112 protein-coding genes and 2 tRNA genes (2 of these 114 only partly in view) are annotated in these 110,335 nt (G+C 64.2%); 46 read left to right on the plus strand and 68 right to left on the minus strand.

Annotation, left to right across the window (positions count from 1 at the left end; all coding sequences use genetic code 11):
- The 3 genes in view from EZV60_RS09965 to rsmA are tightly spaced (at most 4 nt apart) and all read left to right on the plus strand, a layout consistent with a single transcriptional unit that may run on beyond the window.
- A protein-coding gene (locus EZV60_RS09965) for a peptidylprolyl isomerase (protein WP_342588786.1) crosses the window boundary here: on the plus strand, window positions 1-945 show its 3' portion. 303 nt of this gene lie to the left of the window's left edge; 945 of the gene's 1,248 nt are visible here — the last part of the coding sequence; its start codon lies off the left edge, out of view; it ends in the stop codon at window positions 943-945.
- Window positions 946-949: 4 nt separating this feature from the next.
- Window positions 950-1,930, plus strand: coding sequence for a 4-hydroxythreonine-4-phosphate dehydrogenase PdxA (gene pdxA / locus EZV60_RS09970; protein WP_135505004.1), 981 nt, complete (start codon window positions 950-952; stop codon window positions 1,928-1,930).
- Window positions 1,927-2,775: a 16S rRNA (adenine(1518)-N(6)/adenine(1519)-N(6))-dimethyltransferase RsmA gene (gene rsmA, locus EZV60_RS09975; RefSeq protein WP_135505006.1), complete on the plus strand. Its 849-nt coding sequence runs from the start codon at window positions 1,927-1,929 to the stop codon at window positions 2,773-2,775. Before pdxA ends, rsmA begins: the two co-directional genes overlap by 4 nt.
- Before the next feature lie 48 nt (window positions 2,776-2,823).
- Here the strand turns inward: rsmA and EZV60_RS09980 are convergent, their stop codons facing one another.
- The 3 genes from EZV60_RS09980 to prfA all read right to left on the minus strand — a co-directional run bounded on the left by EZV60_RS09980 (window position 2,824) and on the right by prfA (window position 5,519).
- Complete coding sequence (locus tag EZV60_RS09980) at window positions 2,824-3,399, minus strand: DUF4167 domain-containing protein (protein WP_135505008.1); 576 nt, start codon at window positions 3,397-3,399, stop codon at window positions 2,824-2,826.
- A gap of 234 nt (window positions 3,400-3,633) precedes the next feature.
- The gene (gene prmC, locus EZV60_RS09985) at window positions 3,634-4,473 is read right to left on the minus strand and encodes a peptide chain release factor N(5)-glutamine methyltransferase (protein WP_135505010.1); all 840 of its coding nucleotides are present in this window, start codon (window positions 4,471-4,473) and stop codon (window positions 3,634-3,636) included.
- The gene (gene prfA / locus EZV60_RS09990; protein ID WP_135505259.1) at window positions 4,470-5,519 is read right to left on the minus strand and encodes a peptide chain release factor 1; all 1,050 of its coding nucleotides are present in this window, start codon (window positions 5,517-5,519) and stop codon (window positions 4,470-4,472) included. Before prfA ends, prmC begins: the two co-directional genes overlap by 4 nt.
- Before the next feature lie 64 nt (window positions 5,520-5,583).
- Between prfA and EZV60_RS09995 the strand changes: the two genes are divergently transcribed.
- Window positions 5,584-5,883: a hypothetical protein gene (locus EZV60_RS09995; RefSeq protein WP_135505012.1), complete on the plus strand. Its 300-nt coding sequence runs from the start codon at window positions 5,584-5,586 to the stop codon at window positions 5,881-5,883.
- Here EZV60_RS09995 and EZV60_RS10000 read toward each other — a convergent pair.
- Genes EZV60_RS10000 through EZV60_RS10010 form a run of 3 tightly spaced genes read right to left on the minus strand, consistent with a single transcriptional unit; the run spans window position 5,824 to window position 8,465 of the window.
- Window positions 5,824-6,237: a DUF1499 domain-containing protein gene (locus EZV60_RS10000; RefSeq protein WP_135505014.1), complete on the minus strand. Its 414-nt coding sequence runs from the start codon at window positions 6,235-6,237 to the stop codon at window positions 5,824-5,826. The genes EZV60_RS09995 and EZV60_RS10000 overlap by 60 nt on opposite strands.
- A 31-nt stretch (window positions 6,238-6,268) precedes the next feature.
- Window positions 6,269-7,246 (minus strand): agmatinase, encoded by a 978-nt coding sequence (speB, locus tag EZV60_RS10005; protein ID WP_135505016.1) that lies wholly within the window; start codon window positions 7,244-7,246, stop codon window positions 6,269-6,271.
- A 55-nt stretch (window positions 7,247-7,301) separates the two neighbouring features.
- Entirely contained in the window at window positions 7,302-8,465 is a 1,164-nt protein-coding gene (locus EZV60_RS10010) for a M20 aminoacylase family protein (RefSeq protein WP_135505018.1), read from the minus strand.
- A 62-nt stretch (window positions 8,466-8,527) separates the two neighbouring features.
- Here EZV60_RS10010 and mazG point away from each other — a divergent pair, with 62 nt between their 5' ends.
- Both mazG and EZV60_RS10020 read left to right on the plus strand, forming a co-directional pair.
- Window positions 8,528-9,340, plus strand: coding sequence for a nucleoside triphosphate pyrophosphohydrolase (gene mazG / locus EZV60_RS10015; RefSeq protein ID WP_135505020.1), 813 nt, complete (start codon window positions 8,528-8,530; stop codon window positions 9,338-9,340).
- A gap of 119 nt (window positions 9,341-9,459) precedes the next feature.
- Window positions 9,460-10,503, plus strand: coding sequence for a hypothetical protein (locus EZV60_RS10020; protein WP_135505022.1), 1,044 nt, complete (start codon window positions 9,460-9,462; stop codon window positions 10,501-10,503).
- Window positions 10,504-10,526: 23 nt separating this feature from the next.
- Here EZV60_RS10020 and EZV60_RS10025 read toward each other — a convergent pair whose 3' ends face one another.
- Complete coding sequence (locus EZV60_RS10025; protein ID WP_135505024.1) at window positions 10,527-11,333, minus strand: DUF2189 domain-containing protein; 807 nt, start codon at window positions 11,331-11,333, stop codon at window positions 10,527-10,529.
- A 149-nt stretch (window positions 11,334-11,482) separates the two neighbouring features.
- On the opposite strand from EZV60_RS10025, the gene EZV60_RS10030 reads away from it, so the two are divergent.
- Window positions 11,483-11,974: a hypothetical protein gene (locus EZV60_RS10030; protein WP_135505026.1), complete on the plus strand. Its 492-nt coding sequence runs from the start codon at window positions 11,483-11,485 to the stop codon at window positions 11,972-11,974.
- A gap of 5 nt (window positions 11,975-11,979) precedes the next feature.
- Here the strand turns inward: EZV60_RS10030 and EZV60_RS10035 are convergent, their stop codons facing one another.
- From EZV60_RS10035 to EZV60_RS10050, 4 genes are all read right to left on the minus strand, one after another.
- Entirely contained in the window at window positions 11,980-13,398 is a 1,419-nt protein-coding gene (locus tag EZV60_RS10035) for an amidase (protein ID WP_135505028.1), read from the minus strand.
- A gap of 23 nt (window positions 13,399-13,421) precedes the next feature.
- On the minus strand, window positions 13,422-14,582 hold the full coding sequence (locus EZV60_RS10040) for a M20 aminoacylase family protein (RefSeq protein ID WP_135505030.1): 1,161 nt from the start codon (window positions 14,580-14,582) through the stop codon (window positions 13,422-13,424).
- A 14-nt stretch (window positions 14,583-14,596) separates the two neighbouring features.
- Entirely contained in the window at window positions 14,597-16,411 is a 1,815-nt protein-coding gene (locus tag EZV60_RS10045; RefSeq protein WP_135505032.1) for an ABC transporter ATP-binding protein, read from the minus strand.
- Between the two features lie 70 nt (window positions 16,412-16,481).
- Window positions 16,482-18,950, minus strand: a complete 2,469-nt coding sequence (locus tag EZV60_RS10050) for a penicillin acylase family protein (protein ID WP_135505034.1) — start codon at window positions 18,948-18,950, stop codon at window positions 16,482-16,484.
- A 77-nt stretch (window positions 18,951-19,027) separates the two neighbouring features.
- Here EZV60_RS10050 and EZV60_RS10055 point away from each other — a divergent pair, with 77 nt between their 5' ends.
- Window positions 19,028-19,900 carry an NAD(P)-dependent oxidoreductase gene (locus EZV60_RS10055; protein ID WP_135505036.1) on the plus strand — a complete coding sequence of 291 codons (873 nt, stop codon included), beginning with the start codon at window positions 19,028-19,030 and terminating at the stop codon, window positions 19,898-19,900.
- Between the two features lie 321 nt (window positions 19,901-20,221).
- On the opposite strand, the gene EZV60_RS10060 is transcribed toward EZV60_RS10055, so the two are convergent.
- Genes EZV60_RS10060 through EZV60_RS10070 form a run of 3 tightly spaced genes read right to left on the minus strand, consistent with a single transcriptional unit; the run spans window position 20,222 to window position 25,120 of the window.
- Window positions 20,222-21,514, minus strand: coding sequence for an aspartate aminotransferase family protein (locus EZV60_RS10060; RefSeq protein WP_135505038.1), 1,293 nt, complete (start codon window positions 21,512-21,514; stop codon window positions 20,222-20,224).
- 4 nt (window positions 21,515-21,518) lie between these two features.
- Window positions 21,519-22,667 (minus strand): mandelate racemase/muconate lactonizing enzyme family protein, encoded by a 1,149-nt coding sequence (locus EZV60_RS10065; protein WP_135505040.1) that lies wholly within the window; start codon window positions 22,665-22,667, stop codon window positions 21,519-21,521.
- On the minus strand, window positions 22,664-25,120 hold the full coding sequence (locus EZV60_RS10070; RefSeq protein WP_135505042.1) for an FAD-dependent oxidoreductase: 2,457 nt from the start codon (window positions 25,118-25,120) through the stop codon (window positions 22,664-22,666). The genes EZV60_RS10065 and EZV60_RS10070 overlap by 4 nt, the downstream gene beginning before the upstream one ends.
- 71 nt (window positions 25,121-25,191) lie before the next feature.
- Here EZV60_RS10070 and EZV60_RS10075 point away from each other — a divergent pair, with 71 nt between their 5' ends.
- Both EZV60_RS10075 and EZV60_RS10080 read left to right on the plus strand, forming a co-directional pair.
- Window positions 25,192-26,079: a MurR/RpiR family transcriptional regulator gene (locus EZV60_RS10075; RefSeq protein ID WP_135505044.1), complete on the plus strand. Its 888-nt coding sequence runs from the start codon at window positions 25,192-25,194 to the stop codon at window positions 26,077-26,079.
- Window positions 26,076-27,164 carry an aromatic ring-hydroxylating oxygenase subunit alpha gene (locus tag EZV60_RS10080; RefSeq protein WP_135505046.1) on the plus strand — a complete coding sequence of 363 codons (1,089 nt, stop codon included), beginning with the start codon at window positions 26,076-26,078 and terminating at the stop codon, window positions 27,162-27,164. Before EZV60_RS10075 ends, EZV60_RS10080 begins: the two co-directional genes overlap by 4 nt.
- Window positions 27,165-27,500: 336 nt before the next feature.
- Here EZV60_RS10080 and EZV60_RS10085 read toward each other — a convergent pair whose 3' ends face one another.
- From EZV60_RS10085 to EZV60_RS10100, 4 genes are read right to left on the minus strand one after another with little or no spacing between them, the layout of a single operon-like run.
- A complete protein-coding gene (locus EZV60_RS10085; RefSeq protein WP_135505048.1) occupies window positions 27,501-28,166 on the minus strand; it encodes an alpha/beta hydrolase in 666 nt (221 codons plus the stop codon).
- Window positions 28,163-28,792 carry a DNA-3-methyladenine glycosylase family protein gene (locus EZV60_RS10090; protein WP_425353564.1) on the minus strand — a complete coding sequence of 210 codons (630 nt, stop codon included), beginning with the start codon at window positions 28,790-28,792 and terminating at the stop codon, window positions 28,163-28,165. Before EZV60_RS10090 ends, EZV60_RS10085 begins: the two co-directional genes overlap by 4 nt.
- Complete coding sequence (locus EZV60_RS10095) at window positions 28,789-29,517, minus strand: cobalt-precorrin-6A reductase (RefSeq protein ID WP_135505050.1); 729 nt, start codon at window positions 29,515-29,517, stop codon at window positions 28,789-28,791. The genes EZV60_RS10090 and EZV60_RS10095 overlap by 4 nt, the downstream gene beginning before the upstream one ends.
- Window positions 29,514-30,560 (minus strand): cobalt-precorrin-5B (C(1))-methyltransferase, encoded by a 1,047-nt coding sequence (locus EZV60_RS10100; RefSeq protein WP_135505263.1) that lies wholly within the window; start codon window positions 30,558-30,560, stop codon window positions 29,514-29,516. Before EZV60_RS10100 ends, EZV60_RS10095 begins: the two co-directional genes overlap by 4 nt.
- Before the next feature lie 156 nt (window positions 30,561-30,716).
- On the opposite strand from EZV60_RS10100, the gene cobA reads away from it, so the two are divergent.
- From cobA to EZV60_RS10115, 3 genes are all read left to right on the plus strand, one after another.
- The gene (gene cobA / locus EZV60_RS10105; protein WP_135505052.1) at window positions 30,717-31,568 is read left to right on the plus strand and encodes a uroporphyrinogen-III C-methyltransferase; all 852 of its coding nucleotides are present in this window, start codon (window positions 30,717-30,719) and stop codon (window positions 31,566-31,568) included.
- 73 nt (window positions 31,569-31,641) lie between these two features.
- Window positions 31,642-32,913 (plus strand): cobyrinic acid a,c-diamide synthase CobB, encoded by a 1,272-nt coding sequence (locus EZV60_RS10110; protein WP_135505054.1) that lies wholly within the window; start codon window positions 31,642-31,644, stop codon window positions 32,911-32,913.
- 39 nt (window positions 32,914-32,952) lie between these two features.
- Window positions 32,953-34,173 carry an MFS transporter gene (locus tag EZV60_RS10115; protein ID WP_135505056.1) on the plus strand — a complete coding sequence of 407 codons (1,221 nt, stop codon included), beginning with the start codon at window positions 32,953-32,955 and terminating at the stop codon, window positions 34,171-34,173.
- A 79-nt stretch (window positions 34,174-34,252) separates the two neighbouring features.
- Here the strand turns inward: EZV60_RS10115 and EZV60_RS10120 are convergent, their stop codons facing one another.
- The 4 genes from EZV60_RS10120 to cysS all read right to left on the minus strand — a co-directional run bounded on the left by EZV60_RS10120 (window position 34,253) and on the right by cysS (window position 38,969).
- The gene (locus EZV60_RS10120; protein WP_135505058.1) at window positions 34,253-35,023 is read right to left on the minus strand and encodes a squalene/phytoene synthase family protein; all 771 of its coding nucleotides are present in this window, start codon (window positions 35,021-35,023) and stop codon (window positions 34,253-34,255) included.
- Complete coding sequence (locus EZV60_RS10125) at window positions 35,023-35,748, minus strand: class I SAM-dependent methyltransferase (RefSeq protein ID WP_245306265.1); 726 nt, start codon at window positions 35,746-35,748, stop codon at window positions 35,023-35,025. Before EZV60_RS10125 ends, EZV60_RS10120 begins: the two co-directional genes overlap by 1 nt.
- Window positions 35,745-37,364 carry a citramalate synthase gene (gene cimA / locus EZV60_RS10130; protein ID WP_135505060.1) on the minus strand — a complete coding sequence of 540 codons (1,620 nt, stop codon included), beginning with the start codon at window positions 37,362-37,364 and terminating at the stop codon, window positions 35,745-35,747. The genes EZV60_RS10125 and cimA overlap by 4 nt, the downstream gene beginning before the upstream one ends.
- A gap of 201 nt (window positions 37,365-37,565) precedes the next feature.
- Window positions 37,566-38,969 (minus strand): cysteine--tRNA ligase, encoded by a 1,404-nt coding sequence (gene cysS / locus EZV60_RS10135; RefSeq protein WP_135505062.1) that lies wholly within the window; start codon window positions 38,967-38,969, stop codon window positions 37,566-37,568.
- Window positions 38,970-39,199: 230 nt separating this feature from the next.
- Here cysS and EZV60_RS10140 point away from each other — a divergent pair, with 230 nt between their 5' ends.
- Entirely contained in the window at window positions 39,200-40,387 is a 1,188-nt protein-coding gene (locus EZV60_RS10140; protein WP_135505063.1) for a pyridoxal phosphate-dependent aminotransferase, read from the plus strand.
- A gap of 446 nt (window positions 40,388-40,833) precedes the next feature.
- The gene (locus EZV60_RS10145; RefSeq protein WP_135505066.1) at window positions 40,834-42,372 is read left to right on the plus strand and encodes a trimethylamine methyltransferase family protein; all 1,539 of its coding nucleotides are present in this window, start codon (window positions 40,834-40,836) and stop codon (window positions 42,370-42,372) included.
- 60 nt (window positions 42,373-42,432) lie between these two features.
- Here EZV60_RS10145 and EZV60_RS10150 read toward each other — a convergent pair whose 3' ends face one another.
- Entirely contained in the window at window positions 42,433-44,061 is a 1,629-nt protein-coding gene (locus EZV60_RS10150) for an acyl-CoA dehydrogenase family protein (protein ID WP_135505068.1), read from the minus strand.
- A 138-nt stretch (window positions 44,062-44,199) separates the two neighbouring features.
- Between EZV60_RS10150 and EZV60_RS10155 the strand changes: the two genes are divergently transcribed.
- The 4 genes from EZV60_RS10155 (at window position 44,200) to EZV60_RS10170 (ending at window position 48,408) form a co-directional block, all read left to right on the plus strand.
- Window positions 44,200-44,499: an FtsB family cell division protein gene (locus EZV60_RS10155; RefSeq protein WP_135505070.1), complete on the plus strand. Its 300-nt coding sequence runs from the start codon at window positions 44,200-44,202 to the stop codon at window positions 44,497-44,499.
- Between the two features lie 118 nt (window positions 44,500-44,617).
- On the plus strand, window positions 44,618-45,613 hold the full coding sequence (gene pdhA, locus EZV60_RS10160) for a pyruvate dehydrogenase (acetyl-transferring) E1 component subunit alpha (protein WP_135505072.1): 996 nt from the start codon (window positions 44,618-44,620) through the stop codon (window positions 45,611-45,613).
- A 28-nt stretch (window positions 45,614-45,641) separates the two neighbouring features.
- Entirely contained in the window at window positions 45,642-47,036 is a 1,395-nt protein-coding gene (locus EZV60_RS10165) for a pyruvate dehydrogenase complex E1 component subunit beta (RefSeq protein ID WP_135505074.1), read from the plus strand.
- A 13-nt stretch (window positions 47,037-47,049) separates the two neighbouring features.
- A complete protein-coding gene (locus EZV60_RS10170) occupies window positions 47,050-48,408 on the plus strand; it encodes a pyruvate dehydrogenase complex dihydrolipoamide acetyltransferase (protein ID WP_135505076.1) in 1,359 nt (452 codons plus the stop codon).
- A 78-nt stretch (window positions 48,409-48,486) separates the two neighbouring features.
- Here the strand turns inward: EZV60_RS10170 and EZV60_RS10175 are convergent, their stop codons facing one another.
- On the minus strand, window positions 48,487-49,698 hold the full coding sequence (locus tag EZV60_RS10175) for a permease (RefSeq protein WP_135505078.1): 1,212 nt from the start codon (window positions 49,696-49,698) through the stop codon (window positions 48,487-48,489).
- Window positions 49,699-49,874: 176 nt separating this feature from the next.
- Between EZV60_RS10175 and EZV60_RS10180 the strand changes: the two genes are divergently transcribed.
- Window positions 49,875-50,213, plus strand: coding sequence for a CBU_0592 family membrane protein (locus EZV60_RS10180; RefSeq protein WP_135505080.1), 339 nt, complete (start codon window positions 49,875-49,877; stop codon window positions 50,211-50,213).
- Here the strand turns inward: EZV60_RS10180 and EZV60_RS10185 are convergent.
- Entirely contained in the window at window positions 50,204-50,638 is a 435-nt protein-coding gene (locus EZV60_RS10185) for a DUF4174 domain-containing protein (RefSeq protein WP_135505082.1), read from the minus strand. The genes EZV60_RS10180 and EZV60_RS10185 overlap by 10 nt on opposite strands.
- A 61-nt stretch (window positions 50,639-50,699) precedes the next feature.
- Window positions 50,700-51,506, minus strand: coding sequence for a serine O-acetyltransferase (gene cysE, locus EZV60_RS10190; RefSeq protein WP_135505084.1), 807 nt, complete (start codon window positions 51,504-51,506; stop codon window positions 50,700-50,702).
- A 68-nt stretch (window positions 51,507-51,574) separates the two neighbouring features.
- Here cysE and EZV60_RS10195 point away from each other — a divergent pair, with 68 nt between their 5' ends.
- The gene (locus tag EZV60_RS10195; protein WP_245306266.1) at window positions 51,575-51,931 is read left to right on the plus strand and encodes a TraR/DksA family transcriptional regulator; all 357 of its coding nucleotides are present in this window, start codon (window positions 51,575-51,577) and stop codon (window positions 51,929-51,931) included.
- On the opposite strand, the gene EZV60_RS10200 is transcribed toward EZV60_RS10195, so the two are convergent.
- From EZV60_RS10200 to EZV60_RS10270, 15 genes are all read right to left on the minus strand, one after another.
- Window positions 51,928-56,007, minus strand: a complete 4,080-nt coding sequence (locus tag EZV60_RS10200) for a baseplate multidomain protein megatron (protein ID WP_135505086.1) — start codon at window positions 56,005-56,007, stop codon at window positions 51,928-51,930. The genes EZV60_RS10195 and EZV60_RS10200 overlap by 4 nt on opposite strands.
- Window positions 56,008-56,010: 3 nt before the next feature.
- A complete protein-coding gene (locus tag EZV60_RS10205) occupies window positions 56,011-56,460 on the minus strand; it encodes a C40 family peptidase (protein WP_135505088.1) in 450 nt (149 codons plus the stop codon).
- Window positions 56,457-57,347 (minus strand): DUF2163 domain-containing protein, encoded by an 891-nt coding sequence (locus EZV60_RS10210; RefSeq protein WP_135505090.1) that lies wholly within the window; start codon window positions 57,345-57,347, stop codon window positions 56,457-56,459. Before EZV60_RS10210 ends, EZV60_RS10205 begins: the two co-directional genes overlap by 4 nt.
- Complete coding sequence (locus EZV60_RS10215; protein ID WP_135505091.1) at window positions 57,344-57,976, minus strand: DUF2460 domain-containing protein; 633 nt, start codon at window positions 57,974-57,976, stop codon at window positions 57,344-57,346. The genes EZV60_RS10210 and EZV60_RS10215 overlap by 4 nt, the downstream gene beginning before the upstream one ends.
- 15 nt (window positions 57,977-57,991) lie before the next feature.
- Complete coding sequence (locus tag EZV60_RS10220) at window positions 57,992-58,651, minus strand: phage tail tape measure protein (protein WP_135505093.1); 660 nt, start codon at window positions 58,649-58,651, stop codon at window positions 57,992-57,994.
- On the minus strand, window positions 58,644-58,859 hold the full coding sequence (locus tag EZV60_RS10225; RefSeq protein WP_280952581.1) for a rcc01693 family protein: 216 nt from the start codon (window positions 58,857-58,859) through the stop codon (window positions 58,644-58,646). Before EZV60_RS10225 ends, EZV60_RS10220 begins: the two co-directional genes overlap by 8 nt.
- Window positions 58,856-59,176: a gene transfer agent family protein gene (locus tag EZV60_RS10230; RefSeq protein ID WP_135505095.1), complete on the minus strand. Its 321-nt coding sequence runs from the start codon at window positions 59,174-59,176 to the stop codon at window positions 58,856-58,858. The genes EZV60_RS10225 and EZV60_RS10230 overlap by 4 nt, the downstream gene beginning before the upstream one ends.
- A gap of 4 nt (window positions 59,177-59,180) precedes the next feature.
- Window positions 59,181-59,594, minus strand: a complete 414-nt coding sequence (locus EZV60_RS10235) for a phage major tail protein, TP901-1 family (RefSeq protein ID WP_135505097.1) — start codon at window positions 59,592-59,594, stop codon at window positions 59,181-59,183.
- Between the two features lie 18 nt (window positions 59,595-59,612).
- Window positions 59,613-60,032: a DUF3168 domain-containing protein gene (locus EZV60_RS10240; protein WP_135505099.1), complete on the minus strand. Its 420-nt coding sequence runs from the start codon at window positions 60,030-60,032 to the stop codon at window positions 59,613-59,615.
- Window positions 60,029-60,370, minus strand: a complete 342-nt coding sequence (locus EZV60_RS10245; RefSeq protein WP_135505101.1) for a head-tail adaptor protein — start codon at window positions 60,368-60,370, stop codon at window positions 60,029-60,031. The genes EZV60_RS10240 and EZV60_RS10245 overlap by 4 nt, the downstream gene beginning before the upstream one ends.
- Entirely contained in the window at window positions 60,367-60,921 is a 555-nt protein-coding gene (locus EZV60_RS10250; RefSeq protein ID WP_245306267.1) for a head-tail connector protein, read from the minus strand. Before EZV60_RS10250 ends, EZV60_RS10245 begins: the two co-directional genes overlap by 4 nt.
- 190 nt (window positions 60,922-61,111) lie before the next feature.
- Complete coding sequence (locus EZV60_RS10255; RefSeq protein ID WP_135505103.1) at window positions 61,112-62,272, minus strand: phage major capsid protein; 1,161 nt, start codon at window positions 62,270-62,272, stop codon at window positions 61,112-61,114.
- Between the two features lie 33 nt (window positions 62,273-62,305).
- Complete coding sequence (locus tag EZV60_RS10260; protein ID WP_135505105.1) at window positions 62,306-62,860, minus strand: HK97 family phage prohead protease; 555 nt, start codon at window positions 62,858-62,860, stop codon at window positions 62,306-62,308.
- Between the two features lie 13 nt (window positions 62,861-62,873).
- A complete protein-coding gene (locus tag EZV60_RS10265; RefSeq protein WP_167853497.1) occupies window positions 62,874-63,179 on the minus strand; it encodes a hypothetical protein in 306 nt (101 codons plus the stop codon).
- A complete protein-coding gene (locus tag EZV60_RS10270; protein WP_135505109.1) occupies window positions 63,176-64,360 on the minus strand; it encodes a phage portal protein in 1,185 nt (394 codons plus the stop codon). Before EZV60_RS10270 ends, EZV60_RS10265 begins: the two co-directional genes overlap by 4 nt.
- Window positions 64,361-64,566: 206 nt before the next feature.
- Between EZV60_RS10270 and EZV60_RS10275 the strand changes: the two genes are divergently transcribed.
- Window positions 64,567-65,346, plus strand: a complete 780-nt coding sequence (locus tag EZV60_RS10275; protein WP_135505111.1) for a formate/nitrite transporter family protein — start codon at window positions 64,567-64,569, stop codon at window positions 65,344-65,346.
- A 57-nt stretch (window positions 65,347-65,403) separates the two neighbouring features.
- Here the strand turns inward: EZV60_RS10275 and EZV60_RS10280 are convergent, their stop codons facing one another.
- Both EZV60_RS10280 and EZV60_RS10285 read right to left on the minus strand, forming a co-directional pair.
- Window positions 65,404-66,774 (minus strand): DNA-packaging protein, encoded by a 1,371-nt coding sequence (locus EZV60_RS10280; protein ID WP_483436010.1) that lies wholly within the window; start codon window positions 66,772-66,774, stop codon window positions 65,404-65,406.
- On the minus strand, window positions 66,695-67,024 hold the full coding sequence (locus EZV60_RS10285) for a hypothetical protein (RefSeq protein ID WP_135505115.1): 330 nt from the start codon (window positions 67,022-67,024) through the stop codon (window positions 66,695-66,697). The genes EZV60_RS10280 and EZV60_RS10285 overlap by 80 nt, the downstream gene beginning before the upstream one ends.
- Window positions 67,025-67,318: 294 nt before the next feature.
- Here EZV60_RS10285 and EZV60_RS10290 point away from each other — a divergent pair, with 294 nt between their 5' ends.
- Window positions 67,319-67,807: a DUF411 domain-containing protein gene (locus EZV60_RS10290; RefSeq protein WP_135505117.1), complete on the plus strand. Its 489-nt coding sequence runs from the start codon at window positions 67,319-67,321 to the stop codon at window positions 67,805-67,807.
- An 18-nt stretch (window positions 67,808-67,825) separates the two neighbouring features.
- On the opposite strand, the gene mltG is transcribed toward EZV60_RS10290, so the two are convergent.
- The 6 genes from mltG to fabD form a co-directional block, all read right to left on the minus strand.
- Complete coding sequence (mltG, locus tag EZV60_RS10295; protein ID WP_135505119.1) at window positions 67,826-68,995, minus strand: endolytic transglycosylase MltG; 1,170 nt, start codon at window positions 68,993-68,995, stop codon at window positions 67,826-67,828.
- Entirely contained in the window at window positions 68,995-70,254 is a 1,260-nt protein-coding gene (fabF, locus tag EZV60_RS10300; protein WP_135505271.1) for a beta-ketoacyl-ACP synthase II, read from the minus strand. Before fabF ends, mltG begins: the two co-directional genes overlap by 1 nt.
- Window positions 70,255-70,370: 116 nt before the next feature.
- Window positions 70,371-71,114: a 1-(5-phosphoribosyl)-5-[(5-phosphoribosylamino)methylideneamino] imidazole-4-carboxamide isomerase gene (locus EZV60_RS10305; RefSeq protein WP_135505121.1), complete on the minus strand. Its 744-nt coding sequence runs from the start codon at window positions 71,112-71,114 to the stop codon at window positions 70,371-70,373.
- Between the two features lie 187 nt (window positions 71,115-71,301).
- Window positions 71,302-71,535: an acyl carrier protein gene (locus EZV60_RS10310; protein WP_135505123.1), complete on the minus strand. Its 234-nt coding sequence runs from the start codon at window positions 71,533-71,535 to the stop codon at window positions 71,302-71,304.
- A gap of 223 nt (window positions 71,536-71,758) precedes the next feature.
- A complete protein-coding gene (gene fabG, locus EZV60_RS10315) occupies window positions 71,759-72,496 on the minus strand; it encodes a 3-oxoacyl-[acyl-carrier-protein] reductase (RefSeq protein WP_135505125.1) in 738 nt (245 codons plus the stop codon).
- A 78-nt stretch (window positions 72,497-72,574) separates the two neighbouring features.
- Entirely contained in the window at window positions 72,575-73,519 is a 945-nt protein-coding gene (gene fabD, locus EZV60_RS10320) for an ACP S-malonyltransferase (RefSeq protein ID WP_135505127.1), read from the minus strand.
- Window positions 73,520-73,693: 174 nt separating this feature from the next.
- On the opposite strand from fabD, the gene EZV60_RS10325 reads away from it, so the two are divergent.
- The gene (locus EZV60_RS10325) at window positions 73,694-74,944 is read left to right on the plus strand and encodes a cytochrome b/b6 domain-containing protein (RefSeq protein ID WP_135505129.1); all 1,251 of its coding nucleotides are present in this window, start codon (window positions 73,694-73,696) and stop codon (window positions 74,942-74,944) included.
- A gap of 77 nt (window positions 74,945-75,021) precedes the next feature.
- Here the strand turns inward: EZV60_RS10325 and EZV60_RS10330 are convergent, their stop codons facing one another.
- Both EZV60_RS10330 and EZV60_RS10335 read right to left on the minus strand, forming a co-directional pair.
- Window positions 75,022-75,594 carry a YceI family protein gene (locus EZV60_RS10330; protein ID WP_135505132.1) on the minus strand — a complete coding sequence of 191 codons (573 nt, stop codon included), beginning with the start codon at window positions 75,592-75,594 and terminating at the stop codon, window positions 75,022-75,024.
- A 121-nt stretch (window positions 75,595-75,715) separates the two neighbouring features.
- On the minus strand, window positions 75,716-76,045 hold the full coding sequence (locus tag EZV60_RS10335) for a hypothetical protein (protein ID WP_135505134.1): 330 nt from the start codon (window positions 76,043-76,045) through the stop codon (window positions 75,716-75,718).
- 262 nt (window positions 76,046-76,307) lie between these two features.
- Between EZV60_RS10335 and rpsF the strand changes: the two genes are divergently transcribed.
- The 6 genes from rpsF to EZV60_RS10365 all read left to right on the plus strand — a co-directional run bounded on the left by rpsF (window position 76,308) and on the right by EZV60_RS10365 (window position 79,714).
- Window positions 76,308-76,664, plus strand: a complete 357-nt coding sequence (gene rpsF, locus EZV60_RS10340) for a 30S ribosomal protein S6 (RefSeq protein ID WP_135505136.1) — start codon at window positions 76,308-76,310, stop codon at window positions 76,662-76,664.
- Window positions 76,665-76,692: 28 nt separating this feature from the next.
- Window positions 76,693-76,920 (plus strand): 30S ribosomal protein S18, encoded by a 228-nt coding sequence (gene rpsR / locus EZV60_RS10345; RefSeq protein ID WP_135505138.1) that lies wholly within the window; start codon window positions 76,693-76,695, stop codon window positions 76,918-76,920.
- A gap of 12 nt (window positions 76,921-76,932) precedes the next feature.
- Window positions 76,933-77,577 carry a 50S ribosomal protein L9 gene (rplI, locus tag EZV60_RS10350; RefSeq protein ID WP_135505140.1) on the plus strand — a complete coding sequence of 215 codons (645 nt, stop codon included), beginning with the start codon at window positions 76,933-76,935 and terminating at the stop codon, window positions 77,575-77,577.
- A 160-nt stretch (window positions 77,578-77,737) separates the two neighbouring features.
- A complete protein-coding gene (locus tag EZV60_RS10355; RefSeq protein WP_135505142.1) occupies window positions 77,738-78,106 on the plus strand; it encodes a helix-turn-helix domain-containing protein in 369 nt (122 codons plus the stop codon).
- 8 nt (window positions 78,107-78,114) lie between these two features.
- Complete coding sequence (locus tag EZV60_RS10360; protein WP_135505144.1) at window positions 78,115-78,816, plus strand: autoinducer binding domain-containing protein; 702 nt, start codon at window positions 78,115-78,117, stop codon at window positions 78,814-78,816.
- Window positions 78,817-78,919: 103 nt separating this feature from the next.
- Window positions 78,920-79,714 carry an acyl-homoserine-lactone synthase gene (locus EZV60_RS10365; RefSeq protein WP_135505146.1) on the plus strand — a complete coding sequence of 265 codons (795 nt, stop codon included), beginning with the start codon at window positions 78,920-78,922 and terminating at the stop codon, window positions 79,712-79,714.
- 133 nt (window positions 79,715-79,847) lie between these two features.
- Here EZV60_RS10365 and tig read toward each other — a convergent pair whose 3' ends face one another.
- Complete coding sequence (tig, locus tag EZV60_RS10370; protein WP_135505148.1) at window positions 79,848-81,176, minus strand: trigger factor; 1,329 nt, start codon at window positions 81,174-81,176, stop codon at window positions 79,848-79,850.
- A 282-nt stretch (window positions 81,177-81,458) separates the two neighbouring features.
- On the opposite strand from tig, the gene EZV60_RS10375 reads away from it, so the two are divergent.
- Complete coding sequence (locus EZV60_RS10375) at window positions 81,459-81,875, plus strand: c-type cytochrome (protein ID WP_135505150.1); 417 nt, start codon at window positions 81,459-81,461, stop codon at window positions 81,873-81,875.
- A 64-nt stretch (window positions 81,876-81,939) separates the two neighbouring features.
- Here the strand turns inward: EZV60_RS10375 and EZV60_RS10380 are convergent, their stop codons facing one another.
- From EZV60_RS10380 to EZV60_RS10395, 4 genes are all read right to left on the minus strand, one after another.
- A complete protein-coding gene (locus EZV60_RS10380; protein ID WP_135505152.1) occupies window positions 81,940-82,482 on the minus strand; it encodes an SCO family protein in 543 nt (180 codons plus the stop codon).
- Window positions 82,482-83,048, minus strand: coding sequence for a hypothetical protein (locus EZV60_RS10385; RefSeq protein WP_135505154.1), 567 nt, complete (start codon window positions 83,046-83,048; stop codon window positions 82,482-82,484). The genes EZV60_RS10380 and EZV60_RS10385 overlap by 1 nt, the downstream gene beginning before the upstream one ends.
- 5 nt (window positions 83,049-83,053) lie before the next feature.
- A complete protein-coding gene (locus EZV60_RS10390; RefSeq protein ID WP_135505156.1) occupies window positions 83,054-83,500 on the minus strand; it encodes a hypothetical protein in 447 nt (148 codons plus the stop codon).
- A gap of 144 nt (window positions 83,501-83,644) precedes the next feature.
- Window positions 83,645-83,730 (minus strand) — tRNA-Leu (locus EZV60_RS10395).
- Between the two features lie 139 nt (window positions 83,731-83,869).
- Between EZV60_RS10395 and EZV60_RS10400 the strand changes: the two genes are divergently transcribed.
- Together EZV60_RS10400 and EZV60_RS10405 are read left to right on the plus strand one after the other, a co-directional pair.
- The gene (locus tag EZV60_RS10400; RefSeq protein ID WP_135505158.1) at window positions 83,870-84,448 is read left to right on the plus strand and encodes a YqaA family protein; all 579 of its coding nucleotides are present in this window, start codon (window positions 83,870-83,872) and stop codon (window positions 84,446-84,448) included.
- On the plus strand, window positions 84,445-84,906 hold the full coding sequence (locus EZV60_RS10405; RefSeq protein ID WP_135505160.1) for a disulfide bond formation protein B: 462 nt from the start codon (window positions 84,445-84,447) through the stop codon (window positions 84,904-84,906). Before EZV60_RS10400 ends, EZV60_RS10405 begins: the two co-directional genes overlap by 4 nt.
- Window positions 84,907-84,912: 6 nt before the next feature.
- Here EZV60_RS10405 and EZV60_RS10410 read toward each other — a convergent pair whose 3' ends face one another.
- On the minus strand, window positions 84,913-85,338 hold the full coding sequence (locus tag EZV60_RS10410) for an Lrp/AsnC family transcriptional regulator (protein ID WP_135505162.1): 426 nt from the start codon (window positions 85,336-85,338) through the stop codon (window positions 84,913-84,915).
- Between the two features lie 115 nt (window positions 85,339-85,453).
- Here EZV60_RS10410 and rocF point away from each other — a divergent pair, with 115 nt between their 5' ends.
- The 3 genes from rocF to EZV60_RS10425 all read left to right on the plus strand — a co-directional run bounded on the left by rocF (window position 85,454) and on the right by EZV60_RS10425 (window position 87,569).
- A complete protein-coding gene (gene rocF / locus EZV60_RS10415) occupies window positions 85,454-86,398 on the plus strand; it encodes an arginase (RefSeq protein ID WP_135505164.1) in 945 nt (314 codons plus the stop codon).
- Complete coding sequence (locus tag EZV60_RS10420) at window positions 86,395-87,447, plus strand: ornithine cyclodeaminase (RefSeq protein ID WP_135505166.1); 1,053 nt, start codon at window positions 86,395-86,397, stop codon at window positions 87,445-87,447. The genes rocF and EZV60_RS10420 overlap by 4 nt, the downstream gene beginning before the upstream one ends.
- Before the next feature lie 45 nt (window positions 87,448-87,492).
- Window positions 87,493-87,569, plus strand: a tRNA-Arg gene (locus tag EZV60_RS10425).
- 75 nt (window positions 87,570-87,644) lie between these two features.
- Here EZV60_RS10425 and EZV60_RS10430 read toward each other — a convergent pair.
- Together EZV60_RS10430 and EZV60_RS10435 are read right to left on the minus strand one after the other, a co-directional pair.
- Complete coding sequence (locus EZV60_RS10430) at window positions 87,645-88,463, minus strand: DUF2189 domain-containing protein (RefSeq protein ID WP_135505168.1); 819 nt, start codon at window positions 88,461-88,463, stop codon at window positions 87,645-87,647.
- A 324-nt stretch (window positions 88,464-88,787) separates the two neighbouring features.
- On the minus strand, window positions 88,788-89,150 hold the full coding sequence (locus EZV60_RS10435) for a hypothetical protein (protein WP_135505170.1): 363 nt from the start codon (window positions 89,148-89,150) through the stop codon (window positions 88,788-88,790).
- Window positions 89,151-89,459: 309 nt separating this feature from the next.
- On the opposite strand from EZV60_RS10435, the gene EZV60_RS10440 reads away from it, so the two are divergent.
- A complete protein-coding gene (locus tag EZV60_RS10440; protein WP_135505172.1) occupies window positions 89,460-90,230 on the plus strand; it encodes a FecR family protein in 771 nt (256 codons plus the stop codon).
- A 27-nt stretch (window positions 90,231-90,257) separates the two neighbouring features.
- Window positions 90,258-90,908 (plus strand): hypothetical protein, encoded by a 651-nt coding sequence (locus tag EZV60_RS10445; protein WP_135505174.1) that lies wholly within the window; start codon window positions 90,258-90,260, stop codon window positions 90,906-90,908.
- 62 nt (window positions 90,909-90,970) lie between these two features.
- On the opposite strand, the gene EZV60_RS10450 is transcribed toward EZV60_RS10445, so the two are convergent.
- The 4 genes from EZV60_RS10450 to hisS all read right to left on the minus strand — a co-directional run bounded on the left by EZV60_RS10450 (window position 90,971) and on the right by hisS (window position 95,378).
- Entirely contained in the window at window positions 90,971-91,945 is a 975-nt protein-coding gene (locus EZV60_RS10450) for a quinone oxidoreductase family protein (protein ID WP_135505176.1), read from the minus strand.
- Window positions 91,946-92,062: 117 nt separating this feature from the next.
- Complete coding sequence (gene hisG, locus EZV60_RS10455) at window positions 92,063-92,758, minus strand: ATP phosphoribosyltransferase (protein WP_135505178.1); 696 nt, start codon at window positions 92,756-92,758, stop codon at window positions 92,063-92,065.
- On the minus strand, window positions 92,755-93,840 hold the full coding sequence (locus EZV60_RS10460; protein ID WP_135505180.1) for an ATP phosphoribosyltransferase regulatory subunit: 1,086 nt from the start codon (window positions 93,838-93,840) through the stop codon (window positions 92,755-92,757). Before EZV60_RS10460 ends, hisG begins: the two co-directional genes overlap by 4 nt.
- Entirely contained in the window at window positions 93,837-95,378 is a 1,542-nt protein-coding gene (hisS, locus tag EZV60_RS10465) for a histidine--tRNA ligase (RefSeq protein ID WP_135505182.1), read from the minus strand. Before hisS ends, EZV60_RS10460 begins: the two co-directional genes overlap by 4 nt.
- A 144-nt stretch (window positions 95,379-95,522) precedes the next feature.
- On the opposite strand from hisS, the gene EZV60_RS10470 reads away from it, so the two are divergent.
- Window positions 95,523-95,714, plus strand: a complete 192-nt coding sequence (locus EZV60_RS10470) for a SlyX family protein (RefSeq protein WP_135505184.1) — start codon at window positions 95,523-95,525, stop codon at window positions 95,712-95,714.
- Window positions 95,715-95,765: 51 nt separating this feature from the next.
- Here EZV60_RS10470 and EZV60_RS10475 read toward each other — a convergent pair whose 3' ends face one another.
- Both EZV60_RS10475 and dnaE read right to left on the minus strand, forming a co-directional pair.
- Window positions 95,766-96,728: a hypothetical protein gene (locus tag EZV60_RS10475; RefSeq protein ID WP_135505186.1), complete on the minus strand. Its 963-nt coding sequence runs from the start codon at window positions 96,726-96,728 to the stop codon at window positions 95,766-95,768.
- A 40-nt stretch (window positions 96,729-96,768) separates the two neighbouring features.
- Window positions 96,769-100,272, minus strand: a complete 3,504-nt coding sequence (gene dnaE, locus EZV60_RS10480) for a DNA polymerase III subunit alpha (RefSeq protein WP_135505188.1) — start codon at window positions 100,270-100,272, stop codon at window positions 96,769-96,771.
- Between the two features lie 168 nt (window positions 100,273-100,440).
- On the opposite strand from dnaE, the gene EZV60_RS10485 reads away from it, so the two are divergent.
- The 4 genes from EZV60_RS10485 to EZV60_RS10500 are packed head-to-tail and all read left to right on the plus strand — an operon-like array spanning window position 100,441 to window position 105,227.
- A complete protein-coding gene (locus tag EZV60_RS10485; protein WP_135505190.1) occupies window positions 100,441-101,964 on the plus strand; it encodes an ABC transporter ATP-binding protein in 1,524 nt (507 codons plus the stop codon).
- Window positions 101,951-103,033, plus strand: a complete 1,083-nt coding sequence (locus EZV60_RS10490; protein WP_135505192.1) for an ABC transporter permease — start codon at window positions 101,951-101,953, stop codon at window positions 103,031-103,033. Before EZV60_RS10485 ends, EZV60_RS10490 begins: the two co-directional genes overlap by 14 nt.
- The gene (locus tag EZV60_RS10495) at window positions 103,033-104,121 is read left to right on the plus strand and encodes an ABC transporter permease (RefSeq protein ID WP_135505194.1); all 1,089 of its coding nucleotides are present in this window, start codon (window positions 103,033-103,035) and stop codon (window positions 104,119-104,121) included. Before EZV60_RS10490 ends, EZV60_RS10495 begins: the two co-directional genes overlap by 1 nt.
- Before the next feature lie 32 nt (window positions 104,122-104,153).
- Window positions 104,154-105,227 carry a BMP family ABC transporter substrate-binding protein gene (locus EZV60_RS10500; protein WP_135505196.1) on the plus strand — a complete coding sequence of 358 codons (1,074 nt, stop codon included), beginning with the start codon at window positions 104,154-104,156 and terminating at the stop codon, window positions 105,225-105,227.
- A gap of 75 nt (window positions 105,228-105,302) precedes the next feature.
- Here the strand turns inward: EZV60_RS10500 and EZV60_RS10505 are convergent, their stop codons facing one another.
- A complete protein-coding gene (locus EZV60_RS10505) occupies window positions 105,303-105,935 on the minus strand; it encodes a Hint domain-containing protein (protein ID WP_167853498.1) in 633 nt (210 codons plus the stop codon).
- 62 nt (window positions 105,936-105,997) lie between these two features.
- On the minus strand, window positions 105,998-106,156 hold the full coding sequence (locus EZV60_RS19080; RefSeq protein WP_167853495.1) for a hypothetical protein: 159 nt from the start codon (window positions 106,154-106,156) through the stop codon (window positions 105,998-106,000).
- Between EZV60_RS19080 and EZV60_RS10510 the strand changes: the two genes are divergently transcribed.
- From EZV60_RS10510 to EZV60_RS10520, 3 genes are all read left to right on the plus strand, one after another.
- Window positions 106,155-106,775 carry a DUF938 domain-containing protein gene (locus EZV60_RS10510; RefSeq protein WP_245306268.1) on the plus strand — a complete coding sequence of 207 codons (621 nt, stop codon included), beginning with the start codon at window positions 106,155-106,157 and terminating at the stop codon, window positions 106,773-106,775. The genes EZV60_RS19080 and EZV60_RS10510 overlap by 2 nt on opposite strands.
- Window positions 106,775-107,536 carry a glycoside hydrolase family 25 protein gene (locus EZV60_RS10515; RefSeq protein WP_135505202.1) on the plus strand — a complete coding sequence of 254 codons (762 nt, stop codon included), beginning with the start codon at window positions 106,775-106,777 and terminating at the stop codon, window positions 107,534-107,536. Before EZV60_RS10510 ends, EZV60_RS10515 begins: the two co-directional genes overlap by 1 nt.
- A 96-nt stretch (window positions 107,537-107,632) precedes the next feature.
- Entirely contained in the window at window positions 107,633-108,241 is a 609-nt protein-coding gene (locus tag EZV60_RS10520; protein WP_245306269.1) for a DUF937 domain-containing protein, read from the plus strand.
- Window positions 108,242-108,279: 38 nt separating this feature from the next.
- On the opposite strand, the gene EZV60_RS10525 is transcribed toward EZV60_RS10520, so the two are convergent.
- On the minus strand, window positions 108,280-110,335 hold the 3' portion of the coding sequence (locus EZV60_RS10525; RefSeq protein ID WP_135505204.1) for a GcvT family protein. The gene runs 452 nt beyond the window's last position; the window shows 2,056 of its 2,508 coding nt (coding positions 453-2,508); its start codon lies off the right edge, out of view; its stop codon occupies window positions 108,280-108,282.

Raw genomic sequence — 110,335 nt, forward strand, 5'->3', positions numbered from 1 at the left:
GAAGAATTCGCGGGACGCGCCGACATGGACGCCGAACAGATGATCCGCGGTCTCGAGGGCGCGGGCGTCGATCGCTCGACCTTTCGGGAATTCGTGCGCGCGGGCCTGACCTGGCGGGAATTCAGCCGCGCGCGCTTTGGCCCGCGCGTGTCGGTCACCGAAGACGATCTGGAACGCGCCCGGCTGGCGGTATCGGGCACCACCGGCGTCCGGGTCCTGCTTTCGGAGATCATTATGCCGGCCCCGCCCCCAGAGATGGAAGCGGTCATGCAACGCGCCAACCGGATCAGCGAATACACCACCGAGGCCGAGTTTTCCGCCGCCGCGCGGCGGTATTCCGCGACGGCCACCGCCGGTCGCGGCGGGCGCATGGACTGGACGGCGATTACCGATCTGCCGCAAGCGCTGCGCGGGGTGATCCTGGGTCTCGCGCCGGGCGAGGTCAGCGACCCCCTGCCGCTGGAAGGCGCCATCGCGCTGTTCCAACTGCGCGACATCGAGGAAACCGAAGTGCCCGACCGGGAATACGAGGCCATCGAATACGCCGCCTATTATATCGAGGGCGGGCGCAGCGACGCGGCCCTTTCCCGTGCGGCGCAAGTAAAGGCCGACACCGACACCTGCGACGATCTCTACGGTGTCGCGCAGGGCCAGCCGCCGGAGGTGCTTGACCGGGGCAGCAAGGCGCCCGACGAAATTCCCACCGATATCGCGCTGGAGCTGGCCAAGCTTGATCCCGGCGAGGTGTCGACCGCGATCACCCGCGCCAACGGTCAGACGCTTGTGCTTTTGATGCTGTGCGGGCGGACCCCCAAGCTGGAAGGCGAAGGCCCGACCGCTGAACAGCTGACGAATTTCATCAGTTCGAGCCGCCTGGAAAGCTTTGCGAACGGGTATCTGGAACAGCTGCGCGCCGAGGCCCGGATCGTCGAGCTCGACCGGTGAGCCTGTGACCCTGCCCGTCGCACTGACCTGCGGAGAGCCTTCCGGTATCGGCCCCGAGATCGCCGCACGCGCGTGGGCCGTGCTTCGCGAGACGATGTGTTTCTTTCTGATCGGGGATGCCGAGCATGTGCGGGCGCATGTCGGCGAGGACGTGCCGGTGGAGGTGATCGACCGGCCCCGCGCCGCGCCGGGCGTCATGTCCCGCGCCCTGCCGGTGCTGCAGCATGATTTCCCGGGCGATCTGACGCCCGGAACGCCGAACCCTGATCACGCGCAGGGCGTCATCGACGTGATTGCGCGTGGCGTGAAACTGGTCATGGCCGAGCGGGCCGCCGCGCTCTGCACCGCGCCTATCCACAAAAAGGCGCTGCAGGACGGCGCCGATTTCGCCTATCCCGGCCATACCGAGTACCTTGCGTCGCTTGCCGGGGTCGAGCGGGTGGTGATGATGCTGGCCTCGGAGCAGTTGCGCGTGGTGCCGGCGACCATTCACGTTCCGCTGAAGGACGTGCCCGGCGCGCTCTCACCGGAGGTACTGGAGGAGACGATCCGGATCACCCGGCGGGCGCTGAAGCGGCAGTTCGCCATCGCGTCGCCGCGTCTGGCCATTGCTGGACTCAATCCGCATGCGGGCGAAGGCGGCAAGATGGGCCGAGAGGAGATCGAGATCATCGAGCCGGTTCTGGAGAAGCTGCGCGCGGAGGGCATGGACCTGATCGGGCCCTTGTCGGCCGACACGATGTTTCATGCCGCGGCGCGGTCGGGCTACGACGCGGCGATCGCCATGTATCACGATCAGGCGCTCATTCCGATCAAGACGCTCGATTTCGACCGGGGCGTGAACATCACGCTTGGCCTGCCCTTCGTGCGCACCTCGCCCGACCACGGAACGGCGCTTGATATCGCGGGCAAGGGGGTGGCGAACCCAAGCTCTCTGATCGAGGCGCTGCGGCTGGCCGCGACGATGGGCGCAGCCCGGGCGTGAGTGGCATCGACGACCTGCCCCCTTTACGAGAGGTGATCGCGGCGCATGGTCTGTCGGCGAAGAAATCGCTGGGGCAGAACTTTCTTCTCGACCTAAACCTGACCTCCAAGATCGCGCGCACCGCGGGCGATCTGACCGGCGCGGACGTGCTGGAGGTGGGGCCCGGTCCGGGGGGCCTGACGCGGGGTCTTCTGGCGTCTGGCGCGCGCCGGGTCGTGGCGGTCGAAAAGGATGCGCGCTGTCTTCCGGCGCTGGCGGAGGTGGCCGCGGCCTATCCCGGTCGGCTCGAGGTGCTGAACGAGGACGCGCTTGCGCTTGACCCGCTGGCGCATCTGACGCCGCCGATCAAGGTTGTGGCGAACCTGCCCTACAATGTGGGAACCGAGCTTTTGGTGCGCTGGCTGACCTCCGAAAGCTGGCCGCCCTACTGGCAGAGCCTCACGCTTATGTTTCAGCGCGAGGTGGCCGAGCGGATCGTGGCGCAGCCGGGGTCCAAGACCTATGGGCGGCTGGCCGTGCTGGCGCAATGGCGCACGGAGGCGCGGATCGCGATGCAGCTGCCGCCCGGGGCCTTCACGCCGCCGCCGAAGGTGTCGAGCGCGGTCGTCCACCTGACGGCCCTGCCCGCGCCCCGCTTCGAGGCCGATGCAAAGGTCTTGCAGGAGGTCGTGGCACGGGCGTTCAACCAGCGGCGCAAGATGCTGCGGGCCGCGCTCAGGCGATTGGGGCCGGATATCGAGGACAGGCTCAAAGACGCAGGCATCACCCCGACGCAAAGGGCCGAGGAGATCGGCCTGGAGCAGTTCTGTGCGCTGGCACGGGCAGTGGCGACGCGGACGAGCTAAGAGGGCATCGGGCCGGTTGGCAGCACGGCCACATCCGGCCGGAAGATGTCACTCGGCCGCGGCGGGCGGTTCGTTGCTGCCGCTGCTATCGTCGGTGTCTTCGCCGGCTTTCTTGCGCGGCTTGCGGGTGCGCTTGGGCTTGGCCGGCGGTTCGTCGGACTTGCTTTCCGGCGTCTCTACAAGGCCGCTGTCCTCGTCTCCGGAATGGGCATCCAGCACGTCGGGCTGATCTTGCCGACCGCCGGAGTTCGATTCGGACTGGTCGGAATGGTCGCCACCGTTCGATTCCCGTTCCTGGCGTTCGGCGCGTTCCTTGTCGCGCTCGGCCTGACGTTCGCGGTTCTGGCGCTCCTGCTCCTCGCGTTTCTGGTCCTGCTCTTTTTGAGCGGCCCCCAGAAGACGCAGGTAATGCTCGGCATGCTGTTGGAAATTTTCCGTGGCGACGCGGTCGCCGGCCAGCTGGGCATCACGGGCCAGTTGGTTGTACTTGTCGATAATCTGCTGCGGCGTGCCGCGCACCTTGCCCTCGGGTCCTGAGCTGTCGAACACACGGTTGACGACATTGCCCATGCTGGAGCGGTTGCGGTTGGACTTGTTCCGCGAACGTGACTTGGATGATCTCATAACTGAATTGTCAGCCCTATTGCGTTATCGCCGTTCGATCCGGGAGGCGCCCGATGCGCCGAAATGAACCGGAACTCATGTGCTGGCTTGGCGTCAGGCAGGACTGCCGCGAGGGCGTCCGACACCTTGACGTGGGTTCAGTAAACATGACGGTCCCGATTTCACAAGAGCAAAGCGCGCTTTTTCGGTAAATTCCCGCTTTTCTGTCGCGAATCCGGCCCGAATCCGCCGGCATTAGCCGGTCCAGAGGCCCAAAACCACGCGGTCGCGCCCTTCCAGATCGTGCCGGATTTCGACCGCGGCAAAGCCGGCCGCGTCAAACATAGCCGCAACCTCGGCGGCTTGCCGCCAGCCGATTTCCACCATCAGGCGCCCGCCCGGACGCAAATAGGCCCCCGCCCGGGGCACGATCGCACGATAGGCCGAAAGCCCGTCAGCCTCGTCGGTCAGCGCGCCGCGCGGCTCGAAGGTCAGCTCGGCGCTGAGTTCCGGCAGTTCTTGCACCGCGATATAGGGCGGGTTCGAGACGATGAGATCGAATGTGCCTTCCACGTTCTCGAACCAGGAGCCGCACAGGAACATCGCCCGGTCCGACACCCCGAGCCGCACCGCGTTGCGCGCCGCCACGTCAAGCGCCTTGCCGGAAATGTCGGTGCCCGTGCCGGACGCCGTGGGGCGTTCGGCCAGCAGGGACAAAAGGATGCAACCCGACCCGGTGCCGAGATCGAGGACGTGATCGAACGACGTCTCAAGCGCTGCGGCCACGAGCGTTTCGGTATCGGCCCGCGGATCGAGCACGTCCGGCGTGACCTCGAACTCATGCGCCCAGAAGGCGCGGTATCCGAGGATATGCGAGACCGGCTCTCCCTTCGCGCGCCGCCGGGCGTATTCCACATAGCGGGCGACCACCGCGTCGGTCAGCGCATCGGCGTCGAGCAGCGACAGGCGCCCCGGCGCCACCCCCGCCGCCGCGGCCAGCAACCTGCGGCGGTCGCCCGCGTCCGTGCAAGCGCCCTGGGCGAGCACGCGGGCCAGCGCGGAACCGGGTGGCTCCGCCCTTGTCGACGCGCTCATCCGTCCATTTCCGCCAGCAAGGCGGCTTGGGCATCCGCCGTGAGCGCGTCGATCACCTCGTCGAGATCTCCCTGCATGACCTGATCGAGCTTGTAGAGCGTGAGGTTGATGCGGTGATCGGTCATGCGGCCCTGCGGGAAATTGTAGGTTCGGATGCGTTCGGACCGGTCGCCGGAGCCGACCTGCGCCGCACGGCTGGCGGAACGTTCATCATGCGCCTTTTGCCGTTCGATGTCGTACAGCCGGGTCTTCAGCACCTGCATCGCGATTTCGCGGTTGCGGTGCTGGGATTTCTCGGAGCTGGTGACCACGAGGCCCGTGGGCAAATGGGTGATCCGTACCGCCGAGTCGGTGGTGTTCACGTGCTGACCGCCCGCGCCCGAACTGCGCATCGTGTCGATACGCAAATCGTTGGGGTCGATCCTGATATCGACATCCTCGGCCTCGGGCAGCACCGCGACCGTGGCCGCCGAGGTGTGGATGCGTCCACCGCTTTCGGTTTCAGGCACGCGCTGCACGCGGTGCACGCCCGATTCGAACTTGAGCCGGGCAAAGACCCCGTCGCCCTTGACGGTTGCGATGACCTCCTTGATGCCGCCAAGCTCGGTTTCGGCCTGCTCGACGATATCGAAGCTCCAGCCTTTCGCCTCTGCGTATCGCTGGTACATGCGCAAGAGGTCGCCGGCGAAAAGTGCAGCCTCTTCACCGCCGGTGCCGGGGCGGATCTCGATGATGGCGGGGCGCGCGTCGGCCTCATCGCGCGGCAGAAGCGCCAGCCGCAGGCGTTCTTCCATCGCGGGACGCTCGGCCTCGAGCGTTTCGAGTTCCTCGCGCGCCATCTCGGCCATCTCGGGGTCGTCGAGAAGCGCGCGGGCGCCCTCGATATCCTCGAGAAGCTGCCGATAGGCCCGGATTTCCGCGACCACCGGGCGCAAATCGGCGTATTCCCGCCCCAGACGGGCCAGGTCGCCGCCACCCTCGGCCATCTGCGCCTCGATATACTCGAAACGTTGCGCGATCTCGTTCAGTCTGTCCAAGGGCACCATGAAAAGTTTCGTGTCGCATTCAAGGGGTATGGTCAAGGCCCTGGCTTATGCTAAAATCCGGAACATGAAACGGTTTTTTCTGTGTCTACTGCTGGCCGGTCCCGCGATGGCAGGCGCAGCCATGGCCGACGCGACGATCGGGGGCAAGACGGTCGATTGTTACTGCACCGACCGCCAGGGTGACCGCGTCGAGCTGGGGGAAACCATCTGCCTGACGGTGGATGGCAAAAGCTTCATGGCGCAGTGCCAGATGTCGCTCAACAACCCGATGTGGCGCAAGATCTCGGACGGGTGCCTGTCGTCGTCACTGCGCGAGCCGCGTCAGCCAGGCGTCGAGACGGGCGGCGTTCACCCCAAGATCTGACTTGCCGAAGCGAAGCCGCGCGAACAGCACGATCTGCCCCTCTCGCAGGCCCACCGTGGTGTAGTCGGGAAACCCGAAGACGGTGCTGCGGGTGACATAGGTGATCTTGCCTTCCTCGACCGAGCCAGCCAGATGGGTCGTGCGGGGATGCGCGCGCGCGATGGCGTCAAGCTCGGCAAGGGTTTCACGATCGCCGTCGATTACCCGCACCGCCTGCGCCGCCCCGGTACCCGGCTCTGCCCCGGGGGGCAGGACATGCCAGCGCGCCGGATCGGACGGCACGAGGCGCATCGCGACCGCCAGCCCGACAAGCGAGAGGGCGCTGACCGCGAAAAGAGTCCAGAGCCAGTTCATGCCGCACCGCCTTTTGGGGATCCTGCCATCGTCATGCGCCCGCCCCGCGCCGGTGGCGCCAGCCCCAGAGGCAAATCAGTTCCATTACCACATGCGCCCCGGCGACGGCGGTGATGTCGCCGTGATCGAAGGGGGGCGACACCTCGACCATGTCGCCGCCCACCATCTTGATGCCCGCAAGGTCCCGCAGGATCGCAGCGGCCTGCCAGCTGGCCAGCCCGCCCCAGACCGGCGTGCCGGTGCCCGGCGCGAAGGCGGGATCGAGGCAGTCGATATCGAAGGTCACATAGGTCGGCGCGTCGCCCAGGATCGCCCGGATGCGCGCGGCGGCCTCGGCGGGGCCGGCCTCGTGCACCTCGCGCGCGGTCAGGCTCGCGACGCCGAGCGTGTCGGCATTGACCGTCCGGATCCCTACCTGGACGGACCGCGCCGGGTCGATGAGCCCCTCTTTCACCGCCTTGTAGAACATCGTGCCGTGATCGATCCGGGTGAGGTCGTCGTCGGGCCATGTGTCGGAATGGGCATCGAACTGCAAAAGCGAGAGAGGCCCGTATTTCTCGGCATAGGCGCGCAGGATCGGGAAGGAGATATAATGATCGCCCCCGATGGCGATGCTGGCCGCGCCGGCGGTCAGGATTTCCCGGATATGGGCGGTCAGGCGGTCGGGGAACACCGGCAGGTTGGCGTAATCGAAGGCGATATCGCCGTAATCCACGATCGCCAGCTCCTCGAGCGGGCTGAACCCATCCCAGTAGACCGGCGGATCGAAGGGCTGCAGGGTGCTTGCCTCTCGCACCGCGCGCGGGCCGAGCCGTGTGCCGGGCCGGTTGGTCACCGCAAGATCGAAGGGCACGCCGGTGATCGCAAGATCGACCCCGGCCAGCGCCTTGGTATAGCGCCGCCGCAGGAAGGACGGCACGCCGCCGAAGCTGTTTTCGTGGGCGAGCCCCTTCAGATCGTCGCGGGTGAAGGCGAGATCGACCTCGGTTGCCGCATCTTTCAAAGCCATGTCTGATGCCCTTTCACGCATCGGGGTGGGTGGGCGGGAGATGCGGGAAAGGGCATCATGCCGCCGGCTGGAGCCGCTCGATCAGGCGCGCGAAGAACGACGCGCCGAGAGGGGCCACCTCATCGTTGAAATCAAATCCCGGGTGGTGCAAGCCCGGACCGGGGCCCTGGCCCAGAAAAAAATATGATCCCGGCACCACATTCAGCATGTAGGCGAAATCCTCCGCCCCCATCTCGGGCGGGCGGTCTGTGTTGACGCGGGCCTCACCCACGAGCTCTGCCGCCACCGCGGCCGCGCGGGCGGTCTCGGCCTCGTCATTGATCGTGGCGGGATAGCCGCGGTCGATCCGGAGCGTGGCGGCGACACCGTAAGAGGCCGACTGGCCCGAGACGATATCCGCCAGACGCCGATGGGCCATTTGCTGCACCTCCGGCTCGAAGCTTCGGATCGTGCCGTTGATATAGGCGCGTTCGGGCACGATGTTCTCGGCGCTGCCTGTGTGGATTTGCGACACCCCGACGACCAACCGCGCGCCGCTCAGGAGATTGCGGCTGGTGATGGTCTGGATCGCCTGCACGATGCCGCAGGACGCCACGACCGGATCGCGCGTCTCATGCGGAAAGGCCGCATGCCCGCCCTGCCCCGTGACCTCGATATGAAACGTGTCGACGGCGGCCATTATCGGCCCGGGACAGGTGGCGAAGCGCCCCGCATCGATCCCCGGCAGGGTATGCAGCGCGTAGATGCGCTCGATCCCGTGGCGCGTCATCACGCCCTCCTCGACCATGACGCGCGCGCCGCCGGGCCCTTCCTCGGCAGGCTGAAAGATCAGGACGACGCGCCCGCTGAAATTGCGCGTCTCCGCGAGGTAGCGCGCCGCCCCCAGAAGCATCGTGGTATGCCCGTCATGCCCGCAGGCATGCATCGCGCCGGGTATCTCGGAGGCATAGGTCGCCCCGGTCTCTTCCTCGATGGGCAGCGCATCCATGTCGGCGCGCAGGGCCGTGACCGGGCCGTCGCCCTGCCCCTCGATCACCGCGACGACGCCCGAGGTCGCCACGCCGGTCTCGATCCGGGTGATCCCGAAGTCGCGCAGACGCTCTGCCACGAAATGTGCGGTCTCATGACAGTCAAATCCGATCTCGGGACGCCGGTGGAGCGCCTGCCGCCATGCGGTCAGGTCCTCGGCAAACCCTGCGATACGATTGATGACGGCCAAGCTCTGGACTCCTGAGAGTGGGATGGGCAGGTTCCAGTAACGCCAGAAAGGACGCCGCTGCAATGCCCGATGATGCGCTTATCCACGACCCGAAGGGCGGCATGGCCCGCCTGCGCGAGATCATGCGCCGCCTGCGCGACCCCGAGACGGGGTGTCCATGGGATATCGAGCAGGATTTCGGCACCATCGCGCCCTACACGATCGAGGAAGCCTATGAGGTGGCCGACGCGATCGAGCGCGAGGCGTGGGACGAGCTTCGGGACGAGCTGGGCGATCTTCTATTCCAGTCGGTTTTTCATGCCCAGATCGCCGAGGATCGCGGCCTTTTCGATTTCGAGGATGTGGCCAATGCGATCGCCGACAAGATGGTCGAACGGCATCCGCATGTCTTCGGCGCGGAAAGCCGCGACAAGTCCGCCGAACAGCAGACCCGCGACTGGGAGGCGGTGAAGGCCGCCGAACGCGCCGCAAAGGCCCAGACCGGCGTGCTGGATGGTGTGGCGGTGGGCCTGCCGGCGCTTTTGCGCGCGATGAAGCTGCAGAAGCGGGCCGCGCGGGTCGGGTTCGACTGGCCCGAGACGACGCAGGTGCTGGACAAGATCGTCGAGGAAGCGGGCGAGTTGACAGAGGCGGCGCAGGATCTTCCGCAGGACAAGATCGAGGAGGAGATGGGCGACCTTCTGTTCGTCATGGCCAATCTCGCGCGGCACCTGAAGGTTGATCCCGAGCAGGCGCTGCGCCGCGCCAACGCCAAGTTCGTGCGCCGGTTCACCCGGATCGAGGCGCTTCTGGCCGAGGCCGGAAGACGGCCGGAAGACAGCACGCTGGAAGAAATGGACGGCCTGTGGAATCGCGCCAAGGTGGAGGAGCGATGACCGGGGATCGGGCCCGGCGGGACGCCCTTGTGACGGCCTTCGCGGCGCGCTCTGACCTCGCGCGGCTCGACGTTCTCCTTTTGACGCCGTGAGATCATGACGCAATGACAGAGCCGGCGATGCCCCAGCCCGCCGTGACGCGCACGCCCGACACCGCGGTGGAGGTCGTTCTTCATATCGGCATGCACAAGACCGGCACGACGGCCTTTCAGAGATGGATGCAGCAACACGAGGCGGCTTTGCGCGAGATGGGTGTGCTGGCGCTTGCCTTGCCCGTCGATCTGCTGGCCGGGTATCCGGACGCCTACGACCCCGACGCCGCGCAGCGGTATCTGGCGCAGGCACGGGCCGGGGAGCTAAATCAGATCGTCATCTCGCACGAAACGCTTAGCCAATGCGCTGTCGGGGATTTCGAGGAGCTGCGCCGCGCTTTCGGGACCGCGCCGGTGCGCGTCGTGCTTACGCTTCGGCATTGGTGCGGGTTCCTGCCGTCCCGCTGGGCGCAGAACTGTCGGCGCCGGGACACGATCCCGTTGCCGGATTTCCTCGAAGCGCTGCTGACGGATCCGGGATCATTCGATGAAACCCGTCCCGACAGAGTTGTCGCACGGGCGCAAGCGGGCGGATTCGACAAGGTTGAGATCGTGTCGTTCGACGCGTCACTGGGCCAGGATGGCCCGCTTGCGGCGTTGGTGAGGGCCTGCATGCCGACATCCGCTCTGGCGCTGTCGCGGCAAGACGCCGAAAAAGTGAACCGAAGCCTGCCGCCGCTTTCATCCGAAATCCTTCGCCTTTTCAACGCCATCACGCATGAGCACGAGGGCGGTCATGGCTGGCCAATGGGCGCCGGTCTGAGGATCAATCACGGTGGCTATCGACGTTACGATCATTTCGGCGCGTTCGTGCGGCTGCGGCGCGATCCCACCGCTGCGTTCCGCAGGTTGTCGGCATTGGTGGCGGAGACGATGGCGCCGCTGACGCTTCTGCCGGAGCAGTTCGAGGCGCTCAGGCAGCCCGTCGAAGAGCGGCTTGGTCCGCTTTGCGTCAATGCGCGGGGCGATCTTTTTCCCGAGGTGCAGTCCAAGACCATTGACGTTTCGCGCCTGACGGCCGGTGATCTTCCCGCCGATTTGAAGACCCGGATCTTCGACGCCATCGCGTGACATCCGGTCGGGTCTGTCACGCGCTAGGCGTTGAGGCCATCAAGCCCTGGCGCGGTTTCGCCCGCGGTCACGATCTCGCGGTAGAGATGCCACGTGGCGTGCCCCAAGAGCGGGAGGACGAGAAAGAGGCCCAGAAACGCGGGCAGCATCGCCAGAAAGGTGAGCCCCGCCACGATCACGGCCCAGAGAAGCATCGGCCCCGGCGAGCCTGTCACCGTCTGGAAGGACGTGATCATCGCGGTCACGAAATCCACTTCGCGATCGAGCAGAAGCGGCAGCGACACGACCGTGATCATGTAGAGCAACAGCGCGAAGGCCGCGCCCACGCCGGTGCCGACCGTCAGCATGCTCAGGCCCTCGGGCGTGGTGTAGATCTCATAGGAGGTCGACACGTTGGTCATCGTCGAAAAGCCGAGAAAGAGCGCGAAGATCATGTGCGCGAGGAAGAACCAGAAGAGAAACATCACCACGATTACCGCGCAGATCGACGGAAGCTGCCGTTTGCGTTGCTGCGCGATGACACCGAAGATTTCCGACGGGACAAGATCGCGCCCCTGATCGAGCCGGTGGCTGACCTCATAAAACCCCACGGCCGCGAAGGGCCCGATCAGGGGAAAGCCGACGGCGGCGAAGGTCAGCCAGTAGGTGTGACCGGTGATCCAGGTGATCCAGATCATGAACCAGCCGATGCCGACATAAACGCCCGAGAACACCAGGGCATAGCCGGGCGCGCGCCACATGTCCCGCCAGCCTTGCCGAAGCGCGCGGAAGATCATCTCTACCGTCACCGCACCCATGGGCGGCACGCCAAGCGGTCGTGTTTCCGACATCGTCTCCTCCCGTTCCCGTCAAGGATAGCGGCAGGGCCTGCCGCCAGCCAAGCCTTTTCCTTTCCCCGGCCCCGCCCGTGTCGCGCCGGCTCGATTTTCGGTTTGGATTGTGGTCTAGTCCTTGACGTATCAAGGGAAAGGACGACGCGATGAACTTTATAGCACCTCTTGCGGCCCTCACCATGGCCCTCTCCATGGCCATGACCGCGAGCGCGGCCTGGGCCGAGGCCTTTACCGCCGATGGCGTGGCGAAGGGACAATCATCCACCGAAATCATCGAATTGACAGGCGATCACACGGTGATGAATTCGCGGATTTCCTATTCGGCCTTCGAGATGGAGGACGAGACCAACCCGATGAATCAGCTCAAAGGGCCCTGCTTTGGTGTGCTCGAGGCGCGCGGCGCCGCAATGCAAGGCAATGGGGTTTGCGTGCTCGAAGGACTTGAAGGGGATCAGGTCGTGCTGGGCTGGGTCGCGCGCCGCATGGATCCTCAGGGGCGCATCGCCGGGTACTGGACGGTCAATCACGGCACGGGAACGTGGCTTCAGGCCTCGGGGGGCGGCACGTTCCTGTCGTCGGTCAACCCCGCGAATGGCGCCGCGACCAACACGTTGAAAGGCGCCATCACCCTGCGCTGAGCGGGTCAGAGCCCCTGCAGGACGGGCGGGCGTGTCTGTGGCCAGCGGGTCGCGCGGTGATAGGCTTCGGCCAGCGACAGCAGCCGGGCCTCGCTGCCCGGCCGTCCGATCAGCTGCACGCCCATCGGCAGGCCCGCGTCCGAAAAGCCCGCGGGCATCGCCAAGGCGGGCAAACCGATGAGTGAGGCCGGCACCACGACCTCCATCCAGCGGTGATAGGTGTCCATCTCGTGGCCCGCGACCTCGCGCGGCCAGGTCAGGTCGACCGGGAACGGCCAGACCTGCGCCGTGGGAAGCGCGACCGCGTCACAGGTCTCGAAAAGCTCCAGCGCGCGACGATACCAGTCGGACCGTTGGGTGCTGGCGTTCTGCACCTCTTGCGCGCTGAGCGCGCGGCCCCGTTCAATTTCCCAGATCGCCTCGGGTTTCAGGGCGTCGCGGCTTTCGGGATCGTCGTAAAGCGCGCCAAGCCCTGCATTGAGGCCGAAACTGCGCAAGGTGGTCCAGCTGTTCCAGAGCGTCTCTCGCGGGATGGGCGGCGCGAGATCCTCGATCCGGGCGCCGTCTTGCGCCAGCATTTCGAGAGCGGCGCGGCAGAGCGGAAGAATGCCGTCTTCCATCGGCCATGCACCGCCCCAATCGCCGAGCCACCCGATCCGGGCGCCCGATGCGGCGGGCTCGACCGGGCCGACCGGCCCCTCGGCACGGCCGAAGGGCTGATCGGGGTCCGGACCCGAGATCACGTCAAGCAACAGTCCCAGATCGCGCGGACTGCGCGCCATCGGGCCGTTGGCGGAGATCGGATGCAGATATAGATCGCCGGCGCGCGCCCCGGGCACCCTGCCCCATGTCGGGCGGAAGCCGTAGACGTTGTTCCAGCCCGCCGGATTGCGCAGGCTGCCCATCATGTCGCTGCCATCGGCCAGCGCCAGCATGCCGGTCGACAGCGCCACCGCCGCCCCGCCCGAGGACCCGCCGCAGGACCGGTCCGGCGCGTAAGGGTTGCGGGTGGCGCCGAAAACCGGGTTGTAGGTATGGCTGCCGATGCAGAATTCCGGCGTGTTGGTCTTGCCGATGATGATCGCACCCGCGGCGCGCAGACGCGCCACATGCGGGCTGTCCTGGCGCGCGGGCGTCTTGCCCAGAAGCGGCGAGCCGTTGACCGTGGGCAGGCCTGCCACATCGAAGAGGTCCTTGACCGCGATGGGCATGCCGTGCAGCGGCCCCTCGGCCGGGCCGTTATCCGCGGCGCGCGCCTCGGCCAGCAGAACGCCCGCGTCCCGCAGGGACACCAGCGCGTTGACCTGTGGATTGACCGTCTCGATCCGCGCCAGCGTGGCGCGCATGAGTTCTTCCGCCGACAGCTCTTTGCGGGCAAGCATGCCGGCCAGATCCGCCGCGTCGCAGGCCAGAATATCGTCCATGGTGTCTTCTCCGTCGCCTTGTCTCAGGCGGGCATGCGCTGTTCGACGATGCCCGCCCACCAACTGCAACCGGCGGGGATCACGTCGTCATTGAAATTGTATTCCGGATGGTGCACCGGCGCGCTGTCGCCGTTGCCGACGAGGATATAAGCGCCCGGGCGTTCCTCCAGCATGAAGGCGAAATCCTCGCCCCCCATGACGAGCGGAGCATCATCGCATTTTCCGCTGACCGTGCGCGCGACCTCGGCCGCGAACGCGGTCTGGTCGTCGTGATTGACCATAACGGGGTAGTTGCGTTCGTAGTCGAGCGTGATTTTCGCACCGAAAGCCGCGCCAACATGTTCGCACAGCGCGGCCATCCGCGCCTCGGTCATGTCGCGCATCGCCTCGTCCAGCGTGCGGACCGTGCCCATCATGGTCACCCGGGACGGGATCACGTTGAAGGTGTGCGACGAGCTTTGCATCGAGGTGACCGACACCACCGCCTGCCCAGTCGGGTCGGCATTGCGGCTGACAATGGTCTGCAGCGCGGTGATGAGATGCGCCGCGACCACGCCCGGATCGATGGTCTCGTGCGGTTTGGCGGCGTGACCGCCCTTGCCCTCGACCACGATGTCGAACTTGTCGGTGGCGGCGAAAAACGGCCCCGGGCGGATGGCGAACTGGCCCTCGGGCACGCCGGGCCAGTTGTGCATGCCGTAAACCTCCTGCACGCCGAACCGCTCCATCAGGCCGTCCTCGCACATCTCGCGGCCGCCGCCGCCGCCCTCTTCGGCGGGCTGGAAAATGACGATGCAGGTGCCGTTGAAATTGCGGGTCTCGGCGAGATACTGCGCCGCGCCCAGAAGCATGGCGGTGTGCCCGTCATGGCCGCAGGCGTGCATCTTGCCCGGAACTTTGGAGGCATAGTCGAGCCCGGTCGCCTCTTCTATCGGCAGGGCGTCCATATCGGCGCGCAGGCCCACGACCTTGCCGGACCCGGTTTCGCGTCCCCGGATCACGCCGACAACGCCGGTTCTGCCCAGACCGGTCACCACCTCGTCGCAGCCGAAGCTTTGCAGTTTTTCCGCCACCAGCGCGCTGGTGCGGTGCGTGTCGAACAGCAGTTCGGGATTTTCGTGCAGATCCCGGCGCCAGGTTGCGATCTCGTCGTGCAATTCTGCAAAGCGGTTCTTGACCGGCATGGCGTGTCCTTTTTTCAGTAGCCGCAATCGGTGATCAGCACGTGATGCCCCGGGGCCACCTCTTGGTAGGCGGACGGGACCGGGACGTGCCCGATGGGGTGTATAGGTGACGGATTGGGGCGGAAATTCAACACCTTTTCCCCCGGACGCTGACCGGGGTCGGCCACAGGCACGGCGCGCAGCAGCGCCTTCGTATAGGGGTGGCGCGGGTCGTAGAGCACCGATGCCCGGGGGCCGATTTCCACGATCCGGCCCAGATACATGACCGCCACGTCATGGGCCATGCGTTCCACCACCGCCATGTCGTGGCTGATGAAGAGGTAGGACAGGCCAAGCTCGGCCTGCAGTTCGAGCAGGAGGTTCAGGACCTGCGCCTGCACGCTGACGTCAAGCGCGCTGACGGCCTCGTCCGCGACGATAAGCGCGGGATCGAGCGCGAGCGCGCGGGCAATTGCCACGCGCTGACGCTGACCGCCCGAGAGAGCATGCGGATAGCGGTCCAGATACGACTCGGGCAGGCCCGCGCGGGCAAAGAGCGCGGCCGCCTTCGCCTCACGCGTGGCGCGGGTGCCGCGAGAAAAATTGCGCAGCGGTTCAGTGACCTGATCGCGCAGGCACATCTGGGGATTGAGGCTTCCGAACGGGTCCTGGAACACCATCTGCATGCCCGCCCGGGCGCGACGCAGCGCCGCCGGGCCGAGTGCGGCAAGGTCTGTGCCGTCCAGCGTGATCCGACCCGCGGAGGGGTCTACCAGGCGCAGGATCGACCGGCCGACCGTGGATTTGCCGCAGCCGGATTCGCCTACCAGAGCGAGCGTTCTGCCACGGTTGAGGGTGAAGGATACGTCCTCGACCGCGTGCACCTGCGCGATCCGGCGGCGAAAGACCCCGCCCCGCACGGCAAAGCGCGTGCAGAGCCCTTCGACGGTCAAAAGCGGCGTGTCGGTGCCGCGCACCGGGATGGGCGGCGCCGCACCGATCTTTGCGAACGGTTCGGGCCAGCGTTTGTCGCGCATCTCTCCCAACCGGGGGACGGCGGCGAGAAGACGTTTTGTATAGTCGTGACGGGGATCCGCGAAAATCCGGGCGACCGGCCCTTCCTCGACCTTGCGCCCGTTTTGCATCACCACGACGCGATCGGCGATCTGCGCCACGACGGCCATGTCATGGGTGATGAAGAGAACCGCCGCGCCGGTTTCCCGCCGAAGCCGGTCGAGCAGCGCGAGGATCTCGGCCTGGATGGTCACGTCGAGCGCCGTTGTCGGCTCGTCCGCGATCAGAAGGCGCGGATGACAGGCGAGCGCCATGGCGATGACCACGCGCTGACGCTGGCCGCCGGACAGCTCGTGCGGGAATTGCCGCAAGCGCCGCTCGGGCTCTGGCAGGCGCACCTGTCGCAGAAGGTCGAGCGCGCGGGCGCGCGCCCTGGACCGGCTGAGGCCCAGATGCTGACGCAGGCCTTCGGTCAGTTGTCTTTCGACGGTCAGCACGGGATTGAGGGCCGTCATCGGTTCCTGAAAGATCATACCGATCTGGTTGCCGCGGATCTTGCGCATCTCTTCGGCACTGAGCTTGGCAAGATCCGTCTCCTGACCGTTCCCGCGGTCGAAAAGGATCCGGCCGCCGGAAATGTCGCCCCCGTCGAACCCGATGAGCCGCATCAGGGCCAGCGCCGACACCGATTTGCCAGAGCCGCTTTCGCCGACAAGGCAGACCGTTTCCCCGGCCCGGATGTCGACCGACAGATCCTCGACCCCGGTCACCATCTGGCCGGACCGTCCGAAGGACACGCGCAGGTTTTCGAACCGGGCAAGGGGCTGATCCAGCATCCGGGGGCCTTACTTGGGCAAGATTATACCGCACGCTACCGGGGGTCGGGCCGCCGGTCAAACGCGCGACCTATTGGGGGATCAGGCGCGTGATCCCGACCGATGCGGCCCGGGCCAGCTGAGCATCGAGCGACATCGGAATATATTCGCCCCGGCGCCAGAGCTGGGCCAGATCGTCGTAATGACGGCTGAGGAAATGGCCGGACTGCCCGGTGGAGGAGATGAAGACGCTGCTGTCGGGATCGGTGAAATCATAGACGCCGCGATATCCTGCCCCATGCACGTTGAGAAAAGGCTCGGGCTCGGTGCCTTGGGTGCGCCCGCGCAAAAGCGTGTGATCCCCGCCCGAGGTCGATTGCCGGATATTCACGAAGTAGCGCAGGAGCGGCACCTCCCCCAACACCTGGTGGTCGTGCGTCGCCTGATGCGCATCGCCCCAGCGCAGGCTTTCCAGCGCGGTACCGTAGCGTTCGTTGATCCACACCAGCGCGTCGTCCAATGCGAGGCGCGCGATGTCGACGCAGGTTTCCTGCGCCGTGGACTGGCGCACGTCGCACCACGCGGCTGCGCCGTCAATGTCCCGGTAGACCCGTTCGAGGAAGACCGGATCAGGATGCGGAAACTCGGCCGCCAGCGGGCCGAGATCGTCGAGGATCAGCCGCTGCTGCAGCGCACGCAGCCACGCTGCGTAGATCAAGGGTTCCGGCAGATGTTCGTTCATCTCGCCATTCCAGCTTGACAGAAGATCAAGCGCGCGCTGGCGCTGGCGTTCGGGCGTGCCCTCGGGTGCGGCTTCTCCGGTGAACCAAAGATCTTTGCCGATCAGCGGCAGAAGCGAGCGCGCGGTGAAGCTTACCGTGTCGAGCTGCGCCTCGATGAAGCTGTCGCGCGTGTGCACCTGCCGGGTCTGCATCAGCCGTCGCCAGCGATAGACCCGCTGGGTGTCGCCCCAGGTATAGCTCACATGCAGCGGAAAGGGCCGGTCCACGGTCTTGTTGTTGGTGTTGCCCAGAAGGCCCCCTGCGGGGTTCACGAATTCCGGGTTCGCGGAGTAGGCGGCCGCCCCCTGCCAGCGGTTCTCGCGCAGCCAGCCCCGGCTGGGTCGCCGTCCGAGGCTTTCGTGATCGGCGTCGCGCCGCGGCATCACGCCGACCATTTTCATCGCGATCCGTCTCTCGTCGACCAGCGTCAGGTTCAGCGACGGCGCCACGTAAAGCCGCCCGGCCTCCAGCCCTTCGCGTACCGAGGTGGCGCGCATCAGGGCCATCGCCGCGCTCATCGTCGTGTCGCTGTTCGATAGCGCGGTCCAACTTAGCGCCGCCACATGCCCCGCCGGAGTGATCTCGGCCAGATCGTAATGCGTGCCGGGCAGGACCGGGCCGTTTTCGGTCCAGCGCAGGGTGAGCGTGATCGGCGCCTGATCCTTGATCCGGATGATCGAGCTTTCCGTGCGGAAGGGCTTGTAGCCTTCCGGGGTTAAATATTCCTGCGGGTTCTCAGGGTTGAGACGCTCGATGAAAAGGTCCTGGTCATCCATGTAGGACGAGGTGATGCCCCAGCCCAACTGAACCGACCGTCCGGCAAGGATGGCGGGAATGCCAGGAATCGTGCCGCCGATGACCCCGCCCGACGACAGGTCCATCCGGGCCAGATACCAGATCGACGGCGCGGAAAAGCCCAGATGCGGATCGTTCGCCAAAAGCGTCCCGCCAGAGGCCGAGCGTTTGGGCGCGGCCGCCCATGCGTTGGACGCGCCGGCGAAGGCGCGTTTGTGGAAGGGCGAAAGCGGGTGATCGGGCACGCCCGGCCCCGTGCTCTGGGCGAACCGGGTGCCAGAGGGAAAGAGGCTCGCGTAATCGGGCAACGCCGCCACGCCGGATCCCGGAGACAGCGGCAGAATATCGTCCAGCCGCGTCTCGTCCTCGAGCGCGAGCGAGGTGCGCGCGTAAAGCACCTCTTCCTCGAGATGCGCGGAAAGCTGCAGCGCCATCAGTTTCACGATGGCCAGGGAATCGGCCGGTTGCCACGGCGCCACCGGGGCGTTGAACATAAACATTTCCGGCGCACCACGCCCCAGCGCATCCTGGTTGATCTCCTGCAATCTGGCATTCACCCCCGCCGCGTAAGCCCGGAGTGCGGCCTGCGTGGTCGCATCCTGCGCCTCGACCGACGCGCCTGCCAGCCCATAGAGATCGAAACGCCGCATCAGCTTGTCGATCTCCACCGTGCGCAGGCCGAACACCTCGGACAGGCGGCCCTGCGCCGTCCGGCGCTGCATCACCATCTGCCAAAGCCGGTCCTGCGCATGCGCGTAACCGAGACCGAAAAAGGTATCCGCGTCGGTCTGACCGAAGATATGCGGCACGTTGGCATTGTCGCGCACGATCTCGACCGGCGCGGAAAGGCCGGTCACGGCCACGTCCTTGTCGTACTCGGGCAAGGAGCGCGAGAGCAGGTAATAGGCGCCCAGCACCACGAGCAGGGACAGCAGGATGAGCCCGCCCGCCAGCCGGATCAGCCATTTGAAGACTTGCGCCATGCCTGCCTCGAATTACCTTGCATCCCCGGGTCGGGATAGTCAGAAATCCGGACCGAGACAATGGGGAGAGATGAAAGATGGCGAAGCTGGCATTCCTTGGCCTTGGCGTGATGGGCTATCCGATGGCGGGACACCTTCAGGCGGCGGGGCACGATGTGTGCGTCTATAACCGCACCGCATCGAAGGCCGAGGCGTGGGTCGCCGAGCATGGCGGGCGGATGGCCCCGACCCCGCGCGAGGCGGCCGAGGGCGCCGATTTCGTGATGTCCTGCGTGGGCAACGATGATGACCTGCGCAGCGTCTGCACTGGCGAGGACGGCGCGTTCGCGGGCATGAGCAAAGGCGCGATCTTCGTCGATCACACCACCGTTTCTTCCATGGTGACCGAAGAGCTTTACGCCGCCGCCAAGGAAGCAGGGCTCGGCTTTGTCGACGCGCCCATCTCGGGTGGTCAGGCGGGGGCCGAGAACGGCCAGTTGTCGATCATGTGCGGCGGCGACGAGGACGTCTATGCCAAGGCCGAGCCGATCATGAACACCTATGCCAAGCTGTGCCGGAGGATCGGCGAGAGCGGCGCGGGCCAGACCACGAAGATGTGCAACCAGATCGCCATCGCGGGACTGGTGCAGGGCCTGTCCGAGGCGCTGCATTTCGCCGAGAAGGCGGGGCTCGACGGGCGCGCGGTGGTCGAGGTGATCAGCCAGGGCGCGGCCGGAAGCTGGCAGATGTCGAACCGCTACGAGACGATGCTGGACGATCATTTCGAGCATGGCTTTGCGGTCGACTGGATGCGCAAGGACCTTGCGATCTGCCTCAACACCGCGAATGAGAATGGCGCGTCCCTGCCCGTCACGGCGCTGGTCGATCAGTATTATAAGGACGTCCAGAAGATGGGCGGCGGGCGCTGGGACACCTCGAGCCTGTTCAAGCGGCTGCGCAAGCTGGGCTGAGGGCGGCGCGCCCTTACCTTGCTTGCCCTATGCTGGTTGGACAGGAGCGCGCAGTGCGGTCGGCAGGAGGCGTGGAGACAAGACGCGCGCTGCAGAAACCGGCGTGTTTGGGCGGCAAACGGGCGTTCAGTGGATGATCCGTCGACGACTGAGTGGGGCTTTGCGGGTTTTTGAGCAGCGTATGCGAAAGTTTGGTCGGATGCGCGCTTAGGTCGTACCGTGAGAGCATCCACAGATCACACATTCGAAAAGTGCCCGCGCCTTTGAAGTGACACTCACCTAGTCCTTTCGCCACGCGGAGGATGATCGTGCCAAAGAAGACTAGAACGCGTTTGGTCGATATTCCGACAAAGCGTTTGCCGCGTGCTGGAAAGCAGACCGGGTCAATTCCAGATCGTCGGAGCTTAGGGCCAGCGATGGGTAGAGTTTTCCCTGTGACTTAAAGACACCGTTGGCGCGCAATGTGCTGTTCCAGCGCTCGTTGATCTTCGGATCGCTGTGTTTTGCGCTTCGGTAATCTATCGGCTCCGCTTCTGTGAAGAAGATGTCGAACAGGGTCGGATCGCCACAAATGCGGTGGGTGATCCCCCGTTCGGTCAGCGCGGCGGATTGCATATCCATCAGGGTTTGGCCCAGGTCACGCAGACGCTCATATTGTCCCGGACGCCGGAGGATTTCCATCGTTTTTAGACCTGCGGCCGAGGCCACCGGATTGCCCGAGAGCGTGCCGAGCTGCATGAGCCACTTGTCCGCCCCCACAGTGGCCTTGTCGAAATGCGCCATGATCTCGGCGCTGGCGCCAAGCGCGGCCAACGGAAAGCCGCCGCCGATAATCTTGCCCAACGTGCAAATGTCGGGCGTGACGCCATAGCGTTCCTGCGCACCGCCATAGGCGAGGCGAAAGCCGGTGACGATCTCGTCGAAGATCAGGAGCACGCCATGCCTGTCACACAAGTCGCGCAGGCCCTGCAAAAAGCCGGGCCTTGCCGGGATGATACGCTGCAAGGGCTCGACGATGATGGCGGCGATATCGTGATGCTCGGCAAGCAAGGAATCGACCGCCGCAAGATCGTTGAAGGGGGCGATGAGCATGTCGTCGGCCACACCCTGCGGGATGCCCGCGCTGTCGGGCACGGGCGTGGGAAAGTTGACCTCGCGGGTGGGGGCGAGGCTCATTTGCGCCTCGGCGGACATGCCGTGATAGCCGCCCTCGAATTTCAGGATCTTCGGCTTGCCGGTATAGGCGCGGGCAAGGCGGATGGCGTACATGTCCGCCTCGCCGCCGGATGTGACGAAGCGGACCTGCTCACAGCACGGCACGGCCTCGACTATGGCCTCGGCCAGTGCGATCCCCTTCGCATTGTTGGCGAAAAAGGTCATGCCTTTGGGCAGTTGTTCCAGAACGGCCTCCATCACTTCCGGGTGGCCATGACCCAGAAGCATAGGTCCGGACCCGATCAGGTAATCCACGTATTCGTGACCGTCCTCATCCCAGACGCGGGCCCCCTCGCCCCGGGCGATGACGACAGAGGCATCGAAATTCCCGAATCCGGCAGCGGGCAGAACCTCGCCGGCGCGGGCGATCCAATCGGCTTGGGTGTATATGCGGTTCATGGGGTCAATCCAGTATCAGATCGGGCGGGCCAAGGCGGTCTTTGTCGATGGTAACGCCCAATCCCGGGCCCACGGGCGGGGCGATGCGGCCTTTCGCGCGCGTCGGAGCGTCCGGCGCAAGACGCGGGCGGACATAGCCCGAGAGGTCACAGACGTTCAGAAGACGGCTGGGTGGGGTCGCGGCCCCGAGATGCAGCGCCGCGGCGGTCACGATATCGCTGCCCCAGGTACATTCTATGCACATCTTCGCCCCAAGGTGCAGGCACAGATCGCGCGCCCTGCGCGTGGCCGAAAGCCCGCCGAATTTCGACAGTTTCAGCGCGACCGCGTCCATGATGCCCAGCCGGTGCGCCTGCAGCAGCGAGGCCGTGTCATGCGCCAGTTCATCCAGCTTCATCGGCAGACCCGTGGCCGATTGCACCCGCGCGCAATCTTCCAGCGTGGCGCAGGGCTGTTCCAGCATCACATCGAGATGCGCGGCACCCCGGCCTACGCGGATCGCATCGAGGGTGGTCGTACCACAGTTCCAGTCGCCGTAGACCAACGGACCGGGGCCGACCGCTGCGCGCACCTTTGCCAATCGTTCGACATCGGTTTGCCAGTCGCCAGACGCGCCCAGCTTGGCCTGAAACTGGGTGATCCCCTGCGCCTGCGCGTCGCGGGCCATGCGGGCCATGTCATCCGGCTCGACGCAGGTGATGGAATGGTAGAGCGGCAGTGTCTCCTGCCGCTGTCCTCCCAATAGGGCATGGACGGGCAAGCCTGCTGTCCGCCCCGTGATATCCCAAAGCGCGATGTCCAATGCAGATTTTGCATAGACATGTCCGGGCAGAAAGGCCTCGGCCTTGGCCATCAGCGCCTCTGCGCCCACAGGATCGCCCCCGAGGATCACGGGCGCCAATTCCTGCAGGGCGGGCGCCACGCCGCGGGCATAGGCGCGCAGGTAATGCGGGATCGGACAGACCTCACCCCACCCTGTCAGACCGGCATCGGTGTCGAGGGCGATGACCACCGTTTCCACCGTGTCGCAGGTTTTGCCATCGGCCATGTAATAGACCGTGTGGCTGGTCAGCGGCACATGCCAGAGGCTGAGCCGTGTGATGCGCTGCCCGGCAACGATGGTCGTCAGCGCGGGGGCGGCGATCCGGTTCACTCGGCGGGCTCCTGAACCACATCCGTGCGCGGTGCCAGGCTTTGCGGATCGTAGGCCGGCTCACCCAGCACACGGGCGGCGCGGGGTTTGCCGTGGATGATCACCTCGAGCGCGGTGCCTGGGGCGGCGGCCTTCGGTTTGATGTAGGCGAAGGCCAGGATTTTTCCGACCGTGTGACCATAGACCAAGGAGGCCGTGGACCCGACCACCGCGCCATCCAGCGTTACCGCTTCGCCGCCGTGGCCGTCGATCCGGCCGTCCGGCTCAATCTCCAGATAGGCGCAGACCCAGGGCAGATCGGTGTTCAACATCTTGTCCTTGCCAAGATAGTCCTTGTCCGTCCGGGCAAAGCGCAGCACATCGGCCTCGGCCAGCGTGACCTCGTTGGTCAGCTCGCCCGCGCCCTTGAAGCCTTTCTCCATCCGCATCACGTTCATGGCGAAGCTGCCGTAGTCGGCGATTCCATGTGCGACACCCGCGTGCCAGAGTGCGGCGTAAACCTCTGCCATCGCCTCGAAGGGCATGTGCAGTTCCCAGCCCAGCTCACCGGCGTAGGACATGCGGAAGGCCCAGACATTGTGTCCGGCGACGGTGATCTGCTGTGCCGAGAGCCAGCGGAAAGAGGCATTGTCGAGCCGCGCCTTCGTGCAGGCGGCCAGAACGTCACGCGACCGTGGCCCGTTGAGCGACAAAGCCCCCCAACTGTCCGACAGAGCGATGATCGTCACGTCCCCTGCTTGTCGCTGTTGGGTCAGGTGATCCAGCAAGCGTTGCTCGAAGAATGCCGCGCAGACCAGATAGAAGCGATCCTCGGCCATGCGCAGGATCGTGGTTTCCACCTCGATCCGGCCCCGACGGTTGAGCATGTGGGTCAACGTGATGGCCCCCACCTTCTGCGGAATCCGGTTCGCTGTCAGCCGGTCAAGCAGGCCGTAAGCATCCGGCCCCTCGACCAGCACCTTGGTAAAGGCGGTCACATCCATGATCCCCACGCGCTCACGCACCGCCTTGACCTCGGCGGCGACCATGTCGTCCACCACCGTGCGGCGGAAGGAATAGTGATCTTTCTGCGCCACGCCCCCCTTGGCGAACCAGCGGGGGCGCTCGAACCCGTAGACCTCTTCGAAGACCGCGCCCTTGTCCTTCAGCACCTCATGGAGCGGCGACGGTTTGATCGGGCGCCCGGCAAGGCGGTTGAAATGCGGGTAAGGGATTTCGTGGCGCAGGCAGTAATCCTCTTTGGCCTTAATCACTTGCCAGTCCTTGGTGGCGTAAGACCCGAACCGGCGCGGATCATAGTCGCGCATGGAAATATCCGCCGCGCCATGGACCATCCAGCGCGCCAGTTCCCGGGTCAGCCCCGGGCCCCAGCCGATCCCGATCTGGGTGCCGCAACAGCACCAGTAATTGCGCACACCCGGCGCGGGACCAATGAGAGGATTGCCATCCGGCGGGTGACTGATCGCGCCGTGAACGTCCCGGCTGATGCCAAGCTCGGCGAAAATCGGCATCCGGTTCAGGCTTTCCTCCAGCCACGGCATGACGCGGTCATAATCCGCCGCAAACAGCTCGTTCTCGGCCTCCCACGGACAGTGATCTTCCCAGACGGTGTTGGGATTGGCCTTCTCGTAGATTCCGATCAGGCCCCGTTTCTGCTCCATCCGGATATAGCCAGACACCTTGCGGTCATCGCGGATCACCGGCAGCTCCCGGTCGAGATCGCGGAATTCCGGCACCTCCTCGGTGACGAAGTAATGATGCGTCATCGACGTCATCGGAAGTTGCAGCCCAGACCATTCGCCCATCTGCCGCGCATAGGTGCCGCCTGCGTTGACCACGTGCTCGGCATGGATCTTGCCCTGCTCGGTCTCGACCACCCATTCGCCGCTGGCCGGCTGCGTGATATTCGTGGCGCGGCAGCGGCGGATGATCCGCACGCCCTTGGCGCGGGCGCCGGCGGCCATGGCCATGGTCACGTTGGTCGGGTCCACATGCCCATCGTCCGGCGTATGCAGCGCCCCCAGAACACCCTCGAGATTGTAGAACGGATGCAGCTCTGCCACGCGGTCCGGGCCAACCAATTCGATGTTGAACCCCAGCGAGCGCCCGACCGACAGCGTGTGGCGCAGCCAGTCCATCTCGTCCTCGGTATAGGCCAGCCGGAACGACCCGCAGCCGTGCCACGTCACCGCCTGGCCGGTCTCGGCCTCCAGCGCGCCGGAATAAAGCCCGATATTGTAGTCCACGCATTTGCCCAGCGAGAAGCTTGAGGTGGAATGCGTGATCTGACCGGCGGCGTGCCATGTGCTGCCCGAGGTCAGTTCGGCCTTTTCCAGCAGCACAACCTCCGGTCCCCAGCCCTCATGCGCGAGGTGATAGGCAAGTCCGACCCCCATCACACCACCGCCGACGATGACCACGCGGGCGTGACCGGGAAACTGTTTGTCCGACATCGTCGCATCCTTTGTTCGGGAGTCGCAAAACTTGTGGACAGGCTAAGTGGACATGTGTACCAATGTCAATCATGAATGGAACAAATGTATCATACTACGTTCTGGAGCGCCTCACCGAAGAGTGGGACGCCCTGACGCCCGAAGCCCAGAAGGCCGCGCGCTACGTGCTTGAAAACCCCAATGACGTCGGGGTTTCGACCGTGCGCGAGATCGCCGAGGCGGCGAATGTCAAACCCAACACTTTCGTGCGCATGGCACGGCAGATGGGATTCGAAGGCTATGAGGATTTCCGCGCACCCTTCCGCGAGGCGATCCGAAAGGGGGCCGTCAGCTTTCCCGACCGCGCGCGCTGGCTGCAGGACATCCGCAAATCGGGCGATCTGGGGGGGCTTTATGCCGACATGGTCGAGGGGGCGATCCGCAACCTCGAAGAGACCTTTGCCGGGCTTGATGCCGAGGCTCTGAAAACGGCGGCAGAGGCGATCTGGGCCAGCCGGCAGGTCTTTACGCTGGGTGTCGGGGTCAACAATGCCAACGCGCGCAATTTCACCTATCTCGCCTCCACCGGCATGGTCCAGTTTCATGCCATTCCCCGCTCGGGCTCTACCCCCACGGATGACCTGGCCTGGGCCGACAGCCGCGATGTCCTGATTGCGATGTCCATGCGCCCCTACCGCAGTGAGGTGGTGGCCGCCGTCGACGTGGCCCGCGAGCAGGGCATGACCATCATCGGCCTCAGCGACAGCCCCGCCAGCCCGATCATCCGCGCCGCGGATCACGGGTTCGTCGTGGCGGTCGATACGCCGCAATTCTTCCCCTCGTCGGTCTCGACCGTCGCACTTCTGGAAACCCTGCTCAGCTTCGTCATTGCCGTGGCCAGCGACGAGATCGTGGACCGGGTCGAGAGATTTCACCGCCGCCGGCATCAGCTTGGCATCTACATGGAGGAACCGGAATGAAGGATGAAGCAGGTCCCGTCCGGTCACTGGACGCGCGGTATTACACCGATCCGGCGGTCTTTGAGGCCGAAAAGACCGGGCTTCTGGCGCGCACATGGCATTTCGCCTGCCACGCCAGCCAGTTGGAAAACCCCGGCGACTACGTGGCTTTCGATCTGGGCGATGAAAGCCTGTTTTCGATCAAGGGGCGAGATGGCGAGATTCGCACGTTCTACAACGTCTGCCAGCACCGCGCGCATCAGCTTGTCAGCGGCGCGGGCAGCACGCGCGTCGTGGTGTGTCCCTACCATGCGTGGACCTACGAGCTGTCCGGCAACCTGCGCGCCGCCCCCAATGCCAAATCCGTGCCCGGCTTCGACGCCGCAAAAATCTGCCTGACAGGAGTGCGCACGGAGGTTTTCCTCGGCTTTGTCTTCGTCAACCTCGACCCCGACGCCGAGCCCGTGGATGTGTGGTTCCCGAACGCGCGGTCCGAACTTGAAGAGTTCGTGCCCAACTGGGCGGAACTGAAACCGCTGGAATGGGTGGAGATCCCGGAGACCTGCAATTGGAAGGTTTCGGTCGAAAACTACTCGGAATGCTATCACTGCACCCTCAACCACCCGACCTTCGCCACCGGCGTGATCCGGCCGGAAACCTACGATATCCAGCCGCAGGGTTTCTGCCTGCGCCACACGACGGACTGCAATGACCTCAGCCAGATGAGCTATGACATCGACAGCGGATTCGCCAATAACGACAAGTATTCCAGCTGGTTTCTCTGGCCGATGTTCTCGTTTCAGGTCTATCCGGGCAATCTGCTGAACACATATCACTGGCGCCCCGTCGACGCCGACCACGTGGTGGTCTGGCGCGGCTGGTATTCTGTCGGCGGCTATGAAGACGAAACCGTCCGCCGTATGGCCCTGCAGGATCGCGCCACGACGGTCGAGGAAGATATCCACCTTGTCGAGTCGGTGCAGCGCGGCCTGAAATCACGCGGGTACGTACCCGGGCCGCTGGTGGTTGATCCCGCCTGCGGGGTGAATTCGGAACACTCCGTGATGCACCTGCAGCGCTGGATGCGAGAGGCCGTGGATGGGTGATGTGCGCCCCTGATGGCAGAACCATATCGACGGCGCGCGGATTGATGGCGGGGCAGCCCTTTGTGACGTATCAGAAGCCGCGATGGACTATAGTAATCTGCGGACTGGCGCGTGACGCGGGCGCGATTTCGATATCATCTGAGTCCGCCCGCGAATGCCCGGTGGTGCTATCGAGACGATGCAGACGAGCCACGCTGCAGCAATCTCAGATCCGGTGCCGACAGGCTGCTCCTGCAGAAACTAAAGCGTTGTCCGCTCTGCGGAATTCACTGTTCCGGGCTTTGACCGGTCATTCGACGCGGGCCTGCGAGACCCTCTAAGCTGCAAAACAGGCCGTCACAGGCCCAGCTTGTCCCGCATGAAGGCCAGCGCAACGGATAGACCATCCGGCGCGATCCCGTGCGCGGTGCCTTTCATGACGTGGGCGTAGACCTCTTTCCAGCCGGCGGCCTGCAGCGCCTCGGCGGCCTCGGGCAAGGATTGGGGCGGGACCACGTCGTCGGCGTCGCCATGCACCAGCAGCACCGGCGGGCGCGACACGGCCTCTTCCTTGAGCAGCGTGGGCGACAAAAGCCGCCCCGAAAAGGCGACGATGCCGGCGATTTCATCCTCGCGGCGGGGGGCCACGTGAAGCGCCATCATCGTGCCTTGCGAAAAGCCGAAAAGCACCACCTGCTCGGGCAGCACGTCCTCGTCGACCATCAGCGCGTCGAGAAAGGCGTTGAGATCCTGCGCCGCGGCCATCAGGCCGCGCTCGGCCTCTTCCTCGGACGATCCGTCTATCCAGGGAATCGGGAACCATTGCAGGCCGGTGGGCATCATCGGGATCGTTTCGGGCGCGTCGGGGGCCACGAAAAGCGTGTCGGGCAGATGCTCGGCCAGGGGATCGGCCAGGCCCATCAAATCGGCGCCATTCGCGCCATAACCATGCAGGAAGACCACCACGGACCGGGTCGTGCCCGACAGGGGCTGTTTCTTCTGGGCTTGCAACACACGCGTCATCGGATCCCTTCCCTTTGCTTTGCCACACGGTAGTAGGCCCAGAGCTGGCGCGCCGCAACCGATCTCCACGGGCTCCAGGCCCGGGCCATGTCTCGCAACGCGCGGTCCTTCGGACGGTCCGGCAGATCGTAAAGCAGGCGCGCGGCCTCTTGCAGGGCCAGATCGCCGGGCGCGAAGACATCCGCCCGTCCGAGCGAAAACATCGCGTAGATCTCGGCGGTCCAGACACCAATGCCCGGCACCTGCGTCAGGTCGGTCACGACCTCGGCTGTCGGCTTGTCCCTCAGGGCGCGAAAATCAATGCCCGAGGCCGCCAGTTCGCGGGCATAGCGGATCTTTTGCCGGCTGAGGCCGACGGCGCGCAGATCATCATCGCTGGCCCATTTGATCTTGCGCGGGCCGGTCAGCCCGGCGTCCTTCATCCGGGTCCAGATCGCATTGGCCGACGCGACGCTGACCTGCTGGCTGACGATCGCGCTCAGAAGCTGGGCGAAGCCGTCGGGTTTGCGGCGCAGGGGCAGCGGGCCGGTCATGGCATGCGCTTGCGCCATACGGGGGCAGGTTTGTTTCAGGAATTCAACGCCTTCTTCGACGTCGTTCAGGTTAGAGATAATCCGTTCCGTCACAGCGACGCAACCCAATCCAGCGCCTCGGTCACCGTCTCGACGCGCAGCGCGTCGGGTTGCGGCGGGCGGTTGATCATCGCGACTCGCAGACCAAGCCGCCGCGCCGCCGCAAGCTTGGTATACGGCACCGCCCCGCCCGCATTCTTGGCGATCAGCCAGTCCACCCCAAGCCACCGAAACAGCGCCGCCTCGTCCTCTTCCGAAAATGGCGGTCGACCGACAAGAAACGCGCCGTTCGGGAACGGAAAAGGTCCGTCGGGCGGGTCGATCTGGCGACAGATCAGGCGGCAGTGACCGAGATTGGCGAAACGCTGCAGGGTCTGCCGCCCGGTTGCGAGAAAGACCGTGGAGCCGGGCGCGATGTGTTCTGCGGCTTCTTCTTCGCTGTCGATCAGGGTCCAGTTGTCGTCCGGTTGAGGCACCCATGGCGGGCGAAGCACCTGACAATAGGCGATGTTTTCCTCAATACAGATTCGCGCGGTCCGGTGCGAGACGCGATGCGCGAAGGGATGCGTTGCATCCAGAACCGCAGTGATCCCGGCGCTGCGCAGGTAGCGGCGAAAGCTGTCGTCACCGCCGAAGCCGCCGACACGCGTCGGCAGCCCCAGTGGCCGGGGTGCACGCGTCGCGCCCGCCAGCGAGGCGATCGCGGGCAGACCTCTGGCGGCCAACCCTTCGGCGATCCGCTTGGCCTCGCCGGTTCCGGCCAGCAGCAGTACCGTCATGCGCCGGCCCTCGCGATGATCCGGCCCTGCCGGTCGATCACGACGGTATCGGCGCGTATGGTATCCGGCAGCATGGCGCGCACGGTCTCAAGGCTTTTGCGCGCCACCCAGTCAGGCATGGTATTTTTTGCGTTTTCATAGGCTTGCAGCGCTGTGTTCATGTGACCGAGCTCGGGCAGTCCGAGCGCGTCTGCAAGGGCTGCGAAATCCACCTGACTGCGGCCGGAGTGCAGATCCCGCGAACCCTGGGCGAGCTTTGTCATCTTGCCGATACCGCCACCCACGGTCACACGCGGCACCGGGTGTCGCGCGAGATATTTCAGCATGCCGCCCGCAAAATCGCCCATGTCCAGCATCGCATGATCGGGCAGCCCGTAGAGGGCCTGAACCGCGGCCTCGCTGGTGGCGCCGGTGCAGCCGGCCACATGCTTAAGCCCGCCGGCCCGTGCGACGTCGATTCCGCGATGGATGGAGGCGATCCAGGCCGCGCAGGAAAACGGGCGCACGATGCCGGTCGTGCCGAGGATCGACAGCCCGCCCTTGACGCCGACGCGGGGATTCCACGTCTTCTGTGCCAGCGCCTGACCGCCGGGTATCGAAATCTCGATGGTGATATCCGGGCTTTGCCCCAGTTGCGCGGCCATTTCTTCGACCGTTTGGGTCATCATCTGGCGTGGCACGGGGTTGATCGCCGGCTCGCCCGGCGGAATTGGCAGCCCGGGCATGGTCACAGTGCCCACGCCTTCTCCCGCGCGGAACCGCACCCCACCCGCCGAGGCGCTGACCCGCGCGATCACAAGTGCGCCGTGGGTGACATCGGGGTCGTCGCCGGCGTCCTTCACGATGCCCGCCTCGCACCATCCCTCGCCCACGCTCCAGTCGGCGATCTCGAATGCCGGGCGTTCGCCACGCGGCAACGTGATCCGCACGCGGTCCGGTCGCGCGCCCTGCCACAGCCCCATCAACGCGGCGCGCGTCGCCGCCGTGGCGCAGGCGCCCGTGGTCCAGCCACGGCGCAAGGGGGTGTCGGGTTTGCGGGCCATGTCGCGGCGGACTATAGGCAGCGCCGCGCCCGAGGCCAATCGGCGAATTCTGCCTGTCAAAACATCGCCTTCCCGACGACGGAATGTCGCGCCAGACCCTGTCTATGGTCGCAGCCGGTCTTTCCCGGCGGAGTATTTGCGGGCATAGAGGTTTGCATGACCGACTCGCTTCCGCTTCCTACGGGCGCCTGGCCCGAGATGCAGCCCGGCTGGGTCTGGCTCTGCGGGGCCGGCCCAGGTGACCCGGGTCTCTTGACCCTGCATGCCGTCAATGCGCTGCGCCAGGCCGAGGTTGTGGTCTACGACGCACTGGTCGAGGAACGCATTCTCGACTGGGCGCCGCAGGCCGAGCATATCTATGCCGGCAAGCGCGGCGGCAAGCCGTCGGCCAATCAGCGCGATATTTCCCTGCGGCTCGTGGATCTCGCCCGCGCGAGGCGCAAGGTGTTGCGCCTCAAGGGTGGCGATCCCTTCGTGTTCGGGCGCGGCGGAGAAGAGGCGCAGACCCTTGTCCAGCATGGCGTCAACATCCGGATCATTCCCGGTATCAGCGCGGGCATCGGTGGGCTGGCCTATGCCGGGATCCCTGTGACGCATCGCGATGTGAACCAGTCGGTCACCTTCGTGACCGGCCATGACCAGTCCGGGGCGACGCCAAGCTCGCTCAACTGGCGGGCCATTGCCGAAGGCGCGCAGGTTCTCGTGATCTACATGGGAATGAAACATGCCGATCAGATCAGCCGCTCGCTGATCGCGGCGGGCCGCGATCCGGCCGAGCCCGTGGCGGTGGTGACCTCGGCCACGACACCTCATCAGGACGTGCTCGAAACCACGCTGGAACGCATGGCGGCAGAGATCGAGAGCCACGGCCTCGAGCCGCCGGCGATCCTGTGCATCGGCCGGTCGGTGCTGATGCGGCAGGTGCTGGACTGGCAGGGCATGATGGCAGGGCACGCGCCGCGCGACCTCGACCCGCTTGGCCGGGGGCGCCCCGCGGAAAGCGCGTGACCGGCGCGGTCCACCGGCTATTTTGCGCCGCCCGCCGCAGACGGCCTGTGCCCGAAACGCAAAAGGACCGCCAATGGGCCGCGGCCTGATCCTTGCGGCGCCGGCCTCGGGCAGCGGCAAGACCACTGTCACGCTGGCGCTGTTGCGGCATCTGCGCCGCGAGGGCCTCGCGGTGCGCGCGGCCAAATCGGGACCCGATTATATCGATCCGGCTTTCCATGCCGCGGCCTGCGGTACGCCCTGCATCAATCTCGACGCCTGGGCGATGGCACCAGACCGGATCAAGGCCCTGGCGGCGGGTGAGGGCCTGCTGATCGTGGAAGGTGCGATGGGTTTGTTCGACGGCGCGCCGCCCGACGGGCGCGGCGCCGTGGCGGATCTTGCGCGGCTGCTGGATCTGCCCGTGGTGCTTGTCGTCGACGCGGCCCGCATGGCGGGTTCTGTCGCGCCGCTTGTCGCGGGCTTCGCCGGATTCGATCCCGATGTGCGGGTGGCGGGCGTGATCCTCAACAAGGTCGGTTCGGATCGGCACGAGGCGATGTTGCGCCGCGCGCTTGCCCCGCTGTCATTGCAGGTTCTGGGCGCATTGCGGCGTGCGGATGGGCTGGCCCTGCCCTCGCGGCATCTGGGGCTGGTGCAGGCAGTCGAACGTCCCGATCTCGACGGATTTCTCGACCGTGCCGCCGATGCGCTTGGGCCGGGCCTCGATACGCAGGCGCTGCTCGATCTCGCAACGTCGCTTCCGACCTGTGACGCCGTGCGCCGGCTGGCCCCGCCGGGTCAGGTGATCGCGATGGCCCATGATGCAGCCTTCGCCTTTGCCTATCCTCATATGCTGCACGATTGGCGTGTTGCGGGCGCGGAGATCCGGCATTTTTCGCCGCTTGCCGATGAGGCCGTGCCGGAGGCGGATATCGTGTTTCTGCCCGGTGGCTATCCGGAGCTGCATGCCGGGCGCATCGCCGGAAACGCGCGGTTTCTCAAAAGCCTGCGCCGTGCCGCATCTGACACCGACATCTACGGCGAATGCGGCGGCTACATGGTGCTCGGCGACGGGCTTGTGGATGCATCCGGTGCGCGGCATGCAATGGCGGGGCTTTTGCGGCTCGAGACATCCTATGCGGCGCGGCGACTGCATCTTGGCTATAGAGAGCTGCAGGCCAGCGAAGGGCCCTTCGCTGGCGCCTGGGCCGGGCATGAATTCCACTATGCCACCACACTGCGCGCAGAGGGCACGCCGCTTTTCTCGGCGCGGGATGCCGAAGGGACCGACCTGCCCGCGATGGGCCTGCGCGCAGGGCGCGTTCAGGGCTCCTTTGCGCACCTGATCGACCGGCGCGATTGACCGCTTGCCGCAGGTTCGAATTCCTTCTAGCACGGCGCCATGACCGACGCCGCACACCTTCTGATCGACGATGCCCGCGCCCGCCGCAACGTGACGGTGCTTGTGCTGGCGCAGGCCCTTTTGGGTGCGCAGCTGGCGATGATCTTCGTGGTGGGCGGGCTTGCGGGGACGGGTCTGGCCAGTAACGTCTGTTTTGCCACGATGCCCATCTCGCTGATCGTTCTGGGATCGATGATTTCCGCCAGCCCGATGTCGTCCTTCATGCAGCGCTTTGGCCGCCGCGCGGGGTTCATCCTCGGGACAGCGGCGGGCGCCACGGGCGCGGGGATCAGCGGCTACGGGCTTTACCTGGCCTCCTTTCCAATCTTCCTGCTGGGAAGCTTCATAACCGGCATCTATATGTCTTCTCAGGGCTTTTTCCGGTTCGCCGCCGCCGACACGGCCAGCGACGCGTTTCGTCCCAAGGCGATTTCCTATGTTCTGGCGGGCGGGCTGGCCAGCGCCATCATCGGGCCTCAGCTGGTCAAGGTGACAAGCGAGGCGCTGGTGATCCCGTTTCTCGGCACCTATCTCGCGGTGATGGCGATCAACGGGCTCGGCGCGTTGCTTTTTGTCTTTCTCGACATTCCCAAACCGCCCGTTCCCGCAGAGGACGCGCCGCGCGGCCGGTCGCGGCTGGAGCTTCTGAAAACGCCGCGCATCGCCGTCGCGGTGATCTGCGCGACGGTGTCTTATGCACTGATGAACCTGGTGATGACTTCGACGCCTCTGGCGGTGGTCGGCTGCGGGTTCGAGGCGGCCAATGCCGCGGATATCGTCACCGGCCACGTGCTGGCGATGTATGCGCCGTCCTTTTTCACCGGCCACCTGATCGCCCGCTTCGGGGTGGAGAAAATCGTCGGCACGGGCATCGCGATCCTTGCCGCCGCCGGCGCGGTCGCGCTGAGCGGAGTCGAGCTGGAGCATTTCTTCGTCGCGCTCATCCTTCTGGGGCTGGGATGGAATTTCGGCTTCATCGGCGCGACCACGATGCTCGCCGGTGCGCATGCGCCGCACGAGCGTGGGCGCATGCAGGGACTGAATGACCTGATCGTGTTCGGCGGCGTGACGATGGCGTCGCTGTCCTCGGGCGGGCTGATGAACTGCTCGGGTGGCACGCCAGAGGCCGGCTGGGCGGCGGTGAACCTGGCCATGACGCCCTTCCTGACGCTGGCGGGCGGCGCGCTGATCTGGCTGGCGCTGCGCCCGAAAGACGCCTGACCACCCTCGTTGTCTTGGCGAAAATACTGCGGGTTGGGTCACGAGGCAGCGCCACCGTCACGAAACATGTGCGCGCCGTTTACCAGCGACCTGTCAGCGCGCGAAGGCTAAGCGACAGCCGCGAGCGAAAGGGCGGCGGAAGAAGAGTGCCGTCGGCCACGCGCGTAGGGTCGGCGGCGGCCTGCGCCAGAATGGCGTCCGTTTGCCAAAGCGCCAGCATGGCCGGGTGCGCAGGCTTGGGCAGCGTCGTCCGCCTCGCGGCGCGCAGCGCCGCCTGTCCTTCCATTGCAAGCGCCCGCACGCCCTCGGGGCGGCCATCGACCAACGGCTTGCGGCCCGCGCGCTCAAGCTCCGGCACCGCCAGGAACCAATTGGCCACGCCTTGGGCAAAACCCGCCTGCAGGACCGGTTCTTCCGGCGCTCCTCCCAACGCCGCGGCGGCGGTCAGCAAAAGGCCGCCCGAGGTGGCGCGGAGATAGCCGCAGAGATCCTCGTGGTCCTCGAACGGTTCGCGCGCGATGTCCCAGCGGCGCGCGTCGATCAGAGCGTCGAGCCGGCCCGCGCCTGCCGGGCTCAGCACATGCGCCAGCGGAACCGCGACCTCGTGCCGGCGCACCGGCCCGCCCGCGCGGATTTCTTCGAGCACGTCGCGCCACCATTGCAGCCGCATCTCGGCGATCATCGGTTCCTGCGTGACCCAGGGCGCGCGGGCGACTTCGACATTGAAGGCGTAGATCGGAAATAATCTGCTTCGCACCGGGACGGGCGCCGCCATCACGGCCGCGAAGCGGGCCGGATCGCCGCGCTCGACGATGCGCGCGCAGGCAAGAACATCCTCGTCCATCGCCATCAGACCGTCACCAGGCGGGGCCGGGCCAGAATCAGCCTGTATTCCACGTGACCGGGGGCCTGCCGCCAGAGAGATATCTCGCGCTCCGCCGCGTCGAGCACGGCTGACAGTGCGGTACCGGCGCCGTCGCGCAAAGCCGCGATGCGCGCCGACAGTTCGGCGTAATAGCCCGCCCAAGCCAGCCCCTTGATCTCGCGCGCGCCGAAAATTTCGAAACCCGCGTCATGGACCCGCGCCTCGAGCCCCGAAAAATCGGTGAGGGCAGGATACTCCGTCCAGAAGTCCCGGGCCGCATCCGGTGCGCCGGGCTCCAGCACCGGCTCCGAAAAGGCCACAGCGCCGCCCGGCGCAAGTGCTGTTCGCCATGTCCGCAACCCCTCGGCAACACCGAGGAAATAGAGCGCGCCCGCGCACCAGATCAGGTCGCAGGGCCCCTCGATCTCTGCCATGTCGCCCTGGAAAACCTGCACATTGGTAAAGCCACGCGTGGCCTCGTGCGCCTCTTGGGCGAGATGTTCGAGCTGCTCGACCCCTTCGATGCGGCCATGCGGCAGGGCCTTGGCCAGTGTGACCAGATCCGCGCCGGGGCCACAGCCCGCATCCACCACGCGCGGGGCTTCGGGCAAGGCGATCTGGCTGAGCGCCCATTGCACATCCTCGGGCGTGCCGGGGCCCTGCCGGGTCATGTCCCGATAAAGGGCCAGAAACGCCTCGTCCTCGGTCACGCCTCACCCGCGTCGCGCAGAAGCTTCCAGTTGATCGCGTCGATGAGCGCCTCGAAGGAGGCGTCGACTATGTTGGCCGAAACGCCCACGGTGGACCAGCGCCGCCCCTGCCCGTCCTGGCTGTCGATGATGACGCGGGTGACGGCCTCGGTGCCGCCTTGCGTGATGCGCACCTTGAAGTCCACCAGATGCATGTCCTCGATCGCCGCCTGGTAGCGGCCGAGATCCTTAGCCAAGGCCTGCGCCAGTGCGTTGACCGGGCCACGGTCGGTGCCCTGCTCATCGAGCGACTCGCTGACCGAGAGCTTCTTTTCGCCATCGACCTTGACCACCACGACGGCCTCGGAGAGCGACACCATCCTGTTGTACTTGTTCTTGCGCCGCTCGACCGTGACCTTGTAGCGCTTGACCTCGAAGAACTCGGGCATCCGGCCCAGAAGATCACGCGCCAAGAGTTCGAACGAGGCCTGGGCGCTGTCGTAGGTATAGCCGCGATCCTCGCGCGCCTTGATCTCTTCGAGGATGCGCGGCAAGGCGGGATCGCCGGCCTCCACCTCGATCCCCGCCTCGATCAGCCGGCGGCGCAGGTTCGACTGCCCGGCCTGGTTGGACATCGGGATAATGCGCGCGTTGCCGACCGCCTCGGGGGGGATATGCTCGTAGGTGGTGGGATCCTTCAGGATGGCGCTGGCGTGCAAGCCGGCCTTGTGCGCAAAGGCCGACGCGCCGACATAGGCGGCCTGTTTCAGCGGCACGCGGTTCAGGATCTCGTCCAGCAGCCGCGACGCCCGCGTCAACTGCGTCAGCGCCTCGCGGGTCACCCCGGTCTCGTAGAGCGAGGCGTAAGGTTCCTTAAGCAAGAGCGTGGGGATGAGCGCCGTGAGATTGGCGTTGCCGCAGCGTTCGCCCAGACCGTTGAGCGTGCCCTGAATCTGGCGCGCGCCGGCATCCACGGCCGCAAGGCTGCCGGCGACGGCGTTCTCGGTGTCGTTATGGGTGTGGATGCCCAGCCGGTCGCCGGGGATGCCCGCGGCGATCACAGCGCGGGTGATCTCGTAGATCTCTTGCGGCAGGGTCCCGCCATTGGTGTCGCACAGGACGATCCAGCGCGCGCCGGCCTCATAGGCGCCGCGCAGACAGGTGAGCGCATAGTCCGGATTGGCCTTGAACCCGTCGAAGAAATGCTCGGCGTCAAAGAGCGCCTCGCGTCCCTGATCCCGGATATAGGCGATGGAGCGCACGATATTCTCGGCGTTTTCGCCCAGCGTGATCCCGAGCGCGGTTTCCACGTGAAATTCGTGGGTCTTGCCGACCAGGCAGACGGATGAGGTGCCGGCGTTCAGGACGGCGGCCAGCACGTCGTCGTTTTCCGCCGAGCGCCCGGCGCGCTTGGTCATGCCGAAAGCCGTAAGGCGGGCGCGGGTTTCCGGAGCCGCGTCGAAAAAGGCGCTGTCGGTGGGGTTCGCCCCGGGCCAGCCGCCTTCGATATAGTCGATCCCGAGCGCATCGAGGGTTGCGGCGATGGTCTGCTTTTCCGGCGTGGAGAACTGGACCCCTTGCGTCTGTTGCCCGTCGCGCAGGGTCGTGTCGTAAAGGCAGAGGCGGGTTTTAGACATGGCGTGCGCCCCTCTCTTGCGCGGAATAAAGGCGGGCCTGCCCGCCGCCGCGCAGCGCCCGACCGCCCCCTCGGGCGGGCGCTTTGGCCACGGATGTGGTGGGCTCTGCGGTCGGAGGGGTTTGACGGGCATAAAGTGCGCCGCTCAGGACGGGGTGCGCCCCCCCGGCGGTCGGGCGCTGCGCGGCGTGGTGTCCTTCCATCATTTGAGGGACTCCAGTTTGGCTGGGTCGAAGTTTGCGCCTTGGATTAGCTTTACGTCCGACTTAGACATACGTACCTCGACGCCCGCTTCGCTCAAAGCAGCCTTCATTTGATCGACTTCTGAAAAATCTTTGCTTTGCATGGCTTCACGGCGCATCGCCTCCATTCTTTTCTCAAGAAGTTTCAAGTGATTGACGGTTTCAATTGCATCCTCCACAGCGTTCTGAAAACCATCGCGCCAATTGCGACCAAGGCCCAAAACTTCTAAGGTTGCCAGAAATCGACTTGCGTCTTCGTTGGTGTTCGCTTCCTTGAATTTTTTGTGGAGAACCGAAAGCGCCAAAGGCGTATTCAAATCATCTGCAAGCGCTTCCAAGACTTCTAAATGAGGTCTTCGGTGACGTTCCGAACCATCAGTCAATTGTCGCCACTTCCAAAGCGTGTCCTTCGCCTCCCGCGCCTTCTCTGCCGTCCAATCCATCGGCTTACGGTAATGCGTGCTGAGGAAAACGAAGCGGATCACCTCGCCCGGGATGCCCTGATCCAACAGGTCTCGCACGGTGAAAAAGTTACCCAGGGACTTGGACATCTTCTTGCCTTCGACCTGCAGCATTTCGTTGTGGAGCCACATTTTTGCAAAGCTGCCCTCGGGGTGGGCGCAGCAGCTTTGCGCGATTTCGTTCTCATGATGGGGAAACATCAGGTCGTTGCCGCCGCCGTGGATGTCGAAGCTCTCGCCCAGAAGTTCGTAGGACATGGCCGAGCACTCGATATGCCAGCCGGGCCGGCCCCGGCCCCACGGGCTGTCCCAGCCGGGCAGATCATCCGTCGACGGCTTCCACAGGACGAAATCCATCGGGTTTTTCTTGTAGGGCGCGACCTCGACCCTTGCGCCCGCGATCATGTCGTCGATCGAACGGCCCGAGAGCTTGCCATATTTTTCGCGCCAACTGTCGACGGCAAACAGCACATGCCCCTCGGCCTCGTAGGCGTGGCCCTTTGCAATCAATGCCTCGATCATCTCGACCATCTGCGGGATGTACTGCGTGGCGCGCGGCATGTGGTCGGGCTCCAGCGCGCCCAAGGCCCCCATGTCATCGAGGAACCACTGCGTCGTCTCGGCGGTGATGTCGGAAATGGCACGCCCCGTCTCGGCGGCGCGCGCGTTGATCTTGTCGTCCACGTCGGTGAAGTTGCGCACATAGGTCACGTGATCCGGCCCGTAGACATGCCGCAAGAGCCGGTAGAGCACATCGAACACCACGACGGGCCGCGCGTTGCCCAGATGCGCGCGGTCATAGACCGTGGGCCCGCAGACATACATGCGCACGTTTTCGGGATCGAGAGGCGTGAACACCTCTTTCTTACGGGTCTTGGTGTTGTGCAGTTTGATCGTCGTCATACCGTCCTCGCGCGCGGGATCCCGCGGCGGGCTTAGCAACTTCGATTGTCAGAGGAAATAGAAGACCGGCCCGCCAGAGATGTCTCAGCGGATAATGCAGATGAAAATGATGCAGGTCTTGGTCATGGCCCCGGTCTACGCGCCGCGTGCGCCCCGGTCAAGCGGCTTGACTTCCCGGACCCGCCCGCGCGACACCCGGCCCATATCCGGGCAAGCAAGGGATCGGTCTTATGCGACTCTCACGGCGGATCACGGGGCTGACGGGCGGCGGCTCGGACGGCTGGGACATCCATTACAAAGCCAAGGCGATGCAGGCCGAGGGTGCGGATATCGCCATGCTCACCATCGGCGAACATGATGTCGGCACGGATCAGAGCATCCTCGATGCGATGCATGCCGCCGCAACGGCCGGCCATGTCGGCTATGCGATGTTCAACGGCAACCGAAATCTGCGCGAGACCGTGGCGCGGCGGGTCGCCGCGCGCACCGGCGTGGCCACGACACCCGACAATGTGCTGGTGGTGCCGGGCGGTCAGGCCGGGCTTTTCGCCGCTCATCACGCCGCCTGCGACGAGGGCGACCGGGCGCTCTTCATCGATCCCTATTACGCCACCTATCCCGGGACGATCCGCGGCGTGGGCGCGGTGCCGGTGCCCGTCGCCGCCCCGCCCGACCGCGACTTTCAGCCCGACCCGGCCGATATCGCCGCAAAGGCCACCGGCGCGCGCGCCCTTCTGATCAATTCGCCCAACAACCCGACCGGCGTGGTCTATCGGGCGGAGACCCTGAACGGCATCGCAGGCGTCGTGCGGGATCATGATCTATGGCTGATCTCTGACGAGGTTTACGACACACAGGTCTGGGACGGCGCACATCTCAGCCCCCGCGCGTTGCCGGATATGGCCGAGCGCACGCTGGTGATCGGAAGCCTGTCCAAGAGCCACGCCATGACCGGCAGCCGCATCGGCTGGGTCGTGGGCCCGGAGAAGGCGATCGCCCAAATGGCCAACCTGTCGACCCACACCACCTATGGCGTCGCCGGCTTCGTGCAGGAAGCGGCGGTCTTCGCCCTCGGTCTCGGGGCGGCGTTCGAGGCCGGTATCGCGGCCCCGTTCCGCCGCCGCCGCGACCGAGTGCTTGCGCAGGTCGCGCAGTCGGACGCGGTGCGCGCGATACCGGCGGACGGGGGTATGTTCGTGATGCTCGATATCCGCGCCACCGGTCTTTCCGGAGAGGCGTTCGCACTGGCATTGCTGGCCGAGCGGCAGGTCGCGGTGATGCCCGGGGAAAGCTTCGGACACGCCGCCGCCGGTCATGTGCGGCTTGGCCTGACGGTGGCGGATGACCGGCTCGAGGCGGCGGTGGCCGAGCTTCTGGACTTTGCCGAAACCCGGGCCGCGGCACGCAAGGCGGGCTGATCCCTGCGACCGGCTGTCACGTCCGCGCGGTGCGTCCGCGCCCTATCTTCTTGTCAGTCCAAACACGAGGAGACGGAACCATGTTCAAAGGTCTTGGTCTTTCACTGGCCATCATCATCGGCGGCATGCTGGGCCTGCCGGTACTTTTCCTGTCGGCCGTCTGAGGCACATCGCAAGTCACGGCGGGCCGGTGACGCAGACCGGCCCGCCGCACCGTACGACCCCGCAGGGTCTGTTTGCGACATAGGTCGTTTTCAGGACAGATTGCCGCAGGTCGCGGGGTTAGGCTACCCTCATCAAGGATGAGGTTTGCCGTGGCGGCACGCTCTAAAATCGTTCGGATCATGCGCACCATCGGCGCCGGAAGAGGACGCGCGGCGCGCGGACGGCCTGGGCCGGGCTTCCTTTCCTGAGCCCTTCCCGACCGCCTTTCTGGACTTTCCGACATGCCCGATCTCCTGACCCGCCGCTCTGGTGGCCGCTCCGCCCGCCGCGCCAGCCGCGCGGCTCCTCTCGATGCCGCGCTGCGCCCCATACGCCCCGGCATGGAGGGCGGACAGTATCGGCCACTGTCCGAGACGGACATGGCCCGCATTCACGAGGCTGCGCTGACCGCGCTGGAAGAGATCGGGCTGGCCGACGCGCCGCCGAGCGGCATCGACGTCCTGACGCGGGCCGGGGCGATCCACGGCACCGACGGGCGCGTGCGTTTTCCCCGCGCCCTGGTCGAGGACACGCTGGCACACGCCAATCGTAGCATCACGCTGCATAGCCGCGATGGCCTCAACGACCTCGAACTCTCGGGCGCACGCGTGCACTATGGCACGGCCGGCGCGGCGGTGAACATGGTCGACCCCGATGGCCAGACCTATCGCGACAGCACCTTGCAGGATCTGCATGACGCCGCGCGGATCTGCGACAGGCTCGAGAATATCCATTTCCTGCAGCGTCCCATGGTGGCCCGCGATATTGCGGATGCGCGCGAGATGGATCTCAACACGGTCTACGCCTGCTGTGCGGGCACCACGAAACATGTGGGCACGTCTTTTACCGATGCCGATTTCGTGGCCGACGCGCTGGAGATGCTGCACATGATCGCGGGCAGCGAAGAGGCTTGGCGGGCGCGGCCGTTCGTGAGCAATTCCAACTGCTTCGTGGTGCCGCCGCTGCGCTTTGCGCCCGAGGCGTGCAAGGTCATGGAGGCCTGCATCGAAGGCGGCATGCCGGTGCTCTTGTTGTCGGCGGGCATGGCGGGGGCCACTGCGCCCTCCACCGTGGCGGGCGCGATCGTGCAGGCCTGCGCGGAGTGTCTCGCCGGGCTTGTCTACGTCAATGCCGTGCGCCCCGGACATCCGGCGATCTTCGGCACCTGGCCGTTCGGCCTTGACCTGCGCACGGGCGCGATGACCGGCGGATCGGGCGAACAGGCGCTTCTGTCGGCAGGCTGCGCGCAGATGCACAAATTCTACGGCGTGCCGGGCGGCGCAGCGGGCGGGATCGCCGATGCCAAACTGCCGGACATGCAGGCCGGGTGGGAGCAGATGTGCTCGAACGTCATGGCGGGGCTGGCCGGGCTCAACATGGTCTACGAGGCGGCCGGCATGCATGCCTCGCTGCTCGGGTTCTGTCACGAAAGCCTCATTCTGGGCGACGACCTGATCGGGCAGGCGATGCGCTGCGTGCGCGGGATCGAGGTCGATGACGACACGCTCGCGCTCGACCAGATGCGCGAGGTCTGCCTGGGCGGCAGCGGGCACTACCTGGGCACCGCCGCGACGCTCGGCCGGATGCAAAGCGACCATGTCTATCCCGGCCTGGGCGACCGCACCTCGCCCAAGGAATGGGTGGAAAAAGGCAAGCCCGACCTCATCGACAGGGCCCGCGCGCGCAAGGAAGAGATCCTGTCGCGGCGCGCCGCCGCGCGGTTCGATCCGCGCACCGACGCAAGCCTGCGCGCGCGCTTTCCCATCTATCTACCCGCGTAGCCCTCTTCATCTGGCGAAAAATACCTCAGGGGGTCTGGGGGACTGGTCCCTCAGCCGCCGTCAGCCCTCCGCGCCCAGCCGGGCGAGGATCGCGCCCGTCTCCACCGGGCCGATGGCTCCGGAACAGCGCCCTCTTTCACCAGTCAGCCGCGAGGCGACAAAGGCCTCGGCCACTGCCACGGGAGCGGTGCGGATCAGCACCGAGGCCGTTAGAAGTGTCGCAAGGCTTTCCACGTACCACCGCGCCTGCGCCTCGTCGGGCAGTTTCGGAAAATGTCGGATGTGACGGCTGAGCGCGTCGTCATAACGCCGGTCCTGTCCGGCCACCGCGCCTAGTTCCTCGCTGAGCCGCTCGCCAGCTCTGGGCGTGCGGCGCAACGTGCGCAGCACATCGAGGCAAATCACGTTGCCGGAGCCTTCCCAAATGCCGTTGAGCGGGGCCTCGCGATAAAAGAGCGGCAGATCGCTGTCCTCGACATAGCCCATGCCGCCCAGCACCTCCATGGCTTCGACCACGACCGTCGGACAGAGCTTGTTGCCCATGTATTTGGCCAGCGCCACGGCCAGCCGGGCATACTCCCGTTCCGGCTCGCCCTTCGCGTCAAAGGCGCACGCCACGTGCATCCCGAGCGCCAGCGTACCTTCCCAATCCAGCACAAGATCCGCCAGAACCGAGCGCATCAGCGGTTGATCGATCAGCTTGGATCCAAACGCGGCGCGCCCCCGCGCCCAATGCGCCGCCCGCGCCAGCGCCGCACGCATCAGTCCCGCCGGCGCAAGCGCCGTGTCGAGCCGTGTGTGGTGCACCATCTCGAGAATGGTCTGCACCCCCTGCCCCTCTTCGCCCAGAAGATAGGCGCGCGCATCGAGATACTCGATCTCGGCCGAGCCGTTGGCCCGGTTGCCCAGCTTGTCCTTGAGCCGCTGGATCTCGATCGCGTTGCGCCCGTCCTCAAGCCAGCGAGGCACGAGAAAACAGCTCAGCCCGTCCGGCGCCTGGGCCAGCGTGAGAAAACCGTCGGACATCGGTGCGGAGCAGAACCATTTGTGACCGCGCAGCAGATAGCTGTCGCCGTCCCGCGTGGCACGGGTCGTGTTCGCCCGCACGTCCGAGCCGCCCTGCTTTTCCGTCATCGCCATGCCGAGGGTCGCGCCGGTCTTGCGCGCGAGCGGGCGCGCCGCGCTGTCATAGGCCCGGCTTGTCAGTTTCGGCACCCAGCCGTCGAACAGCGTTTCACTTGCTTTGAGCGCGGGAACCGCCGCGTAGGTCATTGTCATGGGACAGCAGACGCCAGGCTCGACCTGGCTCATGAGATAGACCATGGCGGCATGTGTGGCGTGCCCGCCGCGCGCGCCCTCCCACGGCAGCGCGGCATAGCCCGCGCCGATCCCGGCGCGCATCAGCGTATAATAGGCCGGGTGGTAGCGCAGTTCGTCGAGCCGCCGACCGGCCTGATCGAAAAGCCGCAGCTCGGGCGGATGGCGATTGGCCTCGCGGCCCGCGTCGGCCATCAACGCAGTGCCCATGGTCGCGCCGAAACGCGCCAGGTGTTCTGCGTCCGCGCCGGCCGCCGTGGCATGGTCCTGCACCACCGGGTCGCTCGCCCAGAGATCCACGTCGCCCCGCGGGTCGGGCTGGTTCGTGACCTCGTGCGTCAGAAGGGCGGCGCGCGGGGGGACCTGTGACATGAAAGACTCTCCTTTGCGCAAGCTTCTACCGTTTAAGGCGAACCGGGGAAAAGGGGATTCACAACCCTCTTTCGGTATGGCAGGGTTCGCTGGCACCGTCCATCAAGAGGCGGGCAGCAAAGGCAGAGCGGCAGACCCATGACTTCGCGCAAGAGACCCGCCTTCGGTGTCCTGATCTATTTCGTCGTGGCCTTCGGGCTGAGCGCTTACTTCACCTTTGCCGCCGTGCAGGGCGATTACGGCCTCTTCCGCCGGGCCGAAATCGAGGCCGGCGAAAAAGCCCTGCGCGCCCAGCTTGATGCGCTCGAGGTACGGGTCGCGCGGATGGAAAACCTCACCAAACGTCTCTCGGACACCTATCTCGATCTTGATCTGCTGGATCAACAGGCCCGCGACGTGTTGGGGCTTTTGCGGTCCGACGAGATCGTCATCCGCTGATCGCGCCCTTGCGCGGGCGGGCGATTATGCAGCAAATTCGCTCTCGAAAATCCCGGCTGGATGCTTTAGTGACTAGTTTAACGCTAAACTATATTCCCAGCAGAGGAGCCATCCGCCCATGGCCACCCGGAAAAAGTCAGCCAAACCAAATGTTTCCGCAGACGAACTGAAGCAATATTACCGCGATATGCTGTTGATCCGCCGATTCGAGGAGAAGGCGGGTCAGCTTTACGGCATGGGGCTTATTGGCGGCTTCTGTCACCTTTATATCGGACAGGAAGCGGTGGTCGTCGGTCTTGAATCCGCGGCCGAGGAGGGTGACAAGCGCGTCACAACCTATCGCGACCACGGCCACATGCTGGCCTGCGGGATGGATCCCAACGGCGTCATGGCCGAGCTGACCGGCCGTGAGGGCGGCTATTCCAAAGGCAAGGGCGGCTCGATGCACATGTTCAGCAAGGAAAAGGATTTCTACGGCGGGCATGGTATCGTCGGCGCGAATGTGCCGCTTGGGGCCGGTCTGGCGCTTGCGGATCAATACAAGGGCAACGATCGCGTCACCTTCACTTATTTCGGCGATGGCGCCGCGAACCAGGGCCAGGTGTACGAGACGTTCAACATGGCGGCGGTCTGGAAACTGCCGGTGGTTTTCGTGATCGAGAACAACCAGTACGCCATGGGCACCTCGATGAAGCGCTCCACCTCGACGCCCGACATTCACACGCGCGGTGAGGCGTTCGGTATTCCCGGCGAGGCGGTGGACGGTATGGACGTGCTGGCCGTACGCGACGCGGGCAAGAAAGCCGTAGATCACTGCCGGGCGGGCAAGGGGCCCTACATCCTCGAACTGATGACCTATCGCTATCGCGGCCATTCCATGTCGGACCCTGCGAAGTATCGCACCCGCGAGGAAGTGCAGAAGATGCGCGATGAAAAGGACTGTATCGAACACGTGCGCGATCTGCTGCTCAGCGGCAAGCACGCCACCGAGGACGATCTGAAAGCCATTGACAAGGAGATCAAGGGCATCGTGAACGGTGCGGCCGAATTCTCCAAGGAAAGCCCGGAACCGGCGGTCGACGAGCTTTGGACCGATATCGTGCGCGAAGCGTAAGCGACAGAGATTGCAGGAGATATAACAGATGCCCACAGAAATTCTGATGCCCGCCCTGTCGCCCACGATGGAGGAAGGCACGCTGGCCAAATGGCTGGTCAAGGAAGGTGACACGGTCAATTCCGGTGACATCATGGCCGAGATCGAGACCGACAAGGCCACCATGGAATTCGAAGCCGTCGACGAAGGCACCATCGGCAAGATCCTGATCGAGGAAGGCACCGAGGGCGTGAAAGTGAACACGCCCATCGCCGTGCTGCTGGAGGAAGGCGAAAGCGCCGACGATATCGGCGAGATCAGCGCCGAGCCGCCGGAAAGCGGGGACGACGACGGCGGGGAAGAGAAAGAGGACAGCAGCGCCGAAGACGGCAGCGCCCCTGCCCCCTCTGCCCCGGCCAAGGTGGCGCAAAATATCGAGCCGGACTGGCCCGAAGGCACCGAGATGAAGAAGATGACCGTGCGCGAGGCGCTCAATTCGGCGATGGCCGAAGAGATGCGCAACGACGACACCGTCTTTATCATGGGCGAGGAGGTGGCCGAGTACCAGGGCGCCTACAAGATCACGCAAGGCCTGCTGGACGAGTTCGGCGCCCGACGCGTGATCGACACACCCATCACCGAGCATGGCTTTGCCGGGATCGGTGTCGGCGCAAGCTGGGGCGGGCTGAAGCCGATCGTGGAGTTCATGACCTGGAACTTCGCGATGCAGGCGATCGACCAGATCATCAACTCTGCGGCCAAGACGCTTTACATGTCGGGCGGCCAGATGGGCAGCCCCATCGTGTTCCGTGGCCCGAATGGCGCGGCCGCGCGCGTGGCGGCTCAGCACAGCCAGGATTATGCGGCTTGGTACAGCCATGTCCCGGGGCTGAAGGTCATCCAGCCTTACACCGCAGCCGACGCCAAGGGTCTGCTCAAATCCGCGATCCGCGACCCGAACCCGGTCGTGTTCCTGGAAAACGAGATCCTTTACGGCAAGAGCTTCGAAGTGCCCGTTCTGGATGATTTCACGATTCCAATCGGCAAGGCGCGCGTGGCGCGCGAGGGCACAGACGTGACCATCGTGAGCTTCGGCATCGGCATGACCTACGCAATGGAAGCCGCCGAAAAGCTGGCCGAAGATGGGATCGAGGCGGAGGTGATCGACCTGCGGTCTTTGCGTCCGCTCGACTATGACACGGTGATCGCCAGCGTGCAGAAGACCAACCGCTGCGTGACCGTCGAAGAAGGCTTCCCCGTCTGTTCCATCGGCAACCATCTGAGTGCGATCCTGATGCAGCGGGCCTTCGACTGGCTGGATGCGCCGGTGATCAACTGCACCGGCAAGGACGTGCCCATGCCCTATGCGGCCAATCTCGAAAAGCTGGCGCTGACCTCGACCGCAGAGGTTCTGGATGCCGTCAAACAAGTGACCTACCGGTAAGGAGCGCGACGCGATGCCCACAGAAATTCTGATGCCCGCCCTGTCGCCCACGATGGAGGAAGGCACGCTGGCCAAATGGCTGGTCAAGGAAGGTGACGAGGTCAACTCGGGCGATCTTCTGGCCGAGATCGAGACCGACAAGGCGACGATGGAGTTTGAAGCGGTCGATGAAGGCACCATCGGCAAGATCCTCGTCGAGGAAGGCACCGAAGGCGTGAAGGTAAATACGCCCATCGCCGTGCTGCTGGAAGAAGGCGAAAGTGCCGACGATATCGGCGAGGTCAGCGCCGCGCCGAAGGATGACGGCGGCGATGACGACAAGAGCGAGGAAAAGCCCGCCAAATCGGAAAGCGGCGGCGGTGGCGGCGGCGGTGCCAGCAAGGCGAGCCCCGAGGACGCGCCCGACACCCCTGCCCCGGCTGCCCCCAAATCCGAGGATGGCGAGCGCATCTTTGCCTCGCCGCTGGCGCGGCGGATCGCCAAGCAGAAAGGCCTCGATCTCACGCAGATCAAGGGCTCCGGTCCGCATGGCCGGATCGTGAAGGCCGATGTGGAATCCGCCCAGCCCGGCAAGAAAGCCGAGGCCGCCAAGAGCGAGGCCAAGTCCGAGGCCGCGCCCGCTGCGGCGTCTGCCCCTGCCGGGCCGTCGGCGGATGCGGTGCTCAAGATGTACCAGAACCGCGAGTTCGAGGAGGTCAAGCTCGACGGGATGCGCAAGACGATTGCCGCGCGTCTCACCGAGGCCAAGCAGACCATCCCGCATTTCTACTTGCGGCGCGACATCAAGCTCGACGCACTTCTGAAGTTCCGCAGCCAGCTCAACAAGCAGCTTGAGGCGCGCGGCGTAAAGCTCTCGGTCAACGACTTCATCATCAAGGCAAGTGCCCTGGCCCTGCAGGCCGTACCGGATGCCAATGCCGTCTGGGCCGGCGACCGGGTGCTGAAACTGAAGCCGTCGGACGTGGCCGTGGCCGTGGCCATTGAGGGCGGGCTGTTCACGCCAGTTCTCAAGGACGCGCATATGAAGTCGCTCTCGACTCTCTCAGCAGAGATGAAGGATCTGGCGACGCGCGCGCGCGACCGCAAGCTGAGCCCGGAGGAATATCAGGGCGGCAGTTTCGCCATTTCCAACCTTGGCATGTTCGGGATCGACAATTTCGACGCGGTGATCAACCCGCCCCATGGCGGGATTTTGGCCGTCGGTTCGGGCGTGAAGAAGCCCATCGTCGGCGAGGATGGAGAGCTGACCTCGGCCACCATCATGAGCGTGACGCTGTCGGTCGATCACCGGGTGATCGACGGGGCGCTCGGGGCGCAGTTGCTGGAGCAGATCGTGCAGAATCTTGAGAACCCAATGATGATGCTGGCCTGAACCGGACGGGGACACCGCGACACACGAAGGCCGGGGCAAAACACCCCGGCCTTTTTCTTTGCGGTGCGGGGCTATTGATCAGGTCAGGGCGAACACCGCCAGACCACCGGCCAGCCAACCAAATGCCAGCAAGGCCAGCCAATAAAGCACGCGGTCCAGGCCGCCGCCGTGGTCATGGTCATGATCGTGGTCGTGATCGTGCCCTTCGCGGCCTTGCCACGCCAGCCACCCGAAGACGGCTGTCAGACCGAGAAATGCCAGGTTCATCCAGGAGGTATAGTCGACCTGAAACCGCTCCGTGGGCTCGACCAGACCCCGAGATGCGCTTTGCGGATCAAGCCCCAGAAGTGCAAAGCCGTAGTGGATGGCCAAGGCCGTGAGAACCAGCGCCGCAAGGAATAGCGCCGCGATATAGGCCGCCATTTTCCAGCCATAGAACCGGGCGTGCACGCGGATCACGGGGAACACCACCAGATCGGAGAAAATGAAGGCCATGATGCCGGCCACGCTGACGCCATTCGCGAAAAGCAACCCGGCGAGGGGAATATTGCCCATTGAGCCGATGAAGGTGAAAAACGCCGCGACCGGGCCGATGACGGCATGCGACAGCACTTCGGCGAAGCTGCGGCTTCCCTCTTCTCCCGTTCCGGGAAAAAGCCACGTGAAAAAATCTGCCGGCACGAAGGCCGCGATGATCCCGGCGACCGTGAAGCCAACCGTCACGTCCTTCCAGACCATCTGCCATTCCATGAGATAAGACTTGGCCAGTTTGCGCCAGAGAGCGGGAGACTGCGCAAGATCCGCGGGATCTTCGGGCTGATCCGCGTCGCCGGCCTCCAAAGCATGGCGCACGGCCTCGATCTGTTTTTGCGGCCGCCACAGCGCCACGAGTGCCCACATCACCCCGATTAGGACGAGCCCGCCTACATACTCCGCCACCACGAAATGCCAACTGAGAAAGACCGAAATCACGATGCCCAGTTCGATCACGAGGTTGGTCGAGGCAAGCAGAAACGCCATCGATGGCACGAAACCCGCCCCTTTCGCAAACAGCGCCCGCGCCGACGCGAGCGCCGAAAAACTACAGGACGAGGACAGGAAGCCAAATACGGCCGCGCGCGAGACAGATCCGAGATTCTCGTCGCCCATGGCCTGTTGCATCCTGTCCCGGCTGACGAAAAGCTGGATCGCCGCGCTGATAAGATAGCCAAGCCCGAAGGCCCAGAACGCAACCCAGAAGAAGCCGAGCGATGTCAGAGCTGCGTCAGCCCAGCCTTGCAAAAAATCCATGAAGTCCACCTGTGCCTTTCGACAAATGAACGCTTGGGCCAAGGGCCTGTTCCAACGCACCGCAACAATGAGCCAGGATTTCCAGACTTGACGCGTGCACCGACAAGGCGCAGCATGACGCTACGTTATTTTACACCATGGCTCATTTATTTTCGGGCCGCTAAGGATTTTAGATCATGGCATTTTCACCCGCCTTTACCGTGGACATCGTATTGCTGTGCCGTGTCGTCGGCATCTTGGGATTTTCGCTTTACGTCATCGGGTTCTTTTTACTCTGCTCCGGACGGCTCGACAGCCGGGGGCCAACCTATTTCCTGTTCATTCTGTCGGCGTCGTCTTGTGTGATGATTTCCCTGGTCGTCGATTTCAACCTCGGCGCCGCCCTGATCCAGTTCTTCTATTTTATGATGGCTCTGATCACGGTCAGTCGCCATTACCGCGGCTGGCGCTTCAACAAGGCGCTTTTGCTGACGCCGTCACAGCGCGTGCGAGGCGGCGCGCTTGATCAGTCCTGACGCATTTCGCGTTGACGCATCGGCATCGCGTCGATGGTGCGCCGCAGCGTATCGACTGGGATCACGCTGTCCGAACGGAGCTTGATGCCGCCGTCCTTGCCGACCAGCAGCATCAGAAAGCTTTGGGGCGCAAGTCTCTGGCGCAAGGCGCCTTTTTCGTCCGGCGCCGTATCGGACAAGACGACGATATCTCGCTCTCTCAGATCCGGTTCGGACGCCGCCAGCTTTGCCATAGCCGCTCTATAGGTCGGGTCGTCCGGCGACGGTGCGAAAAGGACCAAGGGACGATTCTTCCAGCGATAGGGCGAAAGTGCGGTTTCGTCTGCCCCGAGCGGTCGAAACAGAAAATCGCCCGCTGCCGCACCACCACCGAGCCCGGCAGCCGCAAGACAGAACAGCGCCGAGATACGAACGAGAGATCGCATGAAAGGTGTCCCAAGTCGGTTTGAAATCGAGGCGACGCGCACAAAGTGCGCGACGCGTCGGTCAGCGCACGCCCAATAGCTGGTCCATGGCCACGGAGGGCTGCGCACAGCCAGCCTCGCCCACGATCTTTGCCGGCACGCCTGCCACGGTCTTGCACGGCGGCACCTCTTGCAGAACGACAGACCCCGCGGCGATACGCGAACAATAGCCGACCTTGATGTTGCCCAAAACCTTGGCACCCGCGCCGATCAGCACCCCGTCGCCGATCTTCGGATGGCGATCCTCTTCTTCCTTGCCGGTACCGCCAAGGGTCACGGAATGCAGCATTGAGACGTTATCGCCCACGACCGCCGTTTCCCCGATCACGATCGAATGCGCATGATCGATCATGATGCCCTTGCCGATCCGTGCGGCGGGATGGATATCGACGCCGAACACTTCGGAACAGCGCATCTGAAAGAACCGCGCCATGTCGCGCCGTTTTTGCCGCCACAGCCAATTGGCCACGCGATACGCCTGAATCGCCTGAAAGCCCTTGAAGAACAGCATCGGCAGCAGGAACCGGTCGCAGGCCGGGTCACGGTCATAGACCGCCACGATATCCGCGCGGGCGGCGTGCCCGATCTCTGCCTCGTCGGCATAGGCCATGTCGCAGATTTCCCGGAGGATCTGCTCGGGCATTTCCGTCGAGGCCAACTTGAGCGAAATGCGATAGGCCAGCGCGGATTCGATGGTCTTGTGGTGCAGGATCGACGAATGCACCAAACCGCCCAAAAGCGGTTCTTCGGCGATACTCGTCTCAGCCTCGGATTTGATCCGTGCCCAGACCGGGTCCAGTTCGGCCAGTTTTGCGTGCGTCTCGGGCATGGTTGTGCTCCTTGTCGTCGAAAACAGACTATACCAAATAAGGACCTTCGGTAAAATGCAAAGCCGTTATGGGGAAAATCACGAATATGTATGGCCAGGGCAACGACGAAATCCGCTCAGAGATCGCCGCGCGGCTTGCCGCACTGGATGATGAGGATATGCGCGGTTCAGCCGGAAAGGCGACGGTCGAACTTGATCAGCAGGCCGTGGGGCGGCTGAGCCGGATGGACGCATTGCAAAACCAGGCCATGGCACACGCCACAAGCGCGCGCCGCGAGAGCGAACGCCGCCGGCTGCACGCGGCTCTCGCCCGGATGGACGAGGGAGAGTTCGGATATTGCGAGGATTGCGCAGATGAAATCGCCGAAGGACGGCTGCGGTTCGATCCCGCAGCCGTGAGATGCGTGGACTGCGCCCGCGGCTAGGTGGGGGGAAACGCCAAAACGCCCGGTCTGCCAGCGCCGAAGCTGGCCGAAAGCTGTGCCACGTGAAGCTCGACCCCCGCCGCTGCGCCGTCGGCGATCTGCTGCGCTGCGGTATATGTCCAGCTCGGCGTGCTGACTATCGCTTCGCGCAGAACCTGCGGTCCCGACATCACGCGGACAAGATAACGCTCGTTTTCCTCACCCAAGGGGACGTCCGGTGTGTCCCACCGATCTCCGCCAACCCTTGTGCGGCGGATCCAGCTAAGCGTCACGTCCTGGCCCGCCTGCCCTGACAAGCGCAGGTGCACCGGCGAAAACGGCCGCAGTCCGACCCCTTCGAAGGCGAGCAGCGCATGGGAATAGGCAGGGTCGTCGAACGGACGCTGTGCCGGACCGATCCTGTAGTGCCGCGCCAATCCGCGCTTGGCTTCGCTAAGCTCGATCTGCCGAGGCGTGCCGTCAAGGCGCACCAGAAAGCTGCCTGCCGGCCAGGGCGTGGCACGCTCGGTGCTAGCCTGCCCGCGCAAACGGTACCGCAGCAGATACGTATCGCTGTCCACGAGTTCCGCGTCGCGAAACTGGATCAGCTCCCAACCGTTGGGCGTGCCGTCACCCACGGCGCACAGATTCGCGCCGTTGAGGAAGGCAAGGTCGCTGACGCTTTCCAACTGCCCGCTCAGCATCCGGACCTGAACCGCCTCACCCCGGTCGATCACCCCCGGACAAGCCGTCCAGAGCGGGGTTTCCAGCACGCCAACTGGCGTACGCGCCGCGACGATCTGATTAAGCTTGTAATTCGCGTCGTCGTCTGACGCATAAAGCGCCGCGGACCCCGGCCAGGGGGTCGCGGTCACGGCAAGATAGGGCGCGTGAGGCAGCTCTTCTCCGGTCAGGAGAGGCAAATCGAGGAAAAAGGGCGTTACAGGGATTGGGGCCGCGAACGGCTTTAGGAATACCACCTCGTCTGGCATATCAGCGGGGCGGTAGGTTTCCGGCTCGATCCGTACCGCCTCGACCTTTTGCGCGCCGCCCTGACTGTCGACCCGGTCGATCCGGAAATAACCCTGCCCGCCCTCCTCGGGTAAGGCCAGCACATCGCCTGCGCCGGTGCTCAGTTCTGACGGCGGCAGCGTCAGGCGGACCGTGTCGGTAGCCACGCGCGCCTCGGACAACCAGCGTTCCACCGTTTGCCGGCCCTCGGCCCGCGTCATGACGAGCGGCATTTCCGAACTGGACACGGCGTGCGTGCGGTCATCCGGCAACACCGCCTCCTCCGAGATCACCTCGAGATCGGCATCGGCCTCGATGAAGCGCAAACGCACCCGACCAGCCAATTCAACCGTGCTGCCGCGCACCTCTTCCAACACGCCGTCGATCTCGCTGTCGCGGACGAGCCGGTCTAGGTCCACGGCGCGATCCGCCACGCCGTCCCGCATGACAAAACGCAAAGCGCCGTCACGCTCGACCGCGTCGAATCCGAAACGCAGCATGAGCGGTTGAAGAGCCGCGCGCGCTTCGCCGATCTGATCCACGCTGTATCCCCGCACGAGACCGAAAAGCCGCGACGTGTCGCGCGCCGACAACCCGGCGCTTTCACAGATCTCTTCGACAAGACCGGCCAAGGTCCGTGCCGAAGCCCGCCCGTTGAGCCAATGGCCGCGCGCGTAGTTTGCGCCATCGCTCCACAATCCGCGATTATTGGGAAAGTGCGGATACGGGCGCAGATCCCACGCCCAGAGACAGGCACGGGTCATGTCGATCATCGGCCCGCCGTAGATTTCCGAAACAGGATTGCGCTCTGGGTCGCCCCAATACCCCAGCATGGCGCGGATGTACTGTATTTGCATCAGCTCGTCGCGCCGGCCGTCAGAATGATATGGCAGATTCGATTCCGAAGATTTGGGATCGAGGAACTTGTTGGGCTGGTTCGTGCCCTTGTCGATTGCGGCACAGCCGTACTCGGTGAAACGCACGGGCTTCGATTGCTGGATCCAAGGTGTCGGTGTCTCCAGCCGGACGCCGTTCACACGGTCGTGGTGTTCGTTAAGCCACCAGTTGCGGATATCCTTGTACCGCCAGACCCACGGCTCCGCATGGTCGGTGTCGGTGATGGGTGTGCGGATCTGCGCGGCGCGGGCTTCTTCGGAATGGTAATACCAGTCATAGCCTTCGCCACCCTCGATATTGCCCTGCAGGTACCCAAGCTCGTAGATCGCCTCGACCCCGCTCTGTGCGTCAAGGTGATCGCGCCCGTCCCGCCAATCCGACAAGGGCATGTAGTTGTCGATGCCTATGAAATCGATATTTGCGTCGGCCCAAAGCGGATCGAGATGAAAAAAGCGATCGCCGGATCCGTCCTGTGGCTGATAGCCGAAATATTCCGACCAGTCCGCCGCATACCCTATCTTGACGTCCGGTCCGAGGATCTTGCGCACCTCCGCGGCCAGTTCGATCAGCGCGGCAACAGCCGGAAAGCTGTTATTTGCGCCACGAATCTGTGTTAGCCCGCGCATTTCAGATCCGATACAGAAGCTTTCCACACCGCCTGCCACGGCACAAAGCGCGGCCTGATGCAAAATGAACCGGCGATACCCCCACTCATCGGGTCCGTCGTAAAACACCGGGCTGTCCTGGTGCAGCCCCTGGTAACGGAGCAAGTCCACGGCATCCGTTGTCAGCGCGGTCTTGTCCTCTAACCGCACGCCATAATCCTCGGGAAAGGCGCTTGCCGCGTAGATCGACTGGCCAAAGACCCACTCTTCGATGGGCTTCGGTCCGATGCGGAAATCTCCTGCTGAGGCGGTTCCGAAAAAGGCGGCTACCTCGGCGTCGGCGGCCGCAGTTCCGTCCGGGCTGCCGTCCTGCCCCGGCGCGAGAGGCGTGGTGATCCGCCCGCGCCACGGCAAAACCGGCTGTCCGTCTTGGCCGCCATTCGGATCGGTCAGGGTGTTGCCTGGCATCTGGGTCATCAGGATGAAGGGATAGAACAGGACGTCCTGTCCCGCCTCCTTCAGAGCGACGATCTCCTCGATCACGGACTGATCGGTGGGGGTGCCACCATAGACCTGTCTTCCATCTGCGTCGCGCGGCACCACCTCCGCGTTGGCACAGGTCAAACCGCAGACCTGCCAGGGCATATTGCCTGCCTCGTAGGTCTGCTGTTCGACCTTGGGCCGGATCGTGCACATGCCCGCCCGCAGGTCGTCGCCGAACCAGCTTACGATGAGCGAACTGGTTTTCACCGATTTCAGCTCTCCGGTCATCTGATCCAGAGACGTCAGGAAATCACTCTTTCCTGACGGCGAATTTATATTTGCGGGCGCCTGGGATCCCGGCCCGTACTGAATATTGGCCGGGGTCGTGGCCAGAGCGTACTCTCCACTGCCCGGCAAAAGCGCGACACCCTCTACGCTGTAAGCTGGATCCTCCGCCGCACCGGGCAGATCCCGGGGTGCCGGACGGCTGACCTCAAAGGTAAATTGTGGCACGCGGTTGCCGTAAGGTGTGAGATCCAGGTCCTCGATGACGACATAGGCCGTCCCGCGATAGGCCGGCACGGTGCCAGCGCCCTCGACCGCCTCGATTTTCGGATCGGGAAGCTGATCGCGGCTGCCGGTATAAACCCGCAGCGTCAACTCGTCGCCCGCCACCTCAATCCCGTCGGCCCAGATCCGGCCCACACGACTGATCTCGCCCTCGCAAAGCGCTACGGCCAGACTAACGGAGTAGCTGAAATTGCGCTGCGAGGGCCGGCTTGGGGCGCCCTTTCCGCCGCCACCTGACGTGACCTTGACCGTCTCGCGGAATCGCGTGGCCCAGATCACTTGTCCGGGCACCCGCATCCGTCCGTAGACCTGGCCGATGACGTCTCCTTCGCCGGTGCCGGTCAGGCGCAAGCGGCTGACCTTGCCGCTATCGACCATGTCCGAGCCCTGACCCAGCAAGCGTTGGTCGATGGACCGACCGATCACCGCGCCCGCAAACCGGCCCACCGCTGCCATCGACAGCCCCAAGAGCGACCCGCCCGCCGAGCCGCCAAGCGCCGCACCCGCCGCCGAAAGAACAACCGTTGCCATAACCTAGACCTCCTGAGGGAATGCAAACCGGGCCACGATGCGCCGCCGCCAGGGCGCGCTGAGCGGGCTTTCCAGTACCGCGTGACCTGAATAGGCGTGAATGAAAGTGGCGGACGGGCCCACCGCGCCTGACAGGCCCAGATGCTTGGCCACCCCGCCATCCCGCATCCGGAACAGCAGGACATCGCCCGAACTATCGCTGTTCAGGGGGCGTGGCAAAAGATGCCGGCGTGCCGCACGCCAGAGCGCTTCGTCCCGGGCGGGCTCGGACCAGTCCATACTATAGGCCGGCACCACCTCGGGTTCGGCGCCGTAAAGTGCGCGCCACACGCCACGCAACAGACCAAGACAATCTGTCCCTGCCCCCCGACAACTGGCCTGGTGCCGGTAGGGCGTGCCGATCCAGGCGCGCGCCTCTGCCACGGCGCGCTCTGCGATCCGTTTGTCGTTCATCCGCGCCGGCTCCCACCATCCAGAACGGCCGCGCGGGCAGGATCCGTGATCGACCAGTCATCACCCGGAATATCGGGAAAGCCCTGAAAGTTCAAAAAGTTGTTGAACTTCAAGCGGCACGTCTCGCTGCATTTGTCACAGCCTGCCTCCAGCCGCAGCAGGTCGCCCGGACGGATCTCGGCCCGCAGCGGATGCCAAAGTTCGATCAACCTGCCGGCGACGTCGCTCAGATCCCGCTTGATGACGCCCGACAATCCCACCGCCGGGCCCTCCAGCACCCGCAGCGCGCCGTGGCGAAACCATTCGGGTTCAAATCCATCAAGCGCCGCAAAGCGGAAGATCCGTCGTGCCTCAACCGTCTCGGCGGGCCGTTCGCTGCGATAGCCGGGCAGGCTCATGTCGAACCGGCACGACGCGTCGCCAAGAACCGCGCTGCAGGGCTTCTGAAAGACACGCCCCAATGGCAGGTTAAGCGCTTCTGTCAGCCCTCTCAGTTCTGCCTCGAAGGCGCCGCCCGCGCGCTTGATTTCCCCGATCGTTCCCTGGAACTGAAGGTGGCGTTCCTCGACATTCCGCCAGTTCACAAGCCACGCTAGCACCTCCGCGCCGTAATAGCGTCCGGCCTCGATATCGCTTTCGGTGATCGCGCCGTCTCTCAGCGCCCCCAAGGCCTCGGTATTGTCCACTGCAAGTCCGGTCGTTTGCTGCAACGCCTTGGCGCTCAACCCGGTGTCGGCACGAAAGATGTGCCCGTCAAAGGACAGATCGCAATCGTGATCGGTAAATCCAAGTGTCACACCGTCTTCGCGCAAGACCGCCCAGCAGCGGCAGGTCGTTGTCAGCCCTGTCCGAAGATGCGCTTCCAGTCCCTCGTGCAAGCCCTTCATACGCGCACCTCTACCACCGGTACATTGGGCACCTCGCCTGCCTGAAAACTGGCGAGACTGGTATGAATGCGGTCGATGTCGAAACGAACCGGAACATCGAACTCGAAGCCTGCGGTCACTCGGACACCGGCACTGACCGGGTGACTGAACCGAAGGATGCCGGTGGTCGTATCGACCTCGTAATGGATCCCTTCCTGCAACTCGGCACCGTCCTGCCCTACGCGCACGCTGCCTGCGACCGGTTTGGTGATGGGCCGGGCATACACACTCTCTCCAGAGCGATATGTCTTGATCAGTTGCACTTCGGCGGTCACATCGTCCCCGGTGCCGATGATCTGGTCGTCAAACCGCGGTTCGGTGCGTGCCCGGGAAGATTTGTAGTCGGTCCAGTCCTTCCAGCGAAAACCGTACATCTGCCCCTGCCGCGCCTCAAAAAACGCGATCAGGGTCTCGATATCGTCGAGACCACGCAGCGCGACGCCCGCGTCATAGCGGCGGCGCGAATGTTTCCATGGCGTGTTGCGTTCTTCAAAGCCGTTGGCGAGCGTGACCACATCCGTGAGCCGCTCCGGACCGCCAATCGAACCGAAGCTCAGGCTGGCGGGAAATCTTACCTCATGAAACTGCATCTCTTTCTCCTTGCCTTAACGATTGCGGTTGCCGCGCCCGATCGCCCGGCCAAGCTGCGCCGCGATCTGCGCCTGGCTGCGGCGGAACCCTTCGACATCGGGCGTGCTGACATTCATCACGACCCGGACATCGCCACCCGCTTGCGCCCTTACGCCAAGCTTGCCGTCGGCGCCGCGCGCCAACGGCATGATCGCCTCCGGTCCGGCCTCTCCCATTAGGCCGGTGCCGCCGCGCATCGGAAACATAGTCGGCCCGTTGACAATCCCGCCCGAGGCAAAGGGCTGGACCCGACCCGAGGCAAAACTGCCACCTTTTTCGAAAGCGAAAAGCCCGCCCATGAGGTTGCCGATGCCTTGGCTTAGCAGCCCGCCGACATGGTCGGTCACCGGCCGCACGGCGGAATTGAACGCCGAATTGATCATCGCAGTGGACAGATTGCGCACCGCATCCGACAGGCCGTCGCCTTCGATAACCGCGCCTCGTATCGCCTTGTTGAGACCCCGGCTGATGCCGCGGTCGAGTGCCGCCAAATCATGTCCGGTGCCCTGAAAACTGGCCCGCACTCGAGCGAGTTCGCTATTGAAAGCCGCTGCCATATCCGTTGCCGCGCCAAGGTTTTCGTCCAGCGCCGCCACCTGCTGATCAAGGTCGTCCAGCTGTTCCATCTCACTCATCGCTCGTCTCTCCATTGCCGTCCGGGTAATCTGCTAAAAGCGCGTCAAGCCGGGACCGTTTGAGCGGCGCCACCCCCGCCGGCTTGCCCAGCATCAGCTCAAGCTCGGCGGGCGTCAGCACCCAGAATTCTCGTGGGCGCAGGCCAAGCCCCCGAATCCCCGCCCGCATCAGGGCGGGCCAGTCGATGCCCGCAGGCGGCCCGTTCACGGCCCATCCGCCAGTGTGAACGCCCGCGCCAGAAGCGCAGCTGCCGCCCGTGCGGCCCCCAGGGGACCGCCCTCGATCTCGGCATGCAGAAGATCCGCCGCCGTTCCCGCCCAGCCGCCTCCGCGCAAACCTGCCACGATCAGCGCCAGAACATCGCGGCTGGAAAACGCACCACGCTCGAACCGCTCGACCAGAGCCACCAACGTGTCGTCGCCCAGGCTCACCTCCAGCTCGGCCAGCGCGCCAAGGGTCAGCTTGAGCACGCGCGGCTCTCCATCGATGCAGAGCGCGACCTCACCCGCAAAAGGGTTCGCCATCGCCTTAGATCGCCGTGAAGGTCAACTGGCCGGCAGAGGTCAGCGATAACTCGTAGGTGGCCTCACCGTCATGGTTGCCGGCGTATTCGATTGAACTGACCTGGAAAGGCCCCTCGATGATTCCAAAGTCCGGAATCACCACCTGAAAACCGGGCATCTCGCCATCGAAGAAGATCTGCCGCACACGCTCGTCGCTCGCCGCGTCGCGGAAGATGCCCGAACCGCTGATAGCAGCGCTTTTCACACCCGCGCCTGCCAAAAGTTCGCGCCAGCCGCCCGCCGATTCAAGGCTGGTGACATCCACGCTTTCGGCGTTGAAGCTTACGCGCGTCGCGCGCAGCCCCGCGACCGTCTGAAAATTGCCGCTGCCGGTCAGGTCGATCTTGACCAAAAGGTCCTTGCCGTTCTGCACTGCCATGGGATTTGTCTCCGAAGGTTAGGAAATTGGGGTGTCATCCACCCGCGCCCGGAACGTCAGGTCGATCCGGCGCAGATCGCCGGTGCCATCCCGCCGGGCGCGGGCACGAAAGAAATGCAAGGCCGGGCACTGCCCCCGGCTCAGGGCGAGCGGCGCATCTGTCAGCGCATCGCTGATCGCCGCCGCCACCTCTTTGGCCGTATGAAATCCCGCCGCGGAGCTGATCACGCTCACGGTGAAGCGGTGCCACGCGCCGCCGCCGGTCTTGTCTGAACGCACGCGCGCTTCCTCGGGGCCTAGCGTCACGTAAAGATCCGGCACGGAACCGCGCGGCAACGCGTCATAGATCGCGCCCTGGACCAGCGCGTCCAACGTCGTATCGTTCACCAGCCGTTGATAGATGGCCTCCTGAAGGGCAGCCGCTGCTCCATAACTCATAGCGCCACCTCCTCTTCGCAAAAGCAGGTGAGGTACCGGCCTTGTGCATCCCGTTCGGCCACGGCCTCGATCCGGAAAATCCTCATGCCATCCCTAAACCGCTGGCCCGGGCTTGGTCGCGATGGCGCACCAAACGGTGCCGCGCGAACAGTGACGCGAAAGCCGGTGCGCGACACGCTGGTGTCTTCACCGGACGCGTCGCGGCCCGACCGGGCCCGGATATCGGCCCAGAGCGTGCCAAGAGCTGCCCAGGTTCCCAAATAGCCGCCCGCGCCGTCGGCCTGTCTTACCTCTTCCTCAAGAACGAGACGCCGGTTCAGATGCACGCCGCCGGTCATGTCCGGCCTCCGGCAAATAGACGCACCGTGCGGTAGCGCTCGACCAGCCCCGCGACGCCCAGCGGTATCGCCGTTTCGCCGGCGCGGGTCTCATGGCGATGTTCGTAGTAATGCGCAGCCAGCAGGATGACCGCCTGTCCAAAATCGGCGGGCAACCCGTTCCAGTCAGGCGCATATCCCGCCACGAAAGAGATGTCGGCCACGCCACCCGGCGGGATGACCGGCAGACAAGAACCCGTCGGCCGCATCAGCGGGCGCTGCGTGTCCTGGTCCAGACGATAGTAGGCCGCACCGATCAGTTCTTCCTCATCTGCTCTGTTACGCAGCTTGAATGCCGTGATCTCGCGCACAGGCGCCACCGGCAGACTTTGACCGCCCTGATCGCGCCATCGCGTCAGGGTCCAGGAAAAGGCCCGCTCCACGAGGATCTTGCCCGTGCGCGCCTCAATCGCCGCGATGGCGGCGCGCAGAAACGACTCGAGCACCATGTCTTGCACGTCCCCGTCCGAGAACCCGGTGCCAAGCCGCAGATGCGCCTTGAATTCATTCACCGGAAGCGCGGCCTAGGGCACAGCGGTTTCTTCGATTAACATCATGGATTCACTCCAGAAATCCCCGGCCCCTCCGGAAGGTCCCGGCACGCGCCGCCCGCCCCGACCCGCTCGGAGGGATGTAACCGGGTGCAGACATTGGGCGACGCGCGCCATCCGGGCGGAAGAATTTCGCCCGAACCGAAAGGCCTTAGGCCACTGCGAACTTGAGCAGTTTGATCGCCGCGAAATCGCTCACGTCGCCACCTACGCGCTTTGTGGCGTAGTAAAGAACGTGCGGCTTGGCCGAGAACGGGTCGCGCAGCACACGCAGGTCGGGACGCTCGGCCACGGTGTAACCCGCGCCGAAATCACCGAATGCAATCGCGGTTGCGCCGCTGGCAATATCGGGCATGTCCTCGGCGATCAGCACGGGATAGCCCAGCAGGCGCGCGGGCTCGCCGGCGGCAAGGCCGTCGGACCACAGGAAACGGCCATCGTTGTCCTTGAGCTTGCGCACGGCACCCGCGGTCTTGGAGTTCATGACGAACGTCCCGTTGGCGCGATACTGGGCACCCACCGCGTAGACCAGATCGATGATCGTCTCGGCGCCGCCGAAATCGCCGTCCACGCCCGTGGGCACATAGCCCAGATTGCCCCAGGCCCAGACGTCATTGTCGACCGAAGGATGGGTCAGGAAACCCTTGGGCTTGTCGATCCCGTCTCCGGCGACAAAGGCCGCGGCCTCGGCACGCGCGAACTTGTCGGCGATGCGGCCCGCAAGCCAACCCTCGATGTCAAAGGCGCTGTCATCCAGCAGGCGCTGGCTGGCCTTGGGCAGCGTGCTCAGCTCGTGAAGCGGGATGGTGATGCGGTCGATCGACGGCGCGCCAGTCTCGGCGGTGTTGCCTGTCTCGGTCGCCCAGCCATGGCCGATATCGGTGTGGTCGATCAGCACGTCAAAGGACGTCGCCTCCACCTGCACCACATTGGCGATAGCCCGGATCGAAGCGGTCGAGGCCAGAACGCCCTGCACGCTCTGCGCGGTTGCCGGGTCCACGAGGTAGCCACCATCGGCCGCCACCGCGGCGCTCATAGCCTTGCCTTCCAGCTCCAGCCCGCGCAGGCCGTCGTCGTCGCCCGAGCGCAGATAGGCGTCGAACGCCTTCTGATGCGGCGCCTCGGCCTCGGCGCTCGTGGCCAGCTGCGGGCGCATCAGGCCCATGGTCTTGCGTTCGATCATCGTCATTTTCTCGTCCTGTTGTTGAAGTCGCTGTTGAATGTCACTCATGAAACCCGCCACGGCAGTCTTCACCTCGGCCACCGGAGACAGATCTTCCCCGGCCCGAGACTGGCTCTCGCTCTTGCTCATCGCTTGATCCTGTTTTGGTGTCCCGACGCCGCGCTAGGGCCGCGCCATCTCCCGGCGGGCGTCCTCGAAGGCCGCCGCCAACTCGCGCAGCTCGTCCCCTTGCGGGCTCTCGCCCTTGACTCCGACCCGCGCACTGGGCAGCATCGGAAAGGTCACGAGCGACACCTCCCACAGCTCCAGTTCCTTCAAGAGCCGCCGGCCCTTGTCATTCTTCACCGCTTGCAGCGTGCGATACCCGATCGAGAGCCCGTCGATAGCTCCCGCCGCGATCAGCGCCGCCGCCTCACGCGCCCTGGCCACGCTCTCGAGCAGCCGGCCTTTCACGAAAAGGCCGCGCGTATCCTCGCGGACCTCGTCCCACACACCGATGGGCTGCGCCGGGTCGTGCTGCCAGAGCATCTTGACCTGCCGGTCTTCCGCGGCCAGTCGCGTCAGACTCGCGCTATACGCACCAGGCTCGACAATATCGCCACCGCGATCCTCCGACCCGAAAAGACTTGCATAGCCCTCGATCAGCACACCGTCCTTGACGGTGATCTCTTCGTCGAAGCGGCAGAATTTCCGCTCAAGCTCCATATCCGTATCCATTCTCATCTCCTGCTCATCCGCCCAAAATGCCGCCCTGCATGGCGAAACTCATAAACCCGCCCAAGATCGCCGCGATGATCAGCCAGACCAGCCGCGAGATATGCCCGTCGATCTTCTCCAGCCGCCCATCGATCTGGTTGAACCGTGCCTCCATGAACTTTTGCTTTTCTTCGCTGACCGCGCGCTCTGTCTCCATCGCTGCAACCGACAGCTCGAGCGAGGTCAAGCGCTTTTCCACGTGCCGGAACATCGTCTGCGTGCCTTCGAAAGAGGCATAGATCCCGTCGAGATCGTGCATGTCCTCCATCTTTCGGCTCATCCCTCATCGGACAGCGCGGGAAGGCCCAAAGGCGTGCGCTTCTCGGCTGCCGTCAGGAACTCGGCCCCAGCAACACGCGCCCATTGCGCGTCTCGTTCCGCCGATAGCGCCGGCACCTGGTCCAGATCGGGCCGCAGCTCCAACGCTGCACCACTAAAGCCCGCAAGCCAGTCCGCCACACTCGCCGCCACACGCCCGGCCAAGGGAAGCACCGTCAGGCGATAGAAGGCGCGGTTGGCCTCCTGGTAATTCGAATAGGTCGCATCGCCCGGGATTCCCAACAGCATCGGCGGCACACCGAAGGCCAGCGCGATCTCGCGCGCGGCGCTCTCCTTGGTTTTCTGGAATTCCATGTCCGACGGGCTGAACCCCATCGGCTTCCAGTCCAGCCCGCCTTCCAGCAGCATGGGTCGGCCCGCGTTGCGCGCGCCCTGATGGTGGCTTTCCATTTCCATCACCAACCGATCGTACTGATCGGTTGACAGCGTGCCCTGGCCTTCGGCGCCCTTGAAGACAATCGCTCCGGATGGCCGCGCGGCGTTGTCCAGAAGTGCTTTGGACCAGCGGCTAGCGGAATTGTGCACATCCACTGCCTGCGCCGCCGCCTGCATCGGCGAAAATCCGTAATGATCGTCCTGGGGATGAAAAGACTTGATATGACAGACTGGGGCCGGCCCCTCGCCCATGGCAAACCGGTGTTTGCGTCCGCCCACAGCGTATTCATAAACCGCAGGCCAGCCATCTGCACCCGGCACAACGCTCATACGGTCCGAACGCAAAACGTGCAGCTCCAGCGGGGTTTCCCCGATACCGCCGCCCACGGCCTCCACATAGGCGTTTCCAGTCAGAAGAAGCTGACCGAAGATCGCCTCGAAAAGCTCGGCACGCCCCTGGGCCGGGTTCGGGCTGCGCACCAGATCCAGCACCGGGTGCGCGGCGTAGCGTTCTTTTGCGTCTTGCAAAACCAGCGGCAGGCTGGCGGCGGCCTCGGCGATCATCTTGACGCAGCGAAAGCCGACCGGATTGCCCGCAAAGCCCGCGCGAGTCAGGCTGACGCTGTCGCGCGGGGTCCACGCGACGCGGCCCGCACCCGGCCACGCGGCGATCCGGCCCACGGCGCTCGCCTTCTGCTCGGGGGCCTCGGGCGCCGTGCCGCCTTGCCGGAAGAAATCCAGAATCATCGTTGCGCTCTCCTTGGTCTCTCGCCTTGGCCATGGGCCATCACTGCCCGCTCACAAGAGGCATCAGACCCTCAAAGGTTTACGAATTCCTAACCACGCCGCGCGCGGCGCGGACCCGGCGCAACCCAAAGGAACTTTTCGCAAATCTCTGCCCGAAAGGTCGTATTTCCGCTCCACGGGCGCGAAAGCCGCGCTAAACTGGCCTCATGACAGAAAGCCTTGACGCCTACAAACCCGCCAAGATCGCCCAGCTCGTGGAAGAGGCGGGCGTCGCCAAGGCCCGCCTAGAGTTCGGGCCGATGCTCACACTCGCGATTCTGGCCGGGGCGTTCATCGGGTTGGGCGGGGCGGCCTACACAATGACCATGACTGGCCTCGATCCCGCTATCGGACCGGCCCGGCTGCTGGGCGGCGTGGTCTTTTGTCTCGGCCTTATTCTGGTGATCGTCGGCGGGGCCGAGCTTTTCACCGGCAACGCGCTCATGGTCATGGCCGCCGTCGATGGCAAGATCGCACCCGCCCGGCTGTTTCGCGCCTGGGCCATCGTCTATGCCGGAAACCTGATCGGGGCAGCGGCGCTGGCGTTCGGCATGACGCTGAGTGGCCTGCTTGACGGCCCGATGGGAGAAACGGCGACACGCATCGCAGAGGCCAAAACGTCGCTACCCCCGCCAGAGGCGTTCATGCGCGGCATCCTGTGCAACGCGCTTGTCTGCCTTGCGATCTGGCTCACCTTCGCGGCCCGAACCGTGGCGGGCAAGATCCTCGCGATCCTCTGGCCGATTTCAGCTTTTGTGCTTTTGGGGTTCGAGCACTCGGTGGCCAACATGTACTTTTTCCCTCAGGCTTGGGGGGCGGGTGCCGACCCCGCTCTTGGTGCCGCCCTCACCAATCTTGTCTGGGTAACGCTGGGCAATATCGTCGGGGGCGCGGGCGGCGTGGCGCTCGCTTATCGCTTTGCCTATCTCGCTCAACATGAAACGTAAAAGCGGCGGGTCGGCCTTCGCCGTCCCGCCGCATACGCCGCCAGACATGACCATGTCTCAGATCGAGCGCACCTGCGGGCTGCGCCAGCGCGCCGCCGGAACGATCATCAGTTCGGTCAATGCCCAGACCAACGCATCCACGCGGTCCGGACTGCCCTTGCCCTCGAAACCCTTCGCCGTCATCGCGCACATCTGATCTTCAAGCTCGGCCATACCGTGCAGGTGATGCAAACGGTCCTGCTCGTAAAGCGCGGCAACCGGCTCGGCCCGGGCCACCTTGCCGCGGCTCGCGTGCACTGACTTCACGGGCACCAGGGGGTCGACCTGGCGGATCACCTCTTCGACCATCTCGCCGCCTTGGTTGACCTCGGCCACCAGCCGTTCCGCGCCGAATTCCTCCATTGCGCGGATGGCCGCCTTGGCCCAGGCGGTGGGTGACGCCGCACTCACGCTTCTGTCGGCCAGCACATAGGCGCGCCAATCCTGCACCGGACCCTGCGTGACCGCCCCGGCCACCACGATCCCGCAGGAATCCGAACTGGCCTTGCCGGTGACCGGCGGGTCGACCGCCACCACAATCCTGTCCAGCGCCGGCGCCTTGTCCAGCCGCCCGGTCTCCAACATGCCGGTGCGCCAAAGCGCGCCATCAGCCTCGTCGATCAGAATTCCATCCAGTTCCGGGCGGCCCAGCCGGGTGCCTGCATACCGCGCCCGCACCTCGTCAAGAAAGGATTGCGCGAGGAACGCCGCGTTGGCCTCGGTCGCCGCAGACGTCACTACCGTTGTATCTTGTGCGAGCACATCTTTTAGCACACCAACATTGCGCGGCGTGGTCGTGATGCAGACCTGCGGATGCTCACCCAGCCGCAGACCAAATTGCAGCATATCCCAAGTCTCGCGCGCCTTTTTCCATTTGGCCATCTCATCAACCCAGGCCCCGTCGAATTGCGGCCCGCGCAGCGCCTCGGGATCATGCGCCGAAAACGCCTGCGCCGTTGCCCCGTTAGGCCAGATCAGCCGGCGCCGCGTCGCCTGCCACACCGGCCGCCGGTCGGGCGGAGAACAGGCAAGAATGCCGCTTTCGCCGAAAACCATCACATCGCGCACCTGGTCGATCGTCTCTCCCACCAGCGCGATGCGCGCGCATTGACCGGGATCAAGCGGTTTTGGCCCCTCGACCTGGGCTCGCACCCATTCTGCGCCTGCCCGCGTTTTGCCCGCACCGCGCCCGCCCATGATCACCCAGGCGCGCCAGTCGCCCTCGGGCGGCAACTGGTGATCCATCGCCCAGAATTCGAAAAGATACGGCAGCGCCATCAGCTCTCCGTCACCCAGGGCATCGAGAAACTCAGACTGAACCTCGTGCCCTTCTGAGACGAGCCAAGCGGCATCCGACCGCAGTTCTGGCGGCATCAAGGTCGAGCGCATAGTCGTGGACGATGCCTTTTTCGGTTTTCTTTCGTGTGGCAAGTTGAGCCTCCGCTTCGATGGCGATCTTGAGCCATTGCCGGATTTCCGACGTGGCCTTCATCGCGTTTTTCAGTTCGCCGAATTCGCCGGTCTTGATCCGGGCGTACATGCCCTCCAGCTCGGCGCGCATGTCGGCAAGCTGCCGCTCAAGCGAGTCGATGGAGGTTGTTAGGCCCGTGGGAACCGGATCCGGAACAATCAGGACCATGCGTGCTCTAGCCTCATGTTTCTTCTCTTGTTACGTGGCAGACCCCGTAACTGAATGGTGTGTCGCCCGCGCTCGTTGCCACGGCGCGACCGACGTCAAGGGATCAATGCAGACCCATGGAAATATCACGTATTACAGGGTGTTGCCGGGCTATTCTCGCCCGGATTGTTAAGAACTTGTTAACCAAGACATCACGCAAGGACGTGTCCCCCGCGCCGAACCGCCGCCTTGCATCCTGTAAAGCCAGTGACCAGGTTGTTTCTAAGTTTAACCTAAGCACGAAAGGACATATCGATGTCGCAACAGCGCTCTGTTTCCCGCCGCAACGCGCTTCTCGCAGGTGGTTCATTCTTTTTTACGGCGGGCGTTTCAGCTGTGGCGCATGCCGATGAACTTGCGCCGTCCGACAACGCGCTGCATGTCGTCAAGACGCCGACCTGCGGATGCTGCAAGGCGTGGGCGGACCTCGCCCGCGACGCCGGCTTTTCCGTGACCACCGAAGACACGCGCGATTATGTCGGGATGAAACGCGCGGGCGGGGTGCCGCAACCGCTCTGGTCCTGCCATACCGCTCGTATTGCGGGCTATACGGTCGAGGGGCATGTGCCGTTTGACGCCATCCGCAAGCTGCTGTCGGAACGTCCCGATATTTCCGGCCTGTCAGTGCCCGGCATGCCAGCCGGATCGCCCGGGATGGGTAACGATCCGACCGCTGTTTTCGACGTAATTGCCTTCGGTGGCACCGCGGGCGACGGACAAGTGTATTTCACTGCCGGTCAGTAAAAGCACTCGCACACTTGGTTACTGATTGGCCTGTTCGGCCTCCAGACGGCGATAGGCCGCGACATTCTCGTTGTGCTCTTCGAGTGTCTCGGCGAAGAGATGACCATCGCGCGGGTCCAGAGACCTGGCGACGAAGAACACGTAGTCTGTTTCCAGCGGCTGCACTGCCGCCTCAATGCTCGCCCTGCCCGGATTGGCGATGGGCGTGGGCGGCAAACCTTCAATAACATAGGTATTATAAGGCGTTGCGGCACGAAGCTCACTCTGCCGAATGCCGCGTCCCAATACGCCTTCACCCTGCGTGATACCGTAGATCACGGTTGGGTCTGTCTGCAGGCGCATGCCACGCCGCAAGCGGTTGGTGAACACGCTCGCCACCTGTCCGCGCTCTGACGCGACCCCGGTTTCCTTCTCGATGATCGACGCGAGGATCAGGGCCTCGTAGGGATCTTCGAGTGGAATATCTTCATCCCGCGCCTCCCACGCGGCGGCAAGGATTGCATCCTGCGCGGCACGCATCCGCGCGATAAGATCGTCCCGACTCGCACCGGCCACAACCTCGTAGCTGTCAGGGGCCAGACTTCCCTCCGGCGGCGTCTCCGCCACCTCGCCGTCAAGCACATCGACGGAGCGCAATGCGTTGACCACCTGCCAGCTCGTCACCCCCTCCGCCAGCGCGATCCTGTAACGCGTGTCGGCCTTTTGCCGTACCTCCTCGAAGATTGCGGGCAACTCGACGCCTTCGGCAGTCGGATCGAACTCAGCGCGATCGACAAAGCGATTGGTCGCCGGGTCAAGTTCCCGCACCTCGACCTCGAGGTCATTGATGCCGATCCGGTACACCACTTCGGTGCCGCAGGTGCTTGCACCGCCCCGCGTGATCGCATCGGTCACCTCGCGCATACTGGCGCCCTCGGGAATAAGCCAGCTGCCTGCCTTCAGATCCGCAGTCTTGTCGGCATATTCCGCACCCAGCCGGAAGATCGTGCCATTGCGCACCGCGCCCTGGTCTTCCAGACGGCGCGAGATGCTACGCATCGTGGCACCGCGTGGCACTTGCAGGCAAATGGCCTCGTCAAGCGGCCCCCGGGCGCTGTATTCGTTCTGGCCCCACAAGATCACGCCCCCAAGCAGGAACACGATCACCACGAGAAAGGTCAGGAAATTCGAGGCGATATGCCGCCACATCACCGCACCTGCCCGACACACAGGCACGCATTGGTGCCCCCAAAGCCAAAGCTGTTGGACAAGGCCACCTTGATCTCGCGCTCGTGCTTGGCGTTGGCGGCCAGGTTGAGCGGTGTTTCGACAGCCGGATTATCGAGGTTGATCGTCGGCGGCGCGACCTGGTCGCGCACAGCGAGAATGGCGAAAATGCCCTCGATAGCGCCAGCCGCCCCAAGCAAATGCCCGGTCGAGGATTTGGTGGAACTCATCGTCGCTTTGCCCGCAGCCTGACCCAGCAAACGCTCAACAGCCTTAAGCTCGATCGTGTCGGCCATGGTCGACGTGCCATGCGCGTTGATGTAATCAACGTCTTCGGACGTCACACCCGCATTGCGCAGCGCGGCCTTCATGGCCCGGTATCCGCCATCGCCATCCTCTGCCGGTGCGGTGATGTGATAGGCGTCACCCGACAGGCCATAGCCCAGGATCTCGGCATAGATCTTGGCATCACGGGCCTTGGCGTGCTCGTATTCCTCCAGCACCACAACGCCGGCCCCCTCGCCCATTACGAAGCCATCGCGGTCCGCGTCATAGGGTCGGCTGGCCGCCTTGGGGTCGTCCGCCCGTTTTGTCGACAACGCCTTGCAAGCGTTGAAGCCGGCAATCCCGATCTCGCAGATCGCGGCCTCGGCCCCGCCCGCGACCATTACATCGGCATCGCCGAACATGATCAGGCGCGCAGCATCGCCGATGGCATGCGCCCCGGTCGAACAGGCCGTCACGACAGCGTGGTTCGGACCCTTGAAGCCATAGCGGATGCTCACCTGCCCGCTGATCAGGTTGATCAGCGCGCCGGGAATAAAGAAAGGCGACACACGCCGTACGCCGCGATCACGGATCAACAGGGTCGTTTCCTCGATCGACCGCAGTCCGCCGATACCTGAGCCGATCATCACGCCGGTGCGCTCCAGATCCGCGTCTTCGGTCGGGGTCCAACCGGCATCTTCCACAGCCTGCTGGGCTGCGGCCACGCCATAGAGGATGAAATCATCCACTTTCCGGCGTTCCTTGGGCTCCATGTAAGCATCGGCGTTGAACGTGCCGTCACTACCATCGCCATCGGGCACCTGGCACGCGTATTTCGTGGCAACATTGGCAGGATCGAACCGGGTGATTGTTCCGGCACCCGACTCTCCGCTCAGTATTCGCGTCCAGCTCTCCTCCACCCCCGAGGCCAAGGGAGTAACCAGACCAAGTCCGGTGACCACGACACGCCGCATAGAACTGCCCTCTCGATTGGTTCGTTCGCTGCTCATACCGCGCCTTGGCCCCTTGGGGCAACCCCAAGGCGCTGCGCGCGCAAGCCTCCGCGTGCGGACCGTGAAGCCTCTGGAACCTACTGGAAATCTGCCACCGGCTCTCTGGCGGCACGGGCCACGGCGAGGGCCTCGGACAGGTCCACGTCACGAGACAGAAGCGACCTACCGACGAGTGCCCCGGCGATGTTGGACACGTATTTGAGCCGGGCCACGTCATCCACTGATCGGATGGTCCCGCGCGCGACAACCGGATGGCGCGTTTTAGAGGCCAGTCCGGCAATCAGGCCCAGACTGCCATCGCTTGCGTCGATATCGGCATCGACATCAGTAACGATGATTCCCGCCAGCGGCGCCGCGTCGAATGCCGCGATGAAGCTGTCGGGCGAAAACGCGCTCTTCTTTTGCCAGCCTTCGGTCATCACAGAGCCCTGAAAGACGTCGACCGCCAGTATGATCTGGTCGGGATGCCACTTGGCCAGCGCCCGAACCGCATCGGGATCATAGGCCGCCATCGTGCTAAGAACGATCCGGCCCGCGCCCTTTTCGATCCAGCGGGTTACGCTCTCGCGCGACCGGAACCCGCCGCCGAGTTGCACAGGAATGCCGACGCCCCGGATGATGTGCGCGATCAGATCGGCATTGTCTCCCTCGCCCTTGAGCGCATTGATGTCCGTCAGATGCATCCATTCCGCGCCCGCGGCAGCGTAAGCTCGGGCGGTCTCGAACGGATCGATGTGCCAAACGACCGGGTCATCCAGCCGTCCGCGCGTCAGCGTAACGCATTTTCCGTTATAAAGTTCGAGTGTGGGGTAGAGGATCATCGCAAACGCCCTTTCGATTCGCCGGACCGCCGGTACCATCGACACCATACTGTCCGTACGCGGGCACTACTGTGCTCAAATCGGCATCATATCAATCAATCCCGAACATGGGCATTTAGCGGTCGCAATGAAAAAGGCCCCCGCGCCGTGTACGGGGGCCTCATAATGCCGCTGGCGATGTCGCGTCTTACGACGCTTCGCTGATGAACTTCACCGCATCGCCGAAGGTCTGGATCGTCTCGGCGGCGTCATCGGGAATCTCGATGCCGAACTCTTCCTCGAAGGCCATGACCAGCTCGACTGTGTCGAGGCTGTCCGCGCCAAGATCGTCGATGAACGAGGCATTCTCGGTCACCTTGTCCTCTTCCACCCCAAGATGTTCCACAACGATCTTTTTCACGCGGTCTGCGATATCGCTCATGTTAATTCCTCATCTTCTTCAGGCCTTCGGCCCTAGTTCTATGCCCCTGCCCGCGCCGGGAAGCGGCTTTGATGCCCCGACGGGCGGCTCTCGTGCCCGTTAGCACGGGCGTTCTTGGCGGCAAGCGCGGTTGCCCCCCGTTCAAACTGCGCCGCCTATAGCATACGGCGCGAGATTGGCAAATGGTTTCCCCAGCCGCGCAAGAGCATGCGCATGCGGTGGCTCACAGCATCGCCATGCCCCCGTTCACGTGCAGAGTGGTGCCCGTGACATACCCCGCCTCGGGACTGGCTAGATAGAGGACGGCGGCTGCGATTTCCTCGGGCGTGCCCATACGCGCCGCCGGAATCTGGGACGATATCTTGTCTTTCTGCTCATCGCTCAGCTTGTCTGTCATCGCGGTGGCGATAAACCCGGGCGCGACCGCGTTGGCCGTGATCCCGCGGGGTGCGACCTCATAAGCTATGGATTTGGTCATTCCCACCATCCCGGCCTTCGAGGCGGCATAATTTGCCTGACCGGCATTACCCGTGGCGCCTACGACCGAGCTGATATTCACAATCCGCCCCCAGCGTGCCTTCATCATCGGGCGCATAACGCCACGGCACAGCCGCATGGTCGCAGTCAGATTTACATCCAGCACGCTCTGCCATTCCTCGTCCGACATCCGCATAAAAATCTGGTCGCGGGTGATGCCGGCGTTGTTGATAAGAATGTCGAGCGCGCCCATCGCCTCAATGGCCCGCTTCGGCAGCGCGTCGACAGCCTCGGCATCGCCAAGATCGCAGGGCAGCACATGCGCCCGTTCGCCCAAGTCTTCCGCCAGCGCCTTCAAAGGCTCTTCGCGGGTGCCCGAAAGACCCACCATCGCGCCCGCACCATGCAGCGCCTTGGCGATCGCTCCTCCGATGCCACCAGATGCGCCGGTCACCAACGCGCATTTTCCCGTCAGATCAAACATCCCGCTCTCTCCTCTTTTGCGCGTCAAATTTCCTGAAACGAAATTTGACAAGACTTTCCGAATTTTCTTGGTCCCGGCTCAGTTTGCCGCGACAGCCTCCATCGCTGCCTTGACGTCGTCCGGCGTGCCTACCGCCCGAGTGGCGATATCGCGATCGATGCGCCGCACCATGCCCGACAACGCCTTTCCGGCGCCGATCTCCCAGATCTCTGTCACGCCTTGCGCGCTCATATAGGTCACCGACTCACGCCAGCGTACCGCGCCCGTCACCTGGTCGACCAGAAGACGACGGATCGTGTCGGGATCGCTCACCGCCTCGGCGACCACATTGGCCACCACCGGCACGGCCGGTGTTTTGATCTCCACCCCGTCGAGGGCCTCCTGCATCGCCTCGGCGGCGGGCTGCATCATGACACAATGAAAGGGCGCACTGACGGGAAGCAGCATGGCCCGCTTGGCGCCCTTCTCCTTGGCCAGTTCCACGGCCCGCGCCACCGCGGTGGCCTCTCCCGACACGACAACCTGCGCGGGATCGTTGTCGTTGGCCGCCTGGCAGATACCGTCCTTCGACGCCTCGTCGGCCAGTGCGCGCACGGCCTCCAGATCAAGACCCAGGATCGCCGCCATGGCGCCCTCACCCACAGGTACCGCGCTCTGCATCGCCCGACCCCGCACTCGCAAAAGCCGCGCACAATCCGCAACGCTCAGCGCCCCGGCCGTGGCCAGCGCTGAATATTCGCCAAGACTGTGGCCGGCCACCATCGCCGCCGCAGTGATCTCGATCCCCTCGGCCTCGAGCGCCCGCATGGCCGCAAGCGACGTGGTCATCAGCGCCGGCTGCGCGTTCTCCGTCAAGGTTAGCGTGTCCTGCTCGCCCTCCCAGATAAGCCCGCTCAAGCTTTCGCCCAGCGCTGCGTCGACCTCGTCGAAAACTGCTTGCGCAGCCGGATAAGCCTCAGCCAGCGCCCGGCCCATCCCGATGGTCTGCGCGCCTTGCCCGGGGAATACGAATGCCTTGCTCATTTGGGTGATGTCCTCCCTGACGTCTGGCCCCCGATAGCGCGACAGGCCGCGCGGCGCAACGGGCAAGACGGTTGGGCGCGGCAGCCCCGCACCCTGACTGTGCAGCATTTGCAATTGCAGGCAGAGCCGCGTCCGCTACCTATCTCCCTGAGCACGCTTGCACAGGAGCCTTCCATGCCTCTGATAAATTCGCGCACCGCATACGGGTCCGTGACCAAAACGTTTCACTGGCTGATTGCGGTCTTCATTCTTGTCAACCTGCCCCTGGGTCTTGTCGCCAATGAGATGGCGCATGCCATCCGCGACCCGGCCATCGAAACGAGCGATGCTTACATCTCACGCACCGCGTTGCTCTTTTCGCTGCACAAAACGATGGGGCTCGCTGTCTTCTTCTTTGCGCTTGGCCGGATCCTCTGGGCGCTCTCGCAGCCCAAGCCAGCGCTTCTCAACGGCGACAAACCGCTCGAGGCCCATGCGGCCGAAACCGTGCACTGGCTGCTTTACGGCTCGCTGGTAATCGTGCCGCTATCGGGTTGGATCCACCACGCCGCCGTCTCTGGTTACGCGCCCATCTGGTGGCCCTTCGGACAGGGCCTTCCTTTCGTGCCGAAGGACGAAAGCATCGCAGAAACCTTCGCCGGGCTGCATCATCTGTCCAAGAACGTTCTGATCGCGGCTCTTCTCTTGCACGTGGCGGGCGCGCTCAAGCACCATGTCATCGACAAGGATGCCACACTGCGGCGAATGTTGCCGGGCCGGCTTTCGGCGGAACCGACCAGCGCGCAGCCGCGCCACATCTGGCCTTTTCTGGCCGCCGTGGTGATCTGGATGTCGGTTCTTGGCGCCAGCACCGTACAGGCGGTCATTGTAGAAGACCCCGCGACGCAAACCGCGGCGGAAGATGAGGCGCAGCTGGCCGAGGAAGAGGACGCCGCAAGCGCCACAGCGGCAAGTGTCGAAAACGGCTGGACCGTGACCGATGGCGCGCTTGGCATCACGATCCGACAGATGGGGTCGGACACCGCCGGCGCGTTCTCGGACTGGTCCGCCGAGATTGTCTACGACGAGGCCACCGGCACCGGCCAGGTCGACGTGACGGTCACGATCTCCTCGCTGACGCTTGGATCCGTCACGGATCAGGCGATGGGTCCTGACTATTTCGACACCGCCAACCATCCGCGCGCCAGTTTCAGCGCCGATATCCGTCAGGGCGATAATGGCCATGTCGCCGCCGGGACTTTGACAATCAAGGGCAACTCCGCCCCTGTCGAATTGCCGTTCGCGCTAACCATCGACGGCGATACAGCTCGGGCCGAGGGCAACATGACGGTCGACCGGCGCAACTTCGGCATTGGCGCAGAAGGCGAAGACAATGTAGGGGCTTCCGTCGGTATCTCGTTCGATCTTACCGCGACACGGCAATAAGCGCAGCCGCGTCACGTTTCGGCACAAAAAAGGGCCTGCCATGCCGGCAGGCCCTTTTTCGTTAGGCAGGTCTCGGGTCAGTCCGCCTTGGACGCCTCGATCGAGATCATGACCTCGACCTCATCGCTGACGGCGGGCACAGCGTACCCAAGGTTGAAATCCGAGCGCATCAGCGTCGTCGTCGCGTCGAACCCGGCCCAGGTCTTGCCGGCCATCGGTTGCTCGCCCGCCTTGTTAAGCGTGGCGTCGAGGACGACGGACTTGGTGACATCATTCATGGTCAGGTCACCGGTGATCTTGGCGGTGCTCTCGCCGGTCACCTCGATGCCGGTCGAGGTGAAGGTGATCATGTCCCCCTCTTCGGCGCCGAAGAAATCATCGCCCATGAAATGCTCGAACCGCTTTTCCCACCCGGTAAACAGCGACATGACGGGCATCGACACGCTGACCGAGGAATTGGCCGGGTCCGCTTGATCGAACATGATCTCTCCGTAGAACCCGGAGAACATGTTGTAGGTCGTGGAAAAGCCAAGATGGTCATAAGAAAAGAGCACCTGGCTGTGGCTCGCGTCGAGCACGTATTTCTCGGGCTCGGCCATTGCGGCGGCCGCGGCGAAGGTCATTGCTGTGACGAGGGCGAAACGTTTCATCTGTCAACTCCTACTGGTTGATTGGAACTTGCACCACGATAGATGGCGCATCCCCCTTCAGGAGCAAGCCAGCGAAAGCGAACAGACCCTGTTGAGCGGTGAACAGCCGCGCAACGACGCCCTAGCGGTGGCGCAATACCGACCGACCGCGTGCGTCGTATTCCCGCACGCGCGGTCCGTGCCGGTCCGGCGCGATATGAACATCCGCTTTTGGCGCATTCTTACGCGCATGCAGCACGTAGGCACCCCACCCCAGCAGTAGCAACGAAGCACAAAGTTTCGCCAGCTGCGCAGCCGGATCGGACGATGGCACCAGCCACAGACCAAGGCCCGCCATGCAAAGCCCCGTTCCGGCGCATCCCATGGCCAGGCGCGCCAGCGCCGAGCGCGGTGCGCCCTGCGGGGCGGCGGTCTCGTGTGCGGTTTTGCGGTGATCGGGAAACGCTACCATGTCTATGCCCTCATTCCTGCCTTTTAATTGTTTCCAGATTCGCAACGGACTGGGGCGGAATTGGGGCCAATGCGGGGCATGGCACGGGCCGAGGCGGGACGATTGCGCGGCACGGCTTTCACCCTTGCGGCACAGGGCGTTCCATCCTATACGAGCGCTTCCTTTCGCACGACGTTATGAACCGCGCAGTCTCTCGTGGACGGGCCGCGAAAGGATCAACCGGCCCGCCTTTGAAATGCGCCTTGAAAGAAGTGGACTCAACATGCCGCTCTACGAGCATGTCTTTATCTCGCGCCAGGACCTGTCCAACACACAGGCCGAAGGGCTCATCGAACATTTCAGCTCCATTCTCACCGACAACGGCGGCAAGCTCGTCGATAGCGAGTACTGGGGCGTCAAGACGATGGCCTACAAGATCAACAAGAACCGCAAGGGCCACTATGCCTTCCTTCGCACCGACGCGCCTTCCGAGGCAGTGCAGGAAATGGAACGCTTGATGCGACTGCATGACGACGTGATGCGCGTGCTGACCATCAAGGTCGACGAACATCAGGAAGGACCCTCGGTCCAGATGCAGAAACGCGACGAACGCGGCGACCGTCGCGAGCGCCGTTCGTGATCAACGCCTGAAGAAAGGACACTAAACCATGGCCGCAAAACCATTTTTCCGTCGCCGCAAGGTCTGCCCCTTCTCGGGCGATGACGCACCTGCGATCGACTACAAGGACACGAAACTGCTGCAGCGCTACATTTCCGAGCGCGGCAAGATCGTTCCGTCGCGCATCACCGCCGTCTCGGCAAAAAAGCAGCGTGAACTGGCCCGCGCCATCAAGCGCGCCCGCTTTCTCGCCCTGCTGCCCTACGCCGTGAAATAAGGAGAAAGACCCATGCAAGTCATCCTTCTCGAACGCGTGGCCAAGCTTGGCCAGATGGGCGATGTGGTTGAGGTGAAGCCTGGCTTCGCCCGCAACTACCTGCTGCTGCAGGGCAAGGCCCTGACCGCATCGAAAGAGAACATCGAATCCTTCGAGGCGCGCAAAGCGCAGCTCGAAGCTCGCAATCTCGAAACCAAGAAAGAGGCCGAGGCTCTGGCCGCGCGTCTCGATGGTCAGAAATTCGTGGTGATTCGCCAGGCCTCCGATGGCGGCAACCTTTATGGTTCGGTCTCGACCCGTGATGCCGCCATGGTAGCCACCGAAGAAGGCTTCTCGATCGACCGCAAGCAGGTCCTGATCCGTCAGCCGATCAAGACACTCGGCCTGCACGAGGTCGAGGTGCACCTGCACCCCGAGGTCGAAGCGCTGATCACGCTTAACGTCGCCCGCTCGCCCGAAGAGGCCGAGCTTCAGGCGTCGGGCCGCACCATTCAGGACGTGGCCGCCGAAGAAGAGGAAGCCGCCGATTACGAGATCGCCGAGCTTTTCGAGGATATCGGCGCCGCAGCGTCCGACGACGAGCATCTCGCCGAAACTGTCGAGGAAGTTCTGCCCGAGGACAATGCCGAAGCCTCCGAAGGCGACGACGACAAGTAAGCGAAGCGAAAGCTTCAGACAGAACTACAAAGGGCCGCGCCGCGTGCGCGGCCTTTTTTTGTGCGCTGCGGCGGATTAGCCGTCCAAGCTGTCTCTTTTGTATAATTGTTTTTCGCTGAAATCGCCGATAAGTTGAAGATTGGGGTGAGAAAGGACATTTATGCAGACGATAGACCAAGCCATCGGCGCACGGATCCGAACGTTCCGAAAAGCCCTTGGCCTTAGCCAGAAAGACCTCGCCGAACGGATTGGCGTGACGTTTCAGCAGGTGCAAAAATACGAATCCGGCACCAACCGGATCGCCGCGTCCCGGTTGTGGCGCATCGCCGATACGCTCGGCGTTTCGGTCGTGCGGCTTTTCGAGGAACTCGATGCGCGCCCGCATGTTGACACCAATGATCTGGAGATGCTCGATCTCTTTCATCGCCTGCCAACCCCGGCTCGGAAACAAGCCTTGTTCCAGATGCGCGCGCTGGTGGCGCGTCACAGTCAGCCCCGCGCACATTTGGAGGTCCAAAACGAGAAATGAAACCCGGCATGCAGCTTATTGATCTGGCGGATACGCCCGGCGAAGAGCCGGATTTCCTCGCCCAGCTGCACGGGGTCTGCAACACGCTCGGGCTGGAATACGCGTCCTACGCCTCTGCCAATCCGATTTCCGGAAAGATCCACGCCTTCACCACCTACCCGGATGCGTGGAAAGACCACTACATGGCGCAAAGCCTGCATCTTGTGGATCCGACTCTGCGCGCCGCCGCGCGCTCCATCGCCCCGGTCGATTGGCGTCGTCTGGAACATGACAACAGTTTTCGCGACGTGTTTGGCCCGGCACGTGACTTCAACCTCCCGGATACGGGCCTGACCATTCCGGTTCGCGGCCCTATGGGCGATATCGGTCTTTTCAGCGTGACCGCCACCGTCGCACCCGACGCGTGGCGTCGCCTGACCGGTCCCATCATGGGACAACTTCAGACCGCCGCAGTCCACCTGCACGACACGGTCATGCATTCTGACGCACTCACCCGCATCCTGCGCCAGCCGCATCTGTCGACCCGCGAACAGGAAGTGCTGCAATGGGTTGCCGCCGGCAAATCCCAACAGGATATCGGCGATATCCTGTCGATCTCGTCTCGTACGGTCGAGGTACATCTGCGTTCGGCCCGCGAAAAACTCTGCACCCTGACCACCGCGCAGGCGGTCGGCCGCGCCGTAAGTCTCGGGCTGATCCAGCCGCGCTAAAGCTTTAGCGGTTTACCCGCCCCATCTACGGGATTTCCCTAATTATCCTAAATTTAGGATCTTGGTAGCCTGTCTCCAGTGAAGATTGGGGAAGGAACTCACCATGATACTGATAGTAGACGCCTTGAACAGGCACCGGTTCGAGCCCTTGCTCGACCAGATGTTCCAGCTGCGTGCACGGGTATTCCGTGACCGCATGGGCTGGGACGTGACCGTGAAAGACGGCCGTGAATCCGACTTGTTCGACGAGCTTGACCCGGCCTACGTGCTCGCGCTCGACGACGACTACCAGGTCATCGGCTGCGCACGCCTTTTGCAGACCACGGGTCCGCACATGCTGTCGGACGTGTTTCAGGCTATCCTCGACGGCGAACCGCCGTTGCGCAGCGCGACAATGTGGGAATCCACCCGGTTTTGCGTCGACCGCGAGGCGCTCGCCGGCGGACGGGGGCGGCACACCGTGGCGCGCACCACCACCGAATTGATGTGCGGAATCCTGGAATACGCTCAGGCCGCCGGCATTTCCGACATCATCACGGTGATCGACCCGGTGATGGACCGTATCCTGCACCGCTCGGACAATGCGCCCTATGACTACGTGGGCCGCACCGCCGACATGGGCAAGGTCCGGGCGCTCGCCGCATTGATCGATACCTCGCAAGAAAGGATCGACCGCGTGCGTGCCTTTGCCGGGATCGATGGCGACATATTCGCCATCGAGGAAGAGGTGGCAAATGTCATCGCCCCGCCGATTGGTCTGCCCGGCGACGCGTATCTGCGTGAATACTGCCACCAGCAGATTGCCAGCGCCAACAGCCTGCGCGAACGCAATGCGGCAATCGCGCTGCAAAAGGCGCTGTCGGGCCTGCATAGCCCCGCGCGCAGCTTCGACGCGTGACGCCTTTGGTAAGCCCGCGACTCGCCCCGCTCCCCAGCGCCGGTCTTCCCTGAACAAACGGGCCGGCAGGCGAGAAACGGCAAGGGCCGCCTTTTTCAAGGCGGCCCTTTTTTAATCTTGAGCGGTTCCAGGATCAGTCCTCCAGCGCTTCGACCTCTTTCTCCAGATCGGCCTTCGAGACCTCTTTGTCGGTCACCTCTGCCTGCTCCGCGATGTGGTCGATCACTTTGTCCTCGAAGATCGGCGCGCGCAGTTGCTGGCGCATCTGCGGGTTCTGCTGCACGAATTCAAAGAACTGACGTTCCTGGCCCGGGTATTGCCGCGCCTGCTCCATGACCGCTTGGGTCATCTCGGCATCGGTCACCTCGACCTCGGCTTTCTGGCCCAGCTCGGCCAGCAAAAGACCCAAGCGCACGCGGCGTTCGGCCAGTTTCTGGTGCTCGTCGGTCGGTTCGATTTCCGGGTGATCGTGGCCTTGCACGTCCGGGTTGTCCTCGTGCCAAAGCTGATGTGCGATCTGCTTGGCCTCGGCCTCGACCATCGAAGGTGGCAGCTCGAAGCTCACCATCCCGTCAAGTTGATCGAGCATCCGGCGCTTGAGCACAGCACGCGACGCGCCCGCATACTCGGCCTCAAGCCGCTCGCCGATCTGTTCCTTCAGCGCATCGAGGCTTTCCGCACCGTATTTCTCCGCCAGCGCGTCATTGATCTCCGCCGGCACGGGCTTCTTCACCGCCTTGATGGTGCAGGTGAACTCGGCCTCTTTGCCCGCCAGATGCGGCGCCTGGTAATCTTCGGGGAAGCTGACGGTTACAACCTTCTCTTCTTCGGCCTTCACGCCCACCAGCTGCTCCTCGAAACCGGGGATGAAGCTGTTGGAGCCGAGAACCAGCGGATAATCCTCCGCCGCCCCACCTTCGAATTCCTCGCCGTCGACACGGCCCACGAAGTCGAACACGATCTGGTCGCCGTCCTTGGCCTTGGTGCCCTTCTTGCGGTCCTCGAAATCCTGCGCGGAAGACGCGAGATTTTCCAGCGCCTCGTTGACCTCGGTCTCGCCGGCCTTCACGACCATGCGCTCGACCTTGATCTGGCTGAGGTCCAATTCGGGGATGTCGGGCAGCGCCTCGTAAGACATCTCGATCTCGACGTCGTCACCCTCTTTCCAGTCGTCGTTGGTCATCTTGACCGACGGCTCGGCGGCGGGGCGCTCGCCCTTGTCCTCGAAATGCTTGGACATCGCGCCATCCACGGCTTCCTGCATGGCCTCGCCCAGCACGCGCTGGCCGAACTGCTTTTTCAATAGCGGCAGCGGCACCTTTCCTTTGCGAAAGCCCTTCATCTCGATCTCGGGCTGCGCTTCTTTCAGCTTGGCGATAACCTTGTCATCCAGCTCTTGCGCGGTGAGCATCAGCTTGTACTCGCGCTTCAGTCCCTCGTTGAGGGTCTCCGTGACCTGCATAGTCGTCCTTTCCTTGCATTTGGCCGCGGAGGCGTCCGCGACGGTCAAAATCACTGCGCCGTTCTAGGGATGGGGGATGCGCGGTGCAAGCGGAGTCTTGGGCCAACGCGACCCTTATCAGACCGCTTTCATTGCTGCGCTCATAGCTTTTCCGCCAACGTCTTCACTCGGCAGGCTCTGACATAGATCAAGGCGGCGGCGGGCCAAACCTGCAAGGCTGGCCGGATTAAGATTTCAACGGGTTAAAGGAAGTATCAGGTCACGGAAACCGGGAGGAAAAAGATGAAACTGAAACTGATTTCACACGCCTTGGCAGCGCTTTGTATCGCAAATTCAGGCCAAGCGGACGAGTCCGTGCTAATCCTCGGCAAGGGAGTTTACAAAGATCTCTGCACCAATTGCCATGGGGTAGACGGCAAGGGTGGCGGTGACATCGGGGAACTCTTCGCAGTGACGCCGCCGGACTTAACCAAAATGTCCGCGCGCAACGACGGAAAGTTTCCTTTTCCGAAGGCCTACCAGATCATCATTTCCGGTCAAAAAGTGGCAGGGCACGGCCCTCTGGAGATGCCTGTCTGGGGAGATTATTTCATGGCCGACGCGCTTCAGGATCGCGGTCTGAGTAAATCCGACTCCATCGATGCTGCAGCAGGCCGGGCTCTTTCCGTGACCTACTATCTGGAGTCCATTCAGGAATAAAAGCTTGGAAGCTGATCAGCTTAGGCCAGAAGGCATAGCGGTATCGAGATTGAGGCGACCAGACCTATCCTTTGTCTAAATACCTTTTCACGATCCGCGCCACCTCGGCAGGCGGCAGAACTGGCGGCAGCAGGGTCAGCACCTCGCCCTTCGGCGACAGAAGGTAGATAAAACTCCCATGCGCATAGATCGGGCCGTGCTCGGGGTCGTCCATGACCTTCTCGAACTCGATCCGGAACGCGTCATAGGCCACATCCAACGCGGCGCGATCCCCCGTCAGCCCCAAGATCCGGTCCGAGACCTTGGCAAGGGCCGGCCCCATCGTCTCCACGGTGTCGAGCGCATTATCGATGGTGATCATCACCGGCACCACGTCCACCTCCCGTGACACCTGATCCATCATCGGCAACGCGGCGCTGCAAATCCCCGGACAGTTGGCATAGCCGAAGAACAAGAGCTGATGCCGCCCTCCCGGATCCTCTTCCGTCCGTTCCGCCCCGGTCTGATCCACCAGCCGGAACGCACCGCCCACGTCAAAGGGCAGCGCGCCTTCGGCCAGCGCGGCACCGCCCAGACAGACTGCCGCCAGCGCCGTGAGAACTCGCATCAGAACCAATCCGCGATAAAGGCTTCGTCCACTTCAAGTCCAAGACCCAGATAACCCTCCTTCTCAATCAGCGCATTCACCTGCGGGTCGCGCCGGAACCACTCGCCCTCGCCTGCCGCCTCCGGGTTCTCCTCGGCCCAGACTTGTGTCCAGCGGTTGGCCTTCACCCACTCGCTCTCGCCTTTGGCGCGGATCGTCTGCAGCTGATAAATGTTCTGCGCACCCAAGGCCTCGTCGACGATCATCAGCCCGTCGACCTCCACCTCCTGTCCGCAATAGGGCAGAAGCTCCTGCACCGCCCCGGTGAAAAGCGGTTGGCCGTTCTTGTTGGGGAAGACCAGAACGTCATCGGCGCTGCGCACCAGCCCAAGCTGCCGCGCGCCACCGCCGCAGACCTCTGGGCAATCGCCCGACAACTCGCAGAGGATATCCACCACCGTCGCGTCGAATCGCGCCGGCACCTCGCCGGCCAACCCCCAGCTATTTGCTTCGGATCCGGCCGAGAAATCCTGCGCCACCGCTGGCATGGCCAGACAGAGCGCCGCACCCATCATGAAAACTTTCATCGCGTTCACTCCTGCGGCTCGGGGATGGCGAAGCCCGGTACGGGCCCGAAATCCTCGTGGTTGGGATTGGTGATGCCGTGATCGGTCACGACCTCCTCGACGATCAGGTACTTGAGCCCGTCCCGTTCATACAAAATGCCGTCCGCCGTCACCTCGTGACTGGCCAGCCGCATCTGGGTTGGATTGCCCGTGGTCCCCTGCCCGCCCAGCTTGAGCACCATGTAAACGGTGCCGTCCTCGGCCAGCAGGCCCACCGGGATCCCGCCTGCGGAACACCAAAGTGCACAAGTGTGGTGCGCGCTGCCCACCACGGCCTCCGGCCCGCCCATGACGCCGGAATAGTAACACCACGTATCGATGATCTCGCCGCGCACCTCGACGCGCGCGCCCTCTGCCGCCGATGCCGCCAGCGGTGCACCGGCCAGGGCCAGCGCCATTGCAACTCTTTTCATGAAATCCTCCGTCACAATCCTTTCGAAGGAGCTTCCCACGGACGGCCCTTCGGGGCCTAGCGAAACTTTTTCACCAATGCGTGACCGCCTGCCCGGGGGCCCACGGTCTCGCGCAGCGGTCGACTGTGGTCATTCACGGAGAATTGGTACCCAAGGCCGGACTCGAACCGGCACGCCCGCAAAGGCGGGGGATTTTGAATCCCCTGCGTCTACCATTCCGCCACTTGGGCACTGGCCAAGCTCTACCCAACCGCCGCGTCCGCGTCCAGTCCCGGAAAGGCCCCGCCGCGCAGATTTCCCCTCCACCGCATCTTGACCGCCCGGCCCGCGCGTGCTCAGAGCAATCCCAGCCCCAGCCGGAGCCCGACCTTGCTCAGACGCCTTTACGACCGAATGCTCGCGCTTGCCGCGCATCGCCACGCGCTGTGGTGGCTGGCGCTGGTGTCTTTCGTGGAAAGCTCGGTTTTCCCGATCCCGCCCGACGTAATGATGATCCCGATGATCCTCGCTCGCCCGTCGCGCGCCTGGCTCATCGCCTCGGTGGCGCTGGTCGCCTCGGTGCTGGGCGGGCTCTTGGGCTACGCCATCGGGGCGCTGGCGTTCGAGCAGATCGGCCAACCCATCCTGATGTCGTTGGGCAAGGCCGACGCGATGGCCGAGTTCTCGACCCGGTTCAATGACCTGGGCTTCTGGGCGGTGCTGACGGCGGGCGTCACCCCCTTCCCCTACAAGGTCATCACGATCATGTCGGGCTGGACCGCCCTGCCCCTTGGCACGTTCATCGTCACCTCGATCCTCGCGCGCGGCCTGCGGTTTTTCCTTGTGGCTGCGCTCTTGTGGAAATTCGGCGCGCCGGTGCGCGATTTCATCGAACGCCGGCTCGGACTGGTCACGATCCTGTTCGTTGCGCTTCTCTTCGGCGGATTCTATCTCGTCAGGCATCTATGACACAGGCACGGCTTTATATCCTTCTCGCTGCAGGCGGTTCGGCGGCGCTGATGCTGGCCGCGCTCGGCTTTCAGTACCTGGGTGATCTTGCGCCCTGCAAACTGTGCATCTGGCAGCGCTATCCGCATGTGGCGGCGATCGGCCTTGGCAGTCTGGCGTGGCTCTTTGGCGGCGCGCTGCTGCCCGCCTTGGGGATGCTGGCCGCGCTTACCACCGCAGGGGTCGGCGGGTATCACGCAGGCGTCGAACAAGGATGGTGGGAAGGCCCCAGCACCTGCACCTCGGGCCCGGTCGGCGGGCTTTCGACAGACGAGCTGATGGCGCAGATCATGTCGGCCCCGCTTGTGCGCTGTGACGAGATCCCGTGGGAGCTTTTCGGCCTCTCCATGGCAGGTTGGAACATGCTCGTGTCGCTTGGCCTTGCGGGGCTCTGGCTAATGGCGATCCGCGCCCGCTAACCCGGCTCAGCCCTGTTTGCGCGTGCGCAAGAGCAGGCTGGTTTCCGAGGTCGCCACCCCGTCGAACCGCCGGATCTGTGCCAGAACCGCATCGCAGGCCTCCAGCGTGTCGGTGCCGATCTCCACGATCAGGTCCCACCGGCCATTTGTGGAATGCACCGCGCGCACCGCGCTCAACCCGGTCAGTTGCCGCACGATCCGGTCGGTGCCGCGCCCCTCGATCCCCAGCATCATCAGCCCGCGCACCGGGTCGCGCAGCGTGTCCTCTCGCAGCACGACCGAAAAACCCACGATCTCGCCGGTCTGACGCAACCGGTCGATCCGCGCCTTCACGGTTGTGCGCGACACGCCAAGGGTAAGCGCCAGATCCGACAGCGACGCGCGGGCGTCATGTCGCAAGGCTGAGATCAAGTTTCGACCCACATCATCCATTTTGCACGCTTTTGGCTTCACTTTGTCTTCTATAGGTTCGAATTGAGCAAAATATCACCTTTAAAGCAAACCATTTCGCAGCCATCTACCATATAACACTAGAAAGGCGTTCGCCATGACCCCTCGCACCTGCATTCTGATCGGCGCACCCGTGGACAGCGGAAAGGCCCGCACGGGCTGCCTTATGGGCCCGGATGCGCTGCGCGTCGCCGGCCTGCTCGAGGCGCTCGGCGATCTCGGCCACGCGGTCACCGACCGGGGAAATCTGACCCCCGATGCCGCGGACACCCACGGCCTACCCGGCCACATCCACCAGCCCGAAACCTGCATTGGCTGGACGCGCAGCATCGCGCGCGCCGCAGAAGAGGCGATGCCCGAAGGGCTGCCGATTTTTCTTGGCGGCGACCACGCCCTTTCTCTGGGCAGTGTGCTGGGCGTTGCGCGCCATGCCGCCCGCACCGAGCGCAAGCAATACGTTCTCTGGCTCGACGCCCACACCGATTTTCACACGCCGCAGACCACCGCCTCCGGCAACCTGCACGGCACACCGCTGGCCTATGTCACGGGCCAGAAGGGCTTTGACGGGTTTCCGCCGGTGTCCCATCCTATCCCGATGGAGCAGATCTGCTTCCTCGGCCTGCGCTCGGTTGACGCCGAAGAACGCGAACGCCTGCAGCAGACGCCCGCGCGCTACCACGACATGCGACATATCGATGAGCACGGCATTGCCCGGCCGCTCGCCGATTTTCTGAATGAGGTCGCGCATGAAAACGGCCTTTTGCATGTTTCGCTCGATGTCGACTTTCTCGACCCCGGCTTTGCCCCCGCCGTCGGCACCACCGTGCCCGGCGGCGCCACCATGCGCGAAGCGCATCTGGTGATGGAGATGATCTCCGACAGCGGGCTTTTGACCTCACTCGATCTGGTGGAACTCAATCCGTTTCTCGACGATCGCGGGCGCACGGCGCAGGTGATGGTCGATCTTGCCGCCTCTGCCCTCGGCCGCCGCGTGTTCGACCGGCCCACGCAGGCCTTCAACCGGGAAAGGAGCCCCGCATGACCGTCCTGCCCCCCTCGCAAAAGGCCCTCGTGCCCTTCGTCAGCGTCGGCAACATGATGCGCTTCATCCACCATGTGGGGATCGAAAGGATGCTGATCGATCTGGCCGACTATATCGAGGCCGACTTCCGCCGCTGGCCCCAATTCGACAAAACGCCCCGCGTGGCAAGCCACTCCGAGATCGGAGTGATCGAGTTGATGCCCACCTCCGACGGCGTGTCCTACGGTTTCAAATACGTCAACGGCCACCCCGGCAATACGAAGTCCGGTCTTCAAACGGTCACCGCCTTCGGCCTTCTGGCCAATGTCGAGACGGGCTATCCGGTGCTCTTGACTGAGATGACCGTGCTCACGGCGATGCGCACGGCGGCCATGTCGGCACTTGCGGCGAAATATCTCGCGCCGAAGGGCGCGCACACGATGGCGATGATCGGCAACGGCGCGCAGTCCGAGTTCCAATCGCTCGCTATGAAGGCGGTCGTCGGCCTTAAATCCGTGCGCCTGTACGACATCGACCGCGCCGCCAGCGAGAAAGCCGCCAAGAACCTGCGCGGGCATGGCCTGAACGTGACCATCTGCGACAGCGCCGAGGACAGCATGGAAGGCGCGCAAATCATCACTACCTGCACCGCGGACAAGCAATACGCCACGATCCTTTCCGACAACATGGTCGGACCCGGCGTGCATATCAACGCCATCGGCGGCGACTGTCCGGGCAAGACCGAACTGGCGCCCGCCATCCTGCACCGGTCGGACATTTTTGTGGAATATCCCGAACAGACCCGCATTGAGGGCGAGATTCAGCAACTGGGCCCCGACCACCCGGTGACCGAGCTCTGGCAGGTGATCGAAGGCACCGCGCCAGGCCGCCGGCACGCCGACCAGATCACGCTCTTCGACAGCGTCGGTTTCGCCATCGAGGATTTCAGCGCCCTGCGCTACGTGCGCGACCATGTCCGAGAGACGGGCTGTTTCGAAGATGTCGATCTTCTCGCAGATCCCGACGATCCGCGCGATCTTTTCGGCATGCTGCAGCGCGCGGCGCCGTGACGCCCTCTTGCAATGCCGCGCGTTGGCGGGTATCTCGCACCTGACGGACCGATAGCTCAGCTGGATAGAGTACCTGACTACGAATCAGGGGGTCGGGGGTTCGAATCCTCCTCGGTCCGCCACTTTCCGAACCTCCAAGGACCTCCCGTAAAAAGCGGTCCTGTCACGTGGCAGATCCTGAACCTGTGTTACCCGGCTCACACGTCCGCGGGTCGCACGGCCCGCTTGTAGAGATGCCAGGTGGTATGACCAAGGATCGGCAGGGTAAAGATCAGGCCCAGAAACGCCGGCAACAGTGACACCAGCATCGTGACAGTGATGATCGCCGCCCAGCCGAGCATGACCACCGGGTTTTCCGTCACAACGCGTATGGACGTCAGCATAGCGGTGATGAAATCAATGTCCCACTCCAACAGCATGGGCATGGCGACGACGGTCACAGAGAACAAAACAGCCGACAGAAACGCCCCCACGCAGATGCCTATGGCCAGAAATATCCAGCCTTCCGAAGTGAAAAAGACGGTGCGCACGAACCCTTCCAGATCCGAAAAGGCGGAATCCTGCAAAACGATCACCAGCACGGTGCGGAACTGGTAGAACCAGACCCATAGGATGAACAGGGTCACAAAGGCCATCCAGCCCAGTTCGCGCTTTCGTTGATTGGCCATCACGGTGAGGATGTCGGACCAGCCAAAACTTTCGCCCGTCTGCAACCGGCGGGACATTTCGTAAAGCCCGGCGGCGGCGAATGGCGCAATCAGGGGAAAGGCGATCGCGGCGGGAATGACCATCCAGATCTTGCCGAGCCAGACGAGACACCAGACAAACAGAATGCCGAAAGCCGCATAGAAAAGACCGAAGAAGCCGCTCATCACAGGACGCGCCAGGAAATCGGAAAAGCCGGCCTTCAATGAGGCGGTGATATCGGCCGCGGTCACCGTGTTGACCTCGGGCGCGGCCTTATGCTGCGGCGTCAGATTTTCCGGTGGTGTCGGACCTGCGATCTTGGATGTCATGACACCCCTCCCATAGCATCGGACCGGGCCGGCCTGTGTACCAGCATCTCCAGCGAGCCAAACGGTCTTTACGTGGAGTGCAAAGCTTGCAGGAGCCGAAGCTCAAGAGCAAGTGCGCCATCAAAGACTGACAGCGCAATCACAGACACCCCCAGACCGGAAAACGAAGGGCTTTATGCAAACCAAAACCCTAAAGTGCTGCGACGATTGGCCCATACTCTCGGGTCGAAGGTCATCGCATCACCGAAAGCCGGCGACGGCGTCTCCCACGCACGGCGCTGCAACTACGCGATACCCCTTCGGCAACACTTAGCGCCTGACACCTTAGAAGGCCTGGAAACTCGGCGCTCGAATTTCAAGCTTCAGGTTGGCGTAGGAGCTGTGCCAGGCGTGTTTCGTCAAGACACATGGCGCCAAGGTTCCAACGACAAAATCATCAACGGACACCTGTTTGATGTGGCGCAGCCCGTCCATGATTTTTCTGTTGCCTAGATAAAGCGATGACTTCCCGCGCGCATGCCTCGGCAACTGGTCACGCCGGGCTTCGGCGGACAGCCGCTGGGTGATGGTCCACAATCCACAAACGGCAATGCGCCCGTTCACCGGCGCGATTATCACGGCGATCAACATTTCGCCGGATGGCTTGAACGTCCATTGAAACACGGCGACGTCTTCTGTCATGGGCATCGTGAAGCTTCTGCTCTGCGCGTCCGCGGCCCCATATGACATCGTAACGATCAGCCCGATTGCAACCAATAGTTTCCCGACCTTCCTTCGCATTATGCGTCCCTCCCCTTGCGCAAAAAGCTGTCCGGCCTCTTTCGGGATTGCGGCCACGACCTCCAAGTCCTACCCGATCCGAACCGGCGCGGCTTTGACCCTCGTCAAGGCTTCAACTGAAAGGCGCTTTAACTTTTACAGCAGTAGCTTACGGTAAAAGGGGCGGAGACGTGCCGTCACCGATCATGGCGACGGTCCGCTTTTAGCCGATCGCGGATGCTCCGGCACACCAACTGTGGCCACGGTCGCCGCAAAACGGTGTGGCTATCCAACCACCATCACGGGTGTTATCTTGTAAATATTATCTTCGCGGGCGGTCAAACCGGCGTTGTTGAAGCTGGACCGGGCGTGGCTCTCGCACCAAAATTTTTGGAGGAGGGCAATATGCGATTGCAGCGTAACGTTATCAAAACACTCTTCGGCGTTCTGGTCATGATGCTGGCGGCATGTGTCGAGGTTCCGGGATCCAGCGGAACCGAGCCGCCTACACAGCCCACTGGCCCCCGCCCGGTCGCCGAAGTCGTCGTCAAGTCGGGCGATGTCTATATCAATGACCGCCGCGTGAGCGGCACGCGGCCCCTTTTCGTCAACGACAAGATCCGCACCGGGTCGTCCGGTTTTGCGGACATCAAATTCGACGAACAAAGCACGCTGACCATGGCCCCGAACAGCGATCCAAAATTGCTGTTTGTTTCACAGGCCGGGTGCGTAGCCGGCGAGCTTGTGGTGCGGCTATGGAACGGAACCTTCACCTATGCGGGTATTGCGGACGTCTGCTTCGATAATCCCACGCACCAGACAACGGTCGACCCCGCCAGTGCCTTCCGCGTTGTGATTTCCGACGAAAGTTTTGCGATGAACGTAACGAACGGACAGGTTCTGGTTTCGACCGGCCCGGCACGCGCGACCCGCTTCACGCTGCGGCGCGGTTTCGGGATTGTCGTGCGCGACGGGCAAACCGCGGGTCCCCAGCGCACGCTGCAATAGCCCGGCCCTCATCGGACCTTCGATTGCATGGATATCGCCGGCATCGTTAAGCAATACGCCACGGAAATCGGGCGCTTTCTGCGGCATCAGTTCCGGGTCTGGTTGGGGCTGATCCGGCAACCGGTAAAGGAGTTGGCGCAAGTCGATCTGACCTCGGGGGATGCGCTTACCTATTCGCTTGGCCTTGCGGCCTTCGTCTATCTGGTATGTCTCGCCATCGCGTTACCGCCGCAATTCGCTGGGACAGCGCCGCAACTCCCCGACGCCGCGCGCTTGGTAATCGACGCAATCACGACCTTCCTGGGCTTCGCCTCGGTCGGCGCGTCGCTCTGGGTTGCGGGACGGCTTCTGGGGTCCCGTGCCAGCGCGGTTGCCTGCTTCTCGACAGGCTTTTTCATGACCGCCGCCTGGCCCTTTCTGCAACTCGGCGACTGGGTCCTCAGCGGCGGCTGGCAAATGGCTCTTGACCCCGTATGGCGCTTGGGCCTCTTCGCGGGAGTTTTCGTCGTGGTGACCGCCTGTGCACTCTGGTGGGCGACACCCATCGTGGCCCATGTGCATCGGTTTGGGCGGGTCCGGGCCGTTCTGGCCACGCTGTTGCAGCTACTATTTATCGTGGCGGTCTGGACATTTTTTCTCGAGGATCGGTTTCCGGCCTTGGGCGCCGCCATACCCTAGGCTCCCGGGTACTGAGATCGGCACGTATGCGCCCCCCTAATCGAGGGGCGCAGAACGAATGCTCAAAGCGTCAGTATCGTGGATCCCGTGGTTTTGCGCGCCTCGAGCTGCCGGTGCGCCTCTGTGATCTCCTCCAGCGGAAAGCGCTGTCCGATATTGGCCGTCACCGCGCCGCTTTCCAGCTTTTCGAACAGGTGTTTCGCCATTTCCTGACAGCGGTCGTGATCGGCCAAGAAGGTGAAAAGCGTCGTGCGCGTCAGCTTCAACGACCCCTTCTGCGCCAGCGTCAGAAGGCTGACAGGCTCCACCGGGCCCGACGCGTTGCCAAAGGACATCATCATGCCAAGCGGCTTCAGACAATCGAGCGACTTGTCGAACGTGTCCTTGCCGACCCCGTCCATCACCACGTCCACGCCCTTGTCGCCGGTCAGCGCCTTGACCTCGGGCACGAAATCCTTCTCGCGATAGTTGATGCACTCCGCCGCGCCCTTTTCCAGCGCCAGCTTGCACTTTTCGTCGGTGCCTGCCGTTCCGATCAGGCGGATGCCCTCCGACTTGGCCCATTGGCACGCGATCAGGCCCACGCCCCCGGCAGCGGCGTGAAACAGCACTTCGGCCCCTTTCTCCAGCGGCCAGACGCGATGGAACAGATATTCCACCGTGAGGCCCTGCAACATGATCGAGGCCGCGTCCTCGAAGGACACTCCGTCGGGTAGCGGACAGACCTGCGCCGCCGGCATCACCCGCGCCTCGCAATAGGCACCCGGCGGCACTGCCGCATAGGCCGCGCGGTCGCCTTCCTTGAGATGGCTCACACCCTCGCCGACCGCCTCGACGATGCCCGCAGCCTCCATGCCCAGTGCGTGCGGCAGCTCCAGCGGGTAAAGCCCGGTGCGCTGGTAGACATCGATGAAGTTCAGCCCGCAGGCCTTGTGGCGGATGCGGATTTCGCCCGGTCCGGGCTCGCCCACCTCGCGGTCCACCAGCTTGAGCGCCTCCGGCCCGCCGGTTTCTTCGATGATCACTGTCTTCGCCATATCTGTCCCTTCCCGCCGCCGTTCCTTGGGCGGCTGTCGTTGCGTTGCGTATCTACGCCTCAAAGATAGGATACCGCGCGCAAAGACAACAGTTGGACGCGCCCGCCCTGCCCGCGTTCAACCTGTCCGAAGCCGCGCCAGAAGCGCCTCCAGCGTCGCGGCCTCCTGCGCGTCGCACGCCGCCCGGTGCGCGCGGAAGAGCGTCGCCTGACTTTGCAGGATCAGCCCATCGTCGAGTGTCTTGAGGTGATTGGCCCGAAGCGTGTTGCCCGTACTGGTGATATCGGCGATGGCCTCGGCGGTCTCGTTCTTGACCGTGCCTTCCGTCGCCCCCTGACTGTCGACCAGCTGGTAATCCGCCACGCCGTTGTCGCGCAGGAAATCGCGAGTCAAGCGGTGATATTTCGTGGCGATCCGCATCCGGAACCCGTGCGCCTGACGGAACGCCGCCGCCGCCCCGTCGAGATCATCCAGCGTGTTGACGTCGACCCAGCAGGCCGGCACCGCCAGCACAAGATCGGCATGACCGAACCCCAACACCTCGACGGTCTCGACCACGCTCTGCCAGCCGCTCAGCTTTTCGCGCACAAGATCGGTGCCGGTTACGCCCAGATGAATGCGCCCGGCGGCCATCTCGCGCGGAATTTCCGAGGCCGAAAGCAGGATCAGCTCGACATTGTCGATCCCTTCCACAAATCCCGCATACTCCCGGTCCGATCCGGCCCGGCCAAGCGTGATGCCACGGCCTGCGAACCAGTCAAACGTCTTTTCCATCAGCCGGCCCTTGGACGGCACGCCGATCCGCACGCTCATGCCCCGCCTCCCAGCTCGACCAGCAGCCCGGGGCGAATAACCCCGCCCACGGCCGGGATCTCGCGCCCCGCGCCCAACTGCCGGGTCAGGGCGTCATAGCGCCCGCCGGTGGCCACCGGCGGCATGTCTGCCCGGCCCTCGGCGTAAAAACCGAAGACGAACCCGTCGTAATACTCCATTTGGGTGCGGCCATAGCTGCCCTCGAAATCAAGCCCGCCCGTCGCGATCCCGGCGGCTTCCAGCGCCGCAAGCCGGCGGTCCAGACGCGCGACCGCCGCGGCGATCGACGGCATGTCGGCGGCTATCCCCTGCAGGTGCCGCAAGGCCCGATCGGCGCTGTCGCGCACCCCCGTCACAGCATCCAGAAGCGCCACCTCTTCGCTCGAGATGGGCGGTGCCGCCGCATCCTCGTGCAGCGCCGCGATCCGCGCCTCGATCTCGGCGCGGCTGCGCAACCCGATCTGCGGCGCGGCGCCGTCCAGCGGGTCCGCTTGCGTCAGCAGCGCGGCGCGGCTTTCGGGCATGGGCTTGGCCCCGGAAAACCGCTCCAGCAGATCGTGAAACCGTTTCGGTCGCCAGATGTGCCGCCGGAGCGCCCGCTTGCGCCGCTCGGTCGTGCGCAGGCCCTCCACGGCGGCCATAAGGATGCCGATATCGCCTGTCGCGGCGTGAAGCCCGCAGGGTTGCAGCATCCCGTAAATCACGGAAAAGACGCGCGCATCCGCCGCTTCGGGCGCTGCGCGATCGAAGATCTCGAATCCCGCCTGGAAATACTCGTTGGCGCGGTCAGGGTCGTCCTCCTGCCGCCGGAACACTTCTCCGGCATAGGTGTAACAGGCCGGTTCCGCACCGTGCGCCATATGCATCTGCACCACCGGCACGGTGAAATCCGGGCGCAGCATCTGCTCTCCGCGCAGCGCGTCCGAAGTGATATAGGCCCGCGCGCGGATATCCTCGCCGTAAAGATCCAGCAGAACCTCGGCCGGCTGCAGCACGCGCGTGTCCACCGGCACCGCGCCAGCCTCCTGGAAGAGGCCCAGCAGCCGCTCCGCCTCGGCCCGGATCGCGGCGCGGTCTGTCATCCGCCCTGCCCGTCCAGGATCTTGCGTACTTCCGTCACCAGATCGGCGCGGTCCACCTCGAACTGGCTCGGGCGTTCCTTCCATTCCTCCAATGTCGCGTTCTCGGCAATCTTCGCCCCCAGGATCAGGTCCTTGAGCTGCACCTTGCCGGCGGCGAACTCCTCGCTGCCCGCGATCACCGCCACTGGGCTGCCCCGCCGGTCGGCATATTTCATCTGGTTGCCGAAATTCTTGGGGTTGCCGAGATAGACCTCGGCGCGGATGCCTGCCTGCCGCAGCTCTCCGACCATCGCCTGATACTCGGCCATGCGGTCACGATCCATGACGGTCACCACCACGGGACCTTCCACCGTCCCGCCGATCCGCCCCTTCTCACGCAGCGCGGCCAGAAGACGGTCCACCCCGATGGACACGCCCGTCGCCGGCACCGCCTGCCCGGTGAAGCGTTTGACGAGATCGTCGTAACGCCCGCCCCCGGCCACACTGCCGAACTGCCGCTTGCGGCCCTTCTCGTCGAGGATTTCAAAGGTCAGTTCTGCCTCAAAGACAGGCCCGGTGTAGTATCCAAGCCCACGAACCACGCTGGGATCGATAACGATGCGGTCGGGGCCATAGCCTTGCGCGGCTAACAGACCGGCGATTTGTTCAAGCTCCGCCACGCCCTCTAAGCCCGTCGCGCTCTCGCCCACGGCGGCGCGCAGATTTGCCAGCGTATCAGCGGCATCGTCGGCCTTCGAAGTCAGAAACGCCAACACGGGCTCTGCCTGCCCATCGGTCAGCCCGACCCCGTCGATGTAAGCCCCCGAGGCATCCAGCCGCCCCTTGCCAAGCAGTTCCCGGACGCCATCCTCGCCCACCTTGTCGAACTTGTCGATGGTTCGCAGCACGGCGTCCCGCGTAACTTGATCCCACGCCGCTTTAACGCTTTGCCGAAGATCGTCGCCCTCTGGAAACTCTGTTAGTGGTGCTGCAGCCTCCAGCACTCCATTCAGAACCTTTCGGTTGTTCACGCGGACCACGTAATCGCCACGCGCAATCCCAACCGCTTCCAGCGTGTCGGCCAGCATCGCGCAGATCTCGGCATCCGCCGCCATGCTGGCGCTGCCCACCGTATCCGCATCGCATTGATAAAACTGCCGAAACCGTCCCGGCCCGGGCTTCTCATTCCGCCAGACGGGCCCCATCGCATAGCGGCGGTAGGGCGTCGGCAAATCGTTGCGGTGCTGCGCATAAACCCGCGCCAGCGGCGCCGTCAGATCATAGCGCAGCGCCAGCCAATCGCCGCCCTTGCCCTCGTCGTCGGTCTCCTGCCAGGCAAAAACCCCCTCGTTGGGGCGGTCCACATCGGGCAGAAACTTGCCCAGCGCCTCAACCGTCTCCACCGCGCTCGATTCCAGCGCATCGAACCCGTAACGATGATAGACCCCCGCGATCGTTGACAGCATTTCAGCGCGTTCGGTCACTTCCGTGCCGAAATAATCGCGGAACCCTTTGGGTGTCTGCGCCTTGGGACGGGGCTGTTTTTTCGTCTTGGCCATTTCAGGCTTCCTTGGCAGGGACAGTCGCCGCGCGGTCTAGCCCATGGCCCCGGTCTGGGCAAGCAGCGGCGTCCACTCGCCTCTCACGCGAACATCGCTCGGAAAACATTGACGCAATTCACGTTTTACAGAAATATCCCCGCCATGCAGCAGCTCGAAGAGAAAATTTCGCATCTGACCCGCACGGTAGAAGACCTTTCCGATGTCGTCGCCCGCCAGGAAACGATGCTGACGATGCTGAACCGGCGCGTCCAGCTCCTGATGGAGCGCGAGGCCGAACGGGAATCGCGGGCCGATCAGTTCGTGATGGGCGACCGGCCCCCGCCACATTACTGACATGGCGGGGCTTTTGCCGGTGTTACCGCACCCGACAGACTCCGACCCGGATCAACTGCTCTTGAGATCTTGGGCCAGAACCTCGCCATCGTGCAGCAAAAGGTTCTTCCAGCGCGCGTTGTTGCCGAACCGCTCGTAGATGCTCAGAAACACCGTGTCGCGTTCCAGGCGTCCGATGCGCGCCCCGCAGGGCTTGCGCTTGGACACCCGGCACACCCGCGCCTTCAGCGTCTCGTAGGCCTCGTCGGTATGGCTATAGGGCTGCACCTCGGCCGGAAGTCCGTAGCGCAATTGTTCGTGCATCGAGACCGAGCCGAACACCGCAAGCGACGCGGTGAACTGACGGGCGCAACCGTCGTCGAACCCGGTCAGGTAAAACGTGTGCGCCCCGGTGTTGCCTGGGTCGGTGTCGTAAAGCGCGAATTGCGCGCGCCGCTCGGGAAAGCTCGCGATCTTTTTGCCCATCTGTCGCGTGGGCACCCCGCAGATCACCGCGACGCGGCCATAGGGTAGTTGCATGCCGAACGCGATCTCGCTCGTCCCGGCGGCCGCGCCGCCCCCGAGGCCCAGAAACCCACCGCCGCCGCGGGGTTCTGGCGCGGGCGCGTCGCCGGACGGGGCCAAGGCGGCGGTGCGTGTGTCTGTGTCGGTGGATTTCTGCACTCCGCCTCCGAATAACCCGAAAAGGCCGCCCGCACGCCGCCGCACCGGCTTGGCTTCCGCCGTGGTGATCTCTGGCGCGCCGGCCTCAGCGCTGTCTCTGTCTTTCAGGTTTGGCGTGGACGAAGGCGCCGGGCCGGTGCTGCCGCCCCCGAAGATGCGCGCCAGAACCCCGCGCTCCATCTCCTCCGGGCTGGGCCGCGCCTCAAGCAGGGCGGCATCCTCGGGCAGGTCCTGCTCGGACAGCCGCCCGATCTCGGGCTGCGGGCTGCCACATCCGGCCACCCACAGGGACGCTATGCAAATGACGGCGACGGCTCGCACACGCTCTCCTCTCCCAAGGCTTCTTGTCATACCCCAGATCCCCCCGACGGGCCAGTGCCGGGCGCAGCGCTCAGATATCTTCGACCGTGACGACCCCGGCAAGGCTCTTGATTGCGCCCCGGATCTGCGGCGTGACGGGAAAATCCCGACCTGCAGCGATCTCGACCTCACCGGGCAGCGCCTGGTCCATCAGGCAAAAATGGATCGGTCCCCGTCCGCCGCGTGACACGGTGGTTTCGGCACCGGTCAGAACATTGGCGACCGAAGGGATCGCGTCGGCGCTTTCCACGAAAATGCGCAGCCCGCTCGCACCGGCGTCGGCCACCACAGCGTCGGCGGGCTGAAACGACCGCGCCAAAAGCTTGAGCTGATCGCTCTCCATCGTCGCCTCAACCGCAAGCACGACCTGACCGCCGGTCTCCAGCAGATCGCGCGCGGTGTCGAGCACGTCGGAAAAGACCGTCACCTCGTAGCCGCCGGTCACGTCGCTCAGCTGCACGAAAGCAAAGCGGTTGCCGCGCGCCGATTTGCGTTCCTGCCGGCCTGCGACGACGCCCGCCATCTTGGCCACCACGCCCCCGGCCCGGCCGGCCATTTCGGTCACCTCATCCAGCGTCCTGACGTCCTTGCGCCTGAGCGCGGCCATATAATCGTCCAGCGGATGACCCGAGAGGTAAAAGCCCACGGCCGCGAATTCCTCGGTCAACCGTTCGGCAGGCAGCCAGTCCTCGACCGGGCTCAGACGCGGCTCCGGCAGATCCTCTCCCGCTTCCCCGAAGAGCGACACCTGGTTCGAGGTCTTCTGCTCGAAGATCGCCGCCGAATAGCGCATCAGCGCCTCGATACTGTCAAACACCCGCCGGCGGTTGCGGTCCAGCTCGTCGAACGCACCCGCCCGCGCCAGCATCTCCAAGGGGCGTTTGCCGATCGCCTTCAGATCCACCCGCCGCGCAAAATCGTAAAGTGTCACGAACGGCTTCTCGCCCCGCGCCCCGACGATCAGCCGCATCGCCTCGACGCCGACGTTCTTCAACGCGCCCAGCGCGTAATGCAGCACGCCCTCCCGCACGACGAAGGTCGCGTCCGACCGGTTCACGCAGGGCCCGGCCCATGGCAGCTCCAGCGCTTTGCGCACCTCCTCGAAATAGACGCCCAGCTTATCCGTCAGGTGAATATCGCAATTCATGACACCCGCCATGAATTCCACCGGGTGATTGGCCTTGAGCCACGCTGTCTGATAGCTCACCACCGCATAGGCCGCCGCGTGGGACTTGTTGAAGCCGTAATTCGCGAACTTGTCGAGAAGGTTCCAGACCTCCAGCGCCTTGGCGTCGTCGACGCCGTTCTCCTTGGCGCCCGCGATGAACTTGGGCCGCTCGGCGTCCATTGCCTCCTGGATCTTCTTGCCCATCGCGCGGCGCAACAGGTCCGCACCGCCAAGGCTGTAGCCCGCCATTTCCTGCGCGATCTGCATCACCTGCTCCTGGTAGACGATGATGCCTTGGGTTTCGTCGAGGATATGATCGACCGACGGGTGCAGGTGATCGCGCTCGCTCAGCCCGTTCTTCACCTGGCAATATTTCGGGATATTCTCCATCGGGCCGGGCCGGTAAAGCGCCACAAGCGCCACGATGTCCTCGATGCAGGTGGGCTTCATCTGCTTCAGGGCATCCATCATGCCCGAGCTTTCCACCTGGAACACCGCCACCGTTTTGGCCCGCGCGTAAAGCTCATAGGTCTTTGCGTCATCTAGCGGGATTTGGCCGATATCGTTCTCCGCCCCCTCGAACGGCTCGTAGATGGTACTTCCATCCGCCGCCGTATGCAGATCGCGCCCTGACGCATGGATCTGCTCAATCGCGTTCTGGATGACCGTCAGCGTCTTGAGGCCCAGAAAGTCGAACTTTACCAGACCGGCCTGTTCGACCCATTTCATGTTGAACTGCGTCGCCGGCATGTCCGAGCGCGGATCCTGGTAAAGCGGCACCAGCTCATCTAGCGGTCGGTCCCCGATCACCACGCCAGCGGCGTGGGTCGAGGCGTTGCGCAAGAGCCCCTCGACCTTCATCCCGTAGTTCAGAAGCCTGTCCACCACCTCCTCACGCTTGGCCTCGTCGCGCAGCCGTTCCTCCTGCGCCAGCGCCTTCTCGATGCTGACGGGCTTCACCCCCTCGACCGGAATCATCTTCGACAGGCGATCCACCTGTCCATAGGGCATCTGCAAGACCCGCCCGATGTCGCGCACGGCGGCCTTGGACAAAAGCGCGCCGAAGGTGATGATCTGTCCCACCCGGTCGCGGCCGTATTTGCGCTGCACATATTGGATCACCTCCTCCCGGCGATCCATGCAGAAGTCGATGTCGAAATCGGGCATGCTCACCCGTTCGGGATTGAGAAACCGCTCGAAAAGCAAGCTATAGCGCAGCGGATCAAGGTCCGTGATCGTCAGCGCATAGGCCACGAGGCTACCCGCGCCCGAGCCGCGCCCCGGCCCCACCGGAATGTCCTGATCCTTGGCCCATTTGATGAAGTCCGCCACGATCAGGAAATAGCCCGGAAAGCCCATCCCCTCGATGATCTCCAGCTCGAACTCCAGACGCGCCTCATATTCCTCGACCGAGACCGCATGCGGGATCACCTCCAGCCGGGCCTTAAGCCCCTCCTTGGCCTGCCGGCGCAGCTCGTCCACCTCGTCATCGGCGAACCGCGGCAGGATCGGGTCGCGCCGATAGGCCCCGAAGGCACAGCGCTGCGCGATCTCGACGGTGCTTTCCAGCGCCTCTGGCAGGTCGGCGAAAAGCGTGGCCATCTCGGCGGGCGTCTTGAAATAATGCTGCGCGGTCAGGCGGCGGCGCGGATCGGACTGGTCGACATACGCGCCCTCGGCCACGCAGATCATCGCGTCATGCGCCTCGTACATCTCCGGATCCGGGAAGTAGACGTCATTCGTGGCGACAAGCGGCAGGTCCATGGCATAGGCCATCTCGACGAAACCGCGCTCGGTCAGCCGCTCCGCCTCTGGCGTGCCGTCCTCGCCCGGATGGCGCTGCAGCTCGACATAAAGCCGGTCGCCGAAACTGGCCTTGAGCCGCGCCATCAGGTCTTCCGCCGCCGGGCGCTGCCCGTTCTGCAAAAGCCGACCCACCGGACCGTCCGGCCCGCCGGTCAGGCAGATGACCGAGCCTGAATGCGCCTCCAGATCCGCCAGCTTCAGATGGGGCAGTTTGCCATCCCCGCGCAGGTAAAGCGCGGAGTTCAGCTTCATCAGGTTCTCGTAGCCCGCTTCGCTCTGCGCCAGAAGCACCAGCGGCGCGGGCGGCTTGGCGCGCTTGCCTGGCTCGGACGGCAGGTATTCCAGATCCATCTGGCAGCCCATGATCGGCTGAATGCCCGTGCCCGAGGCGGTGACGGAAAATTCCAGCGCACAGAACATGTTGTTGGTGTCGGTCACCGCCACCGCCGGCATCCCCGCCTTGCGGCAAAGATCGGACAGCTTCTTAAGCCGCACCGCGCCTTCCAGAAGCGAATATTCGGTATGGACGCGAAGATGGATGAATCGGGGATCGCTGCTCATACCAGATATCGTAGGTCAGACCCGGCTAGACCGCCAGAGGTGTCATTGCCCAAATACGCGGCACGCGCGGCTGTCATGCGCGCCGGCCCTCACGTCCGCCATTGCCGTTCGCCCAATGCCTGCGATAGGACAGGGGCACGGCAAGGACCGGGGGGGGCAGAAGAGCGAGTGTCGACCACATTGCTGAGTATTCGCGGTCTCACCAAGGCCTATCCGGGCGTCACGGCCAATGATGACGTATCCTTCGACGTGGCCAAAGGCGAGGTGCACGCGCTTCTGGGCGAAAACGGCGCGGGCAAATCCACGCTGGTCAAGATGATCTACGGGCTTGTGAAACCAGACAGCGGCGCCATGACTTTAGATGGCGCACCCTTCGTACCGACCGAGCCGCGCGCCGCGCGGGCTTCTGGCGCGGCCATGGTGTTCCAGCACTTCTCGCTTTTCGACGCCATGACTGTGGCGGAAAACATCGCGCTCGGCATGGAGGACCCACCGCGCCTGCGCGATCTCGCCACCCGCATTCGGGAGGTCTCCGATCAGTACGGTCTGCCGCTCGATCCCGCACGACGGGTGGGCGATCTTTCGGCCGGGGAACGCCAGCGGGTCGAGATCGTGCGCTGCCTGCTGCAAGACCCCCGCCTGCTCATCATGGACGAGCCCACTTCGGTGCTGACGCCGCAGGAGGTTCGGATCCTGTTCGCCACTTTGTCCAAACTGGCCGCGGACGGGGTGTCCATTCTGTACATTTCCCACAAGCTCGAAGAGATCCGCGCGCTTTGCAACCGCGCCACGATTCTGCGACAGGGCCGCAAGGTCGCCAGTTGCCTCCCTGCGGACACCACCGCGCGTGAGATGGCCGAGATGATGGTCGGCGGCTCTTTCAAAACGCCGGCCCGGGCACGCCGCGCGACCGGTGAGATCGCGCTGGAGATCAGCGATCTTTCCCTGCCCCCGGCCTCGGCCTTCGGAACCGCTCTGAAACATGTGGCGCTGACCGTCCGGCAGGGAGAGATCCTCGGCATCGGCGGCGTGGCGGGCAACGGACAGGACGAGCTTCTCGCGGCCCTCTCCGGCGAGATGCGCAGCCGCGCCGACGCGATCCGGCTTTTCGGCCAGCCGATCGGCCGGCTCGGGCCCGAGGCCAGGCGCAGGCGTAGGCTTCTCTCCGCCCCCGAGCAACGTCTCGGCCATGCGGCGGCCCCGGACATGTCGCTGACCGAAAACGCGTTTCTGACGGCTAAGGACCGCGAAGGCCTGGCGCGCCGTGGCTTTATCGGCTGGCGTGCCGCACGCGGCTTTGCGGAAAAGATCATTTCGACCTTCGATGTCCGCACCCCCGGGCCGGACACCGCCGCGCGCGCGCTTTCCGGGGGCAACCTTCAGAAATTCGTCATCGGCCGCGAAATGCTGCAACGCCCCGAGGTTCTGGTCGTCAATCAGCCCACCTGGGGTGTCGACGCCGCCGCCGCCGCGTCGATCCGACAGGCGCTTCTCGATCTCACCGCCAGCGGCGCGGCGGTGGTCTGCATCAGCCAGGATCTTGATGAACTCATGGAGATCTCCGACCGCTTCGCCGTGCTGAACGAGGGACGTCTGTCAAAGGCGCGGACGACGGGCGATCTGTCGGTGGAAGATATCGGGCTGATGATGGGCGGCGCGCACGGCATGGAGGTCGCGCATGCTCCGGCTTGAACACCGCCCCCAGCCCTCGGCGCGCTGGACGTGGCTTGCCCCGCCGCTCGCCGTGCTGATCACCATGATCGCGGGCGGCGCGCTTTTCGCGGCCCTTGGCAAGAACCCCGTCGACACGATCCGCACAATCTTCTGGGATCCTTTATTCGGAGAGTTTGCGTTCTATTACCGCCCCCAGCTTCTGGTGAAGGCGGCCCCCCTGATCCTCATCGCCATCGGGCTCAGCCTAGGCTTTCGCGCGGGCATCTGGAATATCGGGGCGGAGGGGCAGTATATCGTCGGCGCCATAACCGGCGCCGGGGCCGGGCTCGCCTTCTACCCGCTCGACGCGTGGTTCATCTTTCCGCTGATGATCCTCGCAGGCGCCCTTGGCGGCTTTCTCTGGGCGATGATCCCGGCGGTGCTGCGCGCGCGGTTCGGCACGAACGAGATCCTCGTCTCGCTCATGCTGGTCTACGTCGCAGAACAGCTCCTGGCTAAGATGGCCCTTGGGCTTCTGCGCAACCCCGAAGGCCGGGGCTTTCCGGGTTCTCGCAACCTGCAGCAATACGCCCCCGCCCATAACGCCGAGATAATCGCCAATACGGGCATTCACTGGGGCGTCCTGGCCGCGTTCATTGCGGTCATATTCGCCTATATCCTCTTGGCACGCCACGTGCTCGGCTACCAGATCAAGCTGACCGGGCAGGCGCCACGCGCCGCGCGCTTTGCCGGGGTCAACACCGAGCGCCTCGTCTTCATCTGCCTCGGGCTCTCCGGTGCGCTCGCCGGTCTGGCGGGCATGTTCGAGGTCGCGGGCCCCGCCGGACAGATCAGCATCGAATTCAACGTGGGCTACGGCTTCACCGCGATCATCGTGGCCTTTCTCGGCCGGCTGCACCCTTTGGGGATCCAGCTGGCCGGTTTGCTGATGGCGCTCACTTATATCGGCGGTGAGGCGGCGGAATCATCCCTGCAACTGCCCGCGGCGGCGATCCAGGTCTTCCAGGGTATGCTGCTCTTCTTCCTGCTTGCGGTCGATGTGCTCAGCAATTTCCGCCTGCGCCTGTCCCGGACGGAGGCCGCCTGATGGACCTGTCGTCGATCGATCCCGTCGTACTCATGGCGTCGGTCATCGTGGCCTCCACGCCTATTCTTCTGGCCGCTTTGGGCGAACTGGTGGTCGAGCGCGCGGGCGTTCTCAACCTCGGGGTCGAGGGCATGATGATCACCGGCGCGATCTGCGGGTTCGCCATCGCGGTCAACACCGGGTCCCCCCTTCTGGGGTTTGCCGCCGCCGCCGCGGGCGGCGCCGCGCTCTCCTTGCTCTTTGCCCTGCTCACGCAATTCGCCCTGGCAAATCAGGTCGCCTCGGGCCTCGCGCTGACGCTCTTCGGGCTGGGGCTCAGCGCACTGCTGGGTCAGGGCTATGTCGGCGTCAAGCCACCGCCGACGGCGGCGCTCGACTTCGGGCCGCTCACGGACCTGCCCGTTTTGGGGCGCGTGCTTTTTTCGCATGACCTGATGGTCTATGTCGCCCTCGGCCTGGTCGCGGCGGTCTGGGGCTTCCTGAGATTCAGCCGCGCGGGCCTGATCCTGCGCGCCGTGGGCGAAAGCCACGACGCCGCGCATGCGCTCGGCTACAAGGTTGTGCGCGTGCGCGTGCTCGCGATCGTCTTTGGCGGCGCCTGCGCGGGGCTGGGTGGGGCCTATATCAGCCTCGCGCGCGTCCCGCAGTGGACCGAGGGCATGACCGCAGGCGCAGGCTGGATCGCACTGGCGCTGGTGGTCTTCGCCAGCTGGAAAGCGGGGCGCGTTCTGCTTGGGGCCTGGCTTTTCGGCGGGGTCAGCGTGCTGCAGCTCAACCTTCAGGCCGCCGGGGCACAGTTTCCCGTGGCCTCTCTGGGCTGGATCACCCTGGCGGCATGTGCCGCATATTTGGGCTACGTGCTCTGGCAGCGGCAGGAAATTTCAGGGCGCACCCGGGTCATCCTTGGCGTGACAGCCTTCGCCGGCGCGGCCTTTTCTTATTGGAGACAAGGCGTTTACGTGCCGTTTCAGGTCGAATACCTCTCCATGTCGCCCTACTTGATCACCATCGTCGTGCTCGTCATCATGTCGTTCGACAAATCCCGCGCGCCCGGCTCTCTGGGCCGCATCTTTCATGCGTCCCAATAGGGGCGTTTCGTTATTCAACAGGGAGTACCCGAATGTCCGTCCCCCGCATCCTCACAAGCGCCGCCCTGGCGCTCGGCCTCGCCTCCGCCGCCGTGGCGCAGGAGAAGACCAAGGTCGGCTTTATCTATGTCGGGCCCGTCGGCGACGGCGGCTGGACCTACGAACACGATCAGGGCAGGCTTGCGGTGGAAGAACATTTCGGCGACGCGGTCGAAACCGTCTATCAGGAAAGCGTGCCCGAAGGCACCGACGCCGAGCGTGCGATCACGCAGATGGCGCTGCAGGGCGCGGATCTCATCTTCACCACATCCTTCGGCTTCATGGATCCGACGCTGAACGTGGCCGGCAAGTTCCCAGACGTGAAGTTCGAGCACGCGACCGGCTACAAGACCGCGCCCAACGTCTCGACTTATTCCGCACGCTTCTACGAGGGCCGCGCGATCCAGGGCCATATCGCGGGCAAGATGACCAAGTCGAACGTCATCGGCTACATCGCCTCCTACCCCATTCCCGAAGTGATCCGCGGGATCAACGCGGCTTACATTCACGCCCGCAAGGTCAACCCAGACATCGAGTTCAAGATCATCTGGGTCTACACTTGGTTCGACCCGGCGAAAGAGGCCGACGCGGCCACGGCCCTGATCGAGCAAGGCGCCGACGTGATCCTGCAGCACACCGACTCGACCGCGCCGCAATCGGCGGCGGAGAAGGCCGAGGGTGTGATCACCTTCGGTCAGGCCTCTGACATGGCCGAATACGCCCCCCTGCCCCGCGTAAGTTCGATCATCGACAACTGGGCACCATATTATATCGACCGCACGCAGGCGGTCATCGACGGCAACTGGGAAAGCCGGCAGACATGGGACGGGATCGGTCCGGGCATGGTCGAAATCGGCGAGATCACCGACGCCGTGCCGGCGGACGTCAAGGCCGAGGCGCTGGCGATGAAAGAGGCCATCGCGGCAGGCGACTACCATCCGTTCACCGGCCCGCTCAAAAAACAGGACGGCTCGGACTGGCTGGCCGAGGGCGAGACGGCCGATGACGGCACGCTGCTGGGCATGAATTTCTACGTCGAGGGGCTAACGGGCGAAATCCCGCAATAAGCCCCGGCACCCTATGAACAGAGACGGGCCCCGGCGCACCGGAGCCCGTTTTCTGTGCGTGGACAGCGGCGCCCGTTAAGCGAGATAGGCGCTGGCCTTTGCGACCGGGTTCGGCAATGCCGGATAGGCGTAGCGACGCCGCGCCAGGTTGGGGAAAAGGCTCATCAGACGTTCGCGCGCGGCGACGTCGACCAGATGCAGCGCCTTGGGCGACGGGCGGAAGGTTTCCACCGGCAGGCCTTCAGCAGTGATCACCTCGTGCTGGTCGAAGACGAGGTTGTAATAGGTGACATCGCTGGCGGACCGGTCGACGAAAGCCGCGTCGCTGGCCCCGGCGATGGCGTCGATTTGCATCAGGCACGGCTGCGAATCCTCGGCCCCGGCAATCTTGTAGCCCGGGATCAGCGCGCGATGACCGCTGGCGATGCGCAGGTCGCGCGCCGGCATCATCGGCCCGATCGCCCGCGGCTTGAGCCGGATCGGCGCCAACTCCGGAAAACGGCTCATATCCGCGTCCGTCGCGGTCCAGGTCCAGATCATGCGTACCGGCTGCAGCCCGTTATGCCGCGTCACCACCATGTCTCCGGGATGCAACATTTCCACCCGCCGGCCGCCCAGCGGCGTGCGCACCGTCGTCTCTCCGCACAGGCCGGTCAGAAACCGGCGATCCGGCTTTACACTCGACGTCACCGAGGACACAAAGCTCATCAACATTCTCCTGCGTCGCAATTCACTGTTAATCATTCGTGTCCAATGCGACGCATTTGAGGTCAAAAAGTGGTCGTCTCGTGAAACATGCGGTTGATCTGCGGCAACGCTTTGACACCGCTGGTGGTCGTGTCACACTCGGACTGTTCGTCACCACAGCCCCGGGCACAGATCATGGCAAGCCGTTCTTCCGCACCGAAACCCTCCGTTGCCGAACGCATGCCGGACGGCCGCCTGCACGCCCCCTCCGCCCAGCGTAACGCCCAGGCCATTCTGACGGTGCTCAAACAGCACACACCGTCCAAGGGCCGCGTTCTCGAACTGGCCAGCGGCACTGGCCAGCACGCGGTCACCTTCGCCGACGCCCTGCCCGATCTCGACTGGCAGCCCACCGAGGTGGACGCGGCGCGCCTCGCCAGCATCCGGCTCTGGGCCGCCGAGGCGGCGTTGCCCAACCTGCGCGATCCGATCCGCCTTGATGCGACGGCGCCGGGCTGGGGCGCGGATCACGCGGGCCAGGACCTGATCCTGCTGGTCAATCTCCTGCATCTCATCCCCGAACCGGCTGTCCGGACTCTGATCACCGAGGCCGCGGCAGCCCTTGCACCGGGCGGGCGGCTCATGCTCTACGGTCCCTTCCTGCGCAACGGAGAAGCGACCTCCGAAGGCGACCGGGCCTTTCACACCAGCCTGCAGGCGCAGGATCCCGCCATCGGCTACAAGGACGATTTCGATATGGCCGACTGGATTCACGCCGCCGGTCTGGAACTGATCGACCTGATCGACATGCCGTCCAACAATCTCGTCTTCGTGGCCCGCAAGGCCGGGGGCGCGGCCTGATGCGCCCGGGGTTTTTCAGCGTTCTCGCGGCGTGCCTCGCACTTTTTCTCGTCAGTTCTCCGGCCCTGGCGCAGGCCCCGCGTTTCGGCGACAACGACCCGGTTGAATGGAACGGCACGCCGCCCTGGCACTATCCCATTCACGGCATCGACGTGGCGCGGTTCCAGGAAGATGTAAACTGGGACCGGGTGGCGAAATCCGGCATCCGCTTCGCCTATATCAAGGCGACCGAGGGCGGCGACCTGCTCGATCCGAAATTCACCCGCAACTGGCGGCTCGCCTCGCGCGCGGGTCTCGCGCACGGGGCCTATCATTTCTACTATTTCTGCACCCCGCCCGAGGTGCAGGCGCAATGGTTCATCCGCAATGTTCCCAAGCAACGCGGCGCGCTGCCCCCGGTGCTCGACATGGAATGGAACCCGTTTTCACCTACCTGCACCACCCGTCCGCCGGGGGCCGAAGTGCGCCGGCAGGCGAAGATCTTCCTCGACATCCTCGAACGGCATTACGACCAGCGGCCGCTGATCTATACCACGGTGGAATTTTACCGCGAGACCGGCATCGGTCGCATGGCGGGATACGAATTCTGGCTGCGCTCGACCGCCCAGACACTCGACAAGACCTATCCGGGCCAAAGCTGGACCTTCTGGCAATATACCGGCACGGGGATCGTGCCCGGCGTGCAGGGCGGCGTTGACATCAACGTCTTTCACGGACGCCGCACGCAATGGAACTCTTGGGTGAAAACGCGCACGCGCTGAACGCCCGCCGCCGACGCGGGCGAATTCCCCTTACGTCACCCGCCCGGTTCGTGGAATGATTGTAAACACGGCAACGGCACACCGGGAGGGATCACCATGTCGATCATGAAACTGCTGCAACAGGCGCAGGGCGGTCAGTGGCTTGCCCAACTCGCGCAGCAATTCGGGCTCGATGAGAGCACGGCACAGCAACTCACGCAAATGCTCGCCCCGGCCATCGGGTCAGCGGCCAAACAGCGCGCGCAAGAAGGGGAGGCCGAGCGCGTACTCGAAACCTTTCGCGGCGAAAGCCAGGCCAATCTCTTCGACGATCCCGCCGCGGCGGCCAGCGGCGCGGGACAGGCGCAGGGCATGGATTTCCTGCAGACCCTACTGGGCGGCAAGCAAGAGGCCGAGGGGCTGGCGCAGGAGGCCGCCAACCGCGCGGGTGTCGAAAGCTCGACCGTGGCGCAGTTCCTGCCGGCGCTCGCGGCCATGGTGCAGGGCGGGCTGCAGAAAAACATGCCTGACAGCACCATCGACGGGATGGAGGCGCGACTCTCCGGAAGTGGCGGCGGTGGCCTCATTGGCATGGTCGGGGGTCTTCTCGGCGGCAAAAAGGACGCCGGCGATGACAATCCGCTCGGCCCGCTGGTGCAAATGCTCGACCAGGACGGCGACGGTTCGGTGCTCGACGACGTGATCGGCCGTTTCTTGCGTCGCTAAGGCAGAAAGGGCGGCCTTCTGGGCCGCCCCGCTGTCCCTCACCCGTCCTTGCGGATGGTCTCGTTCTTCGGATCATAGGGGCTGTCGCAGGTGACGACCGCATCCCAAAGCTGATCGAACATCTTGACCTTGAGCTTCGTGCCTTCGACCGCCAGCTCGGGCTTGATGTAACCCATCCCGATCGACTTGCCGAAATGCACCGAATAGCCGCCCGAGGTCAGACGCCCGACGCGGCTGCCATCCTCGGCATAAAGCGCCTCGCGGCCCCACGGATCGGCATCTTCCGGCCCGTCGATCAGAAGCGTGCAGCACTTCGACCGCACGCCGGTCTCTTCCAGCTTCGCCTTACCGTGGAAGTCCTTCTCCAGATCGACAAAGCGCGGCAGATCGGCCTCCAGCGGCGTCGCATCGCGGCCCAGCTCGTTGCCAAAGGCGCGGTACGATTTCTCCTGCCGCAGCCAGTTCTGCGCGCGCGCACCCACCAGCTTCATCCCATGCTTTTCGCCTGCCTTTTCAAGCAGATCGAAGAGGTAATTCTGCATCTCGATTGGGTGATGCAGCTCCCATCCCAGCTCGCCGGTATAGGCCACGCGGATCGCGTTGACCGGGCACATGCCCAGCTCGATCCGCTGCGCCGAAAGCCATGGGAAGCGCTTGTTCGACAGCGCCGTCTCGGGCTCCGCGTCCTTGATGACTTCCTTAAGGACATCGCGCGACTTCGGTCCGGCAATGGCGAAGACACCGTATTGCGAGGTCACGTCCTGGATCTCGATATAGCCGAACTCGGCCATCTTGTCCTCGGCGGCCTTGCGCAGGTAATCCGCGTCGTACTCGGTCCAGGCCCCCGCGGAGACGAGATAGTACTGGTTCTCGGCCTGCCGCACGATGGTGTATTCCGTGCGCGTGGTGCCATGCGCGGTCAGCGCATAGGTGAGGTTGATGCGGCCCACTTTCGGCAACTTGTTGCAGGTGAACCAGTCGAGGAACGCCGTCGCTCCCGGCCCCTTTACAACGTGCTTGGTAAAGGCCGTGGCGTCGATCAGACCCACGCCATTGCGGACGGCTTCGGCCTCGGCCTTGGTATACTCCCACCAGCCGCCGCGACGGAAGCTGCGCGCGTCATGGTCGAAATTGTCATCTGCGTCGAGGGGGCCGTAGTAGTTGGGACGCTCCCAACCGTTCACGAAGCCGAACTGCGCACCACGCGCCTTCTGCCGGTCATAGGCCGGCGCGGTGCGCAGCGGGCGACAGGCGGGACGCTCTTCATCCGGATGGTGCAGGATATAGACGTGCTCGTAGGCTTCCTCGTTCTTGCGCGCGGCGAACTCGGTCGTCATCCAATTGCTGGAATACCGCTTGGGATCCAGGCTCGCCATGTCGATCTCGGCCTCACCCTCGACCATCAGCTGCGCAAGGTAATAGCCCGTGCCACCTGCGGCGGTGATGCCGAAGGAAAACCCTTCGGCCAGCCACATGTTGCGCAACCCCGGCGCGGGGCCGACCAATGGGTTGCCATCGGGCGTATAGCAGATCGGCCCGTTGAAATCGTCCTTCAGACCCACCTCTTCCGTCGAGGGAATCCGGTGGATCATGCTCATGTATTCCTCCTCGATCCGCTCCAGATCGAGCGGGAAGAGATCGGCCCGGAAGCTGTCGGGCACGCCATACTCGAACCGCGAGGGCGCGTTGAGCTCGTAGGGCCCGAGGATCCAGCCGCCGCGCTCTTCGCGCACATACCACTTGGCGTCGGCGTCGCGCAGCACGGGGTGCTCTTCGCCGCCCTCTTTGCGGTACTTGACCAGCTCGGCATCGGGCTCGGTCACGATGAACTGGTGCTCGACCGGGATCGCCGGCATCTTGATGCCCAGAAGTTTCGCAGTGCGCTGCGCGTGGTTGCCCGAGGCGGTGACCACATGCTCGGCGCTGACCACGATCTGCTCGTCAGAAGGCACCAGGTTGCCGCCCTTCTCGACCATCTTCGTCAGGGTCACGTCCCAGTGATCGCCTTTCCATTCGAACCCGTCGGCCTGCCACTTGCGCTCGATCGTGACACCGCGCTGGCGCGCGCCCTTGGCCATCGCCATGGTCACGTCG

Source organism: Roseovarius aestuariivivens, from assembly GCF_004761875.1.
GTDB classification, from domain to species: Bacteria; Pseudomonadota; Alphaproteobacteria; order Rhodobacterales; family Rhodobacteraceae; genus Roseovarius; species Roseovarius aestuariivivens.

Excerpts from the sequence above, each read along its gene's own strand:
- rplI (WP_135505140.1), top strand. The coding sequence starts at position 76,933 with ATGCAAGTCATCCTTCTCGAACGCGTGGCCAAGCTTGGCCAGATGGGC.
- EZV60_RS10070 (WP_135505042.1), bottom strand. The coding sequence starts at position 25,120 with ATGTCGGACAAACAGTTTCCCGGTCACGCCCGCGTGGTCATCGTCGGC.
- EZV60_RS10100 (WP_135505263.1), bottom strand. The coding sequence starts at position 30,560 with ATGGCCCGCAAACCCGACACCCCCTTGCGCCGTGGCTGGACCACGGGC.
- cysE (WP_135505084.1), bottom strand. The coding sequence starts at position 51,506 with ATGCCCGAGACGCACGCAAAACTGGCCGAACTGGACCCGGTCTGGGCA.
- EZV60_RS10180 (WP_135505080.1), top strand. The coding sequence starts at position 49,875 with ATGGCATTTTCACCCGCCTTTACCGTGGACATCGTATTGCTGTGCCGT.
- tig (WP_135505148.1), bottom strand. The coding sequence starts at position 81,176 with ATGCAGGTCACGGAGACCCTCAACGAGGGACTGAAGCGCGAGTACAAG.
- EZV60_RS10410 (WP_135505162.1), bottom strand. The coding sequence starts at position 85,338 with ATGGATGATGTGGGTCGAAACTTGATCTCAGCCTTGCGACATGACGCC.
- EZV60_RS10080 (WP_135505046.1), top strand. The coding sequence starts at position 26,076 with ATGAAGGATGAAGCAGGTCCCGTCCGGTCACTGGACGCGCGGTATTAC.
- fabG (WP_135505125.1), bottom strand. The coding sequence starts at position 72,496 with ATGTTTGATCTGACGGGAAAATGCGCGTTGGTGACCGGCGCATCTGGT.
- EZV60_RS10510 (WP_245306268.1), top strand. The coding sequence starts at position 106,155 with ATGCCGGACGGCCGCCTGCACGCCCCCTCCGCCCAGCGTAACGCCCAG.
- EZV60_RS10075 (WP_135505044.1), top strand. The coding sequence starts at position 25,192 with ATGAATGGAACAAATGTATCATACTACGTTCTGGAGCGCCTCACCGAA.
- EZV60_RS10385 (WP_135505154.1), bottom strand. The coding sequence starts at position 83,048 with ATGAAAGTTTTCATGATGGGTGCGGCGCTCTGTCTGGCCATGCCAGCG.
- EZV60_RS10280 (WP_483436010.1), bottom strand. The coding sequence starts at position 66,774 with ATGCGCTCGACCTTGATGCCGCCAGAACTGCGGTCGGATGCCGCTTGG.
- dnaE (WP_135505188.1), bottom strand. The coding sequence starts at position 100,272 with ATGAGCAGCGATCCCCGATTCATCCATCTTCGCGTCCATACCGAATAT.
- EZV60_RS10055 (WP_135505036.1), top strand. The coding sequence starts at position 19,028 with ATGGCGAAGCTGGCATTCCTTGGCCTTGGCGTGATGGGCTATCCGATG.
- EZV60_RS10260 (WP_135505105.1), bottom strand. The coding sequence starts at position 62,860 with ATGGATACGGATATGGAGCTTGAGCGGAAATTCTGCCGCTTCGACGAA.
- EZV60_RS10200 (WP_135505086.1), bottom strand. The coding sequence starts at position 56,007 with ATGGCAACGGTTGTTCTTTCGGCGGCGGGTGCGGCGCTTGGCGGCTCG.
- EZV60_RS10240 (WP_135505099.1), bottom strand. The coding sequence starts at position 60,032 with ATGAGTTATGGAGCAGCGGCTGCCCTTCAGGAGGCCATCTATCAACGG.
- EZV60_RS10255 (WP_135505103.1), bottom strand. The coding sequence starts at position 62,272 with ATGAGCAAGAGCGAGAGCCAGTCTCGGGCCGGGGAAGATCTGTCTCCG.
- EZV60_RS10335 (WP_135505134.1), bottom strand. The coding sequence starts at position 76,045 with ATGGTAGCGTTTCCCGATCACCGCAAAACCGCACACGAGACCGCCGCC.
- EZV60_RS10110 (WP_135505054.1), top strand. The coding sequence starts at position 31,642 with ATGGGCCGCGGCCTGATCCTTGCGGCGCCGGCCTCGGGCAGCGGCAAG.
- EZV60_RS10020 (WP_135505022.1), top strand. The coding sequence starts at position 9,460 with ATGCCCCAGCCCGCCGTGACGCGCACGCCCGACACCGCGGTGGAGGTC.
- EZV60_RS10505 (WP_167853498.1), bottom strand. The coding sequence starts at position 105,935 with ATGAGCTTTGTGTCCTCGGTGACGTCGAGTGTAAAGCCGGATCGCCGG.
- EZV60_RS10520 (WP_245306269.1), top strand. The coding sequence starts at position 107,633 with ATGTCGATCATGAAACTGCTGCAACAGGCGCAGGGCGGTCAGTGGCTT.
- EZV60_RS10375 (WP_135505150.1), top strand. The coding sequence starts at position 81,459 with ATGAAACTGAAACTGATTTCACACGCCTTGGCAGCGCTTTGTATCGCA.
- mazG (WP_135505020.1), top strand. The coding sequence starts at position 8,528 with ATGCCCGATGATGCGCTTATCCACGACCCGAAGGGCGGCATGGCCCGC.
- EZV60_RS10040 (WP_135505030.1), bottom strand. The coding sequence starts at position 14,582 with ATGCCGGTCAAGAACCGCTTTGCAGAATTGCACGACGAGATCGCAACC.
- EZV60_RS10380 (WP_135505152.1), bottom strand. The coding sequence starts at position 82,482 with ATGCGAGTTCTCACGGCGCTGGCGGCAGTCTGTCTGGGCGGTGCCGCG.
- EZV60_RS10365 (WP_135505146.1), top strand. The coding sequence starts at position 78,920 with ATGATACTGATAGTAGACGCCTTGAACAGGCACCGGTTCGAGCCCTTG.
- cysS (WP_135505062.1), bottom strand. The coding sequence starts at position 38,969 with ATGACGACGATCAAACTGCACAACACCAAGACCCGTAAGAAAGAGGTG.
- EZV60_RS10470 (WP_135505184.1), top strand. The coding sequence starts at position 95,523 with ATGCAGCAGCTCGAAGAGAAAATTTCGCATCTGACCCGCACGGTAGAA.
- mltG (WP_135505119.1), bottom strand. The coding sequence starts at position 68,995 with ATGTGGCGGCATATCGCCTCGAATTTCCTGACCTTTCTCGTGGTGATC.
- EZV60_RS10045 (WP_135505032.1), bottom strand. The coding sequence starts at position 16,411 with ATGCTGGATCAGCCCCTTGCCCGGTTCGAAAACCTGCGCGTGTCCTTC.
- EZV60_RS10050 (WP_135505034.1), bottom strand. The coding sequence starts at position 18,950 with ATGGCGCAAGTCTTCAAATGGCTGATCCGGCTGGCGGGCGGGCTCATC.
- EZV60_RS10435 (WP_135505170.1), bottom strand. The coding sequence starts at position 89,150 with ATGCCCATGACAGAAGACGTCGCCGTGTTTCAATGGACGTTCAAGCCA.
- EZV60_RS10290 (WP_135505117.1), top strand. The coding sequence starts at position 67,319 with ATGTCGCAACAGCGCTCTGTTTCCCGCCGCAACGCGCTTCTCGCAGGT.
- EZV60_RS10120 (WP_135505058.1), bottom strand. The coding sequence starts at position 35,023 with ATGGCGATGGACGAGGATGTTCTTGCCTGCGCGCGCATCGTCGAGCGC.
- EZV60_RS10205 (WP_135505088.1), bottom strand. The coding sequence starts at position 56,460 with ATGAACGACAAACGGATCGCAGAGCGCGCCGTGGCAGAGGCGCGCGCC.
- EZV60_RS09995 (WP_135505012.1), top strand. The coding sequence starts at position 5,584 with ATGAAACGGTTTTTTCTGTGTCTACTGCTGGCCGGTCCCGCGATGGCA.
- rpsR (WP_135505138.1), top strand. The coding sequence starts at position 76,693 with ATGGCCGCAAAACCATTTTTCCGTCGCCGCAAGGTCTGCCCCTTCTCG.
- EZV60_RS10515 (WP_135505202.1), top strand. The coding sequence starts at position 106,775 with ATGCGCCCGGGGTTTTTCAGCGTTCTCGCGGCGTGCCTCGCACTTTTT.
- EZV60_RS10440 (WP_135505172.1), top strand. The coding sequence starts at position 89,460 with ATGCTCCGGCACACCAACTGTGGCCACGGTCGCCGCAAAACGGTGTGG.
- EZV60_RS10420 (WP_135505166.1), top strand. The coding sequence starts at position 86,395 with ATGACCGTCCTGCCCCCCTCGCAAAAGGCCCTCGTGCCCTTCGTCAGC.
- EZV60_RS10355 (WP_135505142.1), top strand. The coding sequence starts at position 77,738 with ATGCAGACGATAGACCAAGCCATCGGCGCACGGATCCGAACGTTCCGA.
- speB (WP_135505016.1), bottom strand. The coding sequence starts at position 7,246 with ATGGCTTTGAAAGATGCGGCAACCGAGGTCGATCTCGCCTTCACCCGC.
- EZV60_RS10490 (WP_135505192.1), top strand. The coding sequence starts at position 101,951 with ATGCTCCGGCTTGAACACCGCCCCCAGCCCTCGGCGCGCTGGACGTGG.
- EZV60_RS10025 (WP_135505024.1), bottom strand. The coding sequence starts at position 11,333 with ATGTCGGAAACACGACCGCTTGGCGTGCCGCCCATGGGTGCGGTGACG.
- EZV60_RS10450 (WP_135505176.1), bottom strand. The coding sequence starts at position 91,945 with ATGGCGAAGACAGTGATCATCGAAGAAACCGGCGGGCCGGAGGCGCTC.
- EZV60_RS10220 (WP_135505093.1), bottom strand. The coding sequence starts at position 58,651 with ATGAGTGAGATGGAACAGCTGGACGACCTTGATCAGCAGGTGGCGGCG.
- EZV60_RS10270 (WP_135505109.1), bottom strand. The coding sequence starts at position 64,360 with ATGATTCTGGATTTCTTCCGGCAAGGCGGCACGGCGCCCGAGGCCCCC.
- EZV60_RS10035 (WP_135505028.1), bottom strand. The coding sequence starts at position 13,398 with ATGGACGATATTCTGGCCTGCGACGCGGCGGATCTGGCCGGCATGCTT.
- EZV60_RS10460 (WP_135505180.1), bottom strand. The coding sequence starts at position 93,840 with ATGACAGACCGCGCCGCGATCCGGGCCGAGGCGGAGCGGCTGCTGGGC.
- EZV60_RS10310 (WP_135505123.1), bottom strand. The coding sequence starts at position 71,535 with ATGAGCGATATCGCAGACCGCGTGAAAAAGATCGTTGTGGAACATCTT.
- EZV60_RS10095 (WP_135505050.1), bottom strand. The coding sequence starts at position 29,517 with ATGACGGTACTGCTGCTGGCCGGAACCGGCGAGGCCAAGCGGATCGCC.
- EZV60_RS10445 (WP_135505174.1), top strand. The coding sequence starts at position 90,258 with ATGGATATCGCCGGCATCGTTAAGCAATACGCCACGGAAATCGGGCGC.
- EZV60_RS10000 (WP_135505014.1), bottom strand. The coding sequence starts at position 6,237 with ATGAACTGGCTCTGGACTCTTTTCGCGGTCAGCGCCCTCTCGCTTGTC.
- fabF (WP_135505271.1), bottom strand. The coding sequence starts at position 70,254 with ATGCGGCGTGTCGTGGTCACCGGACTTGGTCTGGTTACTCCCTTGGCC.
- EZV60_RS10210 (WP_135505090.1), bottom strand. The coding sequence starts at position 57,347 with ATGAAGGGCTTGCACGAGGGACTGGAAGCGCATCTTCGGACAGGGCTG.
- EZV60_RS10390 (WP_135505156.1), bottom strand. The coding sequence starts at position 83,500 with ATGAAAAGAGTTGCAATGGCGCTGGCCCTGGCCGGTGCACCGCTGGCG.
- EZV60_RS10140 (WP_135505063.1), top strand. The coding sequence starts at position 39,200 with ATGCGACTCTCACGGCGGATCACGGGGCTGACGGGCGGCGGCTCGGAC.
- EZV60_RS10215 (WP_135505091.1), bottom strand. The coding sequence starts at position 57,976 with ATGCAGTTTCATGAGGTAAGATTTCCCGCCAGCCTGAGCTTCGGTTCG.
- EZV60_RS10330 (WP_135505132.1), bottom strand. The coding sequence starts at position 75,594 with ATGAAACGTTTCGCCCTCGTCACAGCAATGACCTTCGCCGCGGCCGCC.
- rpsF (WP_135505136.1), top strand. The coding sequence starts at position 76,308 with ATGCCGCTCTACGAGCATGTCTTTATCTCGCGCCAGGACCTGTCCAAC.
- EZV60_RS10150 (WP_135505068.1), bottom strand. The coding sequence starts at position 44,061 with ATGTCACAGGTCCCCCCGCGCGCCGCCCTTCTGACGCACGAGGTCACG.
- EZV60_RS10475 (WP_135505186.1), bottom strand. The coding sequence starts at position 96,728 with ATGACAAGAAGCCTTGGGAGAGGAGAGCGTGTGCGAGCCGTCGCCGTC.
- EZV60_RS10305 (WP_135505121.1), bottom strand. The coding sequence starts at position 71,114 with ATGATCCTCTACCCCACACTCGAACTTTATAACGGAAAATGCGTTACG.
- EZV60_RS10230 (WP_135505095.1), bottom strand. The coding sequence starts at position 59,176 with ATGGCGAACCCTTTTGCGGGTGAGGTCGCGCTCTGCATCGATGGAGAG.
- pdhA (WP_135505072.1), top strand. The coding sequence starts at position 44,618 with ATGGCCACCCGGAAAAAGTCAGCCAAACCAAATGTTTCCGCAGACGAA.
- EZV60_RS10165 (WP_135505074.1), top strand. The coding sequence starts at position 45,642 with ATGCCCACAGAAATTCTGATGCCCGCCCTGTCGCCCACGATGGAGGAA.
- EZV60_RS10285 (WP_135505115.1), bottom strand. The coding sequence starts at position 67,024 with ATGGTCCTGATTGTTCCGGATCCGGTTCCCACGGGCCTAACAACCTCC.
- EZV60_RS10235 (WP_135505097.1), bottom strand. The coding sequence starts at position 59,594 with ATGGCAGTGCAGAACGGCAAGGACCTTTTGGTCAAGATCGACCTGACC.
- prfA (WP_135505259.1), bottom strand. The coding sequence starts at position 5,519 with ATGGTGCCCTTGGACAGACTGAACGAGATCGCGCAACGTTTCGAGTAT.
- EZV60_RS10195 (WP_245306266.1), top strand. The coding sequence starts at position 51,575 with ATGGGGAAAATCACGAATATGTATGGCCAGGGCAACGACGAAATCCGC.
- cobA (WP_135505052.1), top strand. The coding sequence starts at position 30,717 with ATGACCGACTCGCTTCCGCTTCCTACGGGCGCCTGGCCCGAGATGCAG.
- EZV60_RS10325 (WP_135505129.1), top strand. The coding sequence starts at position 73,694 with ATGCCTCTGATAAATTCGCGCACCGCATACGGGTCCGTGACCAAAACG.
- EZV60_RS10405 (WP_135505160.1), top strand. The coding sequence starts at position 84,445 with ATGACACAGGCACGGCTTTATATCCTTCTCGCTGCAGGCGGTTCGGCG.
- EZV60_RS10495 (WP_135505194.1), top strand. The coding sequence starts at position 103,033 with ATGGACCTGTCGTCGATCGATCCCGTCGTACTCATGGCGTCGGTCATC.
- EZV60_RS09980 (WP_135505008.1), bottom strand. The coding sequence starts at position 3,399 with ATGAGATCATCCAAGTCACGTTCGCGGAACAAGTCCAACCGCAACCGC.
- EZV60_RS10185 (WP_135505082.1), bottom strand. The coding sequence starts at position 50,638 with ATGCGATCTCTCGTTCGTATCTCGGCGCTGTTCTGTCTTGCGGCTGCC.
- EZV60_RS10155 (WP_135505070.1), top strand. The coding sequence starts at position 44,200 with ATGACTTCGCGCAAGAGACCCGCCTTCGGTGTCCTGATCTATTTCGTC.
- fabD (WP_135505127.1), bottom strand. The coding sequence starts at position 73,519 with ATGAGCAAGGCATTCGTATTCCCCGGGCAAGGCGCGCAGACCATCGGG.
- EZV60_RS10060 (WP_135505038.1), bottom strand. The coding sequence starts at position 21,514 with ATGAACCGCATATACACCCAAGCCGATTGGATCGCCCGCGCCGGCGAG.
- EZV60_RS10170 (WP_135505076.1), top strand. The coding sequence starts at position 47,050 with ATGCCCACAGAAATTCTGATGCCCGCCCTGTCGCCCACGATGGAGGAA.
- EZV60_RS19080 (WP_167853495.1), bottom strand. The coding sequence starts at position 106,156 with ATGCGTTCGGCAACGGAGGGTTTCGGTGCGGAAGAACGGCTTGCCATG.
- EZV60_RS10500 (WP_135505196.1), top strand. The coding sequence starts at position 104,154 with ATGTCCGTCCCCCGCATCCTCACAAGCGCCGCCCTGGCGCTCGGCCTC.
- rocF (WP_135505164.1), top strand. The coding sequence starts at position 85,454 with ATGACCCCTCGCACCTGCATTCTGATCGGCGCACCCGTGGACAGCGGA.
- EZV60_RS10085 (WP_135505048.1), bottom strand. The coding sequence starts at position 28,166 with ATGACGCGTGTGTTGCAAGCCCAGAAGAAACAGCCCCTGTCGGGCACG.
- EZV60_RS10430 (WP_135505168.1), bottom strand. The coding sequence starts at position 88,463 with ATGACATCCAAGATCGCAGGTCCGACACCACCGGAAAATCTGACGCCG.
- EZV60_RS10145 (WP_135505066.1), top strand. The coding sequence starts at position 40,834 with ATGCCCGATCTCCTGACCCGCCGCTCTGGTGGCCGCTCCGCCCGCCGC.
- EZV60_RS10245 (WP_135505101.1), bottom strand. The coding sequence starts at position 60,370 with ATGACCGGCGGCGTGCATCTGAACCGGCGTCTCGTTCTTGAGGAAGAG.
- EZV60_RS10265 (WP_167853497.1), bottom strand. The coding sequence starts at position 63,179 with ATGAGCCGAAAGATGGAGGACATGCACGATCTCGACGGGATCTATGCC.
- EZV60_RS10275 (WP_135505111.1), top strand. The coding sequence starts at position 64,567 with ATGACAGAAAGCCTTGACGCCTACAAACCCGCCAAGATCGCCCAGCTC.
- prmC (WP_135505010.1), bottom strand. The coding sequence starts at position 4,473 with ATGAGCGCGTCGACAAGGGCGGAGCCACCCGGTTCCGCGCTGGCCCGC.
- hisG (WP_135505178.1), bottom strand. The coding sequence starts at position 92,758 with ATGAGCGTGCGGATCGGCGTGCCGTCCAAGGGCCGGCTGATGGAAAAG.
- hisS (WP_135505182.1), bottom strand. The coding sequence starts at position 95,378 with ATGGCCAAGACGAAAAAACAGCCCCGTCCCAAGGCGCAGACACCCAAA.
- cimA (WP_135505060.1), bottom strand. The coding sequence starts at position 37,364 with ATGTCTAAAACCCGCCTCTGCCTTTACGACACGACCCTGCGCGACGGG.
- EZV60_RS10360 (WP_135505144.1), top strand. The coding sequence starts at position 78,115 with ATGCAGCTTATTGATCTGGCGGATACGCCCGGCGAAGAGCCGGATTTC.
- EZV60_RS10030 (WP_135505026.1), top strand. The coding sequence starts at position 11,483 with ATGAACTTTATAGCACCTCTTGCGGCCCTCACCATGGCCCTCTCCATG.
- EZV60_RS10175 (WP_135505078.1), bottom strand. The coding sequence starts at position 49,698 with ATGGATTTTTTGCAAGGCTGGGCTGACGCAGCTCTGACATCGCTCGGC.
- EZV60_RS10115 (WP_135505056.1), top strand. The coding sequence starts at position 32,953 with ATGACCGACGCCGCACACCTTCTGATCGACGATGCCCGCGCCCGCCGC.